The sequence below is a fragment of the Vampirovibrionales bacterium genome (assembly GCA_016712355.1).
Lineage (GTDB): Bacteria > Cyanobacteriota > Vampirovibrionia > Vampirovibrionales > Vampirovibrionaceae > JADJRF01.
This window is the reverse complement of sequence record JADJRF010000005.1, coordinates 1,954,930-2,068,638: the sequence shown is the minus strand read 5'-3', so window position 1 is coordinate 2,068,638 and position 113,709 is coordinate 1,954,930. Positions and strand designations below refer to the sequence as shown.

Genomic DNA, 113,709 nt, shown 5'->3' with positions numbered 1-113,709 from the left:
CAGCGCGCGCTTGGCGTCATTCCATAACGCGTCCCACGCCTCGTATGAGAGTTGCTCCAGCGGCGTCTGGGCCAGCGACTCCATGCGCTGGAACCGCCGGGTAAACTTGTCGTTGGCGCGCGCCAGCGCGGTTTCGGCGTCGACACCGTAAAAATTTGCCAGGCTGACGGTGGCAAACAGCATATCACCCAGCTCGTCTTCCAGCGCATCCGGCGAAGGCGGCTCAAGGCGCGTCTCGGCCCGGAATTCTTCGACTTCGCTCAGCACGCACTCCCACAGCGAGGCGGCGTCCGGCCATTTGAAGCCTGCTTTTACCGCGCGGGCGCTCAGGCGCGTGGCGCGCATCAGGGCAGGCAGCGAGCGGCTGACCCCTGTCAGAATACTCTCGTCGACCCCGGAGGCGTCCTCGCCGCCGTCTGTCTGCTTCTCCTGGCGCTTAATGGCTTGCCAGTTGCGGGCCACTGTCTGGGCATCGGGGGCATGCGCGTCGCCAAAGACGTGCGGATGCCGACGAATCAGCTTGTCGCACAGCGTTTGGGCGACGGTTTCCATGGTAAAAGCCTTGCGCTCGCTGGCAATCTGGCAGTGTAAGGCGATTTGCAGGAGCGAATCGCCCAGCTCCTCGCAGATGCCCGCATCGGCGCCCGCGTCGATGGCTTCGAGCAGCTCGTAGGTTTCTTCCAGCGCAAAGGGTTTGAGGCTGGCGTGGGTTTGGGCGAGATCCCATGGGCATCCGCTCTCGGGGTCGCGCAGACGCTCGATAATCGCCAGCAGGCGGGCGATGGCGCTTAAAACCGACTCGGAAACGGCGTCAGAAGCGCCGGAAAGCGAAGGCGTCGACATAGGCGTGAATCTTTACAAACCCCGTAGGCCACTACACCTGGTGAAACGCGCGCGCTCTTATGGTACCTTTGAATACAAAGCCGCGCGATTTCTTCTGCTCATCTTATGCCAAGGTCTTCACGATAGAAACACCCGCTCCTCGCGCTACTGCCTCTTTCGTTAGAGATGTGAATTCAAGACGGCACTTCATGTCCGATCAGACGCTCCTGTATCAGCCCGCGTTAGATGCGCTGGCGACAGCCGAAACGGTCATGCTCACGGCCCATGTATCGCCGGACGGCGATGCTATTGGCGGCCTGTTGGCCCTTCGTCATGCGCTCGCCCAGCGTTACCCTCGCTTACGGCGTATTGATGGCGCGGTTTCCGGCGGCGTGCCGGTTGTTTTCGATTTTATACCCGGCGCGACGGCCATTCGCTGCATTGAGACCGATTCCGACATTCTGGAAAAATACGACGTCTCGATTTCCGTCGATTGCGGTTCTCTTGAACGTCTGGGGGCGGCAAAATCCCGCTTTCTGGAAGCCGGCTGCTCCATTAATATCGATCATCACCTCAACAACGCCCGTTTTGCGCGCGTGAATATCGTCATCCCCGACGCTTCGGCCAGCGGGGAAGTGGTCGCCGACCTCATCGACGCGATGGGCGCCGACTTTACGCCGGAGATTGCCTCATGCGTGTATGCGGCGCTGGTCACCGATACCGGCGGATTCCGCTTCGCCAATGCGGGCGGCAAGGCGTATCGTCTCGCGGCGCGCTGCATTGAGGCGGGCGCGGATCATGAGTTTATTTACAAGCAATTATTCGAAAACCGCCCGCGCGCGCAAATGCTGCTTCAAGCCGATGCGCTGCTTCATGCGGCCTTCGATTGCGACGATCGCCTCTGCTGGACCTGCGTGACGCAGGCGATGTTTCAACGCGCCCAGGCGACAGAAGAGCATACCGATGGCATTGTCGACGCCTTGCGCAATATTGATACCGTCAAAGCCGCCGTGGTGTTTAAAGAAACGCCGGATGGCGCCGTTCGCGTCAGCCTTCGCAGCGACGATCATGCGCTGAACGTCGCCGATATCGCGGCGCGTTTTGGCGGCGGCGGGCATAAAATGGCGGCCGGCTGTACGCTGTCCGGTTCTCTGGACGCCGCCCAGTCGGCGATTCTACCGCTGTTGCGCGCGCAACTCGCCGGGCTTGCGTCCTGCGGCGCGTCTTCGGCTTCTTCTCTCTAGTCGGGGCGTTTAACGGCAATCGCTCCCGCAGCGAGTGCGAGAGCGATAACCAAAAGGCGTTGGATTTTCTGGCGTCTTAGACGGTTGTCGTCGCCGGCGCCGCCTGGTAGGCGACCGTCATGCTCTTGGCAAGCGTGACGACGCTGTCGGTCTTCTTGTTTTTGTACACGGTGCGGCCCGCCGAGTCGGTGGTTTTTTCCCAGTCGGCTTCCGCTCCGATCAGCGTGAGTTTATTTTCGCCTTTGGTGTCGTTGATGAACACCTGGTTGTCGTCGCCGCCGACGGTATAGGTGTCATTGTCATCGCCGCCCTGAACGAATGCGGTGTTCTTCTTGCCGAGCATGCTCACCGTATTGGCGCCGTCGCCCGTGTTGATGAACAACTGGTTGGAGTTGCCGTCCAGAGTGAACTTGTCATCGCCGTCCTCGGCAATGGCGCTCAGTTTGCTGTCTTCGGTCGTCGCGGCCATCGTCAGGACGTTGGCGCCTTTGCCCAGACGCAGGTTGTTGAGGTTGTTAGTCCCGTCGATGTTCAGCGTCGAATCGCCTTCGCCGGTCGTGATGTCGTGGCGGGTGTGGTCGCCCTTGAGGGTGGCCGTGTTTTTCCCGTCGCCGAGATCAATGATGTTCCAGTTGGCCGTGCCGCCGGCGGTGAGGACATCGTCGCCCTTGCCCGCTTTAATGCGGGTAGAGTTATAGGTCCCGTCCAGATTCAGGATATTATTGCCGTCGCCCGCGTCGATGCCGCTGCGGTTGAGGGTGCCTTTGACATTCACGGTGTCGACGTCTTCGCCCAGAATGGTGCGGGTGCGGTTGGTCGTCCCGTCAATGTTGAGCGTATTGGCGCCCTTGTCGAGCTTCAGATCCGCCGTGTTCTGGGTGCCTTTCACATTGGCGGTGTCGGCCCCGTCGCCGGTTTCCTTGGTGACGGATTTACCAAACCCGTCGACATCCACGGTTGTTGGATCGTTGGAAGCCGCCGTATCCGTGTTGTCATCGGTATTGGTCGAATCGCTGCTAAGCTTGGCGATCATCATCATGAGCTGCTGAATGATAGGCATCAGGAAGGCCATCATCGGATTCTGCGGATAGCCGCCGCCGTAGGGCGATCCCATTCCTACGCTTTGAGCGCCATAAGGGCTAAAGCCTGCCGGAGCGCCATAACCTGCCGGAGCGCCGTAACCTGCCGGAGCGCCGTAACCTGCCGGAGCGCCGTAACCTGCCGGAGCGCCGTAACCTGCCGGGGCGCCGTAACCTGCCGGAGCGCCGTAGCCTGCCGGAGCGCCATAACCTGCCGGAGCGCCGTAGCCTGCCGGAGCGCCGTAGCCTGCCGGAGCGCCGTAACCTGCCGGAGCGCCGTAACCTGCCGGAGCGCCGTAACCTGCCGGAGCGCCGTAGCCCGCCGGAGCGCCATAGCCCGCTGGTGCGCCATAGCCTGCCGGTGCGCCATAGCCCGCCGGTGCGCCGCCTGTCGGAGCGCCGCCGCCCGTACTTCTCAAGGGGCTGGCGTTGATTTGACCATCATCTTGATAGTCGCGCTGCACCAACGTCATGTACTGCTGGACGATGGGGGAATTGCCTGGCACAGAACCCATTGTGATGCTCTCCTATCAGTAGGCGGGGCAAACTCTCAGCGGTCTCAAATCTAGGGGGGTTAAGGGGAAAAATCTGATATATAAAAATAAAAACAAAATAATGAGAGGAATTGCCTGTTTGGCGCTAAAGTTTAAAAAAATGTAAATAGACGGGGGGAGGCGGCGCGCATGGGTTTGAGACCGATCGCCTGTCTGCCGCGCGTATTCAGGCCCTTACGAAACCGCCTTCGCCGTGGATAGGCGAAGGCGGTGTGTGGGGTGATAGGCGCTGCGGGGCCTTTGCCGTTAGACCGTGGTGGCGGCCTGGTAGGCGACGGTCATGTCTTTTGTCAGGGTGACGACCGTATCGGTGTTTTTGTTGGTGTAGAGCGTGCGACCCCAGGCGTCGGTGGTTTTTTCCCAATCGGCGGCCGCGCCGATGAGCGTCAGTTTATTCTCGCCTTTGGTGTCGGTGATGAACACCTTGTTGTCGTCGCCGCCGACGGTGTAGCTGTCGTCATCGTCGCCGCCGCCAATGCGAGTGGTGTTCTTCTTGCCCGCAACCGTCACGACGTTGTCGCCGTCACCGGTGTCGAGAAACACGGTATTGCTTTCGCCGGCGAGATTCACCGTATCGACGTCTTTGCCGCCCGTGATGCGGGCGCGGTTGTTTTTCGTATCGGCGGCGAGTGAGACCGTATTGGCCCCGTCGCCCAGCATCACGCTATACACGTTGTCGGTTCCGATCAGGGTAACGGCGTCGGCGCCGGCGCCCACCGTGAGATCATTGCGGGTATGGTCGCCGCCGAGCGAGGCGATATTGGCGCCGTCGCCGAGATCGGCGATATTCCAGTTGGCGATGCCGCCGGCAGTGAGCGTATCGTTATCGTTGCCGGTGTCGATACGCGACGTGTTATAGGTCCCGTCGGTGGTGATCACATTGGCGCCATTGCGCAATTCAAGCTCGTAGCGGCCGAGAACGCCTTTGAGCGAGACGGTATCGACGCCGCTGCCGCCGGTGGCGCTTACGTTGTTATTGACGCCTTCGACGCCCAGGCTGTTGGCGCCGTCGCCGAGCAGCAACGTTGCGCTATTGCGGGTTCCCTTGACGGTCGCCGTATCGTTGCCCGTGCCGGTGGTTTTGTTGATGGTTTGGCCAAAGCCGCTGACATCAACGGTCGTCGGGTCGTTAGAAACCGTCGTCGAGCCGCCGGAAGAGCCGCCGGCTTGCAGTTGGGCGATCATCGCCAGCAGTTGCTGGATAAACAGCACCAGCGGATTGGCGTTGCCCATGCCGAAGCCTTGCGCGGCCATGGGGCTGTAGCTTTGTTGAAGACCCATTGCGTATGGGTTCACCGCTTGTTGCTGAAAACCATAGGGGGCCCCATACGATTGTTGGGCCGCCGGGGGGTAGGCGCCGTAAGCGCTATAAGGATTGTAGCCTTGCAAAGAACCCATAGAAAAGCTCTCCTTCATCGGGGTGGGGGATTTTTAGAGATTGCGTTGTGAAAGAGGGGAATGAAATCGGGATATATGAAAATAAAAACAATATTAAGACTGAAATTGCCTTCTTGTTAATAAAAAATTTATTTTTGCTTCCAAATTCCCGCTGATTTGAGGGGGCTTTTTTATATCATAGTGATTTCTAACAGATGTCAATCGCGCGGAGGCTTATGGGGGCGACATTTGCGCGATGCATGACTTCTGGCGGGCTGGCCTGCGTTGAGCGTAACAAATTGTAAATCGTGGTGCGACGGCCTTCGCAAAAGGCTTGCTATCACCCCCATGCTTTGAGAGAATCCCTCTCCCGCGCAGGCGCCTGCCGCGCGCGATGCTCCCTTATTGAACAGGATTCCCTCCCATGAAGGCCACTCTCTTCACGATCGCCCCCTCTTCTCCCCACGCGCCCACCTCTGACGCAGGGGCTTCTCTTGGACACAAGCCCTCGGAAGCATTGTTTCAGGAGCAACGCCGTCCCTTGGACGAAACTCTCCGTCGCCAGCAGCTTCAGGAATACGGGCTTAGCCTGTTTGCCTAGCCTGTAGCTCCCGGGCGGCTTCGCATTGCGGGTCCAGGGCCAGCGCGTCGGCGAGCAGCGTCTGAGCGCGGGCGAGATCGTCGCTCTGGGCGCGACCCAGCAAGGCTTCGGCCAGCGCGAGGCGGCTTTCCTGCGAATCCGGCGCGAGCGCCAGCGATTTTTCAAAGCGCGCAATGGCCTCGTCCTGGTCCCCGCTGCGCGCGAGGGCATGACCGTAATGTAACTGCGCGGCCGGGCAGTCTGGCGAGCGGCGAATCCAGGGGCGCAGGGCGCGCAAGGCTTCCTCGTCGTCGCCCTTGTCGCCATAGGCCTGGGCGAGTTGCGCCATGGCGTCCTCAAAGTCGGGCGATTCGTCGAGCGCCTTGCGAAAGTGCGTAATCGCGCGATCCGGGTCGCCGAGGCTGCGGTAATGCGCGCCCAGCAGCGTATGCACGCGCGGATTCCAGCTATCGACGCTTTCCACGGCGAAGAGTTTTTCAAGCGCCAGATCTTTCGCGCCCAGATGAATCAGCGCCATGGCCTCGTTGAGCAGCGCTTCGGCGTTCTCAGGATCTTCGGCGGCGGCTTTCTCCAGATAGGCGAGCGCTTCCTGATAGCGTTTGGCTTCGACCAGCGCGGCGCCCCAGACGGCGTTCAGGCCCGGCAGTTCGGCATCAATGGCCTGGGCCTTTTCAAATTTGGTCACGGCTTCGTCCAGCTTGCCGTCGCGGGCCAGCGCCACGCCCCAGCTCTTATACGCGTCGCCCAGTTGCGGATTCAGCATCAACGCATGGCGATAGTTCGAGATCGCCGCATCCAGCCGTTGGGAGTTCGCCAGCGCGTCGCCCAGCGTCAGGTATAAATCCGGCTTGTCGGCGTCGATGGCCAGCGCGCGGCGACACGTGCTGATGGCGTCCTGATAGCGCCCCAGCCGATTCTGCGCCACCGCCCAGAACAACAGCGCCTCCACGTGCTTGGGATGATGCCGCAGCGTGACCTGAAACTTCTCAATCGCCTCTTCGTACTGGCCCATTTCCGCCAGCACGGCGCCCCACAGAAAGAACACGTTCGGCTGAAAGGCTTTCAGGCCCAACGCGGCCTTGAAGTTAAACACCGCCTCATGATATTCGCCGCTGCGCGCCAGCGCCACGCCCCAGTTGACGTAGGGTTCCGGGCTGCCGGGGGCCAGTTCAATGGCTTTGTGATAGCGCGCTTTCGCATCGTCAAAGCGTCCCAACTCCACCAGCGCCGCACCCTGAAAGATAAAGTTCCTGGGATCTTCCGGCGCGAGCAGGGCGGCGGTCTCAAAGCGCTCAATGGCCTCTTCCAGCCGATTCAGCTTGGCAAGCGCGATGCCCCACTGGGTTTGGCAAATCGCGCGATCGGGCGCCATTTGCGCGGCGGTCTGGAATTTTTCGATCGCCGCGTCGTACGATTCTTCCTGAATCAGTTTCGAGCCCCAGTTCACGTGCGCCATGGCGTGATCCGGCGCGTCGTTGGCCGCTTTCTTATAAGCGTCAACGATCTGCGCGTACCGATCCAGTTGACCGAACAGATGACGAAACAGGGTTTTCATATCTGCCATTCTAGCCCAATCGCCGCGCCGGTCCAGCCCGAGGGTCCGCCTCGCGCGCGCATCCGCTCCATTTCCGCCGCGAACCCGCTATAATCGAAGAGAGAGCCCCTGATTGCTTTCTCTGTCTTCTCCTTTTCTGCTCTATTTTTTCTCTCTATATATAAGGATAGCGTCGGAGTCCGCCCCGCTGAAAATGTTCTCCTCCCGTTTTCGTTCGTCACGCGTCGTTCGCCCGTCGCGTCGCGGCGTTGGCTGGGTGGAAGTCGGCGTGGCCCTTCTCATTGGCGTCGCATTGGCGGCCCTCTCGCTGGCGTTGCTGGGCAGGCGGCCGCATCAGACCTGGGCGGCCCTGGTCCGCGATTTTCGTCAGGAATTAAGCGCGGCTTACGAATCTGTCTATTACGCTTACGGGCGCGGCCCGCTGGATGCCGTCGAAACCTGTGGCCGCCTCGCCTGCGGCGATCGACTGCTGTATCCAAACGGCATGGCCGATGTTTTGGCCCGGTACGAAACCCGCGCGCGTTATATTCCAGGTCCGCCTGCCTTATTACAATACCCGTCCGGCATGACGGCCTATCTTTTTCCCGAGCGCGGCGATATCCCGGATCCGCAGCGCCAGTTGCCCCAGGCGACGCAGCCCGACGGCAACGTGATGCCCCAGACTCACGACCGCGAATGGATTCTCCTCGACGTCAACGGCGCCGAAGCCCCTAACGGCTTGGGCGAAGAAGGCGATCGCGTGCTGCTGCGCGTCGATAATCAAACCGGCCGGGTTGAAACCGCCTATCAGACCTGCCGCACCCTCTCCGACGCCTGCTCGCGCCCGGCGCTGCGCTCTTTCTACGACGTTGAAGCAGGCGATGAACGCTAAGCGTCCGCCTTTCTTCTCGACATCCGCCGCGTCGCGGGGCTGGTCGCTGGTTGAAACGATGGCCGCGCTGACGTTTTTCGCCATCGCGACGGCCATTCTGTTTCTGATGCTGGAGCGTTCAGAGGCCCGTCTGCGCGAGAGCGCGCGCCAGCAGTTCCAGGCCGCCGCCGCCAGCGCGCTGATTCACGAGCCCAACGCCGCCCATCCCGCGATGCAGGCCGCTTACGGCTCGCCGCAGATCAAGGCCGTCTTTTTGCCGGACCGTTCGCCTCTGTTCTATCGCCGCGAGATCTGGAGCGATCCGCGTCGCGCCGATCGCTGGGTGGCGCGTCTGACGCTGTATCGCGACATCAAGGGCCGCGCCCCCCTGATGCAGATGAGCCGCGACATCGCTCCCGACTTTCGCGGCTGGAATCTCGGCGCGCCCGCCGCTTATTACCGCGACGCGGCCGGTCGTACGTGGTCCCCGTCGCGCCAGCCTTTTACGTGGAAGCCCGGCGATCGTCGCGGCGGATGGCTGTCCGGCTTGACGCCCGCGCGCTACGTCCTGCGCCGCGACATCGCGCAGACGCCCGACCCCATTCTGTTTGCAGACGGCGAGGAAGCGCCGGAGCTGGCCTACGGATTCCCCGCCTCGGCGCAGGCCCGTTATCGTTTAACGCTGGGCGTTGCCGAGGGCGACCCCTTGGCCCGGCGCGGCATGCGCGCGATGCGGGTGATCATCAACGGCGTCGATCGCGGGGCTCTGGACGCGATGGCCGCGCCGGGCGCGCAGCCTTACGCCGCCTGGGCGCAGACCTACGAGGTTCAGCCGCTGGCGAGCCCGTCAGGCGCTGTCATCTGGCTGCGCCTGAAACCCGCGCCCGGCGCGACCTATCCGCCGCGTCTGGCGTGGGCGGCCCTGCAAAAAACCGCCGAGGCCCCACCACTTGAATGATGCCGTGGGCGGGGCGTTACGCCTAAATAAAGACAGACGCCCCCACTGAAAGGAACCCGCCAGATGACGTTCTCCCGCCTCCCCGTTTTCTCGTCAAAAATGCCGGTTGCCGCCAAGGTTTGGACGCTTCTGGGGCTCAGCCTTGTTGGGATTTTCCTGTTTCAGCAGTGTTTTACGATTATTCCGCCGGGATATCGCGGGATTAGCGTGACGCTGGGATCGGTGGACCGGCATTTTCGGCGCGAAGGCTTCAGTCTTAAAATGCCCTTTATCGAAGAGATTGTCCGGGTCCCGATTAAGCAAATTACGGTTAGCGGAAAGGCAGCTTGCTTTAGTAGCGACTTGCAGACCGTGCAGGTCGATTTCCAGGCGCTTTACCGCATCCCGGAAAATAAAGTCGTCGAACTGTTTCAGAAATATCAGGGCGATCCCTACCAATCTTTATTAGAGCCCCGGATTCAGGAAAGCCTCAAAGAAGAAAGCGCTAATTACCGCGCTGAAGATCTGGTCAAGAATCGCGAGGCCGTCAAAAGAAACGTCATGGAAAAGGTCAGCCATAAAGTAGATGGCCTGCTGGTGGTGCAGGATATTCCCATTGCCAATATCGATCTCAGCGATGATCTCGAGCATGCCATCGAACAAAAGCAGATCAAGGAGCAAGAAGCTTTAGCCAAACGCTACGAATTGGATAAGGCCAAAAAAGACGCGGAAATCACGTTGGTCAACGCCGAGGCGGAAGCCAAGGCCGTCCAAATCAAGGGGCAGGCCCTGAAGTCATCGCCGCAGGTGATCGAGTTAGACATCGTTAAAAAGTGGAACGGGGTCTCGCCCACGACCGTGGTGGTCGGCAAGGGAGGCGGAAACATCATGCTCCCCTTACGCTGACGCCTGACCCCGCCCCTGAAATCGCCTCTGGAGAGGCGCAAATCCAGTCCCGCCCCCTACAGGCGATCGTCCGCCGCCGCATGACTGCCTGTGCGGCGTGACGCATGGAGGCAGGCGGATCAATCCGGCACGGCTTTGCCCGGTCTGTCCGGATCAGAAATTCGCTTTTATATTCTCGTCCCTATTTTGGAAAGAAGAAATATCATCAGGAAATAAGCCAGAACAGTTAATATACTGGAAAATAATAAGGCCGGATAAAACGGAACATCCTTCTTGAGGAATTCGGGAAGTGAAATAAAGAGAACCAGAGAAGGAATAACCATCCAGAAAATTGAATAAGAAAGCGTCGCAATCGCCTGTGGATTTTTTGTTTCCTGATAAAGCCAAATCATGGCCAGCACAGAGAGCAGGGGGAGAGAGGCGACTATGGCGCCAAGCAATGGCGACCGTTTGGCAATTTCACTGACGGCCAGAATCAGAGCGGCCGAGAGGCCTAATTTTGCAATGTAATACAGCATCTTCCCATTATACGACTCGTGTGACGCCGGCGCCCAATCGTATGTTTTCAGGGATGTTTGTTACGCTTATAGTCAAAATGCAAGTGCCGTTTAACCCACCCGCTTGTAAAGCCGCGCGTCCTCTGGCTGCGCCTGAAACCCGCGCCCGGCTCGACCTGCCCGCCGCCTCTGGCGTGGGCGGCCCTGCAAAAAACCGCCGAGTCCCACGCGCCGTAGAATCGTATTCCGGCGCGCGCGGCGACACTCCTTTTATTAATGTTCCCCCGATTCAAGCTTCTTTCTATACACCTTAAGTATCGGCTTGAGGATAGAATGGGGGACTGAATAATCTAGTTGTTTCAAATTATATAATAATTTTAATAATTCATTGGGTAGATAAGGCTGGGCAAATCCAGTTAGGGCAGTCTTAAGGGTTCTTTTAAAACCCTTATTTTTAGACTTCTGCAATATTTGAGCCGCATCTATTAACGGTGATTCGTGCTCAGGTTGCGGAGGTAAATCCTGTTGGATATTTCTGAGCTCGTCTAAGAGATCATGGACTGTTTCCAACTCATAGCGTTCTCTGTCGTCTTTGGCGGGCATGGTCATCCCAAAACGAGGCGTGGCTGGTGAGAATGGGCGGATGGAGACCATGAGAGATTCCTCCTGAACAGTAGAACGGTTACACGTGTAGGAAAACGACAATCGTAATCAAAATACGTCCCCTTGTAAAGCCGCGCGTCCTCTGGCTGCGCCTGAAACCCGCGCCCGGCGCGACCTGCCCGCCGCCTCTGGCGTGGGCGGCCCTGCAAAAAACCGCCGAGACCCACGCGCCGTAAAGGCGCATTCCGGCGCGCGCGGCTCCCCGTGGGGCGTGAGGCAGGCGGCTCAATCCGGCACGGATTGTCGAAGACAGGCGTTGTATAATGCCTGTTTGACCCTCTGTGAGAGTCTCATGCAGAAACTTCTGATTTCTAGCGCCATCTGTATCGCGATCCGGCTTGTGTTGGGGGCGTTTTTATTCGATGGTTCGGATTTTGCTCCGCCGTGGCATCAGCTTTATCTGCTGGCAGTCGGCTTCAGTATTCTGTTTAGCGCGGCGGTCAGTTTGATTGTTGCCTGGAAGTCAGACGGCAGGAATCAAAAATTAGCCATTCTCCAAATGGCGTTCTTGATTGCCGAGCCTTATTTCTGGTTTTTTCGCGCCTTTCTTTCATTCAGGCTCTACGACTAATTCGCGTAACCGATGAATCGCTCAAAGCCCCGGTAAGCGTCCGATGCATAAACTTCTGATTTTCAACGCCATCTGTATCGCGATCCGGCTCGTGTTGATTCCGTTTCATTTTGATTCGTCCGCCTTGGATCCGCCATGGCACGGAATTTATCTGGCGGTATTCGGCTTCAGTATTCTGCTTGCGCCGGTTATCAGTGTGCTTTTCGCCTGGAAGTCACGCGGCGCGAGTCAAAAATTCGCGCTTATCCAAATGGCGCTTTTGATGCTAGAGCCGTATCTCTTGCTGGTACGAACGCTTCTTTCATTTAAGCACTATAATATAATCCGAATGGCAAATCCGCCCCCTCCGGCGGCGCGGGTGTCCCTCCAAAAGGGAAACCCGCGCGCTGATGAGACTCAGAGGGAAGGATTTTGTGAAAAGCCAAGAGATTTTTATATAAATATTATATTTGATAAAGCTCTTTGGATTTGAGCTTTTTGGCATGAATCTTATTTAAGGGCATGATGATTTCATCAGGGATGATAGCCTCTGCTGAATTCAATTTCTGGATTACCCCTATTAAACTCACAATATCCTTACTTTTTGCCCAAGTGTTAATAGCTTTATCAAGCGTTGAGCGATCCCTTTCATTCCAGCCATTAAAGGGTCCTAATAATGCATTAGAAATTTCGGAATTAGGGTCTTTTAAAGCGTCAAGCGCGATTACAACCTTTCCTATTTTCTTATTAGCCTCGTGGTGTACCTGTGCTTCCGGCGTGAAGGCCATGCCAAAACGGGGGCTGGCAGCCGGCGGCGGTGAGAATCGGTTGATGGAAACCATGGGGGAAGACTCCGAAGGCTTGTTGATAAAAGTAAACAATGGGGGCTCCTGTAAATTAAACCAGGACGCGGGCGAAATTGCCTGTCCGTTTCAAAGCCACTCGTCGCAAGACGAACGCGCCTCACCCCGCCGCCCTCCAGAACAAACGAATGCCCCCTCCTGAAATTCACACGAAATTTTAAAAAAACACTAGACAGCGCTAATCAAAAATGCTATACTTCGTATATCTGAATACGGCTTTCCAAGGTGTTACACGTTTTCTGAGGGGTCTTGACGACGACCATGTGGGCGCGAAGGTCCTCCTATCGGTATGCGCCGTTTTTTATGGCGCTGCTAACCAATGTCGGGTTGTTCAGCACCCTGATGGACGCCCTGTACGCAGATTCTCAGGAGAAGGTCCGCGCGTGGGCGAGTTATTTTCATAAATACTGGTTTCCGGCGCTGATGGCGCGCCGCATGCGCCGCGACGTTAACCGGACCCTTTCGGGCGTCGAGCCGCAAACCCCGACCGAAAGCGCCATTAATCTCATCGATCGCCTGCTGACGATGCTCCAGCCAAAGCATCCACCGCAGCCCAAGCCCTCCGACTGGGCGCTGCGCAGTCTGGACGCGCCGATGACGGAGAGCGACGACCCCGCCCGCCCCACGCGCCCACGCGCGGCGCAAGACGATGGCGAGCTGCTGTGCGCGCAATGGGGCGAGCCTGCGCCCAATCCGCGCGCGGTGCGGGAGCGAACGCCGAATTTTCCGCGCCTGCGCTGGATTGACCTGCTTCGGCGTCAGCGCATTCTGCTGAGCAACCCGGAATGGGGCGGCGTCAACTATGAGGGCTGGTGGCGCGATCCCGATATCAGTCCCGAGCGCCTCGACGATGTGGCACGCGCCTTACAGCCGCCGCCGGGCTGGCGAATCGTCCCGCCACAAAGCGAAGGCGACTTGCCACGGCCAGAACGCGCGCCTATTCAGCCGGTTACGGGACCCAGCGCGCGCGATCGCCGCGTGATAGAGACGTTTCGACTGGCGCAAGAACAGCCAGAACCCAAGCGCTACGCCGATGACAGCCGTCATCCGCCTTAGCGCGCCTGCGATCGCAGTATCGCAAGCGCAAGGGACGCCGGGCGTCCCTATTGCCGCGCGCAAAAAACAGAAAACTACCGCAAACGCCCCGCTTGTCAGCGCAAGGGGGCGTTCGCTTTTACAACATCACATGGAAAGCCGTGCGGCGTCAGGCCCGCGCCGGAAGCTCCTGACGAACCAGACGCGCATTGGCGTAGCGGCGAATCTGGCGCAATTGCTGAAACTCGCTGGCCTCCACAAAGGTAAACGCCCGCCCAGATTTCCCAGCCCGGCCGGTGCGACCGATCCGGTGGACGTAAAATTCGGTATTTTTAGGCAGGTCGTAATTAATCACGGCTTCGATGTTATCCACATGGAGGCCGCGCGCCGCCACGTCCGTTGCCACCAGCAAATGGGTCGCCCCCTGACGGAAGCTGTTCATAATGCGGTCGCGCTGCGGTTGGGTTTTGCCGCCATGGAGCCCTTCGGCCTCAATCCCCAGATTCTTCAGCCGTTTGACCAGCGAATCCACGCCCCACTTGGTATTGCAGAAAATCAGCGCGCGCGCGCTCGGTCGCTCGGCGATCAAATGGGTCAGCACCGCCATTTTACCCGCGCGCGGCACTTCAAAATACGACTGCTCGATTTCCGCCACCGGCTCATCGTGCCGCTGCGCCTGGATATGCTGCGGATTCTTCAAATACCGCGCGCTCATCTCCAGAATCGGGCGCGGCATCGTGGCCGAGAAAAACACGGTTTGCCGCGTCTCGGGCGTATAGGCCAGAATCCGCTCAATGTCGGGACGAAATCCCATGTTCAGCATTTCATCGGCTTCATCCAGCACCACGGTTTTGACGCGGGACAAATCCAGCGCCCCGCGCCGAATCAAGTCCAGCACGCGCCCCGGCGTCCCGATCACGATGGGCGGCCGCTGGCGAAGTTGGCGCAACTGGCGCTCAATGGGCTGTCCGCCGTAGAGTGCCGCCGTAAAGAAGTAGCGGCGGTATTTACCCAGCTTCTGAAACTCGCCGCACACCTGCAGCGCGAGTTCGCGGGTCGGGCACAGTGTCAGCGCCTGAACATACATATCCTGCGGGTCCGTGCGCTCGATCAGCGGAATCGCAAAAGCGGCGGTTTTGCCGCCTCCTGTCTGCGCCTGGCCGATGAGGTCCAGCCCTTGGCGCATCAGGGGAATCGTTTGCGCCTGAATCGCAGACGCTTGGCGGTAGCCCATCTCGTCGATGGCCTTTCGCGTTTCGGGGGTCAGCGACAGGGCGTCAAAATGGAGGGAGGTCATCAAATAAGCATCCTTTTGTGGGGAGGGGCATAATGCGATTGGCGAGCCGCTCCGCTGGTCTTCAGGCTGGGAATCGCGCATGGGGCGCGCCGACCTGCCGAAGGTTCTGCGGTGGAATCAGAGTCAGACTCAGAGGATTCGGCGGCGATGGCCGGTATCAGCGGCGGCGTGTCAAAAACCCTCTAAACTCGCAATCACGCGATTTAAATCGGGGGAGATTCAAATCATGGATTCAAATTGGATCGAAAACCGGGAGGCCCTCAGCGAGACAACGCGCCGTAATGGCGCAGGAGGGCGAGCCGCAGACAACGCAACATAAACCCGAACTGATAAAATCAGTCCCCTCCACCATGACACGCCCGCCCCCCAAAGGCAAGCCCAAACCGCTGGGGTTCAGCCCTGCATCAAGCGCCGCACCTGGTCCTGATGCTTCTGATCCCGCAGCCAGTCGGCCATATCCACGGGCAGGCGAACGGTTTTGGTCTCATTTTTGCGGGGGCGTCCGGCCCCTTCTCGCGCGCCGCCGCGACCCGAGGTCGCCTGTTCGGTCGTATCGGCGATTTCGCCCGCCAGTCGGTATTTCACAAATTGCCGCAGGGCCCGGAAATATCCGGTCAGGGCCTTCTCCGGGTCCGGGTCGGCGTGCATCACCATTGGATAGGCGGGATGCTCGACCAGATACATCTGATCCTCCGGCGACCACTGCGGTTGTACGCCGTCGACTTCCGCGCGGGCCATGTCAAAATGGCGATCCAACTCAACCATACCGGCGATTCCTCCTTGACGAGAGGGGCTAGTCCTGCGAGAACCCTTCTGCCTCAAGGGCCTGAGACGTTCTCTTCACGCTGGCCGGAATCACTTCGCGGCCAGGATGGGTCACAATGATATTGAGAATCACGCGACGGCCTTCAGCGTTTATCAGCGACCAATCCACACCCGATTTTTTAAGCGACCAGCCATATTGGCCGATCCAGCGCAAGTAATCTCGCAATTTCATGGGCTTAAATGGCATCGGGTTTTAAAGGCCCTTATTTTCATTCTATTGAATTTCGTGACAAAAATCAATCGTTTTTTGAAAATTGAAACAAAAATCAACCATGCCCCCCACGCGGCAGCAAAGCGGACTCCCCTCTCTGAAAGCCTCTTGCGTCTTCAGGCGTTGGAGCGGGCGACGAGGATCGAACTCGCGACCTAAAGCTTGGGAAGCTTTCGCTCTGCCAGCTGAGCTACGCCCGCATACCACGCGTTGGTTTCCGCCAGGGTTGGCGGTAAGATGATTATTCCGCCCTCGGCCCCAGGCCGTCAAGGCGGAGTTTTTGATGAGGCGCCTGTTGCGCGTGTTCGCTGTCCTGAACGTCCATAAACCTGTCGGCATCACCAGCCACGACGTCGTAAGCGCCGTGCGCCGCGTCTTTGGTCTCAAGCGCGTGGGCCATGCGGGCACCCTCGACCCGATGGCGGATGGCGTCCTGCCGGTCTTTCTCGGCCCTGCCGCGCGGCTTATCGAGTATGTGGACAGCGACAAGGCCTACCGCCTGCGCGTCGTCTTCGGTCTGGAGAGCGACACGCTCGATTGCGAGGGCGAAGTCCACGCCAGCGCTTCTGCCCAGCAGGCGCAGGCCGCCGTGAGCGAAGCCCCGCTTCAGGCGGCCTTACTCGCCATGACGGGCGTGATCGAGCAGCGGATTCCAGCCTATTCCGCCAAGCGGGTCGACGGGAAGAAGCTCTACCAGTGGGCGCGCGAAGGTCGCCCGATTGATGATCGCGTCAAGACGGTCGATTTAAAGTCCTTGTCGCTTCACGCCCTGACGCTGGGCGACGATGGCCGTCCGCAAGCCGTCATTGACGTTACCTGCGGGTCGGGGGCCTTTATGCGCGCCATCGCCCGCGATCTGGGCGAGTCGTTGGGTTGCGGGGCTGTGCTGGCCGCTCTGACCCGAACCCGTCACGGCCGTTTCCTCTTGCCCGATTCCGTCACGCTGGCCGCGCTTCGCGAGTCCGCCAGCCCTTGTGACTTTCTGCGCGATCCTTTGCCTTATCTGGCCTTGCCTCAGTGGGAGTTACCCGACGCCCTCGCCGCAACGCGCCTGCTTCAGGGGATGCCGCTGGACGCCGACGCGTTGCCCGCGCCATTACGCGCGCTCAAGGACAAAGACCTGTGCGCGCTTACCTTCGAGCATCGCCTGATCGCCGTCGCCCGTTGGCGCGACCGCAAGCTCCGCCCCGAAAAAGCCTTCGCCGGGAGCCCTTAAGCGTTAGCCTCCCACGACCAGTAAGTTTTACGTCCGTCAATCGTTTTTTCGAGACGCTCAGGGTTATAGGGGGCTGTCTCGATAAAGTTTGCGACGTCTGCTTGCAGTTGTTTAAAGCGTTCGCCAATTTGCGGCAGTACGTTCGTCAGAATATGCTGGGCCTGCCTCGGATCGGTAAGATGGTGGTTGGCGTGCGCTTTAAGAACAGCGACGCTTTCAGTGGCCCGCCAGGCTTTTCGGTCGTCACCCGTCAGGTAGAGTTCACGTTTGCGCTCGCAACCAAGCGCTCTCAGCATGTCTGCCGGTAAAATAAGCCCAGCGTCTACTCTGTCTACATTGCGAGTGCCTTTGCGGTATGTATACCCAATCTTACCAAAGCGAACGTTCATCGAGTCCATGGGGTGAAATCCTTCTGTCGCGAACCGGATTTAAATCTACTACGACTATAACTTCCCTGCAAGCGCAATATTCAGCCTATTTGAGTGTGCTGCATTAAAGCCAACGCCCGTCATCGCGGGGCGAAACGGGCGTGGGGGTTGTGGAAATCCGGGGGTGTGCGTTACTTGCCTGCTTTGTGAGGCGGGTTTTTGCGGATAAATTTTTCAATCTTATTAAATGTGGGTCCTAGACCACAAACAATAGCCTTCTTTATCTTTTTAGGATTTGGATTGTTTTTCGAACTTTGAAACTCACTTTCAAGCTCTTTAACGGTTTTGATAAGCCCTTTAGCGTCTTTTCCGGTTATATAGAGGTACTTTTCCTCCCCACCAAGTTTTTGGGCTTGTTGCGGGTTCAGAAATAAGCTCACCGGAAGTGTGACTTGGTGTTCTATTTCCTTACTCTTTTTTGGCGGCTCATAAGAAATTTTGCCAAAGCGGACTTGCATGGGGGAATCTCCTTGGGGGGGCGTAGGACTGTCAGACGCGTTGAATATACTACGACAATAACAATATGACAACCTTGGGTTTCTGAAGCCGTTCGCGCTTACGCCAACGCCCGTCGTCGCGGGGCGAAACGGGCGCTGGGGTTCTGGCTCCGGGGTCTAGCGGCGGTCGGGGTTGCGGACGATCAGGCGGCGCAGGCGGCGCGGCGCGCGGTGGGCGAAAAGATGGCGGAGTTGATCCGAAAATCGGTCTGAAGCCGCCTCGTCGTCGCGTCCGGCGGCCAGCGAGGAGCGCGTCCCCTCTTTGGCGTCGCGCTTTCGGTCGGCATGGACGTGGTAAATCTTCTCCAGACGCTTTTTAAGCTCGTCAGCGCCTGTCATTTTCTCGAGCTTGCCTTTGTGGGCGATGGAAATCGTCCCGCTTTCCTCGGAAACCACGACGCAATAGCTGTCGCAGACTTCCGTCAGGCCGATGGCGGCGCGGTGACGGGTGCCAAACTGCCAGCTTAGCTTGGGATCCTCGGTCAGGGGCAGTAGAACGCCGGCGGCGGCAATCCGGTTGCCGGGCGTAATAATCACCGCGCCGTCGTGCAGCGGCGTCTTGGGATGAAAAATCGTCAGCAGCGCTTCGGCGCTCAGGCGCGCGTCGAGCCGGGCGCCCGCCTCCAGATAGTGGCTTCCCGCATCGTTCTCAGACTCCAGCACAATCAGGGCGCCGGTGCGCGACTTGCTCAGGAAGCGCACGGCCTCGGTCAGCGTGTCGATCAGGTACTCCGACTTGCGCTCCAGCCGCTCCTGGGCGGGCGCCGTCAGGCTGCGCTCGCCAAACAGGTCGGGTTGCCCCAGAAACAACAGCATCCGCCGCAATTCCGGCTGAAAAATCACAATCAGGGCCACGCTCAGAATCTGAATCCCAAAGCCAAGCGCCGCGCCAATCAGCGCCAGATTAAAATAATCCGCCAGAATATACAGGCCCAGAAAGCCAATGAGAATGACAAACAGCCCCTTGAATAACTGCTCCGCCTGGCTGCCGCGGATAAAGCGCATATAAAGGTAGAGAACGCCGAGCGCCAGAAAGGCCAACTGCCCCAGTTGACGCCAATTCACCCGCATGAACCAGCGCTGGGCGCTGAGCCACTGGATTGTGTCATGACCCCAGTCCAACGAAGGGCGTCCTCCCGACTCGTCACGTGCGTCACGTCTGCGAAAAAGAGCGCCGACGCACCCATACGCCTGTAGCGGCGCTCGCCTCTCTCTGTTATTCTAACCGATTCTGGGCCGCGAGCGGAATGGGTTTGGGGTCCGGGTTCATCAGATAGGAGGGGATCACGTCCAGCGCGCTAAGGTGGTCGTAGGTTTCGCGGCGCACCAGCAGGTGAACAGCTCCGTTTTCCAGCAAAACCATTGCCGGACGCGGCACGCGGTTATACGTTGAGGCCATGGAGTAGTTATAGGCCCCGGTGCCGAAAACCGCCAGCACGTCGCCGGGCTCCGCCGTCGGGATTTCCAGCTTGCGAATCAGCACGTCGCCGGATTCGCAGTATTTTCCGGCGATGGTGACGGTCTCGTCTACCGGCAGCGCAGCCTTGTTGGCCAGCGTGGCCGAATACTCCGCCTGATACAGCGCCGGGCGGATGTTATCGCCCATGCCGCCGTCCACCGAGACGTATTTGCGAACGCCGGGCACGGTTTTGCGCGTGCCAACGGTGTAGAGCGTGATGCCTGCGGTTGCGACCATACTGCGCCCCGGCTCCAGCAGCAAACGCGGCAGGGGATAGTCGAGCTTTTCGGCGTAGCGCGCGGCTTTCTGGCAGATGGTCGCCACGGCGTCCTCAATGTTCAGCGGATCGTCCTTGCTCTGATACGCCACGCCCAGGCCGCCGCCCAGGTTTAAATCCGGCAGAATCAGTCCGCCGTACGACGCGCGGATGTTGTAATAGATGTTGAACATCGTCTCCACGAGATCTTCGTAGGGGCGCGTCTCAAAAATCTGGGAGCCGATATGCGCGTGCAGCCCTTTGAGGGCCATGGTGTCGCGATACTGGGTCGTAATGGCGTCCAGCGCCGCCGACAATTCGCCCAGATGAAAGCCAAATTTGCTGTCCAGTTGGCCGGTTTTGATGTAATCGTGCGTGTGGCACTCGATTCCTGGGCTGATGCGAAGCAGAATCTCGGCGCGGACGCCTTTTCGCGAGGCGACCTCGTGGATCAGCGCCAGCTCGTCCGGGTTGTCGACGGTAATACGGCCAACTTTGTATTGAAGGGCCAGTTCAATTTCATCGGCGCTCTTGTTATTGCCGTTAAAGAAGACCTTTTCAACCGGAAATCCTGCCTGAACCGCTGTGTACAGCTCGCCGCCCGATACCACGTCCAGCCCCAGACCCAGATTATCCGCCAGCTTGCACAGCCCCATGCTCAGATTCGCCTTGGCGGCGTAGAGCGCCAGCGCGTCCTTGGGGTAATGGTTCTCCAGCGCGTCGTGATAGGCGGCGGCCATGGCGCGAAACGTGGCGGCGTCCAGCGCATAGAGGGGCGTGCCGTAAGCGGCGGCCAGTTCCGTGAGATCCACGCCGCCCACGCAGCTGTGGCCCTGGTCGTTAATGGCGTAGGTCAGGGGAGTGATCGACTGATTGGCCGTCATGGCAATAATCCCGGCGGTTGGCTGAAAATCCGGCCCGCGCTCGCGCCCGCGCCCGCGCAATGGTAATGGCGAGGGGAAGGGAAAGGCCCCTCACATCGTCCCTTAAAGACATGCCGCGCGCAAGCCGCCGCCGCCCTAACGAATCCGGGCGCCGCCCCCGCCGCCGGAACTGCGGTAGACGTTGTAATCGAAGGTGAATTGCACGGTGACGTCGTTATCCGGGTGGGCCGCCGGCAGTGGGCGAAAGGGCGCAGCCAGCCGAACGGCGGCCAACGCAGCCTGATCCGCTTCCTCAAACCCCGATGATTTCTGCGTGGAGACCGACAGCAGGCGACCATCGCGGGCAATCTTGAAGAATACGACGACCCGCTTGTCTTCCTGCGCCTGCGGGGGCCGCCAATTACGACGAATCCGCCGCTGAAGTTCCGCCATATACGGGCCGAAGTCGGCCTCGGGCATCGAATCAATCCCGGCGCGTCCGCCGCCGCCGCCGGGCGAACCGGAGGCGTTATACGAGCTACGACCGCCCGCGCCCCCGGCCTGAGAGCCGGGACTGCCCGAACGGGGAGAGGAAAAGCCTGTTGTCCCGCCTGGAATCTGGGTGGGGCGCGGCGGGCCGGAACGTCCGCTGGGAGAACCGGACAACGGCGAGGTCAGCACCGGGCCGGCGCTGGCCATTTTGGGCGTCGGCGGCGCAGGCGTACGGATGGCCGAGGCCAGCGGATTGGGCGGTAAAACAGGCGCTTTGGCGGTGACGCGCGGCGCGGGCGGCATCTTGGGCTGCGGCGGGGTCGGGCGCGCCTGTGCGCGCTGAGGCGTTGGCGGCGTCGGCGGTTGGGGCGTCACGCGCGCGCGCGGGGTCGGCGTGGGCTTGGCGGCAGGGCGCGGCGGGGTGGGTCTAATCGCGCGATGTTGCGGCCCGGCCTTCTGCTGGGGTTCGGCTTGGACCCGGTTGGGGATTTTCTTGCCGCCGGAGCGGGTCATGCGGTCCGAGCGATTGCGCGTGTTCGGGTCGCGCGGCTTTTGCGCGGGATTATTCACCAGGACGAATTCAATCTCGCGATCGCGCAGGGCCAGCGGGTCCAGCATCTTGAGATCAAACCCCAGAAACTTCAGCAGAAAGAAGGCCGCCAGTAAGAAGCTCACCACCAGCGCGTGAATCAGGATAGAGAGCCCCACCATGGGGATAAAGTTGGGCGAACGACTATAAGAGCCGCCCATCGGCAATGCCACCGGCGTAGAAAACGCCGTCGGCGGTTCAGATAAGGGGGGTGTCGGGCGTGGCGCGTTCACACACAAAGGTCCGGGCAAGATAAGAAGCGGAGGCGACGTCGAAAGCCGGTAAGCGCGGCGCGTCTTTCGTGATGGATATCTTACGACAAAAACCGCCGTTCGTCACAAACGACGCCCGCCATGCGTAAGTGTTCCCGCGCAGGGGGAATCCTTCAAATTGAGGAGTCGTCGCGACGCGGGCTCGGTCATAATCACCATGGGAGTCTGCGGCCTATGGCAGATTCCGGTGGGTGACGCGTCAGGAGGGTGAGGCGGTGAAGAAACGATCAATCCGACACAGCGCGATGGGACTTTCGTGCGCGCTTTGCCTGCTGGCGTGTTGGGCCCAGGCTCATGGCGAGCCTGTTACATCTCCGACAGTTTCTTCTGCGCCTGCTCCGTCAGCGTCTATCGGCGTGAGCCAGAGCGGGAGCGTCTCGTACGCCTATATGGCGGTCGCCAGCTCGACCGAAACCCCGGTGACTGGCGTCGAAGCGCTTGAAACCAGGCCTCCGGCCGAGCTTCAGCCGCCCGCGCCGTCGGCTGCCGACTTGCCGCCCTTGAGAACCTCTCCGACAGAACCCTCGCTGGAGCCGTCTCAAGCCGCGCCCGTCGCCGACACTCTGCTGACGCCCCTGCGCGAGCTTCAGGCGGAGCCCCGCGCCGGATCTCCGGCTGTCGACGCGTCGAAAACCTCTCAAAGCGGCTCGCAACAGCCGTTCAAAATGAAAGAAATCATGGTTTACAGCGAGCTGCCTGCGATTGCGGTTTTCCCCATTGTCACAAACGGCAGCGAGAAAGCCTTTGGCGATGTGGCGCTGCTGCTGGCCAACGAATACGCCTCGCAACTGGAAACCCGCTTCCCCAAAACGCGGATTCACAATCCGGCGTACACCGTCGAACAGTTGAAGTTACAGGGCCTGCAAAGCGTCTATAATCAGCTTCTTAGCTATTATGCCCGGGCGGGACGCCCTGATCCGCGCACGCTGGCCTACCTGCTGGACAAACTGGCCGGAGACGGCCCGCCCATCAGCCGGGTGGTGTTTGTGGAGGCCAATGTCGATCTGCATCATCAGACGACGTCGTACCGGCCCATGGATATGGTTCGCAGCCTGCACAGCGGCGCTTTGCCCAACGAGCAGCGGTATTACGTCAATAGTCGCGTTGAAGTCTACGATCCGACCCAGCCGCAAACGCCCAAGCTCTGGTCGTTCTCCTGGAAGATGCCGGTCAAGACCACAGGCCTGTATAACGTGACGGCCTCGGTGTTTCAGGATAGCGACAGCCTGAGTATGTTTTCGATGGCCTCTCGCACCCTGAGCAAGATTCTGACGACGGTATCGCCCAAGATCGCGTATATGAAGGGCGAGCGTCAAACGGTGACGGTGGTCAGCGGTTCGCTTCAAAAACCCGGCGAAAACGCAGACGCTGACGGCGGCGGTTCTATGACAGACAGCGTGCGTCGCCGGCTGGAGCGCTTGTTCCGGGATCCTTCTTCTTAAGTCTTCTTCTTAAGCCTTCTCAAACGCCGAGGCAAGGGTGTGATCGCTCACGCCCTTGCCGGAAACATTTCCATGCTGGGGGAATTAGTTGACCGACGGCGACTCGCGACCGGGGTCGCTGCTGCGAATATACAGCCGCAGGGCTTCCCGAATCAGTTCGCTGCGAGAGCGCTGCTCTTCTTCGGCCAGCAGGTCGACTTCCTCTAAAAACTTGTCTGGCAACGAAATCAGCACTCGAGAACTTTTGGACATGACCGGATCTCCTTGGGAAGGGCGTGAGTGGGATTATTCAAGTTCCAGCAGTAGGGATTCAATCAGTTCGGCGTTCTGGGCGTATTTGGCGTTGGAAAGCTTGCGTTTACGGCGAATATACTCGCGCAAGGCCTGCCGAATCAGCTCGCTCCGCGTCCGTTGCTCGGTTGAAGCGATTTCATCAATCCGGGTCAGGAAATCCTCGCGCATTGAGATTAAAACCTTGGCCATGAATGCTCCTCCTTTGGATTCGAGGCGATCGGCGGTCGCGACGAACCGAGAGACCTGTGTCATTGCGATATGAGCCTGAGACAGCATGGGGGCGTGACTGTCTTATAAAAAAATAAAAACATTCTTAAAATGGAAATTGCGCGCGATCCACGGGAACGTTACATTCTTTTTGCGCCAATTAGCATGATGATATAGGCCTTCTTTCAATATAAAACCGACAGGAAGGCGATGAAATGGCGGTAATAACGATATATCACCCCGGCTCCCCTGCGCAAACCCGCCGGTATAAAACCGCCTTGCCGTCCACAGGACACAGCCCGCGCGTCTTTGCGCTATAATCCGCATGCTTTTTTGCGACCATGACGATGACGATGCCAGAATCTATCCTTTCGCATTCTATTACAAGGCGATCGCGATTCCAGAACGTCAAAATCCCTTGTCATTCGCTCGTTTCGCGATCGCCTGCGACGGCGATTCGCTCCAAAGCTTTTGTTTGCGATGGAAACAGCGCAGAGCCGCTTTCTGCAACGATTATGCGTCGTGGTATCCGGTATGAGCTGACGGTAGGCGGGCATATCGCCGGCTATCTGGAGGCGAATCGAGAGTCGGACGGATCTTATTTCATCCGGAGGCTGGCCAATACGGCGAGAGATACTCAAACCGGCGCGCCCCTGCCGGGCGAGCCCCTGTATCAGGGCGTCGCCAAGGCGCTGTTGGCGCGCTTTCTCGATGACATCGCCGATCCAGACGCCCTTGTGACGCTGATTGCGACGCCTTTCAGCGGCGGTCGTCACGATTCTTTCTGGCCCCGACTTGGGTTTGAGCCGATCGCGCCTCACTTGCGATTTTATATGCAAGCGCCTGTCAAGACAGTGCGTCAGCGTCTGGGGCTCTCCTCACTGGACATCGTCGCTTAATCGGCGTCTTGCGCTTGCCAGTATTGCGTGAGATAGGCTGCCAGTGAGGTTTCCCATGAGGGGACCGGCAAGGGCGCGCAATCCAGAACCGAATAAGCCGGGCGCTGGGCGGCAAATGAGAGCGTGCGGGCTTCGACGGGTTTCAGTCGGTGGGTGGACAGGCCCGCGGCGCGACAGATGCCGAGGGCTTGCGCGTACTTGCTGACCGCCCCGGCGTCAGCGGCATGATAGACGCCGTAAGCGCCTGAGGTGGCGATTTGCTCAATCATGTGCGACAGGCTGCCGGTCCACGTAGGGGAACCCGTCCAATCGTTGACCAGAGACAATTCGCGGCCCTGGCGAACGCTTTCAAGCACGAATTGGGAGAAATTCCGGCCATGAAGGCCGTATAACCAACTGGTGCGGATGATATAACTCGTATCAATCAATTCCTGAACCGCCAGCTCGCCGTAATATTTGGACAGGCCATAGGCGTTAATCGGGCGGGGCTTGTCTTGCGGCGTATAGGGGCGATCGCTCTGGCCGTCAAACACAAAGTCTGTGCTGACATAGGCCATCAAACAACCAGTTTCCCGGGCGATTTCGGCAACGGTGCGCGCCCCGTCACGATTGACCGCCATCGCCAGTTCGGGCTCGCGTTCAGCGCGGTCAACGTCGGTAAAAGCGGCGGCGTGAACGATGAGTTCCGGCTCCAGACGCGCGATGACGGCTTGCAGCGCGTCAAACGGGCTGAGCAGATTAAATGTCCGTGAATCGAGCCCGGTGACGTCGTAGCCCTTGGCGCTCAGGTGCGCCGTCAGGTCGCGTCCCAGCATGCCGCCGGCGCCTGTAACGACAATCCGCTTGATGGCCATCGCGTCCGCTCTCTAGCGCGCCGCCGCGTCGGCGGTGACCGCTTGCAGCCATGCGGAATTCTCGCGATACCAGTCCACGGTCTGGCGCAAGCCTTCTTCAAACGACACGCGCGGCCGCCAGCCGAGTTCTTCGCGAATGCGGCCGCTCTCAATGGCGTAGCGACGATCATGGCCGGGGCGATCGGCCACAAACATCATGAGCGACTCGGGCTGATTCAGCAAAGCGAGAATCCGGCGCGTGATGGCCAGATTGGGTTGTTCGTTATCCGCGCCCACGTTATAGACCCGCCCGGACTGCCCAGCGAGAATCACGCGCATAACGGCGCTGGCGTGATCCTCGACGTGAATCCAGTCGCGGACGTTCAGACCGTCGCCATAGACCGGAACCGGGCGCCCGGCCATCGCATTGAGGATAAACAGGGGAATCAGCTTTTCGGGAAACTGTCGCGGCCCGTAGTTATTGGAACAGCGCGTGATGCAGACCGGGAATCCCCATGTCTTCCAGTAACTCAGGGCGAGAAGGTCAGCGGCGGCCTTACTGGCGGCGTAGGGGCTGCTGGGGTCGATGGGGCTGGCCTCGTCAAAACGGACGCCTTCGGCTTCCAGAGGCAGGCTGCCGTAGACTTCGTCAGTGGAAATTTGAATAAACTTGTCGATTTTCGCCTGGCGCGCGGCTTCGAGAAGCGTCTGGGTTCCCAGAACATTGGTGCGCGTGAAGGCCTGCGGTCCGCTGATGCTGCGATCCACATGGGTTTGCGCCGCGACGTTCACGCAGACGGCGACGTCGCGCATCAGGCCGGTGACGCATGCCTCGTCAACGATGTCGCCTTCGACAAAACGAACGGTCGGGCGTTGGGTGAGATCCCCCAGATTAGCCAGATGCCCGGCATAACTGAGATTGTCGAGCAGGAGCAGCCGCGTCTGGGGCCATGCGTCGGCAATGCGGCGGGTGAGGGCGCTGCCGATGAAGCCCGCCGCGCCCGTGATTAGAATGGATTCCGGCGGACGGTCAGCCGTCATGGCGCGCCCAGTCGTACGGAACCTCATTGTCATGCGGCGCCACGCGGAATTCGTCTGGCTGGGCGTAATGATAGAGCTGATCCGGGACGTTCACCACGAGCGAAATCGGCGACCCGAGGCCCTTAAACCCGTGCAGCACGCCGCAGGGAATCTGCACCCGCACGGGATGAATCGGTCCGAGGAAAAACTCGTTCACCGCGCCTTGCGTCGGCGACCCTTCGCGGCAATCGTAAAGCGCCAGCTTGATCAGCCCATGGACGCAGATGAAATTATCCGTCTGGCGCTCGTGATAGTGCCAGCCTTTGACCACGCCCTCGTTGACGGCCGTGAGATAGGTCTGGCCAAAGCCTTTGAAATCCGGCGCGTCACTGCGCAGCATTTCCATCAAATAGCCGCGCTCGTCGACAATCGGCTTGAGCGGGGTGACGACAACGCCGTCGATGAGCTGTTTGACCGGCGGCTTGAAAGCGGTTTTCTGCATGAGAATGGGCCTTTTGAGCAAAATGAAGCGGTTGCGCGCGCGCGCCGGGTATACTTTATCATAACGACGCAGGAGGCTCTCTCATGAAGGAAATCGTCGCGAAAAAATCCTCGACGCCCGCTCTCGCCCCGGATCCCGTCGACGCGCTGGCCGCTTCAGATGGGGTGATTGCCTTTTCGACCGACACTGTGTACGGTTTGGGCGCGCGCCTGGACCGTCCCGCCGCGCTTGCCCGCATTTTCGCGCTGAAGGGGCGTGATGAACGCAAGCCCTTGACCCTGTTGGGCGCATCCGCCGAGTCATTCGAGCCCTATATCCAGCCGCCCCCGGCCCAAGCCAGGCGCTTGATGGCCGACCACTGGCCGGGCGCCCTCTCACTGGTCTTCGACAAGACCGACCTCACGCCGGACGCCGTCACGCGCGGCGAGCCAACCGTGTCGTGTCGCGTCGCAGATTGCGAGTCCTTAAGGGCCTTACTACGCCGACTGCCCGGCGGCGTTCTGGCGACGACCAGCGCCAATGTGTCCGGCAAGCCGCCGTGTCTGACGGCGAAGTCGGTTCGAGACGCCTTTGGCGACGCATTGCCTGTCTGGGGCGACGATGCGGAGATTGCGACCGCACAGCCTTCGACCGTGGCGCGCGTGTACGCCGACGGCGCAATTGAAATCCTGCGCCCGGGGCCGGTAGCGCTCACGTCGGGCTGATTGCGCGCCCATTGCGGCGACTTGCGTTACAATAAGGCGTCTTCAGCCCTCAGTAAGGAGACGCCTTCATGGACCCCATCCGCAAAGTCGCTTTGCCCCGCTTCACGTCGTCGGCTCGCTGGACGGCGGCCAGCCTCATGGGTCTGGCGTTGATGGCCTGCGCGCTTGAGCCTGCCGCCGTGAGCCTGACGGGGGCCGCTTGGGGACAGCAGGAGCCTGCGCTCGCCGCCAGCATTCAGAAAACCCTCGATAGCGGCTATCTCACGCTCTTCCCGGATGGCAGGTTTCACGAAGAGCAGCCGGTCACGCGCGCGGCGCTCGCCACGGTTGCTGTCAAGGCCTTTGACTTGACGCGTCGCGACCCCAAAATTGCCGCTCCGCGCTTGCTGCGCGACGTCCCGTCGGGGTATTGGGCGAGAAATGCCATTGATACCGTCGTAAGCCGCGATATTATGGCTGTTGACGCTGCCGGGCGTTTTCTGCCCGACCTGCCGGCGACCCGCGCCCAGGGCTTTGCGATTCTGGCGCAGGCGTACGGCGTTTATCCCTTTACCGATGCCGAAATAGATGAGACGCTCGCCCCGTACGCCGACCGCGACTCGCTGCCGCTCTGGTCTCGCAAGGCGCTGGCGACGGCTGTCGCCGAAGGCTTCATTAACGCCGATGCGGACAGTTTGCGCGCCCAAGCCCCCATGACGCGCGGCGATCTTGCCTATGCGCTGGCCTGGTGGGCTGATCGTCAGAAGCGCTTGAGCCCGGCCAAAGGCCTGTAAAGAGGCGCAAAACCCCGCGTTGGGCTCTCCTTGCGCGTCACCTTGCGTTCAATAATCGCTGGCTTTTTGTCCCATGCGATTTTTGGCGTAGAATGCGCCTCATCTCATCAGGAGAAGGATTCTGCGACCCATGGCGCGTTTTTTCTGGACGGTGTTGATCCTGGCGGCGCTGTGTATTGGCGGCTATTTCTATTGGGCTGTGCGCGGGTTGCCCTCCGTGTCGGCGATTATTCGCGAAGGCGTCAACCCGTCCAAGTGGACCCAGGTCTTCGGGCGCGGTAACGTCCCGATTCTGTCCTACGGAAAGTATTTCCATAAAGAAGTTTCTCTGACGCAGATTTCCCCTCACCTGACCGATGCGTTGCTGGCGACTGAAGATCGCCGGTTTTACAGTCACTTCGGGGTGGACGTCATCTCGATTGGCCGGGCGATTTTTATGGATTTAGCCCAGCGTAAATTTGTCGAGGGCGGCAGTACGCTGACGCAGCAATTGGCCCGCAATGTCTTTCTCTCCAACGAAAAATCCATCAAGCGCAAAGTTCAGGAAGCCTTTCTGGCCGTCAAACTGGAACAAACGCTCTCTAAAAAGAAAATTCTGGAACTCTATTTAAATAATATCTATTTTGGCGAAGGCGCGTACGGGATTCACGCGGCCAGCGAAATTTATTTCAATAAACCGCCTGCTAACCTGACAATTCCCGAAGCCGCCCTGCTGGCGGGTTTGCCGCAGGCTCCCTCGCGTTACGATCCCTTTCTGAATCCTACGGCGGCTGTCAAACGCCGCAACGAGGTGCTCGCCAATCTGCTGGAAATCGGCAAAATCAACCGCGAAGAACTTGTCCGCCTGCAAAAGTCTGCGCTCACGCTGAATCCGCTGGGGCAACAGATTTCTACCGCTAACCGCGCGCCTTTCTTTAATCAGTTTGTCATGACGCAGGTGCGACAGTTGTTTAATCAGGACGAGCAGGCCTTCTGGCAAAGCGGCATGAAGGTCTATACGACGCTGGACGTTCAGGCCCAGGCCCTGGCCTCCAAGGCCGTTAAGTCGCAATCGCTGATTTATGGCCGCGCGGGTCGCGGCCAGCAGGCGGCGCTGGTGTCGATAGAAGCTTCTACAGGCGCGATTCTGGCCTACGTCGGCGGCAAAGACTTTGGCGTGAGCCAGTTTGATCGCGTTAATTCCGCTGTCCGCTCGCCCGGTTCGCTGTTTAAGATCTTCACGTATACCACGGCCATTGAAAAAGGGTATTTGCCCAACCGCGTCTATCTCGACGAACCGATTCAGGCGGGCGATTGGCGCCCGCGTAACTTTGACGGGCGCTACCACGGCTATATGACCATCGCCCAGGCGCTGATTCACTCCAATAATATCGTCGCCATTAAAGTCATGCGGGAATTAACGCCCCGCTCGGTCATTGAGACGGCGCATCGCATGGGCCTGAACGCCCAGCTCGACGACGATTTAACCTTGACGCTGGGCAGCTCGGGCGTCACGCTCATGGATATCGCCTCGGCTATCGGCGTACTGGATAATCGCGGGATTCTGCTGGAACCCTACGCCATCGAGAAAATCGTCACCAGTGACGGCACGCTCGCCTACGAACACTACCCGATGACCACCCAGGTGCTGGACCGCGAAACCGTCGATACGATGCTCGCCATGATGCAGGGCGTCGTCCAGAACGGCACGGCGCGCGCCGCCGCCATTGGCCGTCCGGTGGCCGGAAAAACAGGCACCAGCGACGATCACCGCGATAGCTGGTTTGTCGGCTTTACGCCGGAAATCATCACCGGGGTGTGGGTGGGCAACGACGATAACACCTCGATGCCCGGCATGACTGGCGGCAGCCTGCCTGCCGCGATTTGGGCGGCGTATATGCGCCCGTATATGGCCAATCGCGCTCCGCAGAACTTCGATACGCAGTTTGCGCGGCACTTTAGCCCACAGGATTTCATCTCGTACAACCTCGATAATCTCAGCGAATACGAGGCGAATAATCCGCTCGCCATTGGCGCGCGCAGTTTGCCGGCTCCCACGCCCGTCTCGCCGCAACTGGATCTTGACCCCGCAGTGGAAGGCCCCCCGCTGACAAGTCCTGAAGAGCCTTTCGAGGGCGAGCATCCCGCCCCCGCGTTGGAAGGAGGCCATGGGGCGGGCCCTCCGGTTCCGCCGGTCCCGATGGGTCCCGTCGCGCCGCAGGCCTACGGCCCGCCGCCGAGAAGCGCGGATCCGTATCATCGCAGCTCTTACCCGATTCCGCCCGGCGATACGCATCAGGTGCTCCAGCTCCCGCCTACCTCGCCTTCGCGAAACCCTTACGCGGGCGCATCCCGGCCGTAATTCCCATGAAATCTAATGTCTTTCTTAAGGCTAGCATTTCAGGCTATATAAATGTTTTTATATTTGAAGAGCGTTCAATTCCCGCATCCCCGTTCAAGAGATTATAGCGATACAGAAGAGAAGAGATCAGCAGAAAAGAGATTAGCAGAGAAGAGAAGATTAGCAGAGAGAAGTAGCTCGATAAAATACACGGAAAAACAAATGTAGAGAAGTCTGAAACGCCTGTGTCCGGGCCGTTTGCGATTCATCATTCAGGAAAATAAGCATTAGAGAGAGAGAGATAGGAGCTCAGGCCGTGAATACCGTCACGTATGCAAAATTTACCGGTCCCAATGGTATTTTCGATCGCTTTGATAGAGACCGCAATGGCCTGGATGAAAACGAACTCAGGGCCGCTAGTAGAGATGCGTCCGTCTATACAGACAAGGATCTGAGCGCATCCCTCTTAGGCCAGGAAAGCGCCAAAAAATATTCGTTTGGCTATAACATCTACGACAGTAATCGCGATGGTCGGGTGACCGTGTCCGAACTCAAAAAGTTTTACGACAATACCATTGAAGGCCGCCAGGCCGCTAAGGCGCGACGAGGCGAGACCACGGCGCAAACCCAGAAAGCGACTGCCGCCGCTCCGGCTAGCGCGACCTCTGCGTCGACTTCCACGTCTGGCGCAGCTGCCGAAAAGCAGCCGCAGACATCTACCAGCGCCAGCCAACAGCCGACTATCGACTGGATGGCCCTGATGGCAGCCTTCATGCAGATTGCGATGGGGGGATTCACACAGTCGGGAAGCGCGGGTCCGGCATCCGCGTTTCCCGAACTTCCTCCGCCTGTACCGTCGCAGACGCCGATTTACGCCTAGCGCGTTTTACGCGTTTGTAATTTTTCAGGCTCCGGCGCGATTCAATCCGCTGGGGCTTTTCTTTTGCCTGGAAACAGTCCGGCGTTAGGGCGGCGGCTTGCGCTGGGGTTGCGCTCACAGTAGAATCGTCTCGCTCTCTTTGCGAGTCCGGCGTGTTTGCCGCTGCAAACCGCTTGGCCAACGCTTTTATCCAAGAGTTTCGATTCAGTTAATTCACGGGAGACTTATGCGATGACGGAGAACCGTAAATTATCGGCATGGGTGGAAGAAATCCGCGCCATGTGCAAACCCAGCGCCGTTTACTGGTGCGACGGCTCGCCGCAGGAATACCAATCGATGCTGGATCTTCTCGTCGAGCAAGGTCTTGCCACCCCGCTAAAACAGCGCGAGAACAGCTATCTCTTCCGCTCGGACCCGTCTGATGTCGCGCGGGTCGAAGACCGGACCTATATTGCCGCGCAATCGCAGGACGCTGCCGGTCCGACCAACAACTGGATTGACCCGGAAACCCTCAAAACCACCATGCGCGGCCTCTACGATGGCTGTATGCGTGGACGCACGCTGTATGTGATCCCGTTTAGCATGGGGCCGGTGGGCTCGCCGATTGCTAAAATCGGCGTGGAAATTACCGATAGCCCGTATGTCGTCGCCAATATGCATATTATGACGCGCGTCGGCAAAGCCGTCCTCGATGCGCTGGGCGCTGACGGCGAATTCATTCCGTGTCTGCATTCGGTGGGCAAGCCCCTGGCCGAGGGCGAAACCGATGAAGGCCGCTGGCCGTGCGCGCCCATCGAGCAGAAATATATCGCCCACTTCCCTGAAGACAAGACCATCTGGTCGTATGGTTCGGGCTACGGCGGTAACGCGTTGCTCGGCAAAAAATGTCTGGCCCTGCGCATCGCCTCTAATCTGGCCCGAAACGAGGGCTGGATGGCTGAGCACATGCTGATTCTGCGCCTGACCAATCCGCAAGGACGCCGTTACCACATCGCCGCCGCCTTCCCCAGCGCCTGCGGCAAAACCAATCTGGCGATGATGCAGCCCTCAATTCCCGGCTGGAAGTGTGAAACCGTCGGCGACGATATCGCCTGGATGAAAATCGGTCAGGACGGCCGCCTGTACGCCATTAACCCCGAAGCGGGCTTCTTCGGCGTCGCGCCCGGCACCAATCGCGCGTCGAACCCGATGGCGATGGACACCATCAGCCGCAATACGATTTTCACCAACTGCGCCCTGACCCCTCAGGGCGATATCTGGTGGGAAGATATGGGCGTAAACATTGAGAGCGCCATCGACTGGAAAGGTCGGCCGTGGACGCCTCAAAGCGGCGAAAAGGCGGCGCATCCCAACGCGCGCTTTACCGCTCCTGCGAGCCAATGCCCCGTGATTTGCGATGACTGGGAAAATCCCAACGGCGTGCCGATTGATATCTTTATTTTCGGTGGCCGTCGCGGCAGCGTCGTACCGCTGGTGACCGAGGCGCTGGACTGGGATCATGGCGTGTACATGGGCGCTACCTGCGCTTCTGAAGCGACTGCTGCTGCGCTTGATGTCAAAGGCCTGCGTTTTGACCCGTTCGCCATGTTGCCGTTCTGTGGCTATAACATGGCCGATTACTTCGCGCATTGGTTCGCGATGGGCGATCGCCTCGGGGCCAACGCGCCGAAGATCTTCTACGTCAACTGGTTCCGCAAAGGCGCCGACGGTAAATTCCTCTGGCCGGGCTTCCGCGATAACAGCCGCGTTTTAAAGTGGATGTGCGAGCGCGTTGACGGCGCTGTCGACGCCAGAGAAACCCCCATTGGCCGCACGCCGCTGCCGGACGGTCTGGACGCATCGGGGTTGAATATGACCCCGGAAGCGCTTGCCGAGCTGCTGCGCGTTGACGCCGACGCCTGGAACGCGGAACTTCCGCAGGTGGAGGCATTCATGGCCAAATTCGGCGCGCGCCTCCCCGAGCGGATGGCTGCGCAAGTAGCGCGCGTGCGTCAGCGCCTGCAAACGCCCGTTTGCTGCTGAGGCCCTGATTTCTTAACCCGTTTGCCGCCCGGCTGTCTTGTTACAGTCGGGCGGTTTTTCAATGCCCCGTGCGCGCTGATAAAAAGCGCCCGTCTATGGGCTATCGCAGCCCCTAGAGCAGATTCCCCCCCTTCGCGAGCGCGGCGGCGACGGTACGTCATTGACCCGTCACGATTGGGACTTATAGTTGGGCGTATAATAAAAACAGGGCTTGCCCGTTCGCTTGTCGGGATAGGGGGAATGCCTGTAAGGGCCGCTGTGCGCATACTGATTGTGACGGATACGCACCGAACGCAGACCAATGGCGTCGTTCGCACGCTGTCAACCCTGCGCGATATTCTGCAACGGCGCGGCCATGTTGTGGGCTGGATTGATATGGAAGGGTTCGCGGCCCTCGGATGGCCGACCTACCCGGAAATCCGGCTGGCCCTGTGGCCGGGCCCCGCGCTCGCGCGCCAGATTGAGGCGTTTGCGCCGGACGCGATCCATATTGCGACCGAAGGTTTTTTGGGGATGGCGGCGCGCCGGTATTGCCGCAAGCGCCGCCTGCCGTTTACCACGGCGTTTCATTCTCGCTTGCCGGAGTATCTGGCGTCTCACGTGGGACTGCCGTTGTGGTTTTCCTTTGCGTGGCTTCGCTGGTTTCATGGCGCTTCCGCCGGGGTGATGGTCTCAACGCCCACCCAGCGGCGAGAGTTACAGGATCGCGGCTTCCAGCGTCTGCGCGCCTGGACTCGCGGCGTGGATCAGACGTTGTTCTTCCCGCGCCCGCACACGGGCGCGTCGGCGTTCTGGCGCTCGTTGCCGCGTCCGGCTCTGCTCTATGTTGGACGCGTCGCGCCGGAAAAGAATCTGGAAGCGTTTTTGTCGCTGCCCTGCCATGGCTCCAAAGTCGTTGTGGGCGAAGGACCGAGTCGGCGCGCGCTGGAGCAGACCTATCCTGAGGCGCATTTTCTGGGCGTCTTGCAGGGAGAAGCCCTTGCGCAGGCGTATTGCGCCAGCGATGCGCTGGTGTTTCCCAGCAAAACGGATACCTTTGGGCTGGTCATGCTCGAGGCGCTGGCCTGTGGCACGCCGGTGGCGGCTTTCCCCGCGCCGGGGCCGCTGGACGTGATTGGTCCGACGCTGGAGGCCCCGCGTCCGGTCGGCGCGCTCCACCCGGATCTACAGATAGCCGTCGCCAAGGCGCTGCGCGTCTCGCGCGAGGCGTGCGTGGCCTATGCGCGTACGTTCTCATGGGCAGAGAGCGCCGATCAGTTTGTCGGCAATCTCCGGCCTTTTAACCCTCAGCGGCGCGCGCTCAGTGAGAAGGCGGCGCCAGAGCCTGGTGAAATCCTGGAATCAGCCACGGCAGCGGCTGTCTAGCGAGCGTACTCAGGCGCTGAGCGCGGGATTGCGGCGACCCGCGCCGCCGTGTTCAGTTTTTCCCCAGTCGAATGCGCCTTGCGGCTCGCGGATGAGATTGACCGTGACCCAGCACACGACCGGAATCCAGACCAGAATGAAGTAAATGGCCGTCATCACCGCGTCGCTCAGCGTGCGCCAGACGCCGGGGCGATTAAAGCGATAAATCGCCACGACCAGCGCCGTATAGAAGAACCCGCACAGCACCGGCAACGCCATCAGCGAAGACAGCATATGAATCTGGTGAACCTGCCCCGTGACGTAGTGATAGCCCAGATAGCAGTAATCGAACACGAGCCACAGCGGGAAGATAAACTGAACCACATAGGCCAGCAGGTCGCCTTTGGCGCGTAAAGAGGCCTGATCGCTGGCCAGCAGGCGCATGCCGAATTGCAGATAGCGCGTCAGCGAGCCCTGCGCCCAGCGGCGACGTTGACGAATCAGCGCGCTCAGTCGGGTGATGCCTTCTTCGTAGACGAGCGTCTTATGCGCAAAGCGCACGTCCCAGCCCGCCAGTTGAAAGCGCGTGGACAGGTCGAGATCGTCCGTAAGGCTGGCCTCATTCCAGCCGCCGACGCTTTCGATGGCCGAGCGTTTGACGAGTTGCCCGTTCCCGCGAAACTCCACCGAGCAGCGAATGGCGTCGCGGCCGTACTGGAAATGGCTATCGAGCGAGTATTCGTAATTCTGACAGCGCGTGAGCCAGTTATAGTCGGCATTGGCGATTACCTTGCGCGCCTGTGCGCCGCCCACGCCTTCTTCAGCCAGAAAGGGCAACATCCGCGAGATGAAATCCGGCGCGACGAAGGCGTCAGCGTCAAAGACAGCGATGATTTCGCCATCGGTCATGGCCAGCGCGTCATTCAGGACGGCGGATTTGCCGGGGCGCCCATCGGCGGCGCGTACATGATAAGCAAAGCGCGCGGGGTCGTAACGCTGGGCCAGCGCGGCCAGACGCGCGGCGGTGCCGTCGGCGCTGCGATCGTCCATCACCAGCACGTGGAAATCGGGATAATCCAGCGCCATCAGCGCCGCAACCGTCTCTTCAATGACCTGCTCTTCGTTATGGGCGGGCACCACCAGCGACACGCGCGGGGTCCACGGCGGGGTGGGCGGCGGCGGGTATTTCCGCTCGCGGCGCTTGCGGTGCACCATCGCAACGGTAACCAGCAGGGCGTAGCCGATCATCACGACAAACAGCAGCGTCAGGCCGGAAGCCCACGGCAACCAGCGACCCAGCAGCGCGACAAACGCCCAGTTAATCAGCAGCAGCGCAAATAACGATCGTTTTACCAAGAGAAGGTTGGCGTCATGGGCTTAACAATACAAATAGCTCACCAGCATCTTACCAGAGGCGGGGCGTCGGGCGGCGGCGCGTCTGATGCGCTAATAGGCCAACAGGCGTCCTGCGTATTCGCGGAGAACATCCGCTGCGCGACGCGCGCCGTCAATCTGGGCGGCTTCGGCGGCCAGACATTCAGCGGCCTGACGGTACGAAGTCGACTCCAGCATCGCATCCATCGCCGGTTTGAGCAAGCCCGCGCTGACCTGCTCATACGATAATGCGCGCGACGCGCCCAGTTCCGCCAGACGCCGGGCGTTGTTCTCCTGCTCAATCTGATTCGTATCAGGAATCACCAGCGAGGGGCGCCCCAGCGTGAGCAGTTCCATGGCCGTGCTATGGCCGCCCTGGGTAATCACCAGATCGGCGGCCTTGAAGTACGAAACCGCCATCTTGGGCGTGGCGTTCAGTCGAACGTTCGGCGGAAGCTGCGACTCCGTAAAGGTCGTCAGCAATTCAAACTGGATGTGGGGCGATTGCGCGGCCATTTGCAGAACGGCTTCAAACAAGGGCTTGCGATAACTATGACCGCCCAGGCCCACGACCACCAGCGGACCGGAGCCATGGGGACGCGCCAGCGGCTCGACATCCTCGGCCTTCCAGGCAACCAGCGGCCCGACAAAGCGCGTGCGCTTCATGACTTGAAAATCCCGCGCCAGATTTGGCAGGCAGACCGTATGCGGCGGCGGAAAATCGGGGATAAAAATCTCTTCGGCGCTGGACAGCCAGAAGCGCATGACCCACTCGAACGAGCGCCCGAACAGCTTGACCAGCGCCGAATCCCGCGCGAAAAACGGGTAAAAGGCGCTCTGATTGGTCACCACCACGCACGGAATATCCAGTTGCGAGGCGGCCAGTACCGGGGCCATCCGCCCATCGGCGATCACCAGCGAGATGCCGTAATTGCGCATGACTTCCATCTCGTCCTGCACAATCTGATTGAAGCTCAGGGCGCGCGACTGGTTATGCAGCAAGGTGCGCCCGATGCTGAAACTGCCTGCATCGCCCACGAACTCGACTTCCTGCGGAATCTCTACGCACGGCAGGCCAAACGACTCCACGCGCTCCAGCGCATAGCTGTAAGCGCCGATGAGAATTTCGTCGTCTTCAAACTGTTGCGCCAAAGCGATCGCCCGGCTGGAATGCCCGAATCCCTCGCTACTGACCGAGAAGTACAACCGACGCCGAATTTCAGGAAAGGCGCGCCCGCGTTTACCAGTCTTCAGCAGCGGAATGGGCATGATGTCGTCTCTCTCTGGCCCTTGCAATCAGGCGCATCAGGCCGAACAGGCCGACTGCGAACACCGGCGCGCCCATCAAATTCAGCATCGCCGCTGTCCCGAAATATTCTACGCCCAGGCCGGCGGCCAGTACCGGCAGCGTCGAGGCCGTACTGAGCAGCGTGAACTGGACGCCCATAATCTTACCACGCTTGTCATCGGGAATCACCTCGTGCAACAGCGATTGCAGGGGGATGGCCACAAAGGCCGCAGCGACGCCCATCAACGTGGAAAGGCCATACGTGAGCGCCATGCGCAGCGTCAGCGGGAAGCGCTCCAGAAATAACTGCAATCCACCGCCCAGCGAGACCGATTGCGCCGGGACGCCGAACAACATGGCGTGTTTGGGAATCCAGTCCATTTGCGCCATCGCCAGCAGGAACGTTCCGATCGCCAGAAATCCGCCATAGGCCATGCGCTGGCGTCCCGCATCGCGAAAGAATCGCCCGACGACCAGCGCGCCCGCCGACATCCCGATGCCGCTGAAGGTCACGATATAGGCGAATTTTCGCGAGGCCACCGCCGGGTTGTCATACAGAAAATCGCGCGCAAAGCTGATAAACAGGATGCACATCGCCACGACAACCGAAAACAGCAGCGCCAGCTTGAGGATGGTCTTGAGAATGACGCGGCGCTCTAAAATATACGCCACGCCCTCGTGCATCTCCGCGCCGAAGCGACGTAACGAATTCAGCACGTCTCGCTGCGTAGGGCGCAGTCGGGCGGCAGACGGATCGCCCGGCGGTTTGACAAAGCACAGCACGCCGCCTGCCAGTAAAAACAGGCCGACCACGGCCCAATGAACCTGTTCCAGCGAGAAGATATTAATCAGCGGGTCGCCGAGGGCAAAACCAAAGATGACAGAGCCCATCATCGTGGTCGTAAACAGGGAATTCGCCGTCATGAGCTGGGTTTTTCGCACCACCAGCGGAATCGTCGCGGACTCTGCGGGCACGAAGAATTGCGTCGCGGACGAAACCAGAAACGCCAGGGCGTAAATGCCCATCAGCCCCTGATGCGCCGCCATTGGCAGAAACGCCAGCAGTGCCGCGCGGCACAGATTCGTGGTGACCAGCGTGAGGCGCCGGGGCCAGCGATCGACAAAAACCCCGGCAATCGCCGTCAGCAGAATCGCCGGAATTGTAAACGCAATATATAAGTAGCTGTTATACCGATCATTGGCCCCATAATAGGCCGTGATTGCGGCAATGAAGATGACAAAGACGACGCGATCGCCCAGTTGCGAGAACACCTGCCCCAGCCAGAGCAAGACAAACGTCCGGTTTTTGAGAACCGAGCGGTAGCCTTCATTCACGGCGCGCGACGGTGGCGTTTCAAGCGCCGGCGCAGAGGGAGGGGTCATCGCGGCAACATCCTTTAGGCAAAGCGAAAGACGTTTCAGACGGGAAACCGGGCTGACAACGCAAGAGCAGCCTGTCTATTCTAACGCAGGCGAGGGTCGCGTTAAAGAGGCGCCGGTCGATGCTGGCGTGGGGGCGGATGTCAGCGACAATAAAAACGTGAAGGCCCGCAATGGGCGCTCCAATCGATACGTCAGGTAATACCGCAGAAAGCCCAGCGCGCGGGTTGCGTCCACGCGCTGCCAGTCCGCGCGCTCCGGGGCGCTCAGCGCGCGCAGCGTGGCGGTCGAGACATTGACGCGACTGCCGCCCGTTTCGCGCCGGGCCGCATCCGGGCTCAGAACGCCGCCCAGTTCGGGCGAAAACGCATAGAACGACGCCTGCCAGTCCAGCGGCTCGCCGCTGACGACGCAATAATCCAGCGCGGGGGCGTAGCCGCTCAGCGACAGCAAGTGCAGCAGCGATTGCGCCAGGACGCCAATGGCCTCGCCTTCGCGCGTTTGCGGCGCGCCGACGGCAACGGCCTGCAAGCGGTACAAGGCCCCGCGCAGCGCCATATACGTGGGCTCTGCATCCACATCGTCTTCTCCGCCGAGGCGGTGCGTGGTTTCGGCCAACAGGCTGGCGCAGGCCAGCGCCATCAAGTCGCTGCGCAGAAACGGAAAGGCCTCAACGCTCTGATACTGCAGAATCGTATGCAGCGAGGCCCCGGTTCGCAATTGCAAGTGGCTGATGGCCAGCTTCTCGCCCACGCCCGACAAGGCGCTTTTGGCCCCGCGCATGCCTTTGGCCGCCGCGCGAATAAGCCCGCGCTGGGGCGAATAAAAATGAAGCGCCCGGCTCGATTCGCTAAAATCGTAGCCGCGCAGGCAGATGGCCTCAGTGATAATCACGGCGGTCATAGGGTTATTGTAAGCGGCAAAGCGCTAGAGTGGCGCGCGCGCCTGGCGCTGTTAATACGCGCACGTCGGATCGCCGCAGACCCGTTGTCCGGCGGTTTCCATCACCGCCCACTGGCGGGCGAGATCGGCGATGTCCAGCGAATCGCGCTCGTCGAGGGTTTCTTCCGGGTTCATTTCTTCGATAGGGTCGCTATGCCGATCGCCGTGTTTCTCGCCATGCTTCTCTGCATGAGGGCGACGGGCGGCGCGCACCAGAAAGGTTTCATCCAGTTGAATCGCCAGCGGTCGCGAAAACGCGCGCAGACAGCGATCGCAAATCAATTGCGCCTCGCCCTGAAGCGCCCCGCGCAGCCGAAACCCGCTCCCGTTAGGCCACACGGTGATGGCGCCGGCCAGATGACACCCCTCGCCAATCTCAGGAAAATCGCAATCCAGCGCAATGGGATCGCGCCGGTTCAGCAGGTCGCTGACGGGAAGCAGGAGCATCAGACACGTTCTCATTTTTAGGGTATTTTTAATGCTTACCATAAAGCGCGCGCGCGCGCAGCCGTCAGACAGACGCGCACCCAATCGAGACGATGGAATGTTGGCCGCAACGGTTCAGAATAACGGCTCTTTAGCTCTCAGTCAGGTTCAGAATCCGGTCTTGCCGCGAGGAGGCGCGTTATTACGCGTCATCGGCTGCGGCCTGTGCGGATCTGATCTGGATAAATGGCGTCACCGCAAGGCTCCTCCCGGCGCGGTGCTGGGCCATGAAGTCGTCGGTCGCATTGAAGCCCTCTGCCCAGAGGCGACAAGCGATTTTCGGGTGGGCGATCGCGTGGCCTGCGCCCATCATACGCCGTGCGGGGCCTGTCACGATTGCCGCAATGGCGCGGAATCCATGTGCGCGCAATTCAAGCGCAGTAATCTCATTCCCGGCGGATTCTCCCAGCGTCTGGCGCTGAGCGCTGATCATTTGCGGTTGACGACCTTTGCCGTCCCCGATGCGATTGGCGATGCCGAAGCCAGTTGCGTAGAACCCATGGCCTGCGTGCTGCGCGCCGTTCGCCGTGGCGGTGAGGCCTATCAGGGGCGGGTCGCTATTATCGGTCTGGGATTCATCGGTTTAATGGCAGCGCAAGTCTATAAAATGCGCGGCTACTGGGTAGAAGGCTATGATCGTCAAGCAGATCGCGTCGCTCTAGGGCTTTCGCGCGGATGGCTCGACGCCGGCGTCACGGTGGATGCGGACGCGCCCCTGATTCCGCCCGCTGAAGCGCCTGTGGATCGGGTTTTTCTGAGCGTCGTGACGCCGCAAACGCTGTCGCTCTCGTTGCAGCGCGCGCGCGATGGCGGCGCCCTGATTCTCTTTGCCAGTCCGCACCATGCGGGACCGACGCTGGATCCGGGCTTGCTGTATTTTCGCGAATTGTCGGTGATTCCCAGCTACTCGCCAGCGGTGGAAGACCTGCGGGAAGCTGCGGCGCTGATTTTTAACGGTCAGATTGACGTGTCGCCCCTCTGTACTCACTCTTTTCCGATGTCGGCGATCGATGAGGCGCTGGCGCGCTACCAGCGCGGCGAGGCGATCAAGATTTTCTTGACCCCGCCGCCGCCTGAAACGCCCGAACCCCCTGCGGAGGCGCGTATCTGATGGCGCTGGAAGCCCCGCTGCATCGCCCTGGGCCGGACCGGCCGGGTTCTCGCCCGCCTGACCTGCCCGCCGAGATGATGGCCATGCGCTTTTATCAGCCTGGCGATGTTCGCTATGAGCGCGTCCCCTTGCCCACTCCCGGCCCTGGCGAGTTGTTGGTGAAGATCGCGCGCGCGCTCACCTGTGGAACCGACGTGAAGTGCTATCGCCGGGGTCATCCGGTGTTGCTGAAGTCTTTTCCCTCTCCTTTTGGCCATGAGTTTGCCGGTACTGTGGCGGCGCTGGGAGAGGGCGTGCAGCAATTTGCGCTGGGCGATCGCGTGGTTGCGGCCAATTCGGCCCCCTGCGAATCGTGTTTCTATTGCCGCAAAGGCAAGCCTAATCTGTGCGTGGATCTCGATCTGCTCAATGGCGCTTACGCCCAGTATCTGGTGATTCCCGCGCGGATTGTCGCGCGCAACACGCTGAAAATTCCGGCTGAGGCCTCGTTTGAGGCGGCCGCTTTCGCAGAACCGCTGGCGGTTTCGCTTCGCGGAGTGGCCCTCTCCAATGTCGCGCCCGGCGATCGCGTGGCCGTGATTGGCTTGGGGCCCATCGGGCAATTGCTGGCGCGCGCGGCCAAAATCAGCGGGGCGCACGTGACGGCGCTGGGGCGCAATGCCCTGAAACGAAGCCTCGCCGAGAGCTTCGCTCAGGCCGACGCTGTGGTGGATATTGCCCAGAGCAGCGACGCCGAAGAAATCGTCCGACGCTATACCCCGCACGGGCGTGGATTCGATATCGTCATTGAAGCCGTCGGGCTCCCGCAGACGTGGGAAAAGGCATTCACGCTCGTTCGCCGGGGCGGTCTGGTGAATCTCTTCGCGGGTTGTCCGGCGGGAACGATTCTGCCGGTGGACGCCAGACGGCTGCATTACGATGAAATCACGGTGATTAGTCCGTTTCACCACACGCCCGCCTTTTTTGAGAAGGCCCTGAGCTGGATTGCTGACGGGACTATTGATCCCACGCCGCTCATTACGGATCGCGCGCCCCTGCGCGAGGTGACCCACGCGCTGGAAGCCGTCGAGGCCGGGCGCGCGATTAAAATCGCCATCGCCCCTAACGAGTAATCACGCCTTCAGAAGGCGTTCATAGAAGGCCGTACGCGGGCCCTGTTTTGACCGCTGGGCTGGCTTAGGCGTTGACGGCTTCGTGACAGCGCTGGCAAATCGTGGCATGGCCTTCGATCTCGCCTACAGAGGGGCAGAAGTGCCAGCAACGCGCGCATTTTGAGCCCACTGCGCGATAGACGCTCGCCTGAATCACGATCCGGCGCGATTCTTCGCCGAAGAGACGGATTTCTGAGCGTTCCTGACGTTCCAGCAGATCGGCCTCGTCAGACGGCGTCTCAACAATGCGGGCGTCCGAGACCAGCAGCAGCGGGGGAAGAGCCAGTTCGCCCAACGGCTTGAGGATGAGATCCGCGCCTTCGCTGACGCAGATTTCCACCCGCGCTTCCAGCGAACTCTTGATATCGCCGCGCGCGCGCGCCGCATCCAGCGCGAGATTCACGACATCTTTTACGCTGAAAAAGGCGTTGAAGGCGTCTTTCACGCCGTAATCCATCGCGTCCATGCGCACTTCGGGCCACGGCAGCATCGTGACGCTGGGCGGCGGCGTCTCGCCGGGAGTAAAGGCCGCTTGCTGCGCTGGGGGCAGGTTCAGCCAGATGTCATCCGCCAGATGCGGCGTCACCGGCGCCAGCATCGGGATAAGGGTTTTCATCAGCGTCATCAGCGTCGTCTGAATCGCGCGCCGCTGCGGACTGTTGGCCGGATCGCAGTACAGGACGTCCTTGCAGACGTCAAAATACAGCGCCGACAGCTCCACCACGCAGAAATTCTGCAAGGCCTGATAATACCGGTGGAATTCATACTGATCGAACGATTCGCCGACGGCTGAGACCACTTCCTGTAAGCGATGCAGGATATAGCGATCCAGCGGTGCCAGCGCTTCAGGGGCGACCGTGTGCTGCGCCGGGTCGAAATCATATAGATTACTGATCATATAGCGAACAGTATTGCGGATTTTCTTGTAGACCTCGACGAGTTGCTGGACCGTCTCCTGTCCGAGCCGGACGTCGACCGAGTAATCGACGCTGGCGACCCACAGACGCAGTACGTCGGCCCCGTGCTGGGCGATCAGCGCATTGGGGTCGATGACATTGCCCAGACTCTTGCTCATCTTGCGGCCTTGTCCGTCCAGCACAAAGCCGTGGGTCAGCACGCGCTGATACGGCGCCATGCCGTGCAGCATCACCGAGGTGAGCAGCGACGACTGAAACCAGCCGCGATGCTGATCCGAGCCTTCCAGATAGAGTTCAACCGGCAGATGGCCCAGTTGTTCGTGGCGGGCTTCGACGACGGCCGTGTGGGTGACGCCGCTGTCAAACCAGACGTCCATAATGTCCATCTCTTTGCGCAGCGTGCGCTTGCCTAGTCCGATGGCGGCCTTATCGTTGTCCGATAAGCCTTCCAGCAATTGCTCGGGCGTCCATTCCCACCAGATATCCGTGGTGTGCTGCGAAAACAGAGTGTATAACTGCGCGATAATCGCCTGATTAATGAGAATCTCGCCGGTCGCGTCGTCGTAAAATACCGGAATCGGCACGCCCCACACGCGCTGGCGGCTAATACACCAGTCAGAGCGGCTTTCGACCATGCTGGCGATGCGGGCCTCGCCGCGCGCGGGAATCCACGTCACCCCGCGAATGGCCTGCAAGGCATCCTCGCGGAATTTGTCCACGGCGATAAACCATTGTTCGGTCGCGCGGTAAATCACCGGCTCGTGGCAGCGCCAGCAATGCGGGTAACTGTGCAGGTAAGGCGTATGCCCCAGCAGCGCGCCGGTTTCCCTGAGCAGCTCCAGCACTTTGGCGTTTGCCTTGTCGTAACGCATTCCAGCGAGGCGCTCTCCGCCTTCTTCCGTAAACACGCCCCGATTATTGAGCGGCGACAGAATCGGCAGGGGATTGTCGCGAAACGCCTTGCGGTTATAGTCGTGACACAGGGCGTAGTCTTCCATCCCGTGGCCGGGCGCGGTATGGACGACGCCGGTGCCTGCGTCCAGGGTGACGTGCGAGCCGCACAGCACCGGCGCGAGGCGATCCATAAACGGATGCCGGGCCCGGGCGAATTCCAGCCCCTGACCATCCATTTCGCCGCAGATTTTCCACGATTCCAGCCCGACGTCCTGCGCAAAGGCGTCCAGACGGTCTTTGGCCAGCAGCAGCCGTTCGCCGTCCTCGGTTTCAATGACCACATACAGAAAACTCGCATTCACCGCCAGCGCCAGATTGGCGGGCAGCGTCCATGGAGTGGTCGTCCAGATAACGGCTTTTGCGCCGCTCAGTAAGGCCTGTTGCGGCGTCAGCGAGTCGTCGTCGAAGGCGAAACGCACGTAGATGCTGTCGCTGGTGTGATCAGCGTAATCGACTTCGGCGTCGGCGAGAGCGGTTTCGCAGTCCGAACACCAATAGACCGGCTTCAGGCCCTTGTAGGCGAAGCCTTTTTCGTACATCTGGGCAAAAAGCTTGACCTGTGTGGCTTCAAAGGCCGCGTCGATGCTGAGATACGGATGAGCCCAGTCTCCCCAGACGCCCAGACGTTTGAAGTTGGCTTCTTGTCCCTGAAGGTTTTTGGCGGCGAATTCCCGGCAACGCTTGCGCAACTCCAGCGGGGTGATGGCGCTGCGACCGCCTTTGACGGACTTGACCACGGCGTTCTCGATTGGCAGCCCGTGCCCGTCGTAGCCCGGCACGTAGGGCGCGTAATACCCGCGCTGAAACTTATACCGGGTGATGATGTCCTTTAGGACCTTATTGAGCGCGGTCCCGATGTGAATCTTGTCGGAACTCAAATACGGCGGCCCGTCATGCAGAATAAACTTGCGGGATTTATCGCGACTGGCTTGCGCGCGATTATAGACGTCGAGTTCTTCCCACAGCGCCTCGATTTCCGGCTCGCGCGCGGCGGCCCCGGCCTTCATCTTGAAGGTGGTTTGGGGCAGATTCAGGGTGTCCTTGTATTCCACGCCGGAGGGCGAAGCGGGCGTCGAAGAAGGCGTCATAGAGGGCGAACTCCGGTTTCAGGGGGCGTCAGCGCGTCTTGAACGGAAGCAACGCAAGCGTATGATGCAAGCGTCTCACCACAAGACTACCAAAAACCCGGCGTCAGAACACGCGCCGCCGCCTCGCGCGCGCTGCGTTCACGGGGACTTTAATCTGTCCGGGATTTATCAGGCCCAGGATTTATCGAGTATGATGACTCTTCGGAGCCGCGGGGCTGATTTTCAACAGAGAGCGTCCGGCGCGCGCATCCATAGTTCCATCATAAAGGAGGCTCTTCATGCCCTGTAGCGTATGCGGCGGTCGCGTCATTAAAAGCGAAAGCGGAGAGAAGTGCATGAATGCCGCCTGCGCCTCCAGCAGTCGCGACGCCCAGGGCGAGAAAGTCGTCTGCCGCTGCGGCGAACCGATGCAATACCAGGGTTTGAATCAACTGGGCGAGCCCAATTATGCCTGTCAGGCCTGCGGCGCCAGCGTCCGACTTTAGCGCGCAGGGAGCGCTAAGCGAGTGAGCGGAGTTTATGACGTCGCCGTCGTAGGCGACGAGGTAGAAAGCGTCCTGACCGCCGTCTCGGCGGCGCGATTTGGCGCGCGAACGGCCCTGATTCACCCGCGCGGCGCCGGGAATGGGCTGGGCGGGCTGTCCACGCGCGGCGGGCTCTGCTATATGGATATCACGCCGGGACTGTGGGGCGCGCTGTTTGCGGAGTTTCTTACGAGGGCGGGCGTTCGCCGCGTCGCGCTGTATGCGCCCGCCGCCAATGAAGCGTTGGTGACCATGCTGCACGAATCCGGGGCGTCTGTGTACGCGCGTCAGGCTGTTACGCCGCGCTGGGAAGCCGACGATCGCCGCTGGCGCCTTGATGATCCCTCCGGCAAGGGGCGGCCCCTGTTTGCGCGCATCCTGATTGATGCGACGCCCGACGCCGATATCGCCCGCGCGTTAAAAGTCCGCTATACCGAAGGGCTCGGGGGGCTTTTCGGTCCTGAATGTAATTTTCTGGGCGTAACGCCTGTGTTTCAGACGCAAGGCGTGGATCGTGAAGGACTGATCGCCTTTGAAGCCTCTCTGCGCCAGTCGCCGCGCGCCGCCGATTATCTGGCCGCAGGATTGCCGCATCTGACGCCGATACAGCGCGAAGAACTGCTTGTGCGTCCGGTGGTTTCGCCGCCCGACGACGACTATATCGATATCCTGAACCCGCTTATTGGCGTGGCGTTTCACGTATGGCGCGGCGCGGCGGCGAGCGACTATCCTCAGGCGGAAATCGCCGTCGATGGTTTTAATATCGCCCGTCTGCCCAATGAAACATTGGGATTCAATGGTCTGGTGATGCGCGGGCGCGATCTTGACAGCTTGCTGCGTTATTCGCGCGGCGAGGGGCGCTGGCCGCAAGGACTTCAAGAGGCGCTTCAGGATTTCGAGCGTTTTCTGCAAGATGCGGGCGGGTTTCGACGCGCGCGCGTCCTGGCGCCGCAAGCCCTCTACGTGCGTCAGACCCTCAATATCCAGTCGCGCCGGATGATGACGGCTGGGCAGGCGCTGGGCGGCGGCGTCGAAGCAGAGGACGCTATCGGCGCGTATAGCTACTGGCTGGACTTACGCGGCATTACGCTGGCGGCGCATTATCCCGGCGAATCGCTCGCAAAACCGCTGTTTAACGTGGGCTTGGGGCCTGCGCTGGCCTTGCTGCCTGGCGGGCCAATGGCGGGTGATGGGCGCTTCGCCGTGGTCGGGCGCTCCGCGGGGTATTCGCCTTTGGGCCAAGGCGCGGGGCGGATTATTCAGCATAATGCCTTGCTGGGAGAAGCCGTTGGCATCGCCGCCGGGATGATGGCCCGCACGCGCGCGCGCCTCAGCGAGGCCATTCCGGGCGAAATTCGCGCCGTGATGACTGCGCGAGGCATGCCCCCGGCCAAAGGTCGCGCAGTGGAAGACGCGGAGGTCATCGCTCAAAGCGCGCTGCTTCAGGCGGATGCTGAGGTCACGGCGCGCTTGCAGGCAGGCGTTTAGGCGAAAACGCGTCAGCTTGCCGGATTTTTAAGAATAAGACGCATCGGCAAGCCGGATTCTTGAGATAAGGCGCGTCGGCAAGCCGGATTCTTAAGATACGGCGCGTCGGCAAGCCGACGCTTGAGCCCGAGCGCGATTTTCTCCATACTACAGAATATCCACAGGATAGGAGCCCCCCGCGGCTATGACCCCATCATCCCCGCCCGTTTTGCCTTGGTGGCGCTCGCTTGCCTCCGACAGGGCCGACAAACTGGAGCTGGCTTCGCTGGCTATCGCGCTCCTGTCGCTGGCGATCATTGGCGGGTGGACGATTCACCCGTGGCTGTCGGCGCAAAATACGGACGGCGCGAGCTACTACCTGCTCGGATTCAGTCTGGCCAAGGCGGGCGCTTACGTGCTGCCGTCACTTCCGACGCCGCAGCCGGTGTTCAACTATCCACCCCTCTGGCCTGCCATGATTGCCGCCGTGATGAAGCTGTTGGGCTCCTATCAGCCCGCCGTGGTCGTTCCCGCGCTGAAGGGCCTGACGCTGGCCCTGTACGCCGGCGCCATCGCGCTCATTTACAGCCTCTATCGCCGCCGCGCCCCTGCGAAAATCGCCTTGCTGACCGCATTGCTGCTGGTCGTTAGCGGCGTGGCCCATCGCTATTGGGGCGATTTGCTGGCGGATATCCCCTATTTGTTTCTGTCGGCTGTGTTTCTGTGGGATTTCATCAAGGGCGCCGGGCAGCCGGGCGGGCCGTTCGCCTCGCGAAGTCGCGCCATCCGCTTGCTGGCCTTGCTCGCGCTCATGCCGATGATGCGTCCTGTTGGCCTGATGCTGGGCGTTGCGGCTTCGGCGCATGAGAGTCTGGATCGACGCTGGAAAAGCGCCGCGCTGGCCTTGCTCGCGACGGTTTCGCTTTATGGCGGCTGGCTTTTGTCCGAGCATCAGTACCGAAGCGTCCAAACGGCAGGCGATCCTGCGCTGCAACGCTTTGTCGACGCTTCTCCCGTTAAAATCTCGTTTCTCAAATACTTTGTCGCCCGCGATCCCGGCGACGAAGACGCCTCCGTAAACGCCGCGGCGCCCGCTCTGCTGCTCAAGGACAGCCTGCGGCGTCTGGAACAATACGGCCGCATGGCGACTGAGACGTTCTGGCCCATCTGCCTGGACGGGTTTCGCCTTCCCGGCCTGACCCGCGGGCTGCTGATGATCTTTTCCCTGGCGCTGATTGCCTTTGGCTTCTGGCGTCAACCCCGCGCCCTGCGGATTCTGGGGCTGTATACCGGCTTTTATCTCCTGCTGCTGCTCACGTATCCTTACGTCAGCCCGCGGTATCTGCTGCCGGTTTTGCCGTGGGTGACGGCGGCGTATTTAACGGGTCTGACGCTTGCTCTGGGAGCGCTGCAACGCTGCTTTCCTCCTGAACGGCGCGAGCGGGCCGCGCTGCTGGCCGCCGCCGCGTTGATGATTGCGGCGACGCTGGCCATCACGACGCAACTGGCTCGCGCCCTGCCCTTTTGGAGCGAATCCGCCGTGATCCGCGCTGCGGGCGTGCCGGGGGTTTCGCCGCGATACGGGGCGTTATTCGCAACGCTGGCGCAGATCAAGGCCGCACAGGAGAGCGGGCGTCTGGGCCGCGCAACGCTGATCGCCCGCAAGCCGGAACTCGCGTTTTTCTATACGGGCGTCCATGCCAAGCGGTATCCGTTTTACAGCGACCCGAACAAACTGTTCGCCTGGCTACAGGCCGAGCGCGACGCCTTAAGCGCCACTCCCGGCCAGGCGTTGTATATTTTAGACGATGGCGTGTTTAAAGAAAGCCGTCGATTGCTGGCCCCGGCGCTTGCGGCGCATCGCGATCAGCTGACGCCGGTTTTTTCGGATGCATCGGGTTCGGCGCGTCTGTGGAAGCTTGCCCCGTTGTCGCCGCCGGAGAAATAACGTCCCATCGCCCAAATCGTCAGCCTGCGGTATACTGGATATGGTTTGATAGCGCTGGTGGCGCGTGGGGCTTTTTCGCTGCATGGCTCTCATTGGTATGCGGTTGGCGGCTTCCCGTTTTACCAGTCCGGCGTCAGGCGCGCCGCTTGCGCGTTTGAGGGCCGGGGGGGCGGTATTTTTTGGATGAGGCTCACGGCATGATTGACGAAAAAACCCGGCTGGAGGGGATATTCGCTCACCTGAGCGCCTGCACGGGACTTTACGCCAAGGATACATTTGAAAATCTGCTGTCGTGCATGATTCGCATGATTCGCGAGCATCGCCTGCAAGGGCTGGCTATTTGCCGCACGCTGGGCGATGAGCGGCTCGAACCCATTATCGACTCGCTCGCCGGTCGTCCCGAAATGACGATTTACCGGCTGGATGACGCTTTTCAGGAGGCGGACGCCCTGAAACTGGGCTTTGTCATTATTCTGACCGATCGCCATTGCGCGGCGATTCACTGGCGGCCGGATGCGCGTCAATCGCTGGCGATGGCCAACGGCGGCTGGACGTTTCATCCGCAGGACTGTCGCTCGCTGGCCCTGCGCGTTGCCGAAATGGCCGCCGGCCGCCTGCCCGACGCCGAATCCCTCGCCACGCTGATTCAGGCGACGCCGCTGGATCGACGCTTCGATGAAAAATGGACGCTGGTCATTTCTTCGCTGGTCAATGGCCTGGAGAATCGTAATCAGGCGTTGGGGGCGGCGTTGGCCCAAGTCAGCGAACTCAACCGGCGGATGGTCGATCAGGAGTGCCTGGCGGCGGTCGGTAAGCTGTGTTCGGTCATTGCGCACGAAATCCGGAATCCGCTGGGGCTGATCGACTTGTACGCCAAGCTGATTGAAGCCCAGGTCGCTCAGGCGCCCTTGTCCGGGACCCCGGAAGAGGCCGAGGCCCTGCGCGAGCCCCTCAATAAAAATGTGGCGCTCATTCGCCAGTCGATTGAGAGTCTGGAAATGATTCTCTCGGAACTCAGCCAGTATGCGCGCCCCCTCACGCTGGACCTGCAGGATGTGCCGCTGGTGGCGATCACGCGCGAGGTGTGCGAGTTCTTCCGCCCGTCCTACGACGAGCGCGGCGTGACCTTGCGCATTCAGGAATCGGCGCTGGAAGGCCTGAACCTGCGCCTCGACGCCGGGCGCATCCGTCAGGCGCTGGTCAATCTGCTGAAAAACGCGCTGGAAGTCTCACGCGCAGGCGACGAGGTGACCGTGAACGTCGCGCGCCGCAAGGGCGATTCCAATGTTTATGTCAAAGTCCGGGATCAGGGCGCAGGCGTAGAAGAACTGGTGCGACAAAAGCTGTTTACCCCGTATTTCTCCACCAAGAAAAACGGGACAGGGCTGGGCCTGGCGCATAGCCGTAAAATTCTGCAATCGCACGGCGGCAGCGTTGAGCTGTTGTCTTCGCGTCCGGGCGAGGGCAGCGTGTTTGCGCTGGTTCTGCCGCTGGAAACCCCTTTGTTGAATCATGCCCACGGGAATCCGCCTTCATGACGCACGCTCTCGCCCTTCGCTCCGGCGCCGCTCTGGTGTCGCTTGTCTGCATCGCAGGATTACTCGTCGGATGCGGCGCGCCTCCCGCCAAGGATGCCTCTAAACACGGCGCCAAAGACCCGAAAGCCGCCCAAACCACTGAGCCCAGCGCAGAAACAGACGCCGGCGGCGATGAAGATGACGAGAGCGACGCCAGCGCTGCCGGGGCTGAAGCGGACAAGAAGCTGGGGTTCACGTCAATCGCGCGCCTGCCTTACGAAGAAGTCGCCATTCCCACGGATCAGCCCGGCGGGACGCTTTACGGCCGACTCTACGACCCCTTCCAGAAGCCTGAAAGCGATGCGGACGCGTCCGACGCCGCCGCTTCGGGAGACGGCGAAGAAGACGCGGGGCCCAAGGTCCGCTATCCGCTGGTGATTCTGCTGCATCCGCTTAACGGCGGCTATAAAGATTGGGGTGAGCTGCCCGCGCTGCTGGTTTCCAGGGGCTATGCCGCCCTTACGCTCGATTTGCGCGGTCATGGCAAGAGCGTCTGGCGCAACGTCAGTTGGCGCCAGTTCGCCGCCTCCGATTGGGCCAAATATCCGCAAGACGCCCTGCGCGCGGCGCGTTATTTCGATGCCTCAGAAGATTACCCGCAGGTAGACTCTCGCAGGGTGGCGATTATTGGCGCGAGCATCGGCGCAAATGCTGCTGTGTTGGGCGCATCTGGCGACAATGCCCGCGTGCGCGCTGTCGTGACGCTATCCGCCGGACTCGATTACAAGGGCCTAAAAACCACGCAGGCGATGTACGCCTTCAAGAATGCCATCCTGATGATAGCCAGCCAGGATGATCCTCAGGCCTTTGACGATACGAATATGCTGTATCGCCTGGCTTCTGGCCATAAAGAACTGTTGTTATTCCGCAATATTGGCCACGGCACGGATATGCTGCGCTTCTATCCGCAACTGATGAAGCCGATCGCTGATTGGCTCGTCCGCGAACTGCCGCCCACGCCGCAAGCCATCCCTCCCGCTCCGGACGACGGCGCAGAGGAAGAATAACGCGCGAATCCCCGTTAGAATCCGCTTAAACGCTTGCCAGCGTTCTTGCCGGGCGAACGAATTGGAGGCGCAGCCTTAGCGCATCAGACTTTCGGCGGCTTCTCGTCCGCTGGGGGCCAGCGCATATTCAATGGATTCGGCCAGTCCCGTGATATCCGGGGCCAGTGAGAGCAGCCCCTTGGAAACCGCCGTTTCCAGTACGCTGTGATTCAGCGGCGATTGCCCGGATTTTACCAGCAGGGAATTCAGGCGCTTGAGCGAAAAGCGCTCTTCGCCCTCGAAAAAGACCAGATAATAAGCGGCCATCATCAGCCAATCTTCTGAAGAGGCGGGCTGGGCGCGTTCGCAAAGATCCTGAAGCGACGCAATTACCGGCGAGGGGTCAACAGGCGCGGGCGCAGCGGCGTCGTCGCCAGACGCAGACGCCTTGGACGCGGGGCGAAACGAAGGCAGCGTCAAGGCGGGCTTGGGCTTGCGCAAGCGCGAGGCCTCGGGGTCGAGATCTTCCATCAGCGTGTCCAGCACGCGCTCGAAATCCGCTTCGTTGCCGGATCCTGCAACAACAGGCGCTTGCGGCAAGGGAACATACTCTGATTCTGACGGGGCCGGGTCATCGAACGCATCCGGCAATTCGGCCGTATCTACGGCTGCTGCAGCAGGCGCAGGCGTTTCGACAACAGGAGCGGGACTCACTTCAACAGGCGCGGGCGCGACAGCTTCCGGCGGCGCCACGGGCACAACCGGCGCCGCAGGCGCTGGGGGCGGGCTTACCACGGGCGGCGGCGCGGCCGTCACTGGCGGGAGCGTATCGACAGAGGCAATCGGCAGAGGCGATTGCAAAGCCACGGGTTCCGCAACGGGGGCGGGGACTGGGGTCACTGTCTCGGGCGCAGGCAATGGCGCGGCGGCGACAGGTTCCAGCGCCGGAGGCGGCGTTAATTCCGGGGCGTGCGCCGGGGGCAGCGGCGGAAAGTCATTTTCTTCGAGAATCGTGCGAAACCACTGATTCATCTGACGCGAGATAAAGCGCTCGTCGTCGGAAGACAGCTCGACGTGGAGGTCTTCTTTTTTAAAAGTGATTTCGTAGCGATGGGTCTCTATCATCCGCGCCCTCTCCTCGCTGACGCTGGGGCAGGCTTACTGCCGAGGCGTCGCTTCCTGTTGCGTCACCAGCATATTGCGCCAGTTATCCATCTGGGTCTCAATAAACTTGGGATCGTCGCTCTTGAGCTCCAGCTCGAGATCCCCTTTTTTGAGTTTAAAGACGTATTCGCTCACGGTGTATCCTCAAATCCTGACGCGACGGCGGCCATGGCCTTATTTATTATAGACACAAAAGGCTTGTTGCGCGTGGCGGACTCTTTGCGATCATCGCGTGAATCGCCTCGGGCGGCATCCCCCAGTTGGGGCATTCGGCGTGCGGGCGCGGGGCGCGTGTTTACGGCGACGCCCGTTTACGCTAGGCTGGAGCGCGCCGGACGACAAGGGAAGGAGTCATCAAGCCATGAGTGACGCAATGCTGAGCGTGGCCGTAGTGGGATGCGGGTACTGGGGGCCCAATCTGGTGCGAAACTTCGCCGAGCATCCGCGCGTCGACCTGCGCGCCATTTGCGACCAGTCGCCCGAGCGGATGACGCGTCTGGCTCGACGCTATCCGACCGCACGCGCCGTCACCGATTACGCCGAGCTGTTGAACGACCCGACGCTTGACGCTATCGCGATTGCGACGCCCGTTCATACGCACTATGCGCTGGCGAGTCAGGCCCTTCAGGCGGGCAAGCACGTTCTGGTTGAAAAACCGATGTGTATGACGGCGGCTGAATGTCTGGCCCTGATTGCGCTGGCCGACGAAAAAGGCCTGACGCTGATGGTCGATCATACCTTCGTCTACCACGGGGCCGTGCGCCGGATGAAGCAGCTTATCGAGAGCGGCGACCTGGGCGACATCCTGTATTTTGACTCGGTGCGCGTGAATCTGGGCTTGTTTCAGAGCGATATCAACGTAGTATGGGATCTTGCGCCGCATGATCTGTCGATTATGGATTACCTGCTGGGTCAGACGCCCCACACGCTGCATGCCTCGGGCGCCTGTCATACCGGAAGCGGCCTGGAAGACGTGGCCTACTTAACCCTCAACTTTGAGCGCAATCTCATCGCGCATTTCCACGTGAGCTGGCTGTCGCCGGTCAAACTGCGCCAGATGCTCATCGGCGGCGCCCGCAAGATGATCGCCTACGATGATTTGCAGCCGATGGAAAAGATCCGCGTCTACGACAAGGGCATCGATCTGCGCGCGCCCAGCCAAAGCGACGAAGAGCGCTACCAGACGCTGGTGAAATATCGTCTGGGCGATATGACCTCTCCCGCGCTGGATTTAACCGAGGCCCTGCGCGTCGAAATCGATCATTTTGCGGCCTGCGTCCTCGATCGGCAGACCCCCATTACCGACGGTCGCGCGGGTCTGCGCGTGGTCCAGATGCTGGAAGCCGCCAATCGTTCGCTGGCCTCGGGTCTGCCTCAATCGCTGGAAGCGGCGCGGGTCTGACAGGCGCGCATGCGTTTTTTGCGCAGCAGGACTTTACAAATATTTAGAAATTCTTAAAAAACTATCACCAAAATCCAATTGATTGTTTTTATGCAGATACGCAATAAACTTGGGGTTTTCTAAAAAGTCAGAGACGGGGTTACAGAGGAAACAGCGAATCTTGGGGAGGAATTCATCATGACGTATTGGCGTGATTTTAGTTATGGCTACGGCTACGGTTCGCCCTATTCCAGTTACGGCGCCGGGCCGCGTTATCCGGGCCGGGGCTATGACCTGGGCTATCAGCGCAATGATTTTACGCGCAACCAATATAACAACTACCGGGGATCGGGCTCGCCGTTTTTAAGTGAGGCGCGTTATTCGCCCATCAATTATGGCGGCAATCTCGACTTCGCTTCTCGTTATATGCGCAACGCCGACCGCAATCGCGACGGGCATGTTGACCGCTTCGAGTTCCAGCAGGCATCGGGCGTTAATACCTCGCGTTTACGCGGCGATCAGTACCAGCAGGCGTTAGACGTTAACCGCGATGGGACCGTGGATTACCGTGAAGCGGGCGCGGGGCTCATTGCCACCGAACGTTCCAACGATTGTCGCGCCAACGGCGGCGTGAGCGCCCCTGAACGCGATGCGATGAACTGGCGCCTCAGTACGTATGACGGACGTGAAGGCGTCCGTCGCGAGGTCGCGTCACTCAGTGGGAATAATCCGTTTCGGTATGGCTATAACCGCTGGTAGTCATTACTCAGGTAGAAATGGGTAATCAGGCGGCGCGCAGAAGCGTCGCGGGGTGGGGAATAGGCAAAAGCCGATGGGCCGTCTCTCAGAAAGAGCGGCCCTTTCGGCGTTTAACCGATACGCCGGATAAAGCTCAGGAGAATTGCTGAAAGACTGTCGGCGCCTGCAACGGCTGCGTCGCGCCAAAGCGATTGCTGGGGTCCACCAGCGTTTGCACGCCGTTTTGATGCGCCACGCTCGCAATCCCCGGATGCTCATTTTTGCCGGTAATCAGCCGGGTCAGGGCGTATTGCGTCTTGGGCACGAGAATGCCCAGCCCCGCGCCAGCAATCAACAGGCTGGTGAGGCGCGTTAAGTAGCGGCTGTTTTTGCTGAGTCGCTGAAACCCGCTTAAAAAGCCCTCGAACGATTCTCGGTTCCACGTCTGCTCAGGCTTGAAGCGGGTGTTAAGTTGCGCCCGCATCTGATCGAGATATTCCGCGATGCCGCGCCGCATTTCGTCGGCTTTTTTGATATTGCGAAACGTCCGACGGTTGGCGTCATGTGACAGGAAGGCGACCTGACGCATGCCCGCGCGCAACAGCGTCTTATCGCGCTTGAGGCCCCCACTCGCCAGCTCTTCCAGCTTGCGGGCAGGGCGTGTGGCGCGTGCGGGATCATCCACATTCAGCAAGAACAGCCGCCGGTCCGCGCCAGAAAAAATCGCGCCGATACGCTCGCGGTAATGCGAAGTGAGTGCGCGATAGCCCGCGTCGCCTTCCTGCGAAAGCGCCTCGGTCATGGCGCTCATCACGCGATCGACGCCTTGGGCCAGGGCCCGGTCATCCATCGGGACGCCTGCCTGTAGCACCGCGCCAATAGAGGCCAGTTTGTCGGCCAAAGGTCTCAGCGCGCGGCCTTCGCCCAGACGCGCGGCCTCCTCGCGCAAGGCGTTCAGGAGCGGCGCGCGTACGGGGCTGCTTTCGGCGACGGCCTGCAGGGCTTCGCGCGCGGCGGGCGAAAACGCCCCCGGGTCTTTCATGCGCTCTACGCTCTCCAGCGCCGATTGCGCCTGACTGGCCAACGTCTGCGCGGGCGTTTCGTGCAACAGGCTGGACGATTCCAGCAATCCCAGAAAAGGCGCCGCTTGCCGCAACAAGGCATGTTCCGGGCCGCGCGCCGCCCGAAACACGTTCGCGCTGCGGGTGAATAACTGCGTCACGCGCGAGAGGCTGTCTTGTTGGGCCATGGTCTCCAGACGCGATATCAGCGGGCCTGCGTCTTCGCCCAGACCTTGGGCCAGACGCTCAATGCCCGCCTTCAGGTCGGCTTGCGGGACGCCAGCGGTGGCCGCAAAGGCCTGTTTGAGGGCAAGCGAGGCGTCTTGAGCCGTGTGCGACGACAGGGCGGCAAAAGCCCCTTCACGCGCGCGCAGACGCGCCACGACGCTGTAAGCGTCATTGACATGGAGCGTTTCGCCGGGGGGCAGAGCGGCCATCACGGCGCCATAGAGTCGTTGCGCTTGCGGGGCATCCATGAGGGCGTTGAGTTCATGGGACAGCGCGCGTTCCAGCCCCAGATCGCCTTTCATGGGCGCAAGCCCCATCGCTCGACTCACGCCCTGTTGCGTGGCCCACTCCAGTTGGGCGGACAGACGGCCGGTTTCGCCGTCGAAGAGCCCTTCGAGCAATTGATTGAGTCGCTGATGAGACAGTTGTCCTTGCGTCAGCTCGCGCTGCAAGGCGGCGTCCTGCTGGATGCGGCCCGTAATGAGCTTTGCAACGTCGGGGTCGAGCAGAGTGGTCGTGGCCAGAGCGGGTTTCATAACGCGATTCAGCGCAGCGCAGATGTGCGGCATTGCCAGAATATAGAAATACAGCGAGGCCCCTTCGCGGTAAGCGACTTCCAGCCCCGCGACGGGGTTGCGGCGATAGTCCTGATCGGCGCGACCGGTGACGATGCCGCCATCAATGACCAGAATATGTCCGCTATCCGTATTTTCGATGGCGTGTGCGCCGCGACGCAGCAGAGCGCTGCCGGAAAACCCAAACTGGACCGAGGGAGAGGACGAATAAGGCGAATAACCCGAAGGCGTAGAAGGCGTAGAAGGCGTAGAAGGCGTAGAAGGCGTAAAGGGCGTCATCAACTGGGATTGCTGCGCGAAAGTCGGCGCCCCCGCGCCATATAATCCGTTAAAAGAAGAAAGGGGAGAAAAAGCGGAAGAATAAGCAGGAGAAGAGACCGAAGAAGAAATTGAAGTGGAAAGAGGAGACCCAACCGCCGGAAATCCTTGAGGCGAAAGCGCCAGAGACGGCGCGGCGCCTGTTGCCTGTATCCAGGCCGTATTCTGGGCGGGTGGCAAGGCGTTCTGTCCCGAGGACGGCGGCGTCCAGGCGCTCAGGCCCAATGCCCGAGGCGACACCCACGCCGGATTCTGACTCGGGGGCAGGCCGTAGGCCGTCGGATGCAGCGCTGCGCCGCTAACACCCGCATTCTTAAACGATGGATTGCCAAACGTTGACTCAACACGCTGGCCCGGCGCAGTCATCGAGGCGGCAGGCCCGCTTGGGCGCGGCGATCCGCTGGCGGCGGGCGTCTTATCGCTGCCGGGAGCCGTGTGCTTGTAAAAGCGCCGTAAAATCCATTCCGTCTTCTTCATGTTGACCCATGGCAGCAGCACGCTAATCACGCCGAGCGTGCTGGCGATGGCGAATCCCAGTCGCGCGCCGCGCGCTGCCAGCACCCGCGACCACTCCTTGCGGTTAAACGCATAGCGCTCACCGGGCCGTAGCGACATCGTGGGCTTGTCGTAGTGTCCCCAGTCGATTTCAGAATCAATATGACGCAGTTTTTCCGGCGCAAAGCGCTTCCAGCCCCAATCCCACGCTTTCCCAAGCTGGGTGACGCCAAACAGCCACATTACGCCGGTGGTGACTTCCTCGAAGAGGCGCTCCTGAAACTCCAGAAATCCTGTGCGCTTGGCGGCAAAGGCGCATTTGCCGGGGATATTCATCATTTCGGTCGCCAGCACCGGCGTGACGTTTTCCGGCGACGGATTACTCAGCTCGCTCATACGCCGATCGACCCACGGATTGCTTGGAATCCGGGTTAACAGGCGAGAAAGGGCGTTGGAAACAGGCATCTTCGTCGTAAAAACCCTGTCAGGACGCTTTGGGCCTTAAAATAAGCGATGCAAGGCCTATCATGAGAAAGAGAGGACAAGCAGGCGGGCGGGCAGGCGCATACAGCCATAAACGCCGCTCAAACCATAAAAGTGTCAAAAATGCGTCGACCGAAGCCGTTATTATGCAACAGGGACGAGGCGTTGTCGTCTCTTTTTTGCCGCTTGCGCGTGATTACGACACAAAAGCAAAGCCCGCCGGGCGTTTTCCCGCATTTGACGCTAAAATAAATGAAATGACACACCCCATGCCGCCATCGCCTGCCATCGAAAGCATCGGCTATCTGGGCCCTGCCGGGACCCACTCGCATCAGGCTGTTCTCGCCCTGTCGCAGGATTCGCGCGCGCGCGCTGTCTTCAGCGGCGCATCCCTACAGCCGTATCCCACGCTTTACGCGCTTCTGGAAGCCGTCGACGCGCAAGCGGTCGCCGTGGCGCTGTTGCCGGTTGAAAACTCCCTGCAAGGCGCCGTCGTCGAAAGCATGGAAGCCGTCGGACTGGATCGCTTCTCGCTGAATGTGCATCTGGAATGCCTGCTGCCCATTCAGCACGCCCTGATTCGTCAACCGCAGGCCGCTGCTGCCGACGCTCTTAACGATACAACAACTCTGGCCGGTCTGACCGGCGTGATGTCGCACCCGCAGGCGCTGGCGCAGTGCCGTGAGACGTTGCGCGCCCTGCTCGGGCCGGATGTGACGCTGGAGCCGACCGCCTCCACCGCCGACGCCGTTCGTCAGCTCGCCTTGCGCGATGCCGCCTGGGCCGCGCTGGGCAGCCGCGAAGCAGCCCGCCTGCACGCGATGCGCGTCGTGCGCGAGGACGTGAGCGATTCGCCGGATAACGTGACGCGCTTCTGGCTCGCATCCTCCACGCGTCAGACCCTTCGTCTGCCCGTCTGGCCGGATTTGCCGGTTAAGACGTCGCTGTGCATCGGCCTTCAGGACCGGCCCGGCGCCCTGATGGAAATCCTGCTGGGGTTGAAGGCGTATGATCTCAATATGAGCCGTATTGAGTCGCGCCCTTCTCGTCGACGTCTGGGCGAATACCTGTTTTACGTCGATGTGGACGGCGACCTGCGCGACCCGCGTCTGGAGCGCATCGTGATGTTTATGGAAGCCGACAAAACGTACTTCCGCATGACGAGCGCTTACCCGTGCCTGGGCGCCCTGCGCTGACGACTGATCGCGTTTAGCGCGCGCGCTTGTTGCTGGGATTCACGGCGGCTTTTTTGGCAGGCGCAGGCGCTTTCGCCGCCGCAGATGTCGTACTGGATTTCATACTGGATGTCGTACTGGCGGGGGCTGGCCCCTTAGAGGCAGACGGCTTCAAAACGGCCGGCGCCGCCGTGGCTTTGGTCGGCGTCGAGGTCTTCGCGGCAGGCGTCTGCCGCGATTGCTCCAGCGTGAGCAGCGCGTCGCCGCCGACCAGCAGGCCGAGCGCATTACGGGCGCTGACGAATCCCTGTTTGGCGTTGCTTTCTTCCTGTTGCAGGCCTTCAAACATGGAGTCCAGCACTGGCTTTAGCGCCAGGGCGTCTGCGTTTTCGGGCGCCTCTAAAATGCGTTGATAGTAGGCGTCCAGCTTAACCAGCGCCTCATGAGAGAGCTTCCACTGGTCTTGCGCCTGACGGTAGGCGTAATACGATTCAATCACCTGGGTTTGAAGCGCTTCCACTTCTTTGGCGAGCAGCAACATGTCGGCGTCAGTGACCCGCCCCATCGCGGATGTTGTCGGATCGCCGCGAAGCATATCCTCTACCAGCGAACCGCTCAGCACGCCAGCCGGAGTGCCGGTCCACATTGAGCCCGCCACGCCGCCCAGACGCACGATATTCTGGAAAACCCGCTTGGTAAAGGAATCACCGGTTGTTTTGCCGGTTGCGTCGCGACGCGAGAGCTTTTCGATGGCGTAGCGAATGGCGCCGCTGCGCTCAACAGCCGATTGCCACAGCAAGGTGATGTCCGTCAGCGCCAATTCCTGATCGTCGCGCAGCTCATTGCGAATGGCGTCGTGCTGAAAATGCATGCGCTCGGAAAGTTGTTGTAAATCCCCCTGTAGCTGCGGTTTAAGGGTTTTAAGGGCGGCCTGCGTTTCGGCGGCAGCCTGCTTTTGGGCTTCCAGCGCTGCGCTTTCAGCAACGGAAGGCTTCTTGGGGGAAGACGCCTGCGGGGCTGGCGGCGTCGCCGCTTTCTGGCTGGGGTCGGATGCCTCTTGTCTGGATTGGGCCTGCGCTTTTGCCTGACGTTTTTCGGCCTTGCGCTGGGCCTTGGGGCTCAAGGCTTTTTCGTTGCTGTCATCACTCACCGCCGGCGTCGAGATGGCTTCAGAGGGAGGCGAGGCAGGAAGCGCCGCGTCTTGTTGAATCGCCTCCACGCCGGTGAGGGCGGATTCCTCTTCGGGCGGCGCCTCTAAGGCCGGTTCGCGCGTCGCAGCGGGAAAATCCTTGGTGATATCAGTCGGCGAGCCGTCCTGAAGCTTACTGTAGAGATCCTCTATCTCGCGATCAACCAGCCGTATGCGCTCTGCCTGAGACAACGGCGGCGCACTGAGAACGACGGGCGCTTCAAAGCCGCGCGGCGTGGGGGCAAGCGGCGAGGCGATCCCGTTTGAAAGCGGTAAGGATACGGCCATGCACGCCAGCAGGAAAGCCGAGAGCCGGCCCGCGCGCAGGCGCAAGCAGCCAGAAGCAAGAGGATGGGCGAGAGAAGCAGACAGGAATGAAAAAGGCATTGGGGAGTCGGGCCAATCTATCGCAACGAGGCGTTGGGCTTGGGCGCGGCAGCCGCCGCCGCAGCGGGCGCAGGCGTCTGGACAGGAAGCGCGGCTGTTTGCGCCGCATCAGGCTTGCTTGCGGCGGATTTTACCCGTGATTCTTCGAGCAGATCGTGGGTGTAGGCGACCGAAAGCTGAAGCCCGTCTACGGTGTCAGCCCCCGCCAGACGCTCCAGCTCCAGACGATAGAGCTTGGCGCGATTACGCAGGGCGCTTTCCGCCATCAGGGCTTTATAGTAGGCGCTGCCTGAGGCCAGAATCGCCATATCGCTATGGGTTTTGAGCGCGTTGGCATAGGCCGTATGATGCCGCTCCGTCGTCTGACGGGACAGAATCAGCGATTGCAGGGTGTTCTTGTAGTCGTGATAGGAGCCGATCACCTTGCCCTGAAGCTCATCGACCATACCGGCGAGCTGAATTTTCTCGGTGGGGCTGAGCATATTCTCCGGCGGGACGACTTTTCCAGAAGAGAGGTTACGCAGCGCGTCGCCGCCTGCCATTGCGCCCATATTGCGATACGTCCCCGCGCCGGGCATCATCGTCGCGGCGATAGTCGCGCCGGAAATCAGCACGTTGAGCGTCTTGCGCATAAACAGGCTGGACTGTTTGCCGTGCAGATCGTCAGGCGAAGCCAGCTTCTCCAGCGAAAAGCGGATGACGGGGTTTTTTTCGACCGTCGAGTCCCATAAAGATTTTAAATCGGCGTCGTCGGCTGCGCGCTGCAACGTCAACAGGGTCTGGAAATCCTTGTCCGAGGCGCGAATCCCCAGATCGTTATCCAGTTTTGTGATGCGCGCGCCTACTTTTAGCAGCGGCGTGCTGACTGCCGAGAGCGTCACCGGCCCCAACTCGCCCGCGTCAGGATTCGTCGAGGCATTGGGGTCAACAATAGGGTTAATGGCGGCCACCGGCGGCAGAAAACTCCGCTGGGGCAGGCTTGGCGCTTTGGATCTGGCCCAGCTCGCGGCGCTGCCAGCGAGAAGGACCGTCAGCGCAAGGGCGACGGCGGAGCAGGTTCGGGCGGGCGAGGTCAAAAACAGAGGCATATCTTGCTAAAAGACCTTAAAGCGTTGGCGAAGTTCCGGCGGGCGGAGGCGCCGTATTGGGTACTAACGCCCCGCGATGCGTAAACATGACCGCGCCTGGAGGCAGTTTCCCAAATCGTTAAAAATTTTAACACAATTGCGCCGCCGGTGGGCGAGTCATTGGACGGATGGCGGCGCATGCCGTCGAAGTGGGTTTTAAAAGGCCCTTCAGCAAAGGCTTCTGTTTTCAGGATGCTAGAATACCCCTGAAGAATGGCCTTACGCAGAAACACATTCTGACGGATCGAGTAACCCCCCGTGAAAATTCACGTCGCTGAATTTATCAAAAGCGCGCCTTCTCTGGCCGATGCGCCTGTGATGGGCGATGCGCCGGAAATCGCCTTTGTCGGCCGCTCCAACGTCGGCAAATCCTCGCTGATTAATTGCCTCACGGGCCGTAAAAATCTGGCGAAGACCTCCAACACGCCCGGCAAAACCCGCCTGATTAACTATTACTGGATTGATAACGCATGGTTTCTGGTTGATCTGCCCGGCTACGGCTATGCGCGCGTTTCAAAAACCGAACAGGCCCGCTGGCAAAAGTCGCTGGAAACCTATCTGCGTCAAAACCCGCGCTTGCGACTGATTTTTCTGCTGGCCGACGGGCGTCATGGGTTTCAGCCAAACGATATCCAGATGGCGCAATGGCTGCGCTATCACGATTTGCCGACGCGCGTGGCGCTGACCAAGGCGGACAAAGCCGCACAAGCCGACCTGAAGACGCATCAACGCGCGGCGGCAGAATTACTCGGCCTTGATCCGCAGGCGATTACGCTGGTCGCCTCGCCGAAGAATCAGGGGCGAGAGGCGATTCTCGCTCAAATTGAGGCGGCGCTTACTCCGTAACGGCTTTTTGTAGCGTGGGGTTATCCGGGTTTTCGCCTTTGAGCGCGGCCAGGTGATAACTGATAAGCTGAAACGCCACCAGAGACACGAACAAGCTGTCAATTAATCCGCAGGCGGGCAGCGTCAGCAGGCGATCGGCGCTAATGGGCCACTGCGCCGCGAATTCCGTCGGCAGGGTGGGACTGTTCTCGAAGCGGATGAAGAACACGCGATCGTCTTCAAAGGCTCGCTGCGGCGATTCTCCCGCCAGATCGCGCCAAAAATGGCTGCGCGCATCCCGATACAGCTCATCAGCCAGCGTCGCGTCTGTCGGCGTCAGGTAAATAGCATTGGGGTGATGCCCGTTCACCCCCGACAGAATCACTTTGGGGCCGTGTTTGAAGCTTTCGGCGTTATCGGTATAGACGATATTGCTAGACGTTTCAGTGAGTTTCAGCCCGGCTTCTGGCAAAATCAGCGTGGTGGGGCCTTTTGAGATGAGTACGAAGTGGTTAACCTCAATCAGTTTATGCGTAAATCGCTGGAGCGCCGCCATGGGCGCCTCACTCAGAAGCGCGTCAATTTGATCCGGCACGGCGGCGAGTTGCGCGAGCGTTTTATCGTAAGCGTCCGGCGTCAGGCGTCGCAGCGAGCGGCCAACGGCGGCGCCCCAGAGCAAGAGGGTCATCAGCGTGGCGGTAAGCGTCTTGGTTGCGGCGATAGAGCGCTCTTCCCCTGCGCCGATGAGGACATGATTGCCAAAGCGCCGCGCCAGCGACGATTGCTCGTGATTGGTCACGCTGAGGGCTTGAGCCGCAGCGCCCAACGGCGCAGGCGCGGCCTGCGGAAACAGCCATTGCGCGGCCCGCAGGACGCTGGCTGTTTCGCCCGACTGGGAGACAAACAGGTAAAAGGCCGCCGGATCGCGCGGTTCGCGTTGCGGCGCAATGGCCTGGGCGATGGTCTGGCGTTCGAGCAGGTCTTCCGGCCCTCGGGTGACGAAGGGCAAGCCGATGCAGGTTTCCAGAAAGGGCGCGGCAATATCGAGCGCGTGTCGGCTGGAGCCTTCGGCGACGCCAATCAGGCGGGTTTTGTCCAGCGGAATTGCCGCATGACGCGTCAGGCGCTCCGGTTGTGCGGCGAGAATCTCGCGCAGCAGGGCGGGTTGTTCCTTGATTTCGCTGAGGAGTCGAATGGGCGTCAGGGGCATTGCGGCGTCCAGTATGGCGAGCGGTACGGCCTTATTCTAGCGCGCGCGGCCCGCGTTTGACTCCCCTGAGATACGGAGGCGCAGGCGCGCTCAACTTTGCGCGCGATTTGCCGATAGATTCAGTAAGCGCGTTTGCGTGATTTTTCCCGTCCGCCGGGTCAGACGCCCGATTTTCAGAACGAGCGAGCGATCGAGCCGATGTTTATCGTCAATTGCGTGCAGTGTAACCGACCGTTTCAGCGAACGGGCGCGCATACCATGTGCGGCAACTGCCTGGAGACCGAATATTCCCGCTACGATCGCTATTACCGCAAACTGGGCAAGCATCTGGAAAACCTCAATATGCTGCATCTGGCCCAGAAAACGGGCCTGTCGGCGCAGCGGCTCGCCAATTCGCTGTATTTCCGGCTGGGCAATGGCGCCATCAAAGACCTGCCGCTATGGAAGCGCGGCTATTGCAACGTGTGCCATCAGCGCCTGAAAAATGCTGATTCCGTTGAACCTTTATGCCTGCATTGTCTGGAACAGCTTATCCCGCTGGTGGACAACGACCCGCAGGCGATTTTTGCCTCTGATAACGAGCGCCGCGCCCAGACGGCCCTGCAGGAGAGCGCCGCTCCGCCGCCGTGTCTCTCGATGAGCGAAACCCCTTTGCCCGAGGCGCTCCCGCTACCCGATGCGCTGCCGCAAGCGCCGGAGGAGGGCGGCGAAATAGAAGCGCTTCGTCAGGAACTGGCGCATTACAAGGCGCTTTACGAAGCGGTGATTCGCGAGCGCGACGGGCTTACGTCTCTTTCGCCTGTCGCCGCTGAAGGGCCGCTTGTCGAAACCGTCTCAAGCGCGGCGCCTGCGCAAGACTGGCGCGAAATCCTGCTGATTCTCGATCGCGCCGACGATGACGGCCCCCTCACCTCGCAGGAACAACGCCTGCTTCAGACGCATCATGCCTATTTTTCCCGTCAGGGGCAGATTCGTCATTATGGGTTCAAGCGCAATGCGCCCGCTCCCTCTTCTACGTCTTCTTGAAAGGCTGCTTGAATGGCCCTCCCCGTTGTTGGCAAACTGACGAATTGTCGTCGCTGTAACAAGATTTTTCGCTTGTTGCGCAGCGCCTATTGTCCTGACTGCATGACGACGCTGGAAGTCTTGATTCAGCGCAGCCAGCGCGTGCTGGTCTGCCAGCCGGAAACGCTGCTCGAGGACTTGTCGCGCCTGTGCCAGATGTCGCAGCTCGATGCGGAAATCCTGTTTTTTGATGGCCTGCTCGGCCCCGGCGCCGCCCATGTGCTGATTTACTGCAAGCGCTGCGGCAAAACCCAGAATAATCGCGAGCGAAAAGGCCGCTATTGCGCCGATTGCGCCGCGCTCGTGGACGAAGAGCATAAGGCTCAGCATGCCAGACCTGCAGGCGAGTCGCAGCTTGATTCGCCTTGCAGGAAAACCCGCCGCGCCTGACGCGCCAAGCGCCCTGAATGCTGGCGGAATTTGCGCGCCCTAAATCCCGAAAATCAGGCCTTCGTTTTGCGGATAGACTTCTTGACCGCGGACGAAGGTTTTGGACACCAGGCGCTCGTCTCCCAGCCAGATGAGCGACGCCAGCAGGTCGTGCGCGGGTTGTTGCAGTAAATCGCCCGGCAGCGACGAGCGCGCCGAGAGATTCAGCACGATAAAGTCCGCTTCTTTTCCGGGCTTGAGCGACCCCAGCCGATCCGAAGAGCCCAGCGCGTCGGCGGCGCCCAGCGTGGCCGCGTAAAAGAGTTCTTCAACCGTGGGCGCATCCGGCGCAGCGCCGCCGTGCGGATCGCTCTGGATGGTCAGCGCATCGCGCATCACGCCCAGCATGTTGAGAGACGGCCCGGCGCCGACGTCAGACCCCAGCCCGACCCGGATGTCGCGCCCTCGGGCCTCGCCCCAGCGGAAACGCCCGCTTTTAAGAAACAGATTGGCGCTCGGGCAATGGATCACGCGCGCATGCGCCGCCTGAATCGCGTCAAATTCCGCCTCGTTCAAATGAATCGCATGCGCAAGCAGCGTGTGATCGCCCAGCAGTCCGGCCTGATGGTATACGTCTGTATAAGAAGCCGCGTCGGGGAAGGCGTCGCGCACCGCCGCCACCTCGTCACGCTGTTCCGCCAGATGCGTATGACAGAAGGCGCCCGGATGCTGTTCAAGCAAGCGCGCCGTCCCGCGCAGTAAATCCGGCGAGCAGGCCAGCGCATAGCGCGGACAGAAGGCATAGCGGATACGGTTCTTCTCATGCCCGTGCCAGGTGCGGCACAAGCTGTCGGCGTCTCGTAAAAGGGCGTCCGCCGGACGGATCAGACTGCCGGGCCCATGGCCATCCATCAGCGTGAGGCCCATGACGACGCGATTGCCCATCTGATCGGCGGTTTCAAACGCCACGCGAGCGGCCTGCGAATGCGTCGTCAGCAAGACGCCCGCAGTCGTGATGCCGTGCGACAACAGTTCGCGAAAAAACCAGTGAATCGTCTGCCGAGCGTAACGCTCTTCGCAAAATCGGCTTTCGGCTGGGTACACCACGGACTCCAGCCAGTCGAGCAGCCCGGCGCGCGGCCGTCCCGCCACCGGCAATTGCGGCAGATGCGTATGCAGGTCAATCAGTCCCGGCAGGATCAGCGAGCCTTTGGGGAAGACGGTCAGGCTCATATCGCCGCCCTGGACTTGCGGCACAATCGTTTGCCACGGCCCACAGGCCAGAATCATGCCATTGTCGTCCATTGCCAGCGCGCCATCGGGCCAGAACTCTAGCTGCGAGGGCGACAGACTTTGAAGAATGGGCGCGCGATAGACGTTGAGGCGTCGCGTGGGAAGGCCTCTCATCGGCAAGCGTATTCCGGCTGATTCAAACTGAGCGTCTCCGTGAAAACCCGTCCCTCTCATTGTAGCCGCTTTTGTCCGCCGCGATGCCCCTTAAATATGGGATTTCCGCCGTGCCGTCGGCGCGGGCGTCTAAATCAAACGCGCCGACGGGCGTTATTCTTGTTCGGGCTGGCCCTAGAGCCAGTTATGCTCCCATAGCTCAAAGTGCGCTTGCGGATGCGCGCAGGCCGGGCAGGCGCCGGGCGCTTCAGGCCCCTCGTGAATTAATCCGCAGTTACGGCAGCGCCATTGCACGGGCTGGGCCTTTTTAAAGACGCTTTGCTCGATGACGTTTTCCAGCAGCGCCAGATAGCGCCGCTCATGGAATTGTTCCGCCCGGCAGATACTGTCGAACACCGTGGCGATGCCAGAGAATCCCTCATCGCGCGCGCACTGCGCAAAACCGGGATACAGAATCTCCCATTCTTCATGCTCGCCTGCGGCGGCTGCCCTCAGGTTATCCGCCGTCGATCCGATAATGCCTGCGGGAAATGTCGCCGTAATTTCCAGCATGCCGCCTTGCAGAAACTTGAAAAACCGCTTGGCGTGTTCGCGTTCATGATTGGCGGTTTCTTCAAACACGGCGGCAATCTGGATCAGGCCTTCTTTTTTGGCCTGAGATGAAAAATATGTATAGCGATTCCGCGCCTGCGATTCGCCCGCAAAGGCTTTGAGCAGGTTTTTCTCGGTTTGCGATCCCTTGAGTTCCGGCATGAAGACATCCTTTCGTCCTTAAAAATCAGCCGCCGCGCGCGCAGGTTGCGCCTGAGCGCCGCCGTGCGGCCGACAACGACGGCCATTATAATCAGGACGAATTCAATCCAAATTGTCCACTCGGCTAATCGCGTCAATTGGATTCAATCCTCAACCCGCTGATGACGCCCTGACCTCTGGCGTGTCAGCGATTGAATATTGATTGGCGCCCGCAAGCGGGTCGCTTGTCGGCGATTCGGGCGGGGGCTTGTCTGCGGCGGGTGAGCGTGTAAGATGATGGCAATATGCGCGTCGGCCCGCATCGTGTCGGCCCAACGCCATCGCCTGAACCGTTTCATCTGGAAGGAGCGTTTATGCCTGTCGCCTCGTTAGAAGAACTTATGGAAGCCGGCGTTCATTTCGGCCACCAGACCAACCGCTGGAATCCCAAAATGAAACCCTATATCTGGGGCGAGCGCAACGGCATTTACATCATTGATCTGACGCAAACCACCCACATGCTCGATGCGGCCTACGAGTTCCTGAAAACCGCTGCCAGCAAGGGTAAAAAGATTGTCTTCGTCGGCACCAAAAAACAGGCGACCGACATTGTGGAAGAAGAAGCCCGCCGCGCCGGCGTCTTCTACATCAACCGCCGCTGGCTGGGCGGCACGCTCACCAATTTTGAGATTATTCGCACGCGTATCAACAAGCTGCGCGAACTGGAAGAAATGCGCGATAACGGCCACTTTGAGCGCCTGCCCAAAAAAGAAGTCTCCATGCTGATGCGCCAGCTCGCCAAGCTGGAAAAAACGCTGGGCGGCGTCAAGGATATGCGCGGCATGCCCGATATTCTGTTCATCGTCGACCAGCGTCGCGAGTCTCTGGCGGTCGAAGAAGCCCAGAAAATCGGCATCCCGATTGTCAGCATCGTGGATACCAACTGCGATCCGAGTTCGGCGACCTATGCGATTCCGGGCAACGATGACGCCATTCGCGCCATCCGCCTGATCACGGGCCGCCTGGCCGACGCGATTCTCGAAGGCCGTCAGGAGCGCGAACGTCATCTGGCTTCGCTGGGCAAGCAACAACGCCCCGGCGATGAAGATGCGGCGACGCCGGAAGACGCGCCTCAACAGGCGCAGGCCACGGTTGCGGAAGCCTCCTCCCCGGAGCCCGCCCCTGCCGAAGCACAGGAACCCGAAAAAGAAGAGGAAGGCCCTAGCGCTTCTGAGCTGGCGGCTGCGGCCCTCAAACGCGCCTATGGCGGCGACGACGAGGCCTAAGCCCGCGCCGTCGCGCGACGCGCGTCTTTTCATCCTGCATTTTACAATCTCAAAGGAGCATGAGTTTCATCATGGCGATTACGGCTGAACAGGTTAAAGAACTGCGCGAAAAAACCGGCGCGGGGATGATGGACGCGAAAAACGCCCTCGTCGAAGCGGGCGGCGATATGGACAAAGCCAGCGAATTGCTGCGCCAAAAAGGCCTGGCGACGGCCAGCAAAAAAGGCGGCCGCCAAACCGCTGAAGGTCAGGTGATTGCCGCCATCGCCCCGGACGGCGCCAGCGGCGCGCTGCTGGAAATCAACTGCGAAACCGATTTCGTTGCGCGCGGCGATGCCTTTGTCGCCCTTGCCAAAAGCCTGTCGGAACAAGCGCTCCAGCAAATGCCCGCCGATGCGTCGAGCTTTCTGGCCGCTCCCGGCGTGCAGGATCAAGTGACGCAAAGCGTCGCCCAGATTAAAGAAAACATCACCGTGCGGCGTCTGGTCAGCTACCAGCTCACCGGCGGCGGCGTGATTCATGCCTATATTCACACCGGCGGTAAAATCGGCGTTATGGTCGAGTTGGCTTGCACCCAGAGCGCCAACGCCCCGCAAGGCGAGTTCCGCCAACTCGCTAAAGATATCTGCATGCAGATCGCCAGCGCCGGCGCAGATTACGTCACCACTGAAGAAATTCCCCAGGACGTGGTGGAAGAAGAAAAACGCATTGAGCTGGGCAAAGACGATCTCCAGAACAAACCGATGGAGATTCGCGAAAAGATTGTCGCCGGTCGCGTCGCCAAACTCATGAGCCAGCGCGTCCTGATCGAGCAGCCTTTCGTCAAGGACCCCAGCGTCACTATCGGCGACCTGCTGAAGCGCGAAGGCGAGAAAATGGGCGGACTGGTCAGCGTTACGCGCTTTACCCGCTTTGTGCTGGGCGAAGGCGTCGAGAAGAAATCCGCCAATTTTGCTGAAGAAGTAATGGCCCAATTACGCTAGAACGCGTCCAACCCGTTGGAGCTGGTACCCGACATGACGACATCGCCTGTTGACCCGTCTTCGCGCAGCGCGGAGGCTCAGGCGACGCCGCCTACGACGATGCCAACCGCCCAGCCCCTGCGCTTCAAGCGCATCCTGCTCAAAATCAGCGGCGAGGCCTTGATGGGCGATCAGGGCTTTGGCATTAACCCCGACGTGGTGAGTATGGTCGCCGCCGAAGTCGCCTCCCTGACGGCCATGGGCGTGGAAATCGCCATTGTGGTGGGCGGGGGCAATATTTTTCGGGGCCTGCAAGCCAGCTCCAAAATCGGCATTGATCGCGCCGCCGCCGATTACGTCGGCATGCTGGCGACCATCATGAATGCGCTGATTCTCCAGGGGATGCTCAAAAAATCCGGCGTGGACACGCGCATGCTCAGCGCCATCGACATTAACCGCGTGGCGGAACCCTATATTCGACTGCGCGCCATCCGGCATCTGGAAAAAGGCCGCGTGGTGATTTTTGGCGGCGGCACCGGCAATCCGTTTTTCTCAACCGATACGACTGCCGCCCTGCGCGCCGCGGAAATCAACGCCGAAGCGATTCTCATGGCCAAAAACGGCGTCGATGGCGTCTACGATAAAGACCCGCGCCAGCACGACGACGCGCAGAAGTTCGACACGCTGACCTATGACGAAGTGCTGATTCGCGGCCTGAAGGTGATGGACGCAACGGCTGTTTCGCTGTGCAAGGATACGCGTCTGCCGCTGCTGGTGTTTGACTTTAACGAGCCGCACGCCATCCGTAAAATCCTGCAGGGCGAAAAGCTGGGCACGTTTATCGGCGTCTGATGCGCTGGGGTCCGCGCTACCCAGCATCGACGACGCTCAAACCTCATGTAACAATATTGTTTCAAAATGCCTTTTTCGCTTCAGCGTAAAGGCCCTTTTGTCGATTGAAGAAAACACGCGCCCGCGCGGTGTTCAGTCAAGACAAGGGGAAGCGTCTGAATGGCAACTATAGTGGAAAGGCCGAGCGCCTCTGCCCAGGCCCTGAGCGAATACAGTCTGGCGCTGGCGCTGGTGACGCTGGCAGGGGTTGCGGGACTGGCGTTTTTTGCGCCGACGCTTTTTAGCGGCCTTGGTTTTATGGGAAAAAGCGTCGTCGGCAAAGGCGGCGTTGTGACGACAAGCGTGGGCGGCACGGCTATTAGTACGCCCACGGCCTTTGGTCCCAAGCCCCCGCCGGGTATGACCACCGAAAAAATCTGCTTTAAGAACGGCTCGTGTCTTCAATTGCCGGTTATTTCGCAAGGCGCGCGCGTTACCGATACGGCAGGCGGTTTGGGCGGCGACCTGACGCAATACTTCTCGGAAATTCTGGCCAAAATGGCTGAGCAGATGAAAGCCGAGGGCGTGGATCCCGCTACTATTGCCCTGATTACCGATCTGGCCAAGAGCGGCCATGATCTGGGCTCGTTAATCGACATCTACGCCAAAGACCCCGCCAAAGAAGAAAACCAGGCAGCCTCCGGCAGCACCTCGCCCGCCAACGTAGTCCAATATGATTTATACAGGATTGGAAGCTCGACGGGGCAATTAATAAAAGTAGAAACCTGCTCAAACAATACAGATTGCATCAATAGCGTTGTAGCGCGACTCCAGGGGGCTAACCCCGGCCAACAGATCACCTATAACGGACTAGACCCCTCTACCGCCCCTCCTCCAGAACCCGCCATTACAAAAGTGGTCTCGCCGCCGTCTTCGGAAGTCTCGCTGAAAAGCGCGCTGGCCGAGTTTCAAACCAAATTTGATGCGTTGACGACGTTTCTCGATAAAAACCCCGATCTGCTCAAAGACTATCCGCAGGCCCAGCAGGTCATTGAGCTGGAAAGCAAGCAGATTGACGCCATCGCCTCCGGCATTCCCACGGTGTGTACGGCGGCCACCTGTAGCGTGGCCTCCAGCCAGACCTACCCGCTTCAGTCCGAGACAACCGACTATGCCCACCCCGAAACAGGCGCGCCGATGATGTCCACTACGCTGTACAAGGCCGATCTGGGCGGCGGCAATTCGCAACTGGCCTATAAAACCGAATCGTACCCTGACGGCACGAGCAAACTCTACCAGTTTGACGCGCTCAGCGGCAACTGGACAGGGCCAATTCCGTCGCAAGGCGTCAATTTATCCAGCGCGACAATTAATAACTATGTCAAGAATGATTCGACGTCCGCGCTGCCGCCCAAGGTCAACAACGCCACGCTGGTGCATCAGGACAGCAACGTTATCTGTGCCAGCGGCGGCGATACGAATCAGTGCGTGATAGACGTTGCCAAGCCGTAAGCGGTTGACTGCCCGGTCTTCGTTTAAGTGATCGGCTCGCTGGGTTCCGTCATGGCGGTGACCGACAAGAGCTGATCCAGACGTTCTGCGGTCAGGGGCTTGCCATTGTTTTCTTTTACGCCGAGTTTGAGCGCGGCGTCGCGAATCGTCATGCCTTCGCCCAGCACTTTTTTAGCGATATCGGCGGCGGCGGCGTAGCCAATATACGGATTCAGCGCGGTGAGTAACAGCGTGCTGCGCTCAATGCGCTCACTGGCCAGCGCCTCGTTTACGACCAGTCCGTCAATACACTCGCGCGCGAACACGGGCAGGGCATTGGTCAGGATTTTCTGGCATTCGGTCATTTTCAGCAGGATCGTCGGCATCATGACATTGAGCTGCCATTGGCCGTTTTGCGCGCACAGGGCGATGGTATGGTCGTTGCCCTGTACGATATACGACAACTGGTCCATGAGTTCGGGGTAAATGGGATTCACTTTGCCCGGCATGATAGACGAGCCCGGCTGCTTGGAAGGCAGCGCCAGTTCCGCGATGCCGGTGCAAGGGCCCGACGAATACAGCTTGAGATCGTGGGCAATTTTCTCCAGTTCAATCGCCAGACTGCGCAACGCGGCAGAATAATCCGAAAACAGGCCAAAGCTGCTGGTCGCCTGAAAATAATCGCGCGCCATGCGCAGATTGAAGCCCGAGTACTCGGCCAGATAGCGCGTCACCAGCTCGCGATAGCGCGGATGCGTATTAATGCCGGTCCCCAGCGCCGAAGCGCCCAGACCAATGGCGTTAAGGCGCTCGCTGGCGCGCTCAATATTGTCGCCCGCGTCTTCAATGGCGTGCGCATACGCGCCAAACTGCTGGCCCATGGTCAGCGGCACGGCGTCTTGCATGTGCGTGCGCCCGGCGATGAGAATGTTTTTAAACGCCTCGGCCTTGCGCTCAAACGCCGCTTGAAACGTCCGTACGCTTTGCATCAGCGGGCCGTGCATCGACAGAAACGTCAGACGCATCATCGTTGGCGTCACGTCGTTGGTGGATTGCCCGTAATTGGCATGATCGTTGGGATTCACGCGATACTCGCCCTTTTGACCGCCCAGCAGTTCGGTTGCGCGGTTGGAGAGAATCTCGTTGGCGTTCATGTGATTCGAGGTGCCGGTGCCGCCTTGATAGACGTCGACAATAAATTGATCGTCGAATTGACCGGCGATCATCTCGTCAGCGGCGCGCATCAAGGCGTCGCCGAAGTCTTGGGGAATCAGGCCGAGTTCGGCGTTGGCGCGCGCAGCCGCTTTTTTAATCCAGCCATAGGCGCGAATCGCATGCGGGTAGGCCTGCGGCGGCGTCACGCCAGAAATCGGGAAGTTTTCGCAGCCGCGAAGGGCCTGCACGCCGTAATAGGCGTCTGCGGGTACGTCTCGTAAGCCCAGAGAATCTTTCTCCTGGCGAAAAGCGGTTGGCTGGGGGGTCTGGGTCGTCATGGCCCGGTTCTCTCCTCTTGTTCTCCGACTGTAAAGAGACTCCCGAAGGGGCGTTGACGATCACGTTACCCCAAAGCGCGCGCGCAATAAAGCAGATGTCCACGATCTGCCGACGGGGAAATCCGGCAAACAAAAAGCCGCATGACAATCCCGGGCGCGCGCATAAAAGCGCAGCGACGAGTCGCATACGGCGGTGTGATGGTGTTGCGTGTGCGTGTGTGTGTGCGTGAAAGATAAATATGAAACCCCTCGTCGAATCCGGTTCGACGGATGGCTCGCTGTGTGCTGGCTGGCGTGTGGTCTCTCTCTCGAAACTTCTATCAAAACAGGATAATGCGGTCTGGTCCTAGCGCCCGGCTTTGCGCCCGAAACCCGGCGTCAGGGGCCCGAAAAAGCCCTGACTGTCGCCCGGCTGGAATAGCGCTTCGTCAAACGTCATGATACGCGCCGGGGCGAACTCTTGCGGCGGGGCCAGACGCGTAAACGTCTCCATTGCCTTGCACACCCGTTCGCCCAGAGCGCTGGGCGTCGTAATAGCGCTGAAATCAATACGAGTCGTCGTCATCAGTTTTCCGGCCTTTCCCTGAAATTTGGATCACCCAGCATTGCTTCATGGAGAGATTAAATTCAGAAATTAAATCTGGAAATCTCTTACTTCGAATTACGGTTGACAAAAACCCCAGATAAACCCACAGAGACATCAGCGGGCTGTTATCGCTGAAACTGCGTTTGATTTTCTGTGTTTAATTCGTTCCCCTGCGCCGAGGCGCTGCCTTAAATCCCAGTAATCCCACTATAAACGACGATTGACATCTTGTCGCGCCCCTTAATAAAAATCGCCGCAAAGATCTTCATGTTTGTTTACAAATGGAGGTGGCGCCCAGAGTCGAACTGGGGATAAGAGTTTTGCAGACTCCTGCCTTACCACTTGGCCACGCCACCAGCGCCAATTTGTCAGCGCCAGCATAGGCGGAAGACAGGGAAAGATCAAGCGGGGGGCTTCTTCGACGAGGCATCCGCGCGCAGCGTAATATTGGGGGATTGCAGGTACAGCGGCAGCAGCTCGCCCCAGGGCGTCGACGGGGCCCCGCGCGTCACAAGGTCCATCATGAGTTGCGGCGTAAACAGGCCCAGCGACTCTATGGGCTGCATGCGCCGGCGCTCGCCAGTGGAATCGTCCCACGCGCTCGCCAGCGACGCCGAAATCAGCGCGCGGGCTCCGGCAGGCAGACTATCGCGCCACGCGTCGAGGGTCACCAGCGCCGGCGGTTGACGCCACGCGCCCGAGGCATCGCAAATGGCGGCATAGGCGCGCCCTTGCAAGGCGTCCAGCGCAATGCCCAGCGGCGCATCGTCCGGGGGTTGGGCGGCTCGCAGCAGATCAAAGGCCGTAAAGGCATAACACGTCAGCGGCAGAAACTGGCCCATGACGCGCGCCGTCGTCAGGCCGGTCCGCAGGCCGGTGAAGCTGCCCGGGCCGATGTGGACGGCCAGCGCCGTCAGATCCTGCGGCGTCAGGGCAAGCGATTCCAGCATGGTCCGCAGTTTCGCGGCCAGCGCCGCCGAATGGTAGCGCTGGGAGGGAGATTCTTCGCAAAGCCGGGCGAGAATCTCGCCGTTGACAGCAATAGCCGCCATCAACGTTGCGCCTGCGGTGTCGAGTAAAAGCGCGCGCATCTCAGCCATTCTGGGTCTCCGCCAGCGTCTGGGGTTCTTGAGAAGTCTTATGACGTTGCAGCGAAATCACCCGCGCTTCTCCCTGTTGCGGATTTTCTGGTCCTGAAGCCGCCTGATCCGGGGTAGACAGCGCCAGCGAGCGCGTGACAAACGGCGCCAGAAACGGCCCGAATTTCGCCCATTCCACCAGCACCAGCGTACGGCCTTCGGCGATCACGGCGGTCATCTCTTCGGCCAGGCTTTGCGCGGCCTCGTCTTCCAGCCGGTAGAAATCGGCATGAAGGACAGGCATGGGCGCGCCGCGATACTCATGCGTCAAGACGAACGTGGGGCTGACGACCCCGTCGCTCACTCCCAGATGCCGCGCCAGGGCCTGAACCAGCGTGGTCTTGCCCGCGCCCAGATCGCCATCGAGCGCCACGACGTCGCCCGGCCGCAGGCGCATGGCGAGCGCGCGAGCGAAAGCGTCGAGATCGGCCAGACCGGCCAGCGACACGGTGGCGCGCGCGCAATCAAGGGCGTCATCAAAGGGTTTTGTCATCGAAAGCGATCGTGATATGCTCAACGCAACGGCTGGGAGAGCCCCCATTATACGGCGCCGCCAGCGCATCTGCGTCTGCCTCACAGGAATACGGTTTCTTATGATTTCCACCAACGACTTCAAAACCGGCATCACCATCGAGCTGGATAATGGCGTCTGGCAGGTGATTGAATTTTTGCACGTCAAACCGGGCAAAGGCTCGGCCTTTGTGCGGTCCAAGCTTAAAAACGTAGAAACCGGCCAGGTGGTTGAAAAAACCTTCCGCGCTGGCGAAAAAGTCGCATCAGCGCACGTTGAGCGCAAAGAGATGCAGTATCTCTACAACGACGGCGAAACCTACACCTTTATGGACCTGCGCAGCTTTGATCAGCTCGCGCTCAGCAAGACCCAGATCGGCAGCGGCGTCATTTACCTTAAGGAAGAAATGGTCATCAGCGTGCTGGATCACGACGGGCGCATCATTGGCGTCGACGTGCCCAACTTCGTTGAGCTGGTGGTGAGCGAAACCCCGCCGCCCGAAAAGGGCAATACCGCTTCCGGCGGTACCAAGCCCGCCACGCTGGAGACCGGCGCTCAGGTCCAGGTACCCTTTTTCGTACAAACGGGTGATAAAGTCCGCGTCGATACGCGCACCAACGCGTATCTCGATCGCGTGTAACCGGATAGGACGTTAAGAGATGGATGTTGATATCGCCAAAATCCGTGAACTCGCCGCCTTGGCCCGCGAAGAAAAACTCGCGGAACTGAGCGTCAGCGACGGGCCGCAAAGCGTTACCATCAAAGTTGTCGCCGATCCCTCGACAGCGCTGACCATTGTCCCGCCCGCGCCTGTCGCCGCCTACGGTCCGCCGGTCCTTCCCGCTGCGCCGCCAGCAGCGTCGCCGCCCCCCGCCGCCGCGCCTGCCGCCCCGGCCAGCGAGTCGCGCTACACGCCCATCACCTCGCCGATGGTGGGGACGTTTTACGGCTCGCCGTCGCCGGACGCTGACGCCTTTGTCAGCGTGGGTCAGCGCGTGAGCGTCGGCCAGAAGCTCTGCATTATTGAAGCCATGAAGATGATGAACGAGTTAGAATCTGACGTAACGGGCGTTATCGTCTCCATTGAGGCTGTGAATGGTCAGCCGGTGGAGTTCGGCCAAACGCTGATGCTCATCGACCCCGCGTGAGCGGCGCGCGCCGTTGCGTCCTGACGTCAACCGGAGGTCTCGCCTGAATGTTTGAGAAAGTCCTTATCGCCAATCGAGGCGAAATCGCCGTGCGCATTATCCGCGCCTGTCAGGAACTGGGCGTCCGCACGGTCGCCGTCTATTCGCAGGCCGACGAAGAGAGCCTGCACGCGCAACTGGCCGATGAAGCCTACTGCATCGGTCCTGCCGCCTCGGCCCAGAGCTATCTCAACGTCAGCAACCTGATCAGCGTCGCCCTCATGTCCCGCGCCGACGCCGTCCACCCAGGATACGGCTTTCTGTCGGAAAACGCCGACTTTTCCGAGATTTGCGCCGATCACCAGCTTAAATTTATCGGCCCTTCTGCCCAGATGATTCGCATCATGGGCGACAAAGCTACCGCCAAGCGCACGATGGCGGATGTCGGCGTCCCCGTTACTCCCGGAACCGACGGCACGACCGCTGACCCGGAGCTGATTCGCGCTTGGGCGCGCACGGTGGGCTATCCCATTATCGCCAAGGCCACGGCCGGCGGCGGCGGCAAGGGAATGCGCCTGATCGCCTCAGAAGACGAGGTCGAAGATCAGGTCGCGCTGGCGCGTGGCGAAGCCAAGGCCGCCTTTGGCAATGACGCCGTCTATATCGAAAAATTTATCCAGAATCCCCGCCATATCGAGTTCCAGATTCTCGCCGATCAGTATGGCAACGTGGTGCATCTGGGCGAGCGCGACTGCTCGATCCAGCGTCGGCATCAAAAGCTCATCGAAGAAGCCCCGTCGCCCGCCCTCACCCCGCAATTGCGCGAAGAAATGGGCCAGGTTCTCTTGCGCGCCATCCGTAAAATCGGCTACGAGGGCGTCGGCACGATCGAATGCCTCTGCGACGCTGATATGAAGATGTATTTTATGGAAATGAATACCCGTATTCAGGTTGAGCACCCGGTCACAGAGATGATCACCGGCGTGGACCTGCTCAAGGAGCAAATCAAGGTCGCTGCGGGCCAGCCGCTCTCCTTTACGCAGGATGATGTCACGTTTCGCGGCCACGCCATCGAGTGCCGCATCAACGCCGAGTGTCCTGACACGAATTTCCGTCCCTGCCCGGGCAAAGTAGATGGCTATCTCCCGCCCGGCGGCCCCGGCGTACGCGTCGACAGCCACATGTACCACGGCTACACGATTCCGCCGTATTACGATTCGCTGATGGGCAAACTCATCTGTCACGGCGCGACCCGCGACGAGGCCATCGCCCGAATGACGCGCGCCTTAGGTGAATACGCCATCACGGGCGTTAAGACGACCATCCCGTTTCATCAAAAAGTGTTGGCGAGCCCCGCATTTCGTCAGGGGCGCGAAGTCTACACCGATTTCATCGCCCGTCACGCGCTTGCCTAGCGCGTTAAGGCCGCGCGGTCCACACGTGCAGCCAGACCACGCTGTGCATGAAGTCGTTATAATCGTTCTGCCAGTAACCCTCCGGGTGGTATAACGGCCCGAGAATGGCCTGATACAAGGCCTGGCCTCGCGCCGGATCCAGCGCCGCCTGACGCGCAAAAAGCGCACTGCGCGAAAATCCTGAAGGCCCGCTGTTTCGCGGCTCGCCTTTGGGTCCAAAGCCTTCAGGCAAGTCTCGATGGGCCAGCCAATGGCGCCATAGCCCGTCATGGGCCGCCAGATAGGCGCGCGCCTGCGCAGAGCCGCCTTCTTCGCGCGCATCCATCGCCATCCGCCAGAACACGCGGAAGGCGTCATAGCCGAAGTCGCGCGCGCCCTCGCCCTGAACGTCCGAAAACCCGATGGCGCCGCTCTGATAGTTGACGGCACACCAGTTCGGCGGCAATTTAAGTGCGCTCAGCGCAGAACAAGCCTCCAGCGCAGGATAAACGTCGTTGGCAAGCGCGCGCCAGCCGTCGGCATGGGCCGCATCGTACCGGGCAAAGGCCCGATAGACATACGGCGCCATATAAGACGGATTAATCGTCAGCGCTTCGCCTTCCACAAAAGGCGGCCAGTCGCCCGGATCCAGATAGTACCGCCCGGCGATGCGGTGGACGTGGCGTTGCCAGAGTTCTGCGATCATGGCGTCGGCGTCCGTGCGGTACGCCGCATCGCCCCAGCGCTCGAAGGCCAGCAGCAAGGCGTAGGCAATGTCTTGATCCGCGTCTGTCGCGTTCTCAGACGCAATCAGGCCATAATGCCCGTCGTCGCGCTTTCCCCAGCGCCAGCCGGGCAAAACGCTGTCCGGGCGGGCCATATTGCGTCGCGTCCAGCGCCAGGCGGCATCAAAGGCCGGGCGATCGCCCATCCAGACGGCTTTCATCAGCGCGTACGACTGCCCTTCGGTGATGGATCCGCCGTAGTTGTTGGATTCCACCCGCTCGCCGCCGGGCATAAAGCGCTGTTGGTAGAAGCGCCACGACTGCCGCAGCGTCTGATTCAGGTCCATGGACTGCGCCGGACTGTTAAAGCCAATCATCAGCGCGCAAATCGCAATCAGGGCAGCGACGTTGGCGAACGGGGCGACGAAACGACGCAGGCCGCGATTCATGGGGAATCTCCTTCTCTATTGCGTCCCTTTTGTGCGTCCCTTTTGATGGAAAGGGTCGATACATGTAACAACCACAGAAGCCGGAAACAGGCAAGGGGGTAACAATCGCTTCAAGAAAGCCCGTCTGGTGACAATTAGCAGACTTCACAGGCGTTATCGACAGAGACATAGCGCCATGGGTCCTGATCCAGATTTTTACTCTGGCTTTACTCTCGTTTCCTCTTTTTATGCAACGTCTAAGGCAACGTCCTCAAACCGGCAACGGTGGAACCTCCCTATGACGGTTTCTTCCCCGACCTTCGGGCTTGCATTTCAAACGCCCGACGCGGGCCTCGGTCCGCTCACGCGATCCAGCAAGTTTCTGATGGATCCTGTCACGGCGCGCGAGCGCAATGTATCGCCCGTGCCGACGGATACGCTGCTGGAGAACCCCAATTTGCTGCGCCGATTGGGATTTCACGCTCAGACCCTGCTGATCACGCTGCCTAAAACCGTTTGGAAAGGCCTGCGCGGCGATACCGATATTACGACCGCCGATTTCGCCTTGATGGCCAAAGTCCCTTACGTCACCGCCGGTTTGACGATGATCGGCGCGATGGCCCTGCGCCATCACAAACCCGCCGCCGCAGGACGTATTCTGGCGGGCGTGGCAATGTATTACCTCTCGGTCGCAGCCTCAAACCGCCTGGTGAATAGCTTCTACCGCCAGAAATTCGGTATCGATCTGACGCTCATGTTTCGCACGGCGGAAGGCGGCGTCGATTCCGTGTTCCGAAATGCGGAGTCGCCCCGCTTTGATCTCCTAACGCCCGCCCATTACCGCCGCATGCGCGAAAAAATGGGCATTCCATCCGATTTGGCCAGTCCTGACGCGGCTTGCCGTGAGCAGGCCTTGCGCGTGGTGAACGCCGCCGACTCGCTCAAAATCATCTGGAGCCTGATGTTTGCGCTCTTCGGCATCGGTTACGTCGCGCGCTCTGACGCATGGGCCGCCCTGCTGGAGAAACGGCGCTCGCCCCTCTATCTGCTCAAACAAATCCACACGGGTGAAGTATGGCCCAAGACGAAAGAGCTTGTGACGCGCGTCTTCCATGACCCAAAGCTTTCCGCGCCGCGCCCTATCAGCCGATTAAGCGCATGGGGCATCCCGATCGGGCTTGCCTGGGGCGTGTATGAGTCGATGCGCGTACTGACGCCCAAAGAATACGAATCGTCTCCGGTTCAGTTCCAGCCGTGGCAACGTCGCTACGACCCCGACGCGCCGTCGCCCTTTCAAACCATGATGCGGTATCGCCATGCGCAGCTCTAGCCGTTACGCGCTATGCGGGAGAACCCGCCCATGAGCGAGAACGTCATTCCTCGCCGCTTTGACGCGCCCACCTATGCCGCGAGCAGTCTGGCCCCGCCGCAGACTTTTGTCGAGCGCTTCTCAACGCCTGTCCGTACGGCGTCTGCGGTTATCGGCGGGCTACATCACAAGAACGCCTCCAGCAGCGCGCTCAGTCCGCTCCAGCAATCCATCGCGATGGGGGGCGGTCTGGTTCTGGCGACCTTCGCCACGCTCACCGACCCGCGTAAATCTCTGGGGATGGGCCATGCATTGGCGGTCGGCAGTTGGGTAGCCGCCCTGTACGGCGGTAAGTGGGTCCATAACGCGCTTGCCAATCTCAAAACCGGTCTTAATCTGAATCAGGGCTATTTCGACAGTTCCGGCCAGCGGCGACAGCTCTTTGAAAACCCGCAGGCCATTCCTTTTCAGCTTATCCCGGAAGAGCGCTTCAACTGGACGGGCGATCGCCTTGGAATCCCCTACACCCAGCAGCGCCGCCGCCTCATTGAGGAGAAAATTCAGCAAACCACGGTGCAGAATCAAACCTGGTGGTTGCTCAGCGCCGGGCTCGGTCTGCCTGTTTTCACCATGGGCCTGCGCGATTTGCTGCAGAACGCCGCGCAAGGGCTCGCGGGCAAAGTGATTTCGAGCTATCACCTGACGCGGGCTCGTCAATTCCGCGAAGCCCCTGTGCTGGCTGAGCGCAGCCTTGACGCCTATCTCGACCAGCAGTTGGGCGCGCATAAGTTCTCGTGGTTGTCGCGCTGGCGCAAGCGCTTTGAGGAGACGCTGGTCAAGCGGCTAGAACTGCCCCGGCATATCGGGCTGAAAAATGCCCTGCGCCTCGACGACAAGGCCCTGTCTCAGGCCATTCGCTCACGTCTGGAGAGCTTTCTGACCCAACCCGATCAACGCCTGTCGCTCATGGCGATGAAGAGCTTCCTTAAAGAAGAGACTGAGCGCCTTGATGCGATGAATCACAACGTTGTCAACCTCAAGGCCCTTCGCGCGCTGCCCCCCGAGCTGTATCACAAGGCAGAAGCGCGCTTGCTGCATGAATATCACCAGGCGCATAGCCACGTCAGCCGCTATGCCACGCTGTTTGAGAAACTGTTGGAAGGCGATATGACGCCGCAGGCCCTGAATCGCCAGCTAAACGTGATTGGTTCGACGCGCTGGCTCAAAACCGTCGCCGCCGGTCGTCTGGATTTAGCCGCCTCGGGCGATCTGATGCCCGACGCCTTTACCAAGGCGCTGACGCGACTCCAGGCGACGCAAGGCGTGGGGCTCGACAAGATGATTTGCGAGTTGTCCGACCAGGCCGGGCCTGTGATTCGGGATCATTTGCTGACGATCACGCGCAACGGTTTCGACAAATTCCTTTGGAACCGCCGCGTTTTCGGGCTGATGGCCGGGGCGCTGACAGCGGCGACCGCTCTCTATTACGCGCTAGTGGTCGGTGAAACGCAGCCTCGAAGCGGAGGACGCCCCTAGTGGGGGCTGTCTCTGCCGGCTCTCCTGGATTTCCGGGGGCGGGATGGGCGTCGCCCTATGCGGGCGTTGCGCCTTATCGCCCGGATTTGCTGGCTGGCTCAGCGCCCCCGGCTCAGATAACGCCTCCGTCGCCAAGGTTTCCTGCGCAGGCTTCTCCGGGTATGGCCGCGAATGGCTTTAGCAATCCATGGGCCATGAACGCATGGCGTTATCGCCCGCTCACGCAGGCAGCGCCGGTTTCAACGACGACGACACACAGTCTGCCGTGGGAAAATCGCCTTAAGCAGATGTTCATGCGCAACGAGGCCGTGGTCTACGCGCTGCTAATCCGCACGTTTGCCGCCAGTGACGCCAATCATGATGGCGTCATTCAGCCCTCGGAGTCTGGCACGTTTCGCAAAGCCATCGAACGGCTGGACGAATTCAAAGCGTTGGGCGTCAATACCCTCCATGTGATGCCGATTCAGCCGGCCAGTCGCGAACGGCGCATGGGAGAAGCGGGAAATCCCTATGCGCCCAGCGATTTACTGGCCATCAACCCGGAATACCTCGATCCAAACAGCCCGCTTACGCCCGCGCAGCAGGCGCGCCAGTTCGTGGATGCAGCCCATCAGCGCGGTCTGCACGTGATTCTGGATGTGCCTATGTTTGCATCCTACGATTTGGCGCGAAAACATCCCGAACTGATTGCGCGGAACTCTCGGAATGAGCCGATTCAGCCCAGCCAGTGGCGCGATATGCTGCTGTTTGAGAACAACAAGGCCCTGGTCGATTACTACGACCGCTTTTTCGAGACGACCTCCCGCGATTTGAACGTCGATGGCTATCGTCTGGACGTCGCGCGATCGCGTCCGCCTTGGTTCTGGGAGTTTTTCACCCGCAAGTATCCTGAGAAGCTCTGGCTTGCTGAGAGCTACGGCATTCAGGACGCCTCCCCGCTTAAGAATATTGCGCCGGACGACCCCGAGCTGCTCCTGAAAGCGGGTTTTGACGCCACATACGGGGAATTCCATCAATTTCCCGAGATGCGCGACGCCAATATCTTCATGGACTATCTCACCAGTCGCCATGGGATGATCCGCCGTACCGGCGCCGGGAAGTCCTTTCTGGGCTCGTATTACACCCCTTACGATTTCAGTTTGATGACGCGCGGCGGCGTACCCATGGCGCTGCTCAGCGTGGGGCTGATGGCGCTTCAGCCATGGACCAACCCCTACTTCGTCGATGGCTTGATGACTGGCTTTGAGCGACCCTTCGATCTCTTCAACTACCGCCCGCGCCCTCAGGGCTCTCACCCCGAGATTGGCCGCTACGCGCGTCAGATGCTGGATCTGCGGCGGCGCTACCTGCCCCTTATCAGCGAGGGGCTGTTCATTCCGCTGGATGTTAACCGGGCGGATGCGCCGCAAATCATCTCGTTTGCCCGGCATCATCAGGGTAAAACCTTGCTGATCGTGGCGAATCGCGACGTCAACGCGCGCCACTCGGCGGTGATCAGCGCTCCGGGGCTGCGCGCAAATCAGCAACTTGCGGATCTCGCGCCGTCTTACGGGCAAAGCAGCAAGTTCATCGTCGATACCAATAACCTGAGCGTGGATCTGGCTCCGGGGCGCTTCCATGTCTTTGAAATCGACGCGCCAGCCATCGCGCTACACGCGCGGTCTTACCGGTAAGGCGTTTTGAGCGGAATTGGCATCGGATAGCCACTCCCAGAGACGATCTCCCGAGGCAAACGCGTGCCGTAATTGCAGACGATGGCCATAAGAACGCCTTAAGGGCCCAACGCTTTTTGCCGTCTCGCCGAAGGCGGCGTCTTCCAGCAAATAAACCGCTGAGAAGGCGGGTTTCGACCGGGCGGCGAGGTCGTCGAGGTAGCGGGCAAAACGCTCAGGGCGGGCTGTAAACGGGAATGCTGTGGAATGACGGCCGCTATAATAATACGTTACCGGGGGTTTTCGGCTGACAATCAGCGTTTGGGGCGACGTATTGGCGGCAATCCAGCGTAAAGCCTCGTAATAGGCCCTATTTTCGGTCCGGACAGAAGGCCCGGCGTGGGCGGCGTTGATCTTCATGCCCGCGCGCACCCAGCGGATGGTTTGCGGCAGATGCCCGCCAAAGAGCGTTAGCGCCAATAGACACGCCAAAGCGATCCGTTGAAAGCGCCACTGGCCGTCATCTGGTTTGGAAAAGCGACTCCGCAGCAGCTCAAGCCCGTCTGAAATCGCGCTATAGGCCAGCGCTGGCAGAAATGGCGCCACAGGGAGCAGAAAACGCGGCGTCGTATAAGGATAAACCGTTAAAATCAGGCCGTAAATCGGGAGATAATAGGCCAAAACGCCTAGTTTACGGCGCGATCGCCAGTAGCCAATGGCGATGAGCAGCCAGATCAAGGGCCCTGCCCAAGCGTCCAGCGGCGGCGGGACGAACAGCCCGGCCATCCGCTGGCCATAGGCGTTCAGACGCGAGGCGGCGAGCGTGATATATTGCCCTGCATCTTGCGCAACGGCTGCCCGGTCTTGTGAAACAGGATTCTGAACGGCGAAATGCTTGATAAACTCAAGCTTGACCGGAGACTTCGCCAGCGTTTCGCGAACCCCTGCCTGATTCAGGGTCGATTCGGCAAGGGGGTACGCTTGTCGATACAGATGTTCTATCGCAGGCCACAGCGCACAAGCCGCGCCCAGCGTCAGCATCGCGACGATCAACGCCCGCCAGCGCCGCTGCGCCGACAGAGACAGCCAAATCGCCGCCGCCAGCGCCACCCCGATTTGTCGCGTCCACACGCCACAGGCGGCCATCAGCAAGCTTGCCGCAAACCAACGGCGCTTGCCGCAAGCCTGCCAGCGATCCATTGCGGCGACAGAAGCCATGGACAGGGCCCAATACGGAACATCTGACAGAATATCCGCGCCGCCGTAGCGATACATCAGCGGATTCAGCGCAAGCAGCGTTGTGAAGGCGACTGCGGGCCAAAAGTTGAAGCGTTGCCGCGCCCAGCCATAAAACAGGGGAATCGAGGCGTAAAATAGCAGGTGAATCCAGTTCTTTACCGCGACTTGCAGCGCTTCGGGGCTATCAAGCCCCATCCACGCCAGAATTTTGGCGATTAGCGCGATTTGCAGCGGCAGCAGCGGCGGAAACGTAAAATAGGGCTGCGGCGCGGGCTCAGAGAGCAGCACATAGCCCTTGCCGCCTGCCAGCGCCTGCCCCAGAAGCGTGAAAATCGCGCTATCCAGATTGACGACGGTCACCCAAGGCGTTCGCGCAAGCGTCGTCAGCGTCGCAGCGACAAAAACAAGGGAAAGCATTACCCAGAAATGTTTTCCGGGCTTTAAAAGGCTCAAGGAATTGCCCAGGCTCACGCCTTGCCGCGAAGCTTTCTTAAGAACCAGAGCACCGGGTCGTAATAGCGATCCACGACCCGCTCTTTCAGCGGAATAATCGCGTTATCGGTGATATGGATATGCTCCGGGCACACTTCCGTGCAGCATTTGGTGATGTTGCACAAGCCAGAACCCGCTTCCTCCTTGATAAAAGGAATGCGATCGGCGGCGTCCATCGGGTGCATCTCAAGCGAGGCAAGGCGAACGAGGAAGCGCGGGCCCACAAAGGCGTCCTTCTGGTCATGATCGCGCACGACGTGGCAGACATCCTGACACAGGAAGCATTCGATACAGCGCCGAAACTCCTGAACCCGGTCAACGTCCTCCTGTCGGACATTCCAGGCGTCCGTATTCTCGTCCTTGGGGGTAAAAGGGGTGATGCGCTTGTTCTGCTCGTAATTCCACGACACGTCGGTGACGAGATCGCGCGTCAGAGGAAAGGCTTTTAACGGCGAAACGCGCACGGGCTCATCCAGCGGCAGCGCATCCATACGGGTTTTGCACATCAGAGAAGGCTTCCCGTTTACTTCGGCGCTACAAGAGCCACACTTGGCGGCTTTACAGTTCCAGCGAACGGCTAAATCAGGCGCAAAATGCTGTTGGATGTAATGCACGGCGTCCAGTACGACCATGCCTTCTTCTACAGGAACCTTGAACTCCTGAAAGCCCTGAGGCTCTTCCGCAGAACCGCGAAAGACCAGAAACGTCGCAATGGGCTGGGTTGATTCGGATGTGGTCAGTTCAGACTCAGGTGTCATCAGGATTACACAGCCTCCTCAAACAATTTGGCCAATTCTTCCGGCATTTGCGGCAGTTCGCTGACGCCAATACGCATGTCGCCGTTCTCTTGTCGGACCGTCGAGTTATGGCGCGCCCAATAGTCGTTGTAGCCTTCATGATCCAGTCGCGTGTGGCCGCCACGGCTTTCTTGACGCTGTAACGCGCAATGAGCCACAGCCTGAGAAGCGAGAATCATACTGCCAAGGTCGATCGCCAGGTGCCACGCGGTGTTAAACTGACGCGATCCCTGCACCGACACGCGCCGCGCGCGCTCAGCCAGGCCCTGCAAGTCGGTGAGCGCCGATTGCAAGTCCGCTTCCTGACGCACGATGCCGACTTTGGCCTGCATCATGGTCTGTAACTCGCGGTGCAGCTCGTAGGGGTTCTCGCCGTTTTCCTGTTCAAAGGGCGTAATCAACTCGCGAGCCGCTGCGTCCACGTCTTCGTCACGAATGACGGGCACGCCGGGGTTCTGGCGAATGTAGTCCGCCGCGCCGATGCCCGCGCGCCGGCCAAACACGAGCAGGTCGGACAGGGAATTGCCGCCCAGGCGGTTGGCGCCGTGCATCCCGGCGGCGACTTCGCCACAGGCGAAGAGGCCGGGGACAGTCGTCTGAGCGGAATCCGCCTCTACGCGCAGGCCGCCCATCGTGTAATGGGTCGTCGGGCCCACTTCCATCGGGCCTTTCGTGATGTCGACATCGGCGAATTCCAGCAACTGGCGGTACATGCCTGGCAGTTTCTTTTTGATGAACTCAGCGCCGCGATGCGAAATATCGAGGAACACGCCGCCATGCGGGGATCCGCGTCCCTCTTTTACCTCTCGGTAGATAGCTTTCGCCACGATGTCGCGCGTGGAAAGCTCCATGCGCTTAGGATCTACGTTTTTCATGAAGCGCTCACCTTCGCTATTGGTGAGCTGGCCGCCTTCGCCCCGCACCGCTTCGGTGATGAGCAGGCCCTTAACGCCGTTGGGCCACACCATGCCCGTGGGGTGGAACTGGACGAATTCCATGTCAATGAGTTCGGCGCCGACGCGATAGGCCGCCGCATGGCCGTCTGCGGTGTATTCCCACGAATTAGAGGTGACAGAGTAGGCTTTTCCGATGCCGCCGGTGGCAAGAATCACGGTCTTGGCGCTGAACACGATGAAGCGTCCGCTCTCGCGCCAGTAGCCAAAGGCCCCGGCGATGCGGCCATTGTCCATCAGCAGGTGGGTGATGGTCGCTTCCATGTAAACGTCCATCCCGCTGTGGACGCCCTTGTCCTGCAGGGTGCGAATCAGCTCAAGGCCGGTGTGATCGCCAACATGACAGAGCCGACGATAGGTGTGGCCGCCAAAAGGCCGCTGCAAAATCTTACCGGATTCCGTCCGATCAAATACCGCGCCCCAGCGCTCCAGTTCGCGAATCCGGTCGGGGGACTCCTGCGCATGGATTTGAGCCATCCGCCAGTTGTTGAGGAATTTACCGCCGTGCATGGTGTCTTTAAAGTGCGTCTGCCAACCGTCTTCGCCATCGACATTGGCCATCGCCGCCGCGACGCCGCCTTCAGCCATCACGGTGTGGGCCTTGCCCAGCAGGGATTTACAGACCAGTCCCACCGACAGGCCTTGCGCAGAAGCCTCGATGGCGGCGCGAAGGCCCGCCCCACCAGCGCCGACGACTAATACGTCGTGATGGTGGCACTCATACCGGGTTTCGTAGTTCTGAACCATCGTTGCAAACGCCTTTTCTGTCTATCGTTGGAAACCACACGCCAGGTTAGAAGAGAACGATATCGCGCCACACGCCCATCGCGCACAGGCGGATATACAGGTCGGTAAAGGCGACCCAGAACAGGCTAATCCACGCCAGCAGCATGTGATGGTCGTTCAGCGAGGATTGCTTGCGCCATGCGTCATAGCGGGTTTTGGTCCAGCCGCTGCACGAGAAGCAATCCAGCTTGCCCGCGAGCAAGTGCCGCCATGAGTGACACGAAAACGTGTACAGGCCAAGCAAAACGGCGTTAATAATCATCACCAGCGAGCCCACGCCGACGTGGAACGCGCCGGGACGTGACGATCCAGATGCTTGCCAGCCGATCAGCGACCAGACGGCGTCAATCGACAGAATCAACACGAACAGCGCAGCAATGTAGAACGTGAAGCGGTGCAGATTCTGCATGACCAGTGGAAAAACCGACTCGCCCTTATAGCCGCCCGCGCCCTTGCCGCGTCCCAGCAGGCCCGCCAGCGGGCTGGGCTGGGCCTTGACGGCGCAAGCCGCCGGCGAGGTGAAGAACGAGCGGTAGTAAGCTTTTCGGTAGTAATAGCACGTCGCGCGAAAAATCGCCGGAAACGGCATGATCAGGATCGCGGGCGACCAGCGAAACCAGCCCATCGCCTGCGGGAATAACGCGGGCAGGTCAGGCGAATAGAAGGGCGAGAGATAGGGCCGGACGCCGTCTGCGCCGAAGCGCGCCAGATCATGAAGCTGGTAGAAGTCCGCCTGAAGGGCCGCCCACGTCGCATAGACGCCAAACGCGGTGAAGCCCAGAAAAATCAGCAGGGGCTCTATCCACCAGACATCGTTCCGTTCGGTCTGATCCGCCGTATCTACGGGAATCAGCGCACATGCCTCGCTCACCAGCGCTCCTCCATTCTCTTGCCAGAATCTGTGAATCCGATCATCGGCAGGCGCCTTGTCCCCGCGCGATAAGCGTTCGCTATCATAGGCCAGTCCCTGCGTAATAACATTGAGGAATCTCATAGAGGCTTTCCCGTTTGCGAGAAGGTGAGGGCCGCACAAAATTTCGAAACATTGTTTTTAACCTCTTGTAATCTATTGATAGTGGGCAGGTTGGGTTTACTTGCATTGGGTTGAAACAGGAGGATTTATGCCGGCTAGCGCGAGCAGAGAATTTAACGCCCACCGGAGTCCGGTTGCGGAGACGTGGTATTTGTACGGAGAAACGAATCGGGTCACGATTGCCGCCTCTGAAAAAGACATTCCAGTGGTGATAAATCTTGAAAGTCAGACCGGCGGTCAGGAGACGTTTCCGGTTTATCAGGAAACAGGGTTGAGATTTATTAAACCGGACAGTTCCAATCCGCACGAGAGTCTACTGGCTCTGGAAGCAACGGGCGTTCCGGAGAATCACCTGACCGTGACGGCCCCGCGAGGCGCTAATAACCTGGCGTGCATTGAAACAGACGGAATCATTGTACCCGTCAACAAACCCGTATTAGGCTCCCCGATGTTAGGAGCGCTCGTAAATAAAGTCGCCAGAACGTCCGAGTATCTGACTCCCGGTGGAAAGGTGACGTTGGAAGGATTCTCAAAAGATCAAATCAAGTTTAACTGTTTTCAGCCAGAGAAGCCGGAATCGTCCTCGGGGAAGCTTTGGTTCTAGAGAACCTGCGCGCAGAGCACGCAGCGCTTAGCCGCGCGTGCGGCGCTGGATTTCTTCCGGGGTGGCGGGCGGATCCGCGCCGCGACGGATGGGCAGCGCCAGCACCGGGATGCGCGTGTTCTCAGGCAAGGGAAAATGCTTGCTCATAACCGACGCGCGGCATAACGGATCGCGAGAATTGGTGTCGAGGCGGCCCGATCGGTAGAAATGGATCGTACTGCCCAGCGGGCACTGGAATCCGCCGGTTTGCAGCAGATAGTCGCGGCAGGATAAATACCAGCCGTACCAGTCCACCGCGTCGCGTTCCTGGACCATCGCCTGATCGAGCGTACGGACCCCGCCCTTGAGAACAATGGGCGCGGCGGGTTTCGCCACGGGCGGCGGATTCAGCGGCGCCAGCGACGGGTCGACCTGGAGTTCCTGCGCATGCAGGCTGACGCCCGCCGCGCTGAGCGCCACGAGCGTTGCAGTGAGAATCGTCGCCAAGCGACGTGACATGCGCCGCACCCCCTGTGTTGGGCTTGTCTAAGCTGGCATAAACTAGATATATGGACGACGCGTTTTAGCGTTTGTTCCCGCCGTCAGGCTTCTTGCGGATAGAGGAACATGGCATAGCCCAGACGCCACAGGCTGCGGAAGAAGTTGCGGGCGAAGGCCGTGAGATCTTCCGGCGAGCCGGTCAAGCCCGCTTCTTCAAGGCACTGGCGGACGTTCTTCTTGCCGTCGATGCGGCTGTAAACGGCCAGTTGCGCAGGCGTCAGAGGCACCGGACGATAGGGAATCCGCTCGATCATGGCCGGGCGACCCTGCTCCTGATCGGGCTGGTGATAGCGGTTGATGCGCGCTATGGGGACGTAATCCATAAAGGCGTCGCCGTCGAAGTCCAGCTTGTAGCCTTTGGCGTCGCGATCCTTGCGGCACATATAGAAGGTATGATTGCGCAGAACGCCGTTAAACAGCTCCATCACCTTCCACATATCGTCTTCCGGCAGTTTGCCGATGCGCTCATACAGCGGATGATTCGAGGGGACCTGCCCTTCGGGATAGTAGGGGAAGTTGTCGAGCCAGCCCATGAACGACAGGCCGCTGTTACGGGCGAACTGCAAGCAGCCCTCTACCGTGAAATTCCGGCCTGCAGAGCGCAGGAAGCAATCCACTACGCCGGAGTCGAGTTGCAGATCGGCGATATTACGGTTAAACGCCTGAACCGGATGATCCGCATCGAGGATCGCCAGCGTTTGACGGACAATGTTGACGTCTTCGTTGCTGAAGCCCATATCCAGACGGTGAAACATCTTTTGCAGCATGCCCACGCCCAGACGGCCATAGACGCCAAAGAGCATCACCGCGATGACGCCATCGGGATTGAGGCGCGTCTTGAGGGCCTCCATACCGGCCAGCGGGTTTTCGAGATGATTCATGACGCCGACGGCTTCGATGAAGTCGAAGGTTTCATCGAGCGTGCGCGCGTCTTCAACCGGCATCTGGTACAGGCTGAGGTTTTCCAGATTATGCTTGTGCTTGAGGCTTTCTTCGTGGGCCAGGCACGAGGCGCTGACGTCAATGCCAACGACCCTGGCTTGCGGATGCTCAAAGGCGTAGCGCGCGGCGGCGTTGGCCCCGCAACCCGCAACCAGAATGGAAATCTGTTCGCCGCCTTCGCGCTGGTAGCGGCCATCGGGCCAATACAGCGCATGGGCCATTTGAGGGGCGGCGGCGTCAATACGACCGGAGTCGTGGTACGCCTGTAAATCGTACAGGGGGGCAGGATAGACCCATTGCTCGTAAACGCCGGCAATTTCTTCGGGTTTGCGTTTGATATCCGCCGACGGGGTTAAATCCTTGTCTGCCTGAGACGCTTTGGCCATGACGCTTGCTCGCTCCCTTTTCAGCTGGTCCTGATCGAAGCGCGTTCGGACCTGAGCCCGGACGCTTCCCAGTATTATGCCAGTAGCGCGCCCATCCAGTGAACCACCGGATGATGGAGTTTGACGTTATGAAGGCGAATCATCCGCGCGCCGGCGTGTAAGGCCAATGCCGCCGCCGCCGCCGAGAGCGCGTCGCGTTCGCCCGGCGCCAGCGCCGCCCGGCCCTGATCGTCCAGCGGCGAGAGGAACGTCTTGCGCGACAGGCCCGCCAGCACCGGAAAGCCCAACGCGACAATATCGCTCAGATGCCGCAACAACGCCAGATTATGGGCGCGGGTTTTCCCGAAGCCAAAGCCGGGATCCAGCCAGATGCGCTCGCGCGCGACGCCTGCCGCTATCGCCGCGTCGGCCTGCGCAGCCAGAAACGCCCCAACTTCCGCCACGACGTCGCCATACTGCGGATTCTGCTGCATGGTCGCGGGCTCGCCCTGACTGTGCATCAGGATCAGGGTCGCGCCCGATGTCGCCGCCGTGCGCGCCATGAGCGGATCAAACTGGAGCCCCGAGACATCGTTAATAACCGACGCGCCTGCCTTTACGGCTTCTGCGGCGACCTGAGCCTTGCGCGTGTCGACGCTGAGCGGCGTTTGTGGGAAGGCCGCATGCAGCGCAGCAATGGCGGGGAGAATCCGCTCGCATTCTGCTTCAGGCGAAATCGTGGCGGCGCCCGGCCGCGTGGATTCCCCGCCGATATCGAGCGCATCGGCCCCCTCTGTCAGCAATTGCCCCGCCGCATCGACGATCTGCGAGACCGGCGCGCCTGTCCAGCGTCCGCCATCGGAGAACGAGTCCGGCGTGAGGTTCAGCACCGCCAGAATTCGTGCGACGCCGCCTTGATCGGAGGCGAATGGCTGGCCGGTCAGGCTCATGCGACGTCTCGCTATTCTTTCAGAAGGCTGTCGATGACATTTTCAGGATCCACGGCGCGATAATGCTTTTCTAAAGCACTATGCCTAATTGCGTACACAAAAGGCTTCGAGAAAACTTGTAGCATATCAAGTTGCCTCTCGTCTAATCTACCTATAGAGGCTCGAAGTTCAGCGGCGGCGGTTTGGTATTCTAAAGTGTTGCGTTGGCCTTTAAAGGCCAGAGGTATCATTTTGCAAATAAGCTTTGGCGCATCGTCCTCCTGACCAAAACGCGGAGATGCCGGCTTTTCAGGGCGGGTGAAAGCGGGGGAAAATCCAACGGAATGCATGGTGAATAGGCTCCTATTGCTTGTGAGGGGGGATTAATCCGGGTAGAAGGGCGTTTAAATCAAACGGCCGTTGCTGATGCCAACGCGCCAGCGCCTGAAGCTGCGAATCGAGGAGAAGTAACTCCTGCGGCGCCGCCGCTGCGAGCGCATCCTGAAAGGTTTTGAAGTGATCTCTGAATTGCGTTGAATGCATATCGCCAGATTTCATATATCGATAAACCTCAAGCGCCAGTGAGAATAAACTGGGCGGCGACGATGGGCATTTAGCCTCCCTTAAACAAAGCTTTGGGGTCACGGATGTCATCAGACGGATTCCACATGAATATTCCGGGGGGTATGAGGCTTTAAACGCCGGGGGCATGGATTTGTTGCGCGCAAAGGCGGGCGATCGTGGCGCGATCCCCCGCTTCGGGCGTCAGACTTTCAGAACGGCGCAGGCGGGCCGCGTTCAGCGGCAGGCAAACCGGCTATCGCGGCCTGATGCGACTCAAAACGCAGGCACAATGGGGTCGGATCGCCGAACCATTCATCGGCAAGGGCCTGAGCCCAGAGAAAAAGATACTCCGCTTCCAGTTGGGCGGCGTCTGGACGCGCGCTCGTCAGCGCAATAACAGCCGGAGGACGCTCGGGCGGGGATTGCCCTGCGAGCGAATCGAACGCCTCGTCGCCTGCCGCTCCAGGGGCAAGCGGGGGGTTGAGAACGGCAGATTCGCAGGGCGCAACAGACGCAGCCACGACGGGCGCGCTGAGCCCGGCCAGCTTTTGCGCCAGATAACGCCGTAAAAACCGTTGGGGAAAAACAGGATAGCGCGCATGCCCAGACCCGGCAGGCGGCGGCGTGTCCTGCGCCTGCGGCGCGCGAATCGAGCGGGCGAACTGCGGCGGTTGGGGCTGATGCACGTCGAGAATGCCCAGTAATTCGCTCAACGTCTGCGCATCAGCTTCGGGAGCCGCAGCAGCCTGCGAGGCCTGCGCCTGAAACAGCGTCGCCACGCGATTCAGGCGCGAGACGCAGAAGCGTCCGGCCCACGTCCGCACGCTTTTCAGCGGGGCTTCGAATAAGGCGCGCATCACGTCGTCGAACAACGTCGCGTTTTTCATCAGCGTGAGGAAAAACGTCGTCGGTCGCGAAAATGGAAGCACGCCAGACACGTCAGGTTTCCTTCGTAGCGTTTACTTATATCTAAAATATATCACACTATCGGCCCCTCGTCAAGGGGTTTTTCCCATTTTGCCGGGGAAAATTCAACTCCCAGCGTACGCCTTATTGCAAGGATTGAAGATTTTGCCGGTTTTGCCGATGCTGGGCATAGCGATGAAAGATTCTGAGGAGCGTCCCGTCATGAAACCGACTCGCGTCGCCGCCCGCGTCGTTTGCGTTGTCACTGGCCTTGCCCTGCTGCTGACAGTGGGCGTCTGGCCAGCGGACGCCAAAAAGAAGAAGGGCGGAGGCGATCCCGCCGCCGAAGCCAAACTCAAGGAAACCGTCGACGGGCTCGGACCGACGCTCTCCAAACTGCTGAGCAAGATTCAATCGCGCTATCTGTTTTCGCCCGAGGATTCCGGGCAATTGGCCGACGCGCGCTTCAAGCTGATGGACCTGATGCAGCAGTTCCCCAAAAATCCGCTGCTGATTCAACCCGTGTATCAGGCGGCGGTGGTCTCCAAGAAGCGCGAAGACTACGACGAAGCCTTTGAGATGTTCTCATTCCTGTCGGCGAATTTCCCGGATAATCAGTACGGCTTGCGCGCCCAGGGCGAGATTCAGTCGATGCGGCGTCTGTTGGGCGAGAATTATTTCCCCAAAACCTCTATTTTTGAGGCGCCGGGCGCCGCTTCTGCCACGCCGCCCGGCAAAACCCCGCCGCCGAAAAAGAAATAACGCGCCTTAATAAATCAACGCCTGTCGACCGGAAATTTCCAGACGATGCCAGCGGCCCGGCGTCAAGGCTTTGCGCTCGGCAGCCAGCCAGAGATGAGGCGAGCTCCCGGGCGTGACGCGCGCGCCCGCCGGGCATTCAAGCGAGGCTTCAGCGGCAATTTCAAAGCATCCGGCGCCGATTTGAAGACGCCAGCCGTGGGACGTGGCGCGCAACCCGAACGGCGCATCCCGCAGGGTTAAGAGCGGCTTAGGGGTGGCATGAAGGGCCTGGGTCAGAACGCCATCGACGCGGCGCTTGCCCAGCGCGGCCTTGAGACCCGCAACGCCGATAGCGCCTTCAGGCGGGGGCGTCACCACGGCAGCCAGCCGCCAGACGCCTTGCTTTTGCAGGTAATCGGCCAGCGTACGGCCTTCGCGCGCGCGCAAGGGCTGCGGCAGAATCAGCCAGGGAGGCGCCGCGCCGGGCGGAAACGCCAGCAGGGCCGCCGATGTCTCAGAGAGCGGAATCCAGTCGAGTCGCGACGTGTCGCGAGACTGCCAGCGCGCCAGCGCAAACGGCGTCAGCAGGAGAATCGCAACGCCTGTCGAAACGAGGGCGACGCGCGTCGAACGCAGCCGCACGCCAAACGCCAGCGCCACCGCCAGCCCGGTAAGCGCGGCATAAAGGGCAATCAGCAGCCACAGCGGCGGGGAAGCGGGCGTCAGCAGGGCCCACGGGTTAAATTGATTGCCGAATGCGACAATCCACAGCAAGGCGTGAATCAGCGGCGCGCTGGCCCAGGCGATAACCTGCCCCAGCGGCGGCCAGATCAGCGCGCCCAGCGCCGCGATAAAGCCCATCGCCGTCAGCGGGACCACGAGCGCCGCCGCCGCGATATTCAGCGCAATGGCGTGCAGGGGGGCCTGATTAAAATAGAAAATCGACACCGGAGTTACCCACGCTTGCGCAATCACCGGCGCGAGCAGGGCGACGACCATCCAGCGCGGGGCGTAACGCGACAGGCGCGCTTGCAGCGGCGGGGTCATGGTAATCAGCCCGAGCGTGCTGAGGACCGACAACTGAAAGCCGATATTCTCTGTAATAAGAGGATTCCAGAGCGTCATCGCGGCCACGGCCAGCGCCAGCAGCATCAGCGCGGACAGCGTGCGGTCGGCGAGCTTCAGACCCAGAGCCATCAGGAGCATCACGCCTGCGCGAACCACAGAGGCGGCCATGCCGGCAAGCGCCATATAGAGCGCCACGCCCAGCATTGCCAGCGGCAGGCTGACGCGCGCGGGCCAACGCAGCCAGCGCGCCAGTCCCAGAAGGCAGGCGGCGATGACGCCAACATTCATTCCCGACGCCGCCAGCAGATGAATCAGCCCGGTATTGACGAATTCTTGCCGCGTCTGCGCGTCGATGCCGCTGGCGTGACTCCCCAGAACGATTCCGCCCAGCGTTTCAGCCTCGCGTTGGGGCAACGCGCGATGAAAAGTCTGGAGAATTTGATCCCGTACGGCTTCCAGCCAGCGCAGGGCCGCATCGGCGCGCGTCAGCGGCTGGCGACGCATGACGCGCAGCTCGTCGACGCGAATCATGACGGCGCTGACATTGCTTTGCAGGAGCTGGCGACGCTGGTCATACCCGCCGGGAAACCAGGCCGACCACGGACGGACGACGTCCCCATGCGCCAGAACAACGCTCCCGTAAGGCGGAAAAGTTTCCCGCGAGGTTTTGACCTGAACGCGGCCTTGCGCATGCAGACCGTTAACGGTCAGGACGCGCAGCGTCGCGCGGGCGCGCGCCGGTTCGCGGTTTTCAACCACGCCTTGAATCCAGGCGCGAGGAGCCGGGGCAAAGCGGCTGACGTCGTACGGGGCCTCGATTGCCAGTCGCGCGTAGGCATACGCGCCGCCCAGCGTCAGCGCGAGAATCCAGAGTGCGCCGCGCGTAGTCCACGGACCGCCGCGCAGGGCGATGACGCCCAGCCATATCAGCAGCGCAATCGCAACCGCCGCCGGATGAAACACCGCGCCGCCAGGATAGGCGTTGGCAATCAGAGCGCCCAGCGCAAAGGCGAACAATGCCGGAATCAGCGCGTGGCTGTATTGGCTCAGCGCGCAATTTCGAACAGCCGCCCATAAGGCCATACAGGGACGATCTCCGAGGCTCTCTCTAACGCGATGACGCCATTATAGGCAAAACGCGCCTGAGAGGAGAACGCCGGCGATCGCAAACTTCAGTAATTCTACCGACTCAGGTTTGACGCGCGCGAAACGATACCTCCACCAGATTCCCGATGCGGACGTCTCTACGGATTGTTTTTACTGGAAACGATCTCAAGGCCCCTCTAAAACGGGTTTTGCGTTTATAATTTTTGTTAAGTGTTTGAAGGAGGACTCCTGAATGAAAGCATCAAAAGGTTTTACTCTGGTTGAATTGGCGGTCGTTATTGCGATCGTCGCCATTCTGGCCGCTGTCGCGGTACCCCGTCTGGTCGATTCGACGGATTCGGCGGAAGAAGCGGTTGCCAAAGACTTCGTGTCGCAACTGAACAGTGCGGCCGCGATGTATACGGCCAAGCAAATGACCTCGCCGATCGGCTTCACCAACTTTGTGAAAGCCGCCGCTCTCGCCACCGGCGATGCGCAAACCATCAGCACGGCGACTCTGGGCAAAGGCGGATGTACGGTTGCTGCGGCGACCATCACCTGCGCCAAAGGCACCACGTTCAGCAAAACCAACGCGGTGTACACGTGGGACAACGGCGCCATTACGGCCGCTGTCACCCACTAACCCCAGATTATTCAATTTACGTCCGGCCAGTGGATTCGTCTGCTGGCCGGATGTTTTTAGGGGGGCGGAAGGCTATGCTCGTAAGACAGTCCCGTTAACACGAGAGACTCTCGCCTTTGATGAATCGCCTGAACGCGCGCACGATCCTCGCTCCCCTGCTGGTGATGCTGATGCTCACCGTGGTGGTCGGGTATTCGGCGTATGAAATGACCCAGCGCTGGGGGGCGGCGATTCAGGGGACGACGCTGGGACTGGCGCGCGCGCAAGCCCTGAATAACATCCAGTGGCAATTGCGTCAGGCGCAGGCGGCGATTAACAGTCATCGCGACGACGAAGCGCGCGCCTACTGGGCCGAAACCCAGAAACAGGTCGCCAGTATGAGCGGGACCCTGACACTGCCCAAGGCGCTCACGCTGTTCATGAACGACCCTGAGAACATGGGGCGCATTAACGCCATGTTGCAGGCGGACTTCTTCCAGTTTAATCCGGAGCGTACGCAGCAGACGTTGGTGGATGTTCAGCGGACCTCGGGCAGCGTGACGCTGATGATTACCATCAGCATGGCTGTGCTGGGCCTGCTGTTGATGGGGGTGACGGCGGTCGATCTCACGCGTCTGTTTAAACAGCTGGCGCGCTCGCGCGACCTGGCCATTACGATTCAGGAAGAAGAACGTCGGCGCATCTCGCATGAGCTGCACGATGAGATTATTCAGGGGTTGATTGAACTGAGGCGATCGTTTGAGCCGCATAAGGCCGACGCGCTGATTGACAGCGTACGCCGCATCTGCCAGAACCTGAAGCCGCAGGCGCTGGAAGATCTGGGACTGGCCGACGCGCTGGCGCAACTGGCCGAACCCTTGCGTCAGGAAGGCGTGACCGTCACGCTCAATCTGGATCCGGCGGAAGCGGCGGCGATTCCGCACGGCTACGACCTGCTCGCGTTTCGCATTGCGCAAGAACTCTTCCAGAATATTCGCCGTCACGCCCAAGCCACGCAAGCATCGCTCACGCTGATTTACGACCCGAAAGAAAGCCCCTTGCTGCGCCTGTATATTCACGACAATGGGGTGGGCTTTGACCCGCAACGCAGCGGCGGCGGCGGCCTCGGGCTGCCCGGCGTCCATGATCGCGTGTTGCAGGCGGGCGGACGCCTGGTTATTCGCTCGGCGCCAACGCTGGGATCGACGTTCCAGGTGCTGATCCCCGTCTATATAAGGCGAAAAGGCGATGTCCCAGCCCCCTCCCGCGTCTAGGGCGCGGGTGATGATTGTCGACGACCACGCGGTGGTGCGCCAAGGCACGCGCAATATGCTGGCCGCGCATCCCGGCATTGAAGTCGTCGGCGAAACGGCTTCCGGCGAGAATCTCGAAGGTATGATTCGTCTGAAACGGCCGGACGTGCTGCTATTGGATATTCATTTGCCCGGCGAAAACGGGCTGGATATTCTCCAGCGCATGCGCCGCGACTTCCCGACGCTGAAAATCCTGTTGTTTTCGGCGCATGTGGATCCGCAGTATATTCGCCGGGGGCTGGCCCTTCAGGCCCATGGGTTTCTGTCCAAGACGATTACAGAACAGGCCTTGCAGACGGCCGTCCTGTCGTTGATGGGCGACGCCGCCGATGTCCCGCTGTTGTGCGAGGAAACCGCGCAGAAGCTCGCCGCCGTTCAGGGCGAGGCCAAAAGCGCCGGTTTGAGCGCGCGCGAGCATGAGATTCTGATTCTGGTAGCTCAGGGGCTCACGAATCGCGCCATCGCAGAAGCGCTGGTCCTGTCTGTGAAAACCGTTGACAGCCATGTCGCCAATCTCATTCGCAAGCTCAATGCGCACAACCGGGCGCAATTGACGGCCTACGCGTATGAACAGGGCCTGCTCTAGGCGCGCGACGCAACGCGACGGGTCTGGTACAATCGATGTGGCAAGACGAGAGGACCATTCAGACGCGGTGGGCGGATTTCTGAAATTTCTGACGCCAATGCGCGAGCGCTTTTTCACAGGACGCGACCCCGCCGGAACCGTGGCGGAATTGCAGCCCTTCTTAAGCGATCGCCGCCTCCAGCCCGAAGAACAGCGGGCGCTGACCGATCTGGCGACTCTCGCGCTGCGCGAGCAAAGCCGCTATGACGACGCCATGCGCCTGTATACGGGCGTCAACGACTGGTTTCAGGCAGGTTATTGCGAGATGCTCAAGGGGAATCTCGCTGGAGCGCGCCATTACTGGATGAAACTGGAGGCCCTTCGTCAGAACCATTGGGCAGTGACGCTGTTTGGACTTGTAACGCGGCAGTTGGCCTCGTGTCCGACGCCGTTTCAGATACGCAATCATCTGGAATGCGACGTCACGAACCTGATTCAGGCGGGCCAGTTTGAGTTTCTGGAGAATCTGCTTTCCCATGCGGATTTTCTGGTTCAGGTCAACCCGGAAACTTACAAGTTTCTGGGGCGTTCGTTGATGCATATGGGCTGGGGCGACCGGGCCGAGGCGTTTTTATTCGAGGGGCAGCGCATGCTGCCTAACGACCCTGAAATTTATTATCATCTGGGACAATATTGCTTTCAGCGAAAGCGTTACGACGATTGCCGCGTGGTTCTAAGCCAATGTCTACTGATCAGCGCCGCTTATAATCCGGCGCGTGAATTGCTGGAGAAGATTCCCGCTTCAGGCAGCGTCTAAAGCCTGCCCTTCAGGGCTTGGCCGCCAATAGCTGCGCGCGCTTGGCCAGAATAATCTGTAATACGGAAATATCGGCGGGCGTCACGCCCGTAATGCGGGCCGCCTGGGCCAGATCGACCGGGCGCAGGCGGCCCAGCTTGTCGCGCGCCTCATTGGAGAGCTGGGCAATTGTCGCGTAATCAAGATCATCAGGAATCGCCACGCGCCCGGCGTTTTCCAGACGTCGGATTTCCACTTGCTGGCGCTCAATATAGCCGCTGTAACGAATTTCTGTCTCGAGGGTCTCCGCCACGTCGGGATATTCGTCGCAGAGGGCGGCGCAACCGGCATCCAGCGCCGCCAGATGAGCCAGCGTCACGGCAGGGCGCTTGAGAAGCTGCGCGAGCGTGGTTTTTTCGGAGAAGCGTTCGCCGCAGGCTTCGGCCAGGCGATCGCTTGCGCGTTGATGGTCATCCGGGGCCAGCAGCGTCGTTTCAAGGCGGCGACGTTCGGCTTCAAGACGCTCGCGGCGAGCGGTAAAGACCTCCCAGCGCAGCGACGACGCCAGGCCAATATCGCGCGACAGGGGCGTGAGCCGCAGGTCGGCGTTGTCCTGGCGCAGGAGCAGGCGATATTCACTACGGGAGGTGAGCATGCGGTAGGGTTCGAGAATCTCGCGGGTGACGAGATCGTCAATCAACGAGCCGATATAGGACGAGCCCCGCGACAGGATCAGCGACTCCTGCCCGCCGGCGAAGCGCGCGGCGTTAATGCCCGCAAGCAGCCCCTGAGCCGCCGCCTCCTCGTAGCCGCTGGTCCCGTTGATTTGTCCGGCGAGAAACAGGCCGGGCGCGTCTTTTGCCATCAGCGCCGGGGTGAGCTGGCAGGCGGGAAAATAATCGTACTCCACGGCGGCAGCGGGACGCAGGATGTGGACGCGCGACAGGCCGGGCAGCGTGCGCGCCATCGCGACTTGAATTTCGTAGGGCAGGCAGGTCGAAAAGCCCTGTAAATACACCTCATAGGTGTCGCGGCCTTCGGGCTCGATAAACAGGTGATGGCTATCCTTATCGGCAAAGCGTACGACCTTGTCTTCGATCGAGGGGCAATAGCGCGGCCCGCAACTGTCGATCAGGCCGGCGACCATCGGCGAGCGGTGCAGATTCTCGCGAATCAGGCGATGGGTGTCGGCGTTGGTGCGCGTGAGATGACAGGGCAGTTGCGCGCGATGCGGGCGATCCGGCAGAAAGGAGAAAAACCGCAGGGTTTCATCGCCCGGATGCACTTCCAGACCGGCGTAATCAATTGTACGACCATCGAGACGCGGCGGGGTTCCGGTTTTCAGGCGACCTGATCGTAGACCCAGCGCTGTCAGACAACCCGTCAGGCCCGTCGCGGCGGATTCACCCGGACGGCCGCCGCCGACGCAGGTTTCGCCCACCCAGAGCTTGCCGTTCAGGAATGTTCCGGCGGTAATGACCAGCGCAGGGGCGTGATAGGCGATTCCCAGCTGATCACGAACGCCCAGAATCGCCCGCGTGCGTGAGTCTTGCAGGATTTCCACCGCCATCGCCTGACGCAGGCGCAGGTTCGGTTCAGCCTCGACGACGCGTCGCGCGACGCGCCGATATTCCGCCTTGTCGGATTGGGCGCGCAAGGCCCAGACGGCAGGCCCCTTGCTGCGGTTCAGGGTTTTCATCTGTAAATAGGACGCGTCGGCGCATTCGCCCATGACGCCGCCCAAGGCATCGATTTCGCGGGTCAACTGGCTTTTGGCCGGGCCGCCGATGGCCGGGTTACAGCTCATCTGGCCGATGACGTCCAGATTCATCGTCATCAGCAGGGTATTGCAGCCCAGACGCGCCGCCGCCACCGCCGCTTCAATCCCGGCATGGCCGCCGCCAATAACGATGACGTCCGCATGGACGTCGCACCCAGTATCATGACTACGCATCAGCGATGATTGTAGTTAAACCCGGCCGCGCCCACAAGCCGCGCCCGCACGCCCATCTGATGACGATACTGCCGCGACGCCTCAAAACGTCCAGGCTATCGCCATACGGCGGCCCGCTGCTTCACGCTTTTCGCTCCTCCTGCGCCGATACGCGCCCGCACGGGACGCTACGCGCCTGAGGAGACGCACTCTCCACATATTAATGTCAATTTAGAAATGCCAACTCAGAAATGCCAACTCTCACGGCTATCATGCCCAGGGAGAGATAACGCGCGCTGTTATCCCAGAAGATCGAAGGGGTTTTTCACCGTAGGCGTGTCATACAGCGCGCCGAAGCCGCCGGGTTTCGCCAGGGCGTCCTTCTTCTGGAAGATGAGCGATGCGTCGCCAGTCGTCTGCCGGGCGGCAGGCGGCGGGCTGGCCTTTTGCGTCAGCGCCAGTTGAAATGGGTTGTTGCCGACGTTGATGCTCATTGGGGGCGTCCTTTTGGGTCTCTCATCTAAACCAATGTGAAAACAAGTAGCTTTTATCTATATAAATAAAAACAATATTAAAAGGGGAATTGCCATCGCAACGGATTTCGATCCCGAAATTTCTCTAAACGCCCTCGGGGCGTGACGCGGGGGAATTAACAATTGTATCGGGACCCGGCCTCCTGCTAGACTGAGGCCCATGGCGTCGCCCACAACCGAATTTGCGCTGATTGAAACGGTCGTGCCGCTCCTGCTGCTCGGGACGGCGCTGGCCTTTGCGTGTCATCGGCTCAAGCTGCCCAGCGTGCTGGGGTTCATTTTGACGGGATGCCTGGCGGGTCCGGGCGCGCTGGCCTGGGTGACCAGCGCGCGCGATATCGCGATGCTGTCGCATTTGGGCGTCATCTTTCTATTATTTGTCGTCGGGCTGGAGATGTCGCCGGACTTCCTGCGACAGATTCGGGCCCAGGCTTTATTGGCAGGCGTCTTACAGCTTGTCCTGACGACAATAGGTCTCAGCGCGCTGTTTTTTCTGGCGGGCGCGCCGTTGCAGCTGGCCTTCCTGCTGGGGGGCATCGCGTCGCTGAGCAGCACGGCGATTGTTCTCAAGACGCTCGAAGAGCTGAACGAGGGTGACACGCTCCACGGCCGCCTGATGCTGGGCATGCTGATTGTTCAGGATCTCTCGATCGTCCCGCTGATGGCCCTCCTGCCGACCCTGAGCCGCCCCCTCACGGGCAGCGCCGGGGATATTCTGGGCCTTATTGGCCTGGAGTGCCTGAAGGCAGTGATTGCGCTGGGGGTCGCCGTGTGGCTGAGCCTCAAGCTGGTTCCCTGGGCACTGGATCGCGTGGCAAGCGCCAATAATCGCGAGATTTTCACGCTGGCTGTGGTGGGTATCGGACTGGGCATTGCGCTGGCCACCGGCGGGATGGGCCTCTCATTTGAGGCGGGCGCCTTTATCGCCGGTCTCTCGCTGAGCGGCAGCCTGTTCAGCCGCCAGATCGTGGCCGACAGCCGACCGTTTCGCGACGTGCTGGTAACGGTATTTTTCGTCTCGATTGGCCTGATGCTGAATATTCCCTTTTTGTGGGCGCACTGGCCTGCTGTGCTGGGCGTCACCCTGGGCATTCTGATTCTGAAAACCGCGCTGGCGGGTCTGGCGGCGCGCTTATTGGGATTCTCAGTGCGGAAATCGCTGTGGTGCGGCTTGTCGTTGTTTCAGGTCGGCGAGCTGTCGTTCGTGTTGCTGCAACGCCTGCAACAGGGCGCCGCGACAGAATCGCCCTGGCAGGGCGCGATGGCGTGGTGGGGGCCGTTGCTGGTAAACGCCGTGGTGCTGTCGATGCTGCTCACGCCTCTGGTGATGCGCCGCTTGCCCGCGTGGCTGTCCCAGAAGCGCTTCCCTGTGCCGGACATTGACGCCGAGACCATTCAGAGACTCTCGAATCAGGGCGAGGGCGGCGTCAAACGCGCCATTATCGCCGGATACGGGCCCATCGGACGCAATTTATCGCGGATTCTGACGCAACAGGGCGTGGCCTGTACTGTTATCGAAATGAACGCGAAGACCGTCAAGCGCCTTGATGCCATCGGCATGCCCGCCGTCTTTGGCGACGCCTCACATGCAGACGTGCTGGAAGCTGCCGGCGTGCAGGAGGCGCAGTTGATCGCGCTGACGCATCCTGACGTGCGCAATGTCGAACTGGCGCTTCAGCAGGCGCGGCGTCTGAATCCCTCGATTTACGCGCTGGCGCGCAGCCGTTACGCCCCGCCGGTCCAGCGCCTTCGACAAGTCGGGGCCAGCGCCGTCATTTACGAGGAATTCGAGTCGAGCCTGAGCTTTGCGTTTCTTTCGCTGTCGGCGCTCGGTTTTCCGCGCGAGATTACGGCGTCGCTGATTGCGCAATTACGCCAGCGCAGCGACCCGCAGGCCGCCGATCCCTTTGCGGACGACGCTCCCAGCGCCGCCGGCCGCTTGAGCATCTTCGCCGACGCGCAGATTGAATGGCTGACGCTGGCCGACGGGAGTCCGCTGGCAGGTAAAACGCTGGCCGAATCGGCGATTCGCGGCGAAACCGGCGCGAATATTCTGGCGCATCTGGATGCGAGCGGGGCGTTTCAGCAGAGCCCCGATCCGCAAACCTGCCTGAAACCGGGCGATATTCTGGTTGCGATGGGCGCGCCCGAGCAGCTCAAGGCGCTGGAAAGCCTTATTGCGCCCGCCTGAGCTTACGCGCCCAGCGTGCCGTTGAGAATCCGCTGAGCCTGATTCGTCGGGCGAAATAACTCATCGGTCAGGTTTTTGAGGAATTGCAGCGCCTCAATCTCGCGATGAATCGCGCGTCGCAGTCCGGCCAGGCGGGCCGGGCTCATCTGCAGGACCTTCTCGTTGACCACGCCCTGATGCTCGCCCATAAACGCGCGGAATGTTTCCTGTTCCTGGGCGTCATAGCCGGGCAACCCTGCCAGAAACGACAGCCAGTGGTGCAACTGGTGCGCCATAAAGCCAACCGTGAAAAGGGCGTTTGGCAGCGCGAACGCCCCATGGGTAAAATCCACGCCCGGGCGGACGCCCAATAGAGAGGTTAAAACCCCGCACAGCGCCCGGTAGCGTTTGATGGTTTTGGCAGGCGGCGGCGTGTCGCCATCGCTGGCCGGGGGCGGAATAAAGCCGGCGTCGTAGCCCAGCGCGCGAATGGCAATCAGGACGATCAATCCGCGCAGGCCGCCGGGAAGCGTATAAACCGGCGTGCCGTGCGCCTCGATAAACGCAGCCAGCGCCTGCGGGTCGCGATAGCGAGAAGTAATGGCCTCGCGGGCGCGCGCAGCCACGCGGCGCACTTCCTGCTGGGTTTGCGCCACCAGCCGAAACGTATCCAGAATCGCCGTATCGAGCGCGACTGGCGCGTTAATTGGCGCGTTAAAAGCCCGAGCGCGCCTAGCCCGTTTCTCCGTCATGCGGTCGCTCCCATTACTCCCCGTATAACGGCATTAAAACGCGCGCGACGATTTTGATGACAGACGCGCGCGTGATTCCGTTGAATCGCAATAGAGCGCGCGGCTCAGGCGGGCGCTCTCATGAGGATGGGACTTCGGCTGTTATTTCGCCGAAGAGGCCGGTTTGACGTTCTTATAGATAAAGACCGGGCGACGGCAATGCTCCATGACGCCGCTGCTGACGCTGCCCAGCAGGATTCGGGCGAGACCTGAGCGACCATGTGAGCCCATCAGCACTTGATCGGCTTCGATGGCGTCAGCGTAATCGCAGATTTCCTGAACAGGGTCGCCTTCGGCGTACTCATGGCTTCCCACGTGACAGCCAGCGGCTTTCAGCGTCGCCTGAGCATGATGCAGCACCGTAATGGCGTCTTCCACCTGATACTCTTCGGTCACCAGTTCGGGAATGCCGCGCGGAATCACATAGAACAGATGAAGCTCGGCAGTGGCTTTGTCGAGCGTTTGAGCCGCCCATGCGAGCGTCGCGTTTGAACATTCCGAACCATCGACGGGGATCAGGACTTTCATGCGCACGATTCCTTCTGGTTTCAAAGAGAGACGGGTATCAGCATCTTGGGAAGCATCATGAAAAAGCGTTGTAGAAGCGTTGGGGCGCAGACGGGAGGCCCTCGCCGTTTTGAGTACCAGCATACGGGCTTTAAGGGCGGGCGTCAAACACGCGCGGCGCTTAAAACGTCGGTAGTTGAACCGCTTCGCGCACGCCTCGCAGGGTATCGCTTGCCACCGCGCGGGCTTTTTCGCCGCCTGCGCGTAACAGGCGATCCAGCTCGCCCGGATCGTCGGCCAGCGTACGACGTCGCTCGCGAATAGGGCGCAGCGTCTCGTTGAGATACTCTGCGAGCAGCTTCTTGCAGTCGACGCAGCCGCGCGCGGCGCTGCGACACTCGGCGGCCGTCTGTTCGACGGCATCGGGCGGCGCAAAGAGGGGATAGTATTTGAAGACGACCTGGCATTGCTCCGGGTCGCCCGGATCCTGACGGCGCTGACGGGCCGGATCCGTGATGGCCGTGCGGATTTTCCGGCAGGTCTCATCGGCGTCGTCGCTCAACAGGATGGCATTCCCGGCGGATTTCCCCATTTTGGCGCCGTCGAGGCCCATCATCAGCGGTTGTTGGGTCAGGAGCGGGCGCGGCTCGGGGAAGTAATCGCGCTGGTACACATGATTAAAGCGGCGGGCAATGTCGCGAGAAATTTCCAGATGTGCGAGCTGGTCTTTACCCACAGGCACCAGATCGCCGCGCATGGCCAGAATATCCGCCGTTTGCAGAACCGGATAGCCCAGAAGACCATAGTTCAGCTCTTCATGGAGCATTTTAACCATGTCTTTGAGCGTGGGATCGCCCTGCACCCAGGGCAACGGCGTCAACATGCCGAGTATCAGCGAGAGTTCAGCAATTTCCGGCACGGAAGACTGAACATAGACAGTAGCGCGCGCGGGATCGACGCCAGCGGCCAGCCAGTCGGCGAGCATATCGCGCGTGTGGGCGCGCAGGTCGGCGGTTTGATCGTAGCGCGTGGTGAGCGCATGCCAGTCGGCGACCATAAAGAAGCAATCGTACTGCGCCTGAAGGGATTCCCAGTTCTTGAGAACGCCCCAATAATGGCCTAAATGCAGCCGACCGGTGGGCCGCATGCCGGACATTACGCGTTTGGGGGCCGAAGCCTTGAGGTCAGAATCAAGCGTCATCCTGGAATTCTATCTCAAAGACAGGCGAATTTATTCAAGCTGAAAATGCGCTTGACGAGGGCATTTTCTCCTGTCCGGGCACAGATGGGAGGCGGGCTTTATGTGCGATTCGTTACAAAGCCGACGGGGAACCATTCAGTAAAGCAGGCGCTTGACGATACCATTTATGTGAGCAATAGCCCCAAGGGGTCTCGACATCAGGGTGGGAGTTACCCTGAAAAACAGACTGACCAGGCTTTTTAAGAGGGGCGTTTGAAATCGCGCCGTCCTTGCGACTGTTTTGTCGCGGACGCGGATTCTCAGGCGCGATTGCAGAGGACTGCGACATGATGATGATGGCAGCCGCCTGTACGGGCGGTCCACTTTCGCGCGCCGATGTTCTGGCGCATTATCAATGCAACGGGCAGGCGTTAATCGAGGGTTGCGCAGGCTATCCACTGGTTCTCAAGCGTTACCCGGAAGGCGCTCAGGGCGATTATTACTTCGTACACCGTCAATCGCAGCTCCCGCCGGAAATCCGCGAGCGGCTGACGTATCGCGACGATGACGCGATCCTGATCCCGGACGCGCAGACTCTCTACTCGCTTGTAGAAGCGGGATTCTGGACAATTCAAATGGCATTGCGCCCCGCCGACGAAGGGGATCCCGCCATTCGCCCGCTGTGGGTGGGATGGCAAGCCTGCGGCGCCAATTCGGGCGATGAGCCCCTGGTGATTGAGACGATTTTAAAACTGCGCGACATGCTGCGCGACTGCGGCCATGCAGGAGTCGTGCTGAAGCCAAACGCCCGCCACGGCTGGGATGCCATGCTGCCGTTGCGGCGAGCGCTGGACCCGCCGGACGCGCAAGTCTGGGCCGATACGCTGGCGATGCAACTGGCGTCGGACTCGCCACAATGCCACTGGGCCGAAGCCCTGCCCGATGAAGCGAGGCGAAAAGGCCGACGCGTCTATGTGGCCACGTCCTGTAATCGGCCCGGCATGGGGCTCATCGCGCCCTGGAGCTTGTGTGACCCGCTGCAAGGCGTTTTCTCGATCCCGCAAGAGCCGTCGGCGTCTGACTGTTAGACGCGCTCAGGCGGGAATCTGGCTGCCTTTGGGCACGACCGTGACCCCGCCCGGCGAGACAAAAAAGCCGCGCGCGCGATCGTCGTCGGCGTTGTAGCCAATTTCGACGCCAGAGGGTACAAAAACGCCCTTGTCGATGATCGCCTTGCGAATGCGCGCATGGCGTCCGACGTTGACGCCGCGAAACAGCAGGGATTCATCAATCTGCGAAAAACTGTTGATGCGCACCCATGGCGACAGAATCGAGCGGCTGATGCGCCCGCCGCTGATGATACAGCCGCCGCAGACCAGCGAATCGGTCGCGACGCCGCGCCGCGAGTCTTCGTCGTGGACAAACTTGGTGGGGGCCGCCTGATACGACACCGTGCGCATTGGCCAGTCCTGATTGTACAGGTTAAAGACCGGATCGACGGAAATCAGGTCCATATGTGACTCCCAGTAGGAGTCGATATCGCCGACGTCGCGCCAGTAGCCGCGCTCGCGGTCGGACTGGCCCGGAATATGGTTGGTCGTGAAATCGTAGGCAAACACGCGCCGACGGGTAAACATCGAGCGGATGATGTCATGGCCGAAATCATGGCCGGAATCGTCGTTGAGCGCGTCGGTCGCCAGTTCTTCAATCAGCACGTCGCGATTAAAGGCGTAGTTGCCCATAGACGCCAGCGCCCAGCCCGGACGGCCAGGAATTTCGGCGGGTTGCGCGGGTTTTTCCTGCCAGCCGATAATGCGACCGTCGCCGTCGACTTCCATAATGCCGAAGCCCTGGGCTTTTTCGACCGGAACCGGCAGCGCCGCGATGGTCAGATCAGCGCTTTTGTCCTCGTGGACGTCCAGCATCTGGCGAATGTCCATGCGGTAGATGTGATCGCCGCCAAAGATGCAGATTTTCTGCGGCATTTCGTCGTAAATCAGGTTTAAATTCTGGTAGACCGCATCGGCGGTGCCCTGAAACCAGTTTTGACCCGTGCGCATCTGCGCAGGCACGAGATCGATAAAATGCCCGTAGGTCGGATTCATCGGCCAGCCGCGAGAAATATGCTGATTCAGCGAATCCGATTTAAACTGGGTCACAATCTTGATTTTGAGAATATTCGAGTGGATAAAGTTATTGAGGACAAAATCGATGATGCGATACTTACCGCCAAATGGGACGGCGGGCTTGGCGCGGTCCTGCGTCAGCGGAAACAGGCGCCGCCCTTCGCCGCCTGCTAGAATCATACCCATCACATCAGTTTGCATCGTTCGTATATTCTAACCCAAAATAGGGAGATGGCCAATGCGATAGCGCAAACAGAGGGCTAAAATCCCCCGAAAAAATGGCTTTTACTGAGGCAGTTTCATTAAAAGGCCCGTGTCGATGGCATTACCTGAAACGCTCGCCGCATGGCGCGCAGCCGAACCCGCTCTCAATACGCTTTGCGCACAGGCGCAGGCGCTCGGCGCGCATCTGTGGCTGGTGGGCGGGGCGGTTAAGCGCGCGCTTGCCCAGGCAGACGCGCCGCCGGAAGATATTGACGTCTGCGTGGTCGGCGCATCGGCGCAGAGGCTCACGCGCACGCTGGCCGACGAGACGGGCGGCCATTACCTTGCGCTGGATCCGGCGTTCGGCATTTATCGCGCGGCGCTGGGCGCGCGGACGTTTGATCTGGCCGAAGCGCTTCACGACGACATGAGCCTCGATCTGGCCCGGCGCGATCTCACCATGAACGCCATGGCAGTTAATCTGGCTGACGGCGCCCTGCTGGATCCGTTTGAGGGCGAGCGTGACTGGCGCGCGGGCGTCATTCGCATGATTGACGCGCGTAACTTCGACGACGATCCGTTGCGCTTGCTGCGCGCCTTCCGCTTTATGGCGCACGCGCGCCAAGGCCAACTGGATGGGGCGACGCGCGAAGCCATTGCCGCTCGCGCCGCCCGCGCAGCCGAACCGGCGGGCGAGCGCCTGCATGTCGAATTTCTGAAACTCCTGAGCGCGCCCCAGAGCTTTGACGCCCTGGCGGCGATGGCGCAGAGCGGCGTTCTGGAAGCCCTGTTGCCGGAAATGACGCCAATGCGCGGCGTACCCCCCAATGCGCATCATCATCTAGGCTTGTTTGAGCATACGCTGGAACTGGCGCGACAATGCGAGCGCCTGCTGCCGACGCTCACCGGGGAGGCCCAGGCGTATTTTGATCAGGCGTTAACGCCGTTTACGACTCGCGCGGGGCTGGTCAAGCTGGGCTGTCTGCTGCACGACGTCGGCAAACCGCAGACGTGGGTGATTCAGCCCAACGGGCGGCATACGTTTTACGGGCACGACAAGGCTTCTGAAACCATGGCAGAGGCCGTCGCGCGGCGCTGGAAACTGAGCCGCTCTCTCACCGAGCGACTCAAGAAGCTGACGCGCTGGCACCTGTACCCCTGTCAGTTCGGACCGGCGTCGTCGCGGCGCTCGATTCTGAAGTTTCTGCGCCGCTTGCAGGACGACGCGCTGGACGTGACGCTGCTTGCGCTGGCCGACCGTCACAGCACGCTGGGGCCGGAAATCACGCCGCAGACGCTGGAAACCGCCGATGCGCATCATCGTTGGCTGATGGCGCAAACATTCGCCGAAGCGGAGACGATGCGACTGCCCCCCCTGCTCGATGGCAAGACGGTCATGACGCTGCTGGATCTGGCGCCGGGGCCCGACGTGGGGCGGGCGTTGGCGGCGCTCAGCGAAGCGCATCAACTGGGCGAAATCGGCGACGCGGATCAGGCCCGCGCCTGGCTGCTGAAGCGATTCAAGCCGGAATAACTCAGGGTTTGGTCGGGGCCGGGGTTTTATCGGTGGCCAGCCCGGCCAGCACCAGCGCCTGATGGGTCCAGTCGAGCGCCTCAAAATACAGATCCGGGATTTGATCCGGGTCGAGCGACAACTCGGCGCAGATTTCCTCAATCACTGGCCAGTCGGCCTTTTCGTAGGCCTGTACGAATTCATAGACATAGCCGTATTGGTGTTCCTGCCCGCTGAGCGTGGTTTTGATATCCTGCGAGAGGGGAATTTCCTTGAGAATCGCGTCGATGGGCATATCCATAATGGCGTCTACGCGCGAAAACAGACCCACGAGAAACAGGTCTTCGGCAGAGCGCGGCATGCCCATTTTATCTGCCAGCAATTCGCAGAAACGCGCGCGCAGCAGGGCGTTATACAGGATTTCGGAGGTTTTTTCCTCGCCTAGCTCGGCCATGGTTAAAAACGTCACCCACTTGCGCAGCGCCTTGACGCCGAGAAAGACCACGGCCTGATGGATCGATTCGACTTCCTTGCTGAGTCCGAAGGCGGCTGAATTAATATAGCGCAGCAATTTATACGTCAGCGACATATCATGGCGAATCGCCTCGGTGACAGCGTTAAAATCGGGTTCAGGGGCGTTAATGGCCTTGATGAGCTGCATCTTGCTCAGGCGCGATTCGGGCATGCGGCGGCCCTGGATGATTTCCGGCTTGCAGAAAAAATAACCCTGAAAATAGACAAAACCCTCTTGCTGCGCCAGATGAAATTCTTCGAGCGTTTCGACCTTTTCGGCCAGCAGCTTGATATTTTTACCCGCCGTCCGCCGAATGATTTCCTGACGCTGCGCGGCGTCGCTCAGGCGGTAATCGACCTTGATGATGTCGCAGCAGTCGAGAAACGCCGCATTCTGCTCGTCCAGGACGAAATCGTCCAGCGCCACGACGTAGCCGCGTTCACGCAGCCGCTGACACGCCGCCAAGGCCTCGGGCGTAGGCGGGATTGTTTCCAGCACTTCCACCACCACCTGATCGGCGGGCAGGTAAAAGGCGAAATCGTGCAGCAGCAAGGTTTCAGAGAAATTGATAAAGGCGCGCTTGCCCTCGGTGACGCCCTTGACGCTGTGCATGATGAAGGCGTCCATCATCACGTTGCACGAGGCCGAATCCGGGTCGAAGTCCGGGAATTTGTTTTCGAGCCCCGTACGAAACAGAAGCTCGTAGGCGTAGACGTTCTGGTCCTGATCAAAAATTGGTTGTCGAGCGACAAAACTGTCCACGCGGAACCCTATCCTGCTTTAAACGCGCCTGTTATCCGGTGGGAGACAGACGCATGACTCTCGCATGATCCCTATCGACCATTATAGAAGAAAACTTGAGATGTAACCGCCCGATGCGCGCATCGCCCGTGATAGGGCGCGCGGGCTCGTGCTATGATTCCAGCGACGTTTTCTCGCCCCTTGCTGACGTTTGATGGCGGCTCGGGCGGCGTCGGGTTATATCCACTCACGAAAGGAGTTTTTCGCCATGTCGGCCTCTCGTCATCAGGTGCTTATCATTGGCTCGGGCCCTGCCGGGTATACGGCGGCTTTGTATGCGGCGCGCGCGAATCTGGCGCCCCTGATGATTTCAGGACTTCAGCCTG

Annotated in this window: 106 protein-coding genes and 2 tRNA genes (2 of these 108 cut by a window edge); 49 read left to right on the top strand and 59 right to left on the bottom strand. The window is 60.3% G+C overall.

The window, feature by feature from the left end:
- Nucleotides 1–843: the 5' portion of a nucleoside triphosphate pyrophosphohydrolase gene (gene mazG / locus IPK79_10920; protein MBK8190948.1), read on the bottom strand. Its footprint begins 21 nt before the window's first position; 843 of the gene's 864 nt are visible here — the first part of the coding sequence; the start codon lies at nt 841–843; the stop codon falls past the left edge of the window.
- Nucleotides 844–1,031: 188 nt separating this feature from the next.
- On the opposite strand from mazG, the gene IPK79_10915 reads away from it, so the two are divergent.
- Nucleotides 1,032–2,066, top strand: coding sequence for a bifunctional oligoribonuclease/PAP phosphatase NrnA (locus IPK79_10915; protein ID MBK8190947.1), 1,035 nt, complete (start codon nt 1,032–1,034; stop codon nt 2,064–2,066).
- A gap of 76 nt (nt 2,067–2,142) precedes the next feature.
- On the opposite strand, the gene IPK79_10910 is transcribed toward IPK79_10915, so the two are convergent.
- From IPK79_10910 to IPK79_10900, 3 genes are all read right to left on the bottom strand, one after another.
- Nucleotides 2,143–3,660 (bottom strand): hypothetical protein, encoded by a 1,518-nt coding sequence (locus IPK79_10910; GenBank protein ID MBK8190946.1) that lies wholly within the window; start codon nt 3,658–3,660, stop codon nt 2,143–2,145.
- A gap of 285 nt (nt 3,661–3,945) precedes the next feature.
- Nucleotides 3,946–5,097 (bottom strand): hypothetical protein, encoded by a 1,152-nt coding sequence (locus IPK79_10905; GenBank protein ID MBK8190945.1) that lies wholly within the window; start codon nt 5,095–5,097, stop codon nt 3,946–3,948.
- A gap of 563 nt (nt 5,098–5,660) precedes the next feature.
- Nucleotides 5,661–7,232, bottom strand: coding sequence for a tetratricopeptide repeat protein (locus IPK79_10900; protein MBK8190944.1), 1,572 nt, complete (start codon nt 7,230–7,232; stop codon nt 5,661–5,663).
- A 193-nt stretch (nt 7,233–7,425) separates the two neighbouring features.
- Between IPK79_10900 and IPK79_10895 the strand changes: the two genes are divergently transcribed.
- The 3 genes from IPK79_10895 to IPK79_10885 all read left to right on the top strand — a co-directional run bounded on the left by IPK79_10895 (nt 7,426) and on the right by IPK79_10885 (nt 9,925).
- Nucleotides 7,426–8,103, top strand: coding sequence for a hypothetical protein (locus IPK79_10895; protein ID MBK8190943.1), 678 nt, complete (start codon nt 7,426–7,428; stop codon nt 8,101–8,103).
- Entirely contained in the window at nt 8,093–9,040 is a 948-nt protein-coding gene (locus tag IPK79_10890; GenBank protein MBK8190942.1) for a hypothetical protein, read from the top strand. Before IPK79_10895 ends, IPK79_10890 begins: the two co-directional genes overlap by 11 nt.
- Nucleotides 9,041–9,103: 63 nt before the next feature.
- Complete coding sequence (locus tag IPK79_10885; protein ID MBK8190941.1) at nt 9,104–9,925, top strand: prohibitin family protein; 822 nt, start codon at nt 9,104–9,106, stop codon at nt 9,923–9,925.
- A gap of 167 nt (nt 9,926–10,092) precedes the next feature.
- On the opposite strand, the gene IPK79_10880 is transcribed toward IPK79_10885, so the two are convergent.
- Together IPK79_10880 and IPK79_10875 are read right to left on the bottom strand one after the other, a co-directional pair.
- Nucleotides 10,093–10,443 carry a DUF3147 family protein gene (locus IPK79_10880; protein ID MBK8190940.1) on the bottom strand — a complete coding sequence of 117 codons (351 nt, stop codon included), beginning with the start codon at nt 10,441–10,443 and terminating at the stop codon, nt 10,093–10,095.
- Between the two features lie 252 nt (nt 10,444–10,695).
- Nucleotides 10,696–11,076, bottom strand: coding sequence for a hypothetical protein (locus IPK79_10875; protein ID MBK8190939.1), 381 nt, complete (start codon nt 11,074–11,076; stop codon nt 10,696–10,698).
- A gap of 301 nt (nt 11,077–11,377) precedes the next feature.
- Between IPK79_10875 and IPK79_10870 the strand changes: the two genes are divergently transcribed.
- Nucleotides 11,378–11,656, top strand: coding sequence for a hypothetical protein (locus IPK79_10870; GenBank protein ID MBK8190938.1), 279 nt, complete (start codon nt 11,378–11,380; stop codon nt 11,654–11,656).
- Between the two features lie 43 nt (nt 11,657–11,699).
- Nucleotides 11,700–12,128 (top strand): hypothetical protein, encoded by a 429-nt coding sequence (locus IPK79_10865; protein ID MBK8190937.1) that lies wholly within the window; start codon nt 11,700–11,702, stop codon nt 12,126–12,128.
- Here the strand turns inward: IPK79_10865 and IPK79_10860 are convergent.
- Complete coding sequence (locus IPK79_10860) at nt 12,100–12,477, bottom strand: hypothetical protein (GenBank protein MBK8190936.1); 378 nt, start codon at nt 12,475–12,477, stop codon at nt 12,100–12,102. The two genes, IPK79_10865 and IPK79_10860, sit on opposite strands and share 29 nt — an antisense overlap.
- Nucleotides 12,478–12,759: 282 nt before the next feature.
- Here IPK79_10860 and IPK79_10855 point away from each other — a divergent pair, with 282 nt between their 5' ends.
- Nucleotides 12,760–13,554, top strand: a complete 795-nt coding sequence (locus IPK79_10855) for a hypothetical protein (protein MBK8190935.1) — start codon at nt 12,760–12,762, stop codon at nt 13,552–13,554.
- A gap of 148 nt (nt 13,555–13,702) precedes the next feature.
- On the opposite strand, the gene IPK79_10850 is transcribed toward IPK79_10855, so the two are convergent.
- The 4 genes from IPK79_10850 to IPK79_10835 form a co-directional block, all read right to left on the bottom strand.
- Nucleotides 13,703–14,830: a DEAD/DEAH box helicase gene (locus tag IPK79_10850; GenBank protein MBK8190934.1), complete on the bottom strand. Its 1,128-nt coding sequence runs from the start codon at nt 14,828–14,830 to the stop codon at nt 13,703–13,705.
- A gap of 393 nt (nt 14,831–15,223) precedes the next feature.
- Nucleotides 15,224–15,595, bottom strand: coding sequence for a hypothetical protein (locus IPK79_10845; protein MBK8190933.1), 372 nt, complete (start codon nt 15,593–15,595; stop codon nt 15,224–15,226).
- A gap of 28 nt (nt 15,596–15,623) precedes the next feature.
- Nucleotides 15,624–15,842 (bottom strand): hypothetical protein, encoded by a 219-nt coding sequence (locus IPK79_10840; GenBank protein ID MBK8190932.1) that lies wholly within the window; start codon nt 15,840–15,842, stop codon nt 15,624–15,626.
- Nucleotides 15,843–15,990: 148 nt separating this feature from the next.
- A tRNA-Gly gene (locus tag IPK79_10835) sits at nt 15,991–16,066 on the bottom strand.
- A gap of 83 nt (nt 16,067–16,149) precedes the next feature.
- On the opposite strand from IPK79_10835, the gene truB reads away from it, so the two are divergent.
- Nucleotides 16,150–17,082 (top strand): tRNA pseudouridine(55) synthase TruB, encoded by a 933-nt coding sequence (truB, locus tag IPK79_10830; protein ID MBK8190931.1) that lies wholly within the window; start codon nt 16,150–16,152, stop codon nt 17,080–17,082.
- On the opposite strand, the gene IPK79_10825 is transcribed toward truB, so the two are convergent.
- The 5 genes from IPK79_10825 to IPK79_10805 form a co-directional block, all read right to left on the bottom strand.
- On the bottom strand, nt 17,079–17,480 hold the full coding sequence (locus tag IPK79_10825; protein ID MBK8190930.1) for a hypothetical protein: 402 nt from the start codon (nt 17,478–17,480) through the stop codon (nt 17,079–17,081). The genes truB and IPK79_10825 overlap by 4 nt on opposite strands.
- 161 nt (nt 17,481–17,641) lie before the next feature.
- A complete protein-coding gene (locus IPK79_10820; protein MBK8190929.1) occupies nt 17,642–17,968 on the bottom strand; it encodes a hypothetical protein in 327 nt (108 codons plus the stop codon).
- A gap of 156 nt (nt 17,969–18,124) precedes the next feature.
- Nucleotides 18,125–19,129, bottom strand: coding sequence for a TIGR00159 family protein (locus tag IPK79_10815; GenBank protein MBK8190928.1), 1,005 nt, complete (start codon nt 19,127–19,129; stop codon nt 18,125–18,127).
- Nucleotides 19,130–19,223: 94 nt separating this feature from the next.
- Nucleotides 19,224–20,606 (bottom strand): diaminopimelate decarboxylase, encoded by a 1,383-nt coding sequence (gene lysA, locus IPK79_10810; protein ID MBK8190927.1) that lies wholly within the window; start codon nt 20,604–20,606, stop codon nt 19,224–19,226.
- A 135-nt stretch (nt 20,607–20,741) separates the two neighbouring features.
- Complete coding sequence (locus IPK79_10805) at nt 20,742–21,899, bottom strand: TonB family protein (GenBank protein MBK8190926.1); 1,158 nt, start codon at nt 21,897–21,899, stop codon at nt 20,742–20,744.
- Nucleotides 21,900–22,153: 254 nt separating this feature from the next.
- Between IPK79_10805 and IPK79_10800 the strand changes: the two genes are divergently transcribed.
- Complete coding sequence (locus tag IPK79_10800; protein MBK8190925.1) at nt 22,154–23,380, top strand: hypothetical protein; 1,227 nt, start codon at nt 22,154–22,156, stop codon at nt 23,378–23,380.
- A gap of 84 nt (nt 23,381–23,464) precedes the next feature.
- Here the strand turns inward: IPK79_10800 and IPK79_10795 are convergent, their stop codons facing one another.
- Entirely contained in the window at nt 23,465–23,632 is a 168-nt protein-coding gene (locus IPK79_10795) for a ribbon-helix-helix protein, CopG family (protein MBK8190924.1), read from the bottom strand.
- A gap of 33 nt (nt 23,633–23,665) precedes the next feature.
- Nucleotides 23,666–23,863, bottom strand: coding sequence for a ribbon-helix-helix protein, CopG family (locus IPK79_10790; GenBank protein ID MBK8190923.1), 198 nt, complete (start codon nt 23,861–23,863; stop codon nt 23,666–23,668).
- Between the two features lie 359 nt (nt 23,864–24,222).
- Here IPK79_10790 and IPK79_10785 point away from each other — a divergent pair, with 359 nt between their 5' ends.
- The gene (locus IPK79_10785) at nt 24,223–24,780 is read left to right on the top strand and encodes a hypothetical protein (GenBank protein ID MBK8190922.1); all 558 of its coding nucleotides are present in this window, start codon (nt 24,223–24,225) and stop codon (nt 24,778–24,780) included.
- Here IPK79_10785 and rfbD read toward each other — a convergent pair.
- The 3 genes from rfbD to IPK79_10770 are packed head-to-tail and all read right to left on the bottom strand — an operon-like array spanning nt 24,777 to nt 27,135.
- A complete protein-coding gene (gene rfbD, locus IPK79_10780) occupies nt 24,777–25,634 on the bottom strand; it encodes a dTDP-4-dehydrorhamnose reductase (protein MBK8190921.1) in 858 nt (285 codons plus the stop codon). The two genes, IPK79_10785 and rfbD, sit on opposite strands and share 4 nt — an antisense overlap.
- A 12-nt stretch (nt 25,635–25,646) precedes the next feature.
- Nucleotides 25,647–26,654, bottom strand: a complete 1,008-nt coding sequence (gene rfbB, locus IPK79_10775) for a dTDP-glucose 4,6-dehydratase (GenBank protein MBK8190920.1) — start codon at nt 26,652–26,654, stop codon at nt 25,647–25,649.
- Nucleotides 26,644–27,135, bottom strand: a complete 492-nt coding sequence (locus tag IPK79_10770; GenBank protein ID MBK8190919.1) for a dTDP-4-dehydrorhamnose 3,5-epimerase family protein — start codon at nt 27,133–27,135, stop codon at nt 26,644–26,646. Before IPK79_10770 ends, rfbB begins: the two co-directional genes overlap by 11 nt.
- Before the next feature lie 83 nt (nt 27,136–27,218).
- On the opposite strand from IPK79_10770, the gene IPK79_10765 reads away from it, so the two are divergent.
- The 6 genes from IPK79_10765 to IPK79_10740 all read left to right on the top strand — a co-directional run bounded on the left by IPK79_10765 (nt 27,219) and on the right by IPK79_10740 (nt 35,199).
- Entirely contained in the window at nt 27,219–27,839 is a 621-nt protein-coding gene (locus tag IPK79_10765) for an L-threonylcarbamoyladenylate synthase (protein MBK8190918.1), read from the top strand.
- Nucleotides 27,840–27,907: 68 nt separating this feature from the next.
- Nucleotides 27,908–28,612 (top strand): S-layer homology domain-containing protein, encoded by a 705-nt coding sequence (locus IPK79_10760; protein MBK8190917.1) that lies wholly within the window; start codon nt 27,908–27,910, stop codon nt 28,610–28,612.
- A gap of 130 nt (nt 28,613–28,742) precedes the next feature.
- Nucleotides 28,743–30,953: a PBP1A family penicillin-binding protein gene (locus IPK79_10755; GenBank protein MBK8190916.1), complete on the top strand. Its 2,211-nt coding sequence runs from the start codon at nt 28,743–28,745 to the stop codon at nt 30,951–30,953.
- A gap of 295 nt (nt 30,954–31,248) precedes the next feature.
- Entirely contained in the window at nt 31,249–31,812 is a 564-nt protein-coding gene (locus IPK79_10750; protein MBK8190915.1) for a hypothetical protein, read from the top strand.
- 231 nt (nt 31,813–32,043) lie between these two features.
- Nucleotides 32,044–33,834 carry a phosphoenolpyruvate carboxykinase (GTP) gene (locus IPK79_10745; protein ID MBK8190914.1) on the top strand — a complete coding sequence of 597 codons (1,791 nt, stop codon included), beginning with the start codon at nt 32,044–32,046 and terminating at the stop codon, nt 33,832–33,834.
- 258 nt (nt 33,835–34,092) lie between these two features.
- Nucleotides 34,093–35,199 (top strand): glycosyltransferase family 1 protein, encoded by a 1,107-nt coding sequence (locus IPK79_10740; protein MBK8190913.1) that lies wholly within the window; start codon nt 34,093–34,095, stop codon nt 35,197–35,199.
- Between the two features lie 9 nt (nt 35,200–35,208).
- Here the strand turns inward: IPK79_10740 and IPK79_10735 are convergent, their stop codons facing one another.
- From IPK79_10735 to IPK79_10715, 5 genes are all read right to left on the bottom strand, one after another.
- The gene (locus IPK79_10735; protein ID MBK8190912.1) at nt 35,209–36,534 is read right to left on the bottom strand and encodes a glycosyltransferase family 2 protein; all 1,326 of its coding nucleotides are present in this window, start codon (nt 36,532–36,534) and stop codon (nt 35,209–35,211) included.
- Between the two features lie 90 nt (nt 36,535–36,624).
- On the bottom strand, nt 36,625–37,821 hold the full coding sequence (locus IPK79_10730) for a hypothetical protein (GenBank protein ID MBK8190911.1): 1,197 nt from the start codon (nt 37,819–37,821) through the stop codon (nt 36,625–36,627).
- Nucleotides 37,793–39,223, bottom strand: coding sequence for an MFS transporter (locus tag IPK79_10725; GenBank protein MBK8190910.1), 1,431 nt, complete (start codon nt 39,221–39,223; stop codon nt 37,793–37,795). The genes IPK79_10730 and IPK79_10725 overlap by 29 nt, the downstream gene beginning before the upstream one ends.
- A gap of 75 nt (nt 39,224–39,298) precedes the next feature.
- Nucleotides 39,299–40,123 carry a DNA repair protein RecO gene (gene recO / locus IPK79_10720; GenBank protein MBK8190909.1) on the bottom strand — a complete coding sequence of 275 codons (825 nt, stop codon included), beginning with the start codon at nt 40,121–40,123 and terminating at the stop codon, nt 39,299–39,301.
- Between the two features lie 51 nt (nt 40,124–40,174).
- Nucleotides 40,175–40,609 carry a DUF177 domain-containing protein gene (locus IPK79_10715; GenBank protein ID MBK8190908.1) on the bottom strand — a complete coding sequence of 145 codons (435 nt, stop codon included), beginning with the start codon at nt 40,607–40,609 and terminating at the stop codon, nt 40,175–40,177.
- Nucleotides 40,610–40,706: 97 nt separating this feature from the next.
- Here IPK79_10715 and IPK79_10710 point away from each other — a divergent pair, with 97 nt between their 5' ends.
- Nucleotides 40,707–41,759 carry an alcohol dehydrogenase catalytic domain-containing protein gene (locus IPK79_10710; protein MBK8190907.1) on the top strand — a complete coding sequence of 351 codons (1,053 nt, stop codon included), beginning with the start codon at nt 40,707–40,709 and terminating at the stop codon, nt 41,757–41,759.
- Nucleotides 41,759–42,871, top strand: coding sequence for an alcohol dehydrogenase catalytic domain-containing protein (locus tag IPK79_10705; protein ID MBK8190906.1), 1,113 nt, complete (start codon nt 41,759–41,761; stop codon nt 42,869–42,871). Before IPK79_10710 ends, IPK79_10705 begins: the two co-directional genes overlap by 1 nt.
- Nucleotides 42,872–42,935: 64 nt before the next feature.
- Here the strand turns inward: IPK79_10705 and ileS are convergent, their stop codons facing one another.
- Nucleotides 42,936–45,869: an isoleucine--tRNA ligase gene (gene ileS / locus IPK79_10700; protein ID MBK8190905.1), complete on the bottom strand. Its 2,934-nt coding sequence runs from the start codon at nt 45,867–45,869 to the stop codon at nt 42,936–42,938.
- Nucleotides 45,870–46,147: 278 nt separating this feature from the next.
- Between ileS and IPK79_10695 the strand changes: the two genes are divergently transcribed.
- The 5 genes from IPK79_10695 to IPK79_10675 all read left to right on the top strand — a co-directional run bounded on the left by IPK79_10695 (nt 46,148) and on the right by IPK79_10675 (nt 52,392).
- Nucleotides 46,148–46,354, top strand: coding sequence for a hypothetical protein (locus IPK79_10695; protein MBK8190904.1), 207 nt, complete (start codon nt 46,148–46,150; stop codon nt 46,352–46,354).
- A 21-nt stretch (nt 46,355–46,375) separates the two neighbouring features.
- Nucleotides 46,376–47,881 (top strand): FAD-dependent oxidoreductase, encoded by a 1,506-nt coding sequence (locus IPK79_10690; protein ID MBK8190903.1) that lies wholly within the window; start codon nt 46,376–46,378, stop codon nt 47,879–47,881.
- 184 nt (nt 47,882–48,065) lie between these two features.
- A complete protein-coding gene (locus tag IPK79_10685; GenBank protein ID MBK8190902.1) occupies nt 48,066–49,808 on the top strand; it encodes a hypothetical protein in 1,743 nt (580 codons plus the stop codon).
- A gap of 197 nt (nt 49,809–50,005) precedes the next feature.
- Entirely contained in the window at nt 50,006–51,346 is a 1,341-nt protein-coding gene (locus tag IPK79_10680) for a hypothetical protein (GenBank protein MBK8190901.1), read from the top strand.
- Nucleotides 51,343–52,392, top strand: a complete 1,050-nt coding sequence (locus IPK79_10675; GenBank protein MBK8190900.1) for an alpha/beta fold hydrolase — start codon at nt 51,343–51,345, stop codon at nt 52,390–52,392. The genes IPK79_10680 and IPK79_10675 overlap by 4 nt, the downstream gene beginning before the upstream one ends.
- A 75-nt stretch (nt 52,393–52,467) precedes the next feature.
- Here IPK79_10675 and IPK79_10670 read toward each other — a convergent pair whose 3' ends face one another.
- Both IPK79_10670 and IPK79_10665 read right to left on the bottom strand, forming a co-directional pair.
- A complete protein-coding gene (locus IPK79_10670; protein ID MBK8190899.1) occupies nt 52,468–53,496 on the bottom strand; it encodes a hypothetical protein in 1,029 nt (342 codons plus the stop codon).
- A 33-nt stretch (nt 53,497–53,529) separates the two neighbouring features.
- A complete protein-coding gene (locus IPK79_10665; protein ID MBK8190898.1) occupies nt 53,530–53,670 on the bottom strand; it encodes a hypothetical protein in 141 nt (46 codons plus the stop codon).
- A 238-nt stretch (nt 53,671–53,908) separates the two neighbouring features.
- On the opposite strand from IPK79_10665, the gene IPK79_10660 reads away from it, so the two are divergent.
- Nucleotides 53,909–54,937, top strand: coding sequence for a Gfo/Idh/MocA family oxidoreductase (locus tag IPK79_10660; GenBank protein MBK8190897.1), 1,029 nt, complete (start codon nt 53,909–53,911; stop codon nt 54,935–54,937).
- Between the two features lie 177 nt (nt 54,938–55,114).
- Nucleotides 55,115–55,675, top strand: a complete 561-nt coding sequence (locus IPK79_10655; protein MBK8190896.1) for a hypothetical protein — start codon at nt 55,115–55,117, stop codon at nt 55,673–55,675.
- A 133-nt stretch (nt 55,676–55,808) separates the two neighbouring features.
- On the opposite strand, the gene IPK79_10650 is transcribed toward IPK79_10655, so the two are convergent.
- Nucleotides 55,809–58,796 carry a hypothetical protein gene (locus IPK79_10650; GenBank protein ID MBK8190895.1) on the bottom strand — a complete coding sequence of 996 codons (2,988 nt, stop codon included), beginning with the start codon at nt 58,794–58,796 and terminating at the stop codon, nt 55,809–55,811.
- 287 nt (nt 58,797–59,083) lie between these two features.
- On the opposite strand from IPK79_10650, the gene IPK79_10645 reads away from it, so the two are divergent.
- Nucleotides 59,084–60,010, top strand: coding sequence for a hypothetical protein (locus tag IPK79_10645; protein ID MBK8190894.1), 927 nt, complete (start codon nt 59,084–59,086; stop codon nt 60,008–60,010).
- A 13-nt stretch (nt 60,011–60,023) separates the two neighbouring features.
- On the opposite strand, the gene IPK79_10640 is transcribed toward IPK79_10645, so the two are convergent.
- Complete coding sequence (locus IPK79_10640) at nt 60,024–61,565, bottom strand: hypothetical protein (GenBank protein ID MBK8190893.1); 1,542 nt, start codon at nt 61,563–61,565, stop codon at nt 60,024–60,026.
- Nucleotides 61,566–61,582: 17 nt separating this feature from the next.
- Nucleotides 61,583–62,641, bottom strand: coding sequence for a hypothetical protein (locus IPK79_10635; protein MBK8190892.1), 1,059 nt, complete (start codon nt 62,639–62,641; stop codon nt 61,583–61,585).
- Between the two features lie 309 nt (nt 62,642–62,950).
- Here IPK79_10635 and IPK79_10630 point away from each other — a divergent pair, with 309 nt between their 5' ends.
- Entirely contained in the window at nt 62,951–63,538 is a 588-nt protein-coding gene (locus IPK79_10630; protein MBK8190891.1) for a YihA family ribosome biogenesis GTP-binding protein, read from the top strand.
- Here the strand turns inward: IPK79_10630 and IPK79_10625 are convergent.
- Complete coding sequence (locus IPK79_10625) at nt 63,528–64,727, bottom strand: SIS domain-containing protein (protein ID MBK8190890.1); 1,200 nt, start codon at nt 64,725–64,727, stop codon at nt 63,528–63,530. The genes IPK79_10630 and IPK79_10625 overlap by 11 nt on opposite strands.
- A gap of 132 nt (nt 64,728–64,859) precedes the next feature.
- Between IPK79_10625 and IPK79_10620 the strand changes: the two genes are divergently transcribed.
- Together IPK79_10620 and IPK79_10615 are read left to right on the top strand one after the other, a co-directional pair.
- A complete protein-coding gene (locus IPK79_10620; protein ID MBK8190889.1) occupies nt 64,860–65,753 on the top strand; it encodes a hypothetical protein in 894 nt (297 codons plus the stop codon).
- Between the two features lie 12 nt (nt 65,754–65,765).
- Entirely contained in the window at nt 65,766–66,182 is a 417-nt protein-coding gene (locus IPK79_10615) for a hypothetical protein (protein ID MBK8190888.1), read from the top strand.
- A 39-nt stretch (nt 66,183–66,221) separates the two neighbouring features.
- Here IPK79_10615 and IPK79_10610 read toward each other — a convergent pair whose 3' ends face one another.
- Nucleotides 66,222–67,568, bottom strand: a complete 1,347-nt coding sequence (locus IPK79_10610) for a guanine deaminase (protein ID MBK8190887.1) — start codon at nt 67,566–67,568, stop codon at nt 66,222–66,224.
- Between the two features lie 174 nt (nt 67,569–67,742).
- Nucleotides 67,743–68,321, bottom strand: coding sequence for a rubrerythrin family protein (locus IPK79_10605; GenBank protein MBK8190886.1), 579 nt, complete (start codon nt 68,319–68,321; stop codon nt 67,743–67,745).
- Nucleotides 68,322–68,674: 353 nt separating this feature from the next.
- On the opposite strand from IPK79_10605, the gene rpsB reads away from it, so the two are divergent.
- The 4 genes from rpsB (at nt 68,675) to IPK79_10585 (ending at nt 72,891) form a co-directional block, all read left to right on the top strand.
- Nucleotides 68,675–69,586: a 30S ribosomal protein S2 gene (gene rpsB / locus IPK79_10600; protein MBK8190885.1), complete on the top strand. Its 912-nt coding sequence runs from the start codon at nt 68,675–68,677 to the stop codon at nt 69,584–69,586.
- A 68-nt stretch (nt 69,587–69,654) separates the two neighbouring features.
- Nucleotides 69,655–70,569: an elongation factor Ts gene (locus IPK79_10595; protein ID MBK8190884.1), complete on the top strand. Its 915-nt coding sequence runs from the start codon at nt 69,655–69,657 to the stop codon at nt 70,567–70,569.
- Between the two features lie 99 nt (nt 70,570–70,668).
- Nucleotides 70,669–71,400 (top strand): UMP kinase, encoded by a 732-nt coding sequence (locus tag IPK79_10590; GenBank protein ID MBK8190883.1) that lies wholly within the window; start codon nt 70,669–70,671, stop codon nt 71,398–71,400.
- A 159-nt stretch (nt 71,401–71,559) separates the two neighbouring features.
- A complete protein-coding gene (locus IPK79_10585) occupies nt 71,560–72,891 on the top strand; it encodes a hypothetical protein (GenBank protein ID MBK8190882.1) in 1,332 nt (443 codons plus the stop codon).
- A 23-nt stretch (nt 72,892–72,914) separates the two neighbouring features.
- Here IPK79_10585 and IPK79_10580 read toward each other — a convergent pair whose 3' ends face one another.
- The 5 genes from IPK79_10580 to tsaE form a co-directional block, all read right to left on the bottom strand.
- Complete coding sequence (locus IPK79_10580; protein ID MBK8190881.1) at nt 72,915–74,363, bottom strand: aspartate ammonia-lyase; 1,449 nt, start codon at nt 74,361–74,363, stop codon at nt 72,915–72,917.
- 346 nt (nt 74,364–74,709) lie between these two features.
- A complete protein-coding gene (locus tag IPK79_10575) occupies nt 74,710–74,928 on the bottom strand; it encodes a hypothetical protein (GenBank protein ID MBK8190880.1) in 219 nt (72 codons plus the stop codon).
- A gap of 303 nt (nt 74,929–75,231) precedes the next feature.
- A tRNA-Cys gene (locus tag IPK79_10570) sits at nt 75,232–75,305 on the bottom strand.
- Nucleotides 75,306–75,350: 45 nt separating this feature from the next.
- Nucleotides 75,351–76,049, bottom strand: coding sequence for a tRNA (adenosine(37)-N6)-threonylcarbamoyltransferase complex dimerization subunit type 1 TsaB (tsaB, locus tag IPK79_10565; GenBank protein ID MBK8190879.1), 699 nt, complete (start codon nt 76,047–76,049; stop codon nt 75,351–75,353).
- Nucleotides 76,042–76,581 (bottom strand): tRNA (adenosine(37)-N6)-threonylcarbamoyltransferase complex ATPase subunit type 1 TsaE, encoded by a 540-nt coding sequence (gene tsaE, locus IPK79_10560; GenBank protein MBK8190878.1) that lies wholly within the window; start codon nt 76,579–76,581, stop codon nt 76,042–76,044. Before tsaE ends, tsaB begins: the two co-directional genes overlap by 8 nt.
- Nucleotides 76,582–76,681: 100 nt before the next feature.
- On the opposite strand from tsaE, the gene efp reads away from it, so the two are divergent.
- From efp to accC, 3 genes are read left to right on the top strand one after another with little or no spacing between them, the layout of a single operon-like run.
- The gene (gene efp, locus IPK79_10555) at nt 76,682–77,239 is read left to right on the top strand and encodes an elongation factor P (protein ID MBK8190877.1); all 558 of its coding nucleotides are present in this window, start codon (nt 76,682–76,684) and stop codon (nt 77,237–77,239) included.
- A 19-nt stretch (nt 77,240–77,258) separates the two neighbouring features.
- On the top strand, nt 77,259–77,747 hold the full coding sequence (accB, locus tag IPK79_10550; protein ID MBK8190876.1) for an acetyl-CoA carboxylase biotin carboxyl carrier protein: 489 nt from the start codon (nt 77,259–77,261) through the stop codon (nt 77,745–77,747).
- A gap of 47 nt (nt 77,748–77,794) precedes the next feature.
- Nucleotides 77,795–79,141, top strand: a complete 1,347-nt coding sequence (accC, locus tag IPK79_10545) for an acetyl-CoA carboxylase biotin carboxylase subunit (protein ID MBK8190875.1) — start codon at nt 77,795–77,797, stop codon at nt 79,139–79,141.
- 4 nt (nt 79,142–79,145) lie between these two features.
- On the opposite strand, the gene IPK79_10540 is transcribed toward accC, so the two are convergent.
- Complete coding sequence (locus tag IPK79_10540) at nt 79,146–80,294, bottom strand: hypothetical protein (GenBank protein MBK8190874.1); 1,149 nt, start codon at nt 80,292–80,294, stop codon at nt 79,146–79,148.
- A 277-nt stretch (nt 80,295–80,571) separates the two neighbouring features.
- On the opposite strand from IPK79_10540, the gene IPK79_10535 reads away from it, so the two are divergent.
- Genes IPK79_10535 through IPK79_10525 form a run of 3 tightly spaced genes read left to right on the top strand, consistent with a single transcriptional unit; the run spans nt 80,572 to nt 84,791 of the window.
- The gene (locus IPK79_10535) at nt 80,572–81,603 is read left to right on the top strand and encodes a hypothetical protein (GenBank protein ID MBK8190873.1); all 1,032 of its coding nucleotides are present in this window, start codon (nt 80,572–80,574) and stop codon (nt 81,601–81,603) included.
- 30 nt (nt 81,604–81,633) lie between these two features.
- Nucleotides 81,634–83,118 (top strand): hypothetical protein, encoded by a 1,485-nt coding sequence (locus IPK79_10530; protein MBK8190872.1) that lies wholly within the window; start codon nt 81,634–81,636, stop codon nt 83,116–83,118.
- The gene (locus IPK79_10525; protein MBK8190871.1) at nt 83,118–84,791 is read left to right on the top strand and encodes a hypothetical protein; all 1,674 of its coding nucleotides are present in this window, start codon (nt 83,118–83,120) and stop codon (nt 84,789–84,791) included. The genes IPK79_10530 and IPK79_10525 overlap by 1 nt, the downstream gene beginning before the upstream one ends.
- Here the strand turns inward: IPK79_10525 and IPK79_10520 are convergent.
- Genes IPK79_10520 through IPK79_10505 form a run of 4 tightly spaced genes read right to left on the bottom strand, consistent with a single transcriptional unit; the run spans nt 84,768 to nt 89,908 of the window.
- A complete protein-coding gene (locus IPK79_10520) occupies nt 84,768–86,426 on the bottom strand; it encodes a hypothetical protein (GenBank protein MBK8190870.1) in 1,659 nt (552 codons plus the stop codon). The genes IPK79_10525 and IPK79_10520 overlap by 24 nt on opposite strands.
- A gap of 50 nt (nt 86,427–86,476) precedes the next feature.
- Complete coding sequence (locus IPK79_10515; protein ID MBK8190869.1) at nt 86,477–87,259, bottom strand: succinate dehydrogenase/fumarate reductase iron-sulfur subunit; 783 nt, start codon at nt 87,257–87,259, stop codon at nt 86,477–86,479.
- 5 nt (nt 87,260–87,264) lie between these two features.
- Nucleotides 87,265–88,998 (bottom strand): FAD-binding protein, encoded by a 1,734-nt coding sequence (locus IPK79_10510; protein MBK8190868.1) that lies wholly within the window; start codon nt 88,996–88,998, stop codon nt 87,265–87,267.
- 46 nt (nt 88,999–89,044) lie between these two features.
- Entirely contained in the window at nt 89,045–89,908 is an 864-nt protein-coding gene (locus IPK79_10505) for a succinate dehydrogenase (protein MBK8190867.1), read from the bottom strand.
- A gap of 250 nt (nt 89,909–90,158) precedes the next feature.
- Between IPK79_10505 and IPK79_10500 the strand changes: the two genes are divergently transcribed.
- On the top strand, nt 90,159–90,674 hold the full coding sequence (locus IPK79_10500; protein ID MBK8190866.1) for a hypothetical protein: 516 nt from the start codon (nt 90,159–90,161) through the stop codon (nt 90,672–90,674).
- 27 nt (nt 90,675–90,701) lie between these two features.
- Here the strand turns inward: IPK79_10500 and IPK79_10495 are convergent, their stop codons facing one another.
- From IPK79_10495 to IPK79_10470, 6 genes are all read right to left on the bottom strand, one after another.
- On the bottom strand, nt 90,702–91,172 hold the full coding sequence (locus tag IPK79_10495; GenBank protein MBK8190865.1) for a hypothetical protein: 471 nt from the start codon (nt 91,170–91,172) through the stop codon (nt 90,702–90,704).
- Nucleotides 91,173–91,255: 83 nt separating this feature from the next.
- Nucleotides 91,256–92,542, bottom strand: a complete 1,287-nt coding sequence (locus IPK79_10490) for a class I SAM-dependent methyltransferase (protein ID MBK8190864.1) — start codon at nt 92,540–92,542, stop codon at nt 91,256–91,258.
- 74 nt (nt 92,543–92,616) lie between these two features.
- Nucleotides 92,617–93,471 carry a dihydropteroate synthase gene (folP, locus tag IPK79_10485; protein ID MBK8190863.1) on the bottom strand — a complete coding sequence of 285 codons (855 nt, stop codon included), beginning with the start codon at nt 93,469–93,471 and terminating at the stop codon, nt 92,617–92,619.
- 11 nt (nt 93,472–93,482) lie between these two features.
- Complete coding sequence (locus IPK79_10480) at nt 93,483–93,800, bottom strand: hypothetical protein (protein MBK8190862.1); 318 nt, start codon at nt 93,798–93,800, stop codon at nt 93,483–93,485.
- 13 nt (nt 93,801–93,813) lie between these two features.
- Complete coding sequence (locus IPK79_10475) at nt 93,814–93,993, bottom strand: hypothetical protein (protein ID MBK8190861.1); 180 nt, start codon at nt 93,991–93,993, stop codon at nt 93,814–93,816.
- Between the two features lie 230 nt (nt 93,994–94,223).
- Nucleotides 94,224–94,952 (bottom strand): hypothetical protein, encoded by a 729-nt coding sequence (locus IPK79_10470; protein ID MBK8190860.1) that lies wholly within the window; start codon nt 94,950–94,952, stop codon nt 94,224–94,226.
- Nucleotides 94,953–95,142: 190 nt separating this feature from the next.
- On the opposite strand from IPK79_10470, the gene IPK79_10465 reads away from it, so the two are divergent.
- Nucleotides 95,143–95,682: a hypothetical protein gene (locus IPK79_10465; GenBank protein ID MBK8190859.1), complete on the top strand. Its 540-nt coding sequence runs from the start codon at nt 95,143–95,145 to the stop codon at nt 95,680–95,682.
- A gap of 6 nt (nt 95,683–95,688) precedes the next feature.
- Here IPK79_10465 and IPK79_10460 read toward each other — a convergent pair whose 3' ends face one another.
- Nucleotides 95,689–97,812, bottom strand: coding sequence for a ComEC/Rec2 family competence protein (locus IPK79_10460; protein MBK8190858.1), 2,124 nt, complete (start codon nt 97,810–97,812; stop codon nt 95,689–95,691).
- A 256-nt stretch (nt 97,813–98,068) separates the two neighbouring features.
- On the opposite strand from IPK79_10460, the gene IPK79_10455 reads away from it, so the two are divergent.
- The 4 genes from IPK79_10455 (at nt 98,069) to IPK79_10440 (ending at nt 101,132) form a co-directional block, all read left to right on the top strand.
- Entirely contained in the window at nt 98,069–98,458 is a 390-nt protein-coding gene (locus tag IPK79_10455; GenBank protein ID MBK8190857.1) for a prepilin-type N-terminal cleavage/methylation domain-containing protein, read from the top strand.
- Nucleotides 98,459–98,577: 119 nt separating this feature from the next.
- Entirely contained in the window at nt 98,578–99,711 is a 1,134-nt protein-coding gene (locus IPK79_10450) for a hypothetical protein (protein MBK8190856.1), read from the top strand.
- Complete coding sequence (locus tag IPK79_10445; GenBank protein ID MBK8190855.1) at nt 99,686–100,336, top strand: response regulator transcription factor; 651 nt, start codon at nt 99,686–99,688, stop codon at nt 100,334–100,336. Before IPK79_10450 ends, IPK79_10445 begins: the two co-directional genes overlap by 26 nt.
- A 67-nt stretch (nt 100,337–100,403) precedes the next feature.
- Nucleotides 100,404–101,132, top strand: coding sequence for a hypothetical protein (locus IPK79_10440; GenBank protein MBK8190854.1), 729 nt, complete (start codon nt 100,404–100,406; stop codon nt 101,130–101,132).
- Between the two features lie 10 nt (nt 101,133–101,142).
- On the opposite strand, the gene mnmG is transcribed toward IPK79_10440, so the two are convergent.
- Together mnmG and IPK79_10430 are read right to left on the bottom strand one after the other, a co-directional pair.
- The gene (mnmG, locus tag IPK79_10435; protein MBK8190853.1) at nt 101,143–103,065 is read right to left on the bottom strand and encodes a tRNA uridine-5-carboxymethylaminomethyl(34) synthesis enzyme MnmG; all 1,923 of its coding nucleotides are present in this window, start codon (nt 103,063–103,065) and stop codon (nt 101,143–101,145) included.
- Between the two features lie 278 nt (nt 103,066–103,343).
- The gene (locus IPK79_10430; protein ID MBK8190852.1) at nt 103,344–103,538 is read right to left on the bottom strand and encodes a hypothetical protein; all 195 of its coding nucleotides are present in this window, start codon (nt 103,536–103,538) and stop codon (nt 103,344–103,346) included.
- Nucleotides 103,539–103,737: 199 nt separating this feature from the next.
- On the opposite strand from IPK79_10430, the gene IPK79_10425 reads away from it, so the two are divergent.
- Entirely contained in the window at nt 103,738–105,768 is a 2,031-nt protein-coding gene (locus tag IPK79_10425) for a cation:proton antiporter (GenBank protein ID MBK8190851.1), read from the top strand.
- Nucleotides 105,769–105,770: 2 nt separating this feature from the next.
- Here IPK79_10425 and IPK79_10420 read toward each other — a convergent pair whose 3' ends face one another.
- The 3 genes from IPK79_10420 to trpS all read right to left on the bottom strand — a co-directional run bounded on the left by IPK79_10420 (nt 105,771) and on the right by trpS (nt 108,246).
- Nucleotides 105,771–106,499: a hypothetical protein gene (locus tag IPK79_10420; protein ID MBK8190850.1), complete on the bottom strand. Its 729-nt coding sequence runs from the start codon at nt 106,497–106,499 to the stop codon at nt 105,771–105,773.
- Between the two features lie 141 nt (nt 106,500–106,640).
- Nucleotides 106,641–107,066 (bottom strand): universal stress protein, encoded by a 426-nt coding sequence (locus IPK79_10415; GenBank protein ID MBK8190849.1) that lies wholly within the window; start codon nt 107,064–107,066, stop codon nt 106,641–106,643.
- Between the two features lie 160 nt (nt 107,067–107,226).
- Nucleotides 107,227–108,246 carry a tryptophan--tRNA ligase gene (trpS, locus tag IPK79_10410; protein MBK8190848.1) on the bottom strand — a complete coding sequence of 340 codons (1,020 nt, stop codon included), beginning with the start codon at nt 108,244–108,246 and terminating at the stop codon, nt 107,227–107,229.
- Nucleotides 108,247–108,572: 326 nt separating this feature from the next.
- Between trpS and IPK79_10405 the strand changes: the two genes are divergently transcribed.
- Complete coding sequence (locus IPK79_10405; GenBank protein ID MBK8190847.1) at nt 108,573–109,313, top strand: hypothetical protein; 741 nt, start codon at nt 108,573–108,575, stop codon at nt 109,311–109,313.
- A gap of 6 nt (nt 109,314–109,319) precedes the next feature.
- Here IPK79_10405 and glgC read toward each other — a convergent pair whose 3' ends face one another.
- Nucleotides 109,320–110,552, bottom strand: a complete 1,233-nt coding sequence (gene glgC, locus IPK79_10400; GenBank protein ID MBK8190846.1) for a glucose-1-phosphate adenylyltransferase — start codon at nt 110,550–110,552, stop codon at nt 109,320–109,322.
- 118 nt (nt 110,553–110,670) lie between these two features.
- Here glgC and IPK79_10395 point away from each other — a divergent pair, with 118 nt between their 5' ends.
- Nucleotides 110,671–112,089: an HD domain-containing protein gene (locus tag IPK79_10395; GenBank protein ID MBK8190845.1), complete on the top strand. Its 1,419-nt coding sequence runs from the start codon at nt 110,671–110,673 to the stop codon at nt 112,087–112,089.
- 1 nt (nt 112,090) lies between these two features.
- Here IPK79_10395 and IPK79_10390 read toward each other — a convergent pair whose 3' ends face one another.
- Complete coding sequence (locus IPK79_10390; GenBank protein MBK8190844.1) at nt 112,091–113,344, bottom strand: HDOD domain-containing protein; 1,254 nt, start codon at nt 113,342–113,344, stop codon at nt 112,091–112,093.
- Between the two features lie 247 nt (nt 113,345–113,591).
- On the opposite strand from IPK79_10390, the gene trxB reads away from it, so the two are divergent.
- Nucleotides 113,592–113,709: the start of a thioredoxin-disulfide reductase gene (gene trxB, locus IPK79_10385; protein MBK8190843.1), read on the top strand. The gene runs 842 nt beyond the window's last position; only the first 118 of its 960 coding nucleotides appear in the window; its start codon is at nt 113,592–113,594; its stop codon lies off the right edge, out of view.

Coding starts and splice junctions, on each gene's coding strand:
- IPK79_10915 (MBK8190947.1), top strand. CDS start 1,032: ATGTCCGATCAGACGCTCCTGTATCAGCCCGCGTTAGATGCGCTGGCG.
- IPK79_10910 (MBK8190946.1), bottom strand. CDS start 3,660: ATGGGTTCTGTGCCAGGCAATTCCCCCATCGTCCAGCAGTACATGACG.
- IPK79_10905 (MBK8190945.1), bottom strand. CDS start 5,097: ATGGGTTCTTTGCAAGGCTACAATCCTTATAGCGCTTACGGCGCCTAC.
- IPK79_10900 (MBK8190944.1), bottom strand. CDS start 7,232: ATGAAAACCCTGTTTCGTCATCTGTTCGGTCAACTGGATCGGTACGCG.
- IPK79_10895 (MBK8190943.1), top strand. CDS start 7,426: ATGTTCTCCTCCCGTTTTCGTTCGTCACGCGTCGTTCGCCCGTCGCGT.
- IPK79_10890 (MBK8190942.1), top strand. CDS start 8,093: ATGAACGCTAAGCGTCCGCCTTTCTTCTCGACATCCGCCGCGTCGCGG.
- IPK79_10885 (MBK8190941.1), top strand. CDS start 9,104: ATGACGTTCTCCCGCCTCCCCGTTTTCTCGTCAAAAATGCCGGTTGCC.
- IPK79_10880 (MBK8190940.1), bottom strand. CDS start 10,443: ATGCTGTATTACATTGCAAAATTAGGCCTCTCGGCCGCTCTGATTCTG.
- IPK79_10875 (MBK8190939.1), bottom strand. CDS start 11,076: ATGGTCTCCATCCGCCCATTCTCACCAGCCACGCCTCGTTTTGGGATG.
- IPK79_10870 (MBK8190938.1), top strand. CDS start 11,378: ATGCAGAAACTTCTGATTTCTAGCGCCATCTGTATCGCGATCCGGCTT.
- IPK79_10865 (MBK8190937.1), top strand. CDS start 11,700: ATGCATAAACTTCTGATTTTCAACGCCATCTGTATCGCGATCCGGCTC.
- IPK79_10860 (MBK8190936.1), bottom strand. CDS start 12,477: ATGGTTTCCATCAACCGATTCTCACCGCCGCCGGCTGCCAGCCCCCGT.
- IPK79_10855 (MBK8190935.1), top strand. CDS start 12,760: ATGTGGGCGCGAAGGTCCTCCTATCGGTATGCGCCGTTTTTTATGGCG.
- IPK79_10850 (MBK8190934.1), bottom strand. CDS start 14,830: ATGACCTCCCTCCATTTTGACGCCCTGTCGCTGACCCCCGAAACGCGA.
- IPK79_10845 (MBK8190933.1), bottom strand. CDS start 15,595: ATGGTTGAGTTGGATCGCCATTTTGACATGGCCCGCGCGGAAGTCGAC.
- IPK79_10840 (MBK8190932.1), bottom strand. CDS start 15,842: ATGCCATTTAAGCCCATGAAATTGCGAGATTACTTGCGCTGGATCGGC.
- truB (MBK8190931.1), top strand. CDS start 16,150: ATGAGGCGCCTGTTGCGCGTGTTCGCTGTCCTGAACGTCCATAAACCT.
- IPK79_10825 (MBK8190930.1), bottom strand. CDS start 17,480: ATGGACTCGATGAACGTTCGCTTTGGTAAGATTGGGTATACATACCGC.
- IPK79_10820 (MBK8190929.1), bottom strand. CDS start 17,968: ATGCAAGTCCGCTTTGGCAAAATTTCTTATGAGCCGCCAAAAAAGAGT.
- lysA (MBK8190927.1), bottom strand. CDS start 20,606: ATGACGGCCAATCAGTCGATCACTCCCCTGACCTACGCCATTAACGAC.
- IPK79_10795 (MBK8190924.1), bottom strand. CDS start 23,632: ATGTCCAAAAGTTCTCGAGTGCTGATTTCGTTGCCAGACAAGTTTTTA.
- IPK79_10790 (MBK8190923.1), bottom strand. CDS start 23,863: ATGGCCAAGGTTTTAATCTCAATGCGCGAGGATTTCCTGACCCGGATT.
- IPK79_10785 (MBK8190922.1), top strand. CDS start 24,223: ATGACGATGACGATGCCAGAATCTATCCTTTCGCATTCTATTACAAGG.
- rfbD (MBK8190921.1), bottom strand. CDS start 25,634: ATGGCCATCAAGCGGATTGTCGTTACAGGCGCCGGCGGCATGCTGGGA.
- rfbB (MBK8190920.1), bottom strand. CDS start 26,654: ATGACGGCTGACCGTCCGCCGGAATCCATTCTAATCACGGGCGCGGCG.
- IPK79_10770 (MBK8190919.1), bottom strand. CDS start 27,135: ATGCAGAAAACCGCTTTCAAGCCGCCGGTCAAACAGCTCATCGACGGC.
- IPK79_10765 (MBK8190918.1), top strand. CDS start 27,219: ATGAAGGAAATCGTCGCGAAAAAATCCTCGACGCCCGCTCTCGCCCCG.
- IPK79_10760 (MBK8190917.1), top strand. CDS start 27,908: ATGGACCCCATCCGCAAAGTCGCTTTGCCCCGCTTCACGTCGTCGGCT.
- IPK79_10755 (MBK8190916.1), top strand. CDS start 28,743: ATGGCGCGTTTTTTCTGGACGGTGTTGATCCTGGCGGCGCTGTGTATT.
- IPK79_10745 (MBK8190914.1), top strand. CDS start 32,044: ATGACGGAGAACCGTAAATTATCGGCATGGGTGGAAGAAATCCGCGCC.
- IPK79_10730 (MBK8190911.1), bottom strand. CDS start 37,821: ATGCCCATTCCGCTGCTGAAGACTGGTAAACGCGGGCGCGCCTTTCCT.
- IPK79_10725 (MBK8190910.1), bottom strand. CDS start 39,223: ATGACCCCTCCCTCTGCGCCGGCGCTTGAAACGCCACCGTCGCGCGCC.
- recO (MBK8190909.1), bottom strand. CDS start 40,123: ATGACCGCCGTGATTATCACTGAGGCCATCTGCCTGCGCGGCTACGAT.
- IPK79_10715 (MBK8190908.1), bottom strand. CDS start 40,609: ATGCTCCTGCTTCCCGTCAGCGACCTGCTGAACCGGCGCGATCCCATT.
- IPK79_10710 (MBK8190907.1), top strand. CDS start 40,707: ATGTTGGCCGCAACGGTTCAGAATAACGGCTCTTTAGCTCTCAGTCAG.
- IPK79_10705 (MBK8190906.1), top strand. CDS start 41,759: ATGGCGCTGGAAGCCCCGCTGCATCGCCCTGGGCCGGACCGGCCGGGT.
- ileS (MBK8190905.1), bottom strand. CDS start 45,869: ATGACGCCTTCTTCGACGCCCGCTTCGCCCTCCGGCGTGGAATACAAG.
- IPK79_10695 (MBK8190904.1), top strand. CDS start 46,148: ATGCCCTGTAGCGTATGCGGCGGTCGCGTCATTAAAAGCGAAAGCGGA.
- IPK79_10685 (MBK8190902.1), top strand. CDS start 48,066: ATGACCCCATCATCCCCGCCCGTTTTGCCTTGGTGGCGCTCGCTTGCC.
- IPK79_10680 (MBK8190901.1), top strand. CDS start 50,006: ATGATTGACGAAAAAACCCGGCTGGAGGGGATATTCGCTCACCTGAGC.
- IPK79_10675 (MBK8190900.1), top strand. CDS start 51,343: ATGACGCACGCTCTCGCCCTTCGCTCCGGCGCCGCTCTGGTGTCGCTT.
- IPK79_10670 (MBK8190899.1), bottom strand. CDS start 53,496: ATGATAGAGACCCATCGCTACGAAATCACTTTTAAAAAAGAAGACCTC.
- IPK79_10660 (MBK8190897.1), top strand. CDS start 53,909: ATGCTGAGCGTGGCCGTAGTGGGATGCGGGTACTGGGGGCCCAATCTG.
- IPK79_10655 (MBK8190896.1), top strand. CDS start 55,115: ATGACGTATTGGCGTGATTTTAGTTATGGCTACGGCTACGGTTCGCCC.
- IPK79_10650 (MBK8190895.1), bottom strand. CDS start 58,796: ATGCCTGTTTCCAACGCCCTTTCTCGCCTGTTAACCCGGATTCCAAGC.
- IPK79_10645 (MBK8190894.1), top strand. CDS start 59,084: ATGCCGCCATCGCCTGCCATCGAAAGCATCGGCTATCTGGGCCCTGCC.
- IPK79_10640 (MBK8190893.1), bottom strand. CDS start 61,565: ATGCCTTTTTCATTCCTGTCTGCTTCTCTCGCCCATCCTCTTGCTTCT.
- IPK79_10625 (MBK8190890.1), bottom strand. CDS start 64,727: ATGCCCCTGACGCCCATTCGACTCCTCAGCGAAATCAAGGAACAACCC.
- IPK79_10615 (MBK8190888.1), top strand. CDS start 65,766: ATGGCCCTCCCCGTTGTTGGCAAACTGACGAATTGTCGTCGCTGTAAC.
- IPK79_10610 (MBK8190887.1), bottom strand. CDS start 67,568: ATGAGAGGCCTTCCCACGCGACGCCTCAACGTCTATCGCGCGCCCATT.
- IPK79_10605 (MBK8190886.1), bottom strand. CDS start 68,321: ATGCCGGAACTCAAGGGATCGCAAACCGAGAAAAACCTGCTCAAAGCC.
- rpsB (MBK8190885.1), top strand. CDS start 68,675: ATGCCTGTCGCCTCGTTAGAAGAACTTATGGAAGCCGGCGTTCATTTC.
- IPK79_10590 (MBK8190883.1), top strand. CDS start 70,669: ATGCCAACCGCCCAGCCCCTGCGCTTCAAGCGCATCCTGCTCAAAATC.
- IPK79_10585 (MBK8190882.1), top strand. CDS start 71,560: ATGGCAACTATAGTGGAAAGGCCGAGCGCCTCTGCCCAGGCCCTGAGC.
- IPK79_10580 (MBK8190881.1), bottom strand. CDS start 74,363: ATGACGACCCAGACCCCCCAGCCAACCGCTTTTCGCCAGGAGAAAGAT.
- IPK79_10575 (MBK8190880.1), bottom strand. CDS start 74,928: ATGACGACGACTCGTATTGATTTCAGCGCTATTACGACGCCCAGCGCT.
- tsaB (MBK8190879.1), bottom strand. CDS start 76,049: ATGGCTGAGATGCGCGCGCTTTTACTCGACACCGCAGGCGCAACGTTG.
- tsaE (MBK8190878.1), bottom strand. CDS start 76,581: ATGACAAAACCCTTTGATGACGCCCTTGATTGCGCGCGCGCCACCGTG.
- efp (MBK8190877.1), top strand. CDS start 76,682: ATGATTTCCACCAACGACTTCAAAACCGGCATCACCATCGAGCTGGAT.
- accB (MBK8190876.1), top strand. CDS start 77,259: ATGGATGTTGATATCGCCAAAATCCGTGAACTCGCCGCCTTGGCCCGC.
- accC (MBK8190875.1), top strand. CDS start 77,795: ATGTTTGAGAAAGTCCTTATCGCCAATCGAGGCGAAATCGCCGTGCGC.
- IPK79_10540 (MBK8190874.1), bottom strand. CDS start 80,294: ATGAATCGCGGCCTGCGTCGTTTCGTCGCCCCGTTCGCCAACGTCGCT.
- IPK79_10535 (MBK8190873.1), top strand. CDS start 80,572: ATGACGGTTTCTTCCCCGACCTTCGGGCTTGCATTTCAAACGCCCGAC.
- IPK79_10530 (MBK8190872.1), top strand. CDS start 81,634: ATGAGCGAGAACGTCATTCCTCGCCGCTTTGACGCGCCCACCTATGCC.
- IPK79_10520 (MBK8190870.1), bottom strand. CDS start 86,426: ATGCTTTCCCTTGTTTTTGTCGCTGCGACGCTGACGACGCTTGCGCGA.
- IPK79_10515 (MBK8190869.1), bottom strand. CDS start 87,259: ATGACACCTGAGTCTGAACTGACCACATCCGAATCAACCCAGCCCATT.
- IPK79_10510 (MBK8190868.1), bottom strand. CDS start 88,998: ATGGTTCAGAACTACGAAACCCGGTATGAGTGCCACCATCACGACGTA.
- IPK79_10500 (MBK8190866.1), top strand. CDS start 90,159: ATGCCGGCTAGCGCGAGCAGAGAATTTAACGCCCACCGGAGTCCGGTT.
- IPK79_10495 (MBK8190865.1), bottom strand. CDS start 91,172: ATGTCACGTCGCTTGGCGACGATTCTCACTGCAACGCTCGTGGCGCTC.
- IPK79_10490 (MBK8190864.1), bottom strand. CDS start 92,542: ATGGCCAAAGCGTCTCAGGCAGACAAGGATTTAACCCCGTCGGCGGAT.
- folP (MBK8190863.1), bottom strand. CDS start 93,471: ATGAGCCTGACCGGCCAGCCATTCGCCTCCGATCAAGGCGGCGTCGCA.
- IPK79_10480 (MBK8190862.1), bottom strand. CDS start 93,800: ATGCATTCCGTTGGATTTTCCCCCGCTTTCACCCGCCCTGAAAAGCCG.
- IPK79_10475 (MBK8190861.1), bottom strand. CDS start 93,993: ATGCATTCAACGCAATTCAGAGATCACTTCAAAACCTTTCAGGATGCG.
- IPK79_10465 (MBK8190859.1), top strand. CDS start 95,143: ATGAAACCGACTCGCGTCGCCGCCCGCGTCGTTTGCGTTGTCACTGGC.
- IPK79_10460 (MBK8190858.1), bottom strand. CDS start 97,812: ATGGCCTTATGGGCGGCTGTTCGAAATTGCGCGCTGAGCCAATACAGC.
- IPK79_10455 (MBK8190857.1), top strand. CDS start 98,069: ATGAAAGCATCAAAAGGTTTTACTCTGGTTGAATTGGCGGTCGTTATT.
- IPK79_10450 (MBK8190856.1), top strand. CDS start 98,578: ATGAATCGCCTGAACGCGCGCACGATCCTCGCTCCCCTGCTGGTGATG.
- IPK79_10445 (MBK8190855.1), top strand. CDS start 99,686: ATGTCCCAGCCCCCTCCCGCGTCTAGGGCGCGGGTGATGATTGTCGAC.
- mnmG (MBK8190853.1), bottom strand. CDS start 103,065: ATGCGTAGTCATGATACTGGGTGCGACGTCCATGCGGACGTCATCGTT.
- IPK79_10430 (MBK8190852.1), bottom strand. CDS start 103,538: ATGAGCATCAACGTCGGCAACAACCCATTTCAACTGGCGCTGACGCAA.
- IPK79_10425 (MBK8190851.1), top strand. CDS start 103,738: ATGGCGTCGCCCACAACCGAATTTGCGCTGATTGAAACGGTCGTGCCG.
- IPK79_10420 (MBK8190850.1), bottom strand. CDS start 106,499: ATGACGGAGAAACGGGCTAGGCGCGCTCGGGCTTTTAACGCGCCAATT.
- IPK79_10415 (MBK8190849.1), bottom strand. CDS start 107,066: ATGAAAGTCCTGATCCCCGTCGATGGTTCGGAATGTTCAAACGCGACG.
- trpS (MBK8190848.1), bottom strand. CDS start 108,246: ATGACGCTTGATTCTGACCTCAAGGCTTCGGCCCCCAAACGCGTAATG.
- IPK79_10405 (MBK8190847.1), top strand. CDS start 108,573: ATGATGATGATGGCAGCCGCCTGTACGGGCGGTCCACTTTCGCGCGCC.
- glgC (MBK8190846.1), bottom strand. CDS start 110,552: ATGCAAACTGATGTGATGGGTATGATTCTAGCAGGCGGCGAAGGGCGG.
- IPK79_10395 (MBK8190845.1), top strand. CDS start 110,671: ATGGCATTACCTGAAACGCTCGCCGCATGGCGCGCAGCCGAACCCGCT.